Origin of the sequence: Amycolatopsis tucumanensis (assembly GCF_021654135.1) — a bacterium.
GTDB classification, from domain to species: Bacteria; Actinomycetota; Actinomycetes; order Mycobacteriales; family Pseudonocardiaceae; genus Amycolatopsis_E; species Amycolatopsis_E tucumanensis.
In genome coordinates, this window is the sequence record NZ_JAKGSD010000005.1 from 113737 (window position 1) to 223875 (window position 110139).

124 protein-coding genes, 1 tRNA gene, 2 pseudogenes and 1 riboswitch (2 of these 128 cut by a window edge) are annotated in these 110139 nt (G+C 71.9%); of the genes and pseudogenes, 83 read left to right on the forward strand and 44 right to left on the reverse strand.

The genetic code is table 11. The features are described 5' to 3' along the window. On the reverse strand, positions 1-511 hold the 5' end (the start) of the coding sequence (locus tag L2C96_RS08045) for an MFS transporter (protein WP_237335719.1). 680 nt of this gene lie to the left of the window's left edge; the window shows 511 of its 1191 coding nt (coding positions 1-511); the start codon lies at positions 509-511; the stop codon falls past the left edge of the window. 51 nt (positions 512-562) lie between these two features. Here L2C96_RS08045 and L2C96_RS08050 point away from each other — a divergent pair, with 51 nt between their 5' ends. Further along, positions 563-1015 carry a winged helix-turn-helix transcriptional regulator gene (locus tag L2C96_RS08050; protein ID WP_237335720.1) on the forward strand — a complete coding sequence of 151 codons (453 nt, stop codon included), beginning with the start codon at positions 563-565 and terminating at the stop codon, positions 1013-1015. A gap of 25 nt (positions 1016-1040) precedes the next feature. After that, on the forward strand, positions 1041-1271 hold the full coding sequence (locus L2C96_RS08055; RefSeq protein ID WP_027935951.1) for a hypothetical protein: 231 nt from the start codon (positions 1041-1043) through the stop codon (positions 1269-1271). Positions 1272-1311: 40 nt separating this feature from the next. Here L2C96_RS08055 and L2C96_RS08060 read toward each other — a convergent pair whose 3' ends face one another. Further along, complete coding sequence (locus L2C96_RS08060) at positions 1312-2361, reverse strand: NAD(P)-dependent alcohol dehydrogenase (protein WP_027935950.1); 1050 nt, start codon at positions 2359-2361, stop codon at positions 1312-1314. 105 nt (positions 2362-2466) lie between these two features. Here L2C96_RS08060 and L2C96_RS08065 point away from each other — a divergent pair, with 105 nt between their 5' ends. Next, a complete protein-coding gene (locus L2C96_RS08065; protein WP_237335721.1) occupies positions 2467-3069 on the forward strand; it encodes a TetR/AcrR family transcriptional regulator in 603 nt (200 codons plus the stop codon). A gap of 80 nt (positions 3070-3149) precedes the next feature. Beyond that, a complete protein-coding gene (locus tag L2C96_RS08070) occupies positions 3150-3716 on the forward strand; it encodes a TetR/AcrR family transcriptional regulator (protein WP_237335722.1) in 567 nt (188 codons plus the stop codon). Positions 3717-3754: 38 nt separating this feature from the next. On the opposite strand, the gene L2C96_RS08075 is transcribed toward L2C96_RS08070, so the two are convergent. Next, complete coding sequence (locus L2C96_RS08075) at positions 3755-4276, reverse strand: CGNR zinc finger domain-containing protein (protein ID WP_237335723.1); 522 nt, start codon at positions 4274-4276, stop codon at positions 3755-3757. Between the two features lie 89 nt (positions 4277-4365). Between L2C96_RS08075 and L2C96_RS08080 the strand changes: the two genes are divergently transcribed. After that, entirely contained in the window at positions 4366-5502 is a 1137-nt protein-coding gene (locus L2C96_RS08080; RefSeq protein WP_237335724.1) for an epoxide hydrolase family protein, read from the forward strand. 42 nt (positions 5503-5544) lie between these two features. After that, a complete protein-coding gene (locus L2C96_RS08085; protein ID WP_237335725.1) occupies positions 5545-6618 on the forward strand; it encodes an epoxide hydrolase family protein in 1074 nt (357 codons plus the stop codon). 6 nt (positions 6619-6624) lie between these two features. Here L2C96_RS08085 and L2C96_RS08090 read toward each other — a convergent pair whose 3' ends face one another. Then, complete coding sequence (locus tag L2C96_RS08090; protein ID WP_237335726.1) at positions 6625-7494, reverse strand: class I SAM-dependent methyltransferase; 870 nt, start codon at positions 7492-7494, stop codon at positions 6625-6627. 112 nt (positions 7495-7606) lie between these two features. Then, complete coding sequence (locus tag L2C96_RS08095) at positions 7607-8188, reverse strand: helix-turn-helix transcriptional regulator (protein WP_020418559.1); 582 nt, start codon at positions 8186-8188, stop codon at positions 7607-7609. A gap of 80 nt (positions 8189-8268) precedes the next feature. Here L2C96_RS08095 and L2C96_RS08100 point away from each other — a divergent pair, with 80 nt between their 5' ends. Both L2C96_RS08100 and L2C96_RS08105 read left to right on the forward strand, forming a co-directional pair. Then, the gene (locus tag L2C96_RS08100) at positions 8269-9846 is read left to right on the forward strand and encodes an MFS transporter (protein ID WP_237335727.1); all 1578 of its coding nucleotides are present in this window, start codon (positions 8269-8271) and stop codon (positions 9844-9846) included. A 123-nt stretch (positions 9847-9969) separates the two neighbouring features. Beyond that, a pseudogene (locus L2C96_RS08105) lies at positions 9970-10274 on the forward strand (fatty acid--CoA ligase); the annotation flags it as partial. 285 nt (positions 10275-10559) lie between these two features. Here the strand turns inward: L2C96_RS08105 and L2C96_RS45015 are convergent. Continuing rightward, a pseudogene (locus L2C96_RS45015) lies at positions 10560-12776 on the reverse strand (ABC transporter permease); the annotation flags it as partial. Then, on the reverse strand, positions 12776-13519 hold the full coding sequence (locus tag L2C96_RS08115; protein ID WP_237335728.1) for an ABC transporter ATP-binding protein: 744 nt from the start codon (positions 13517-13519) through the stop codon (positions 12776-12778). The pseudogene L2C96_RS45015 and the gene L2C96_RS08115, both read right to left, overlap by 1 nt. 150 nt (positions 13520-13669) lie before the next feature. On the opposite strand from L2C96_RS08115, the gene L2C96_RS08120 reads away from it, so the two are divergent. Further along, positions 13670-14875 (forward strand): sensor histidine kinase, encoded by a 1206-nt coding sequence (locus L2C96_RS08120; protein ID WP_237335729.1) that lies wholly within the window; start codon positions 13670-13672, stop codon positions 14873-14875. After that, entirely contained in the window at positions 14866-15501 is a 636-nt protein-coding gene (locus tag L2C96_RS08125; protein ID WP_237335730.1) for a response regulator transcription factor, read from the forward strand. The genes L2C96_RS08120 and L2C96_RS08125 overlap by 10 nt, the downstream gene beginning before the upstream one ends. A 21-nt stretch (positions 15502-15522) precedes the next feature. Here L2C96_RS08125 and L2C96_RS08130 read toward each other — a convergent pair whose 3' ends face one another. Further along, the gene (locus L2C96_RS08130; RefSeq protein ID WP_237335731.1) at positions 15523-15675 is read right to left on the reverse strand and encodes a hypothetical protein; all 153 of its coding nucleotides are present in this window, start codon (positions 15673-15675) and stop codon (positions 15523-15525) included. A gap of 82 nt (positions 15676-15757) precedes the next feature. On the opposite strand from L2C96_RS08130, the gene L2C96_RS08135 reads away from it, so the two are divergent. Beyond that, entirely contained in the window at positions 15758-16702 is a 945-nt protein-coding gene (locus L2C96_RS08135; RefSeq protein WP_237335732.1) for an NADP-dependent oxidoreductase, read from the forward strand. Between the two features lie 82 nt (positions 16703-16784). On the opposite strand, the gene L2C96_RS08140 is transcribed toward L2C96_RS08135, so the two are convergent. Further along, entirely contained in the window at positions 16785-16991 is a 207-nt protein-coding gene (locus L2C96_RS08140) for an RNA-binding S4 domain-containing protein (RefSeq protein WP_020418550.1), read from the reverse strand. A 210-nt stretch (positions 16992-17201) separates the two neighbouring features. Continuing rightward, positions 17202-18059, reverse strand: coding sequence for an NAD-dependent epimerase/dehydratase family protein (locus L2C96_RS08145; protein WP_237335733.1), 858 nt, complete (start codon positions 18057-18059; stop codon positions 17202-17204). A 142-nt stretch (positions 18060-18201) separates the two neighbouring features. On the opposite strand from L2C96_RS08145, the gene L2C96_RS08150 reads away from it, so the two are divergent. After that, the gene (locus L2C96_RS08150; protein WP_237335734.1) at positions 18202-19065 is read left to right on the forward strand and encodes a LysR family transcriptional regulator; all 864 of its coding nucleotides are present in this window, start codon (positions 18202-18204) and stop codon (positions 19063-19065) included. Positions 19066-19430: 365 nt separating this feature from the next. On the opposite strand, the gene L2C96_RS08155 is transcribed toward L2C96_RS08150, so the two are convergent. The 3 genes from L2C96_RS08155 to L2C96_RS08165 all read right to left on the reverse strand — a co-directional run bounded on the left by L2C96_RS08155 (position 19431) and on the right by L2C96_RS08165 (position 21653). After that, entirely contained in the window at positions 19431-19937 is a 507-nt protein-coding gene (locus L2C96_RS08155; protein WP_237335735.1) for an rRNA adenine N-6-methyltransferase family protein, read from the reverse strand. Positions 19938-19948: 11 nt separating this feature from the next. Next, on the reverse strand, positions 19949-21160 hold the full coding sequence (locus L2C96_RS08160; protein ID WP_237335736.1) for an NsdA family TPR-like regulatory protein: 1212 nt from the start codon (positions 21158-21160) through the stop codon (positions 19949-19951). A 136-nt stretch (positions 21161-21296) separates the two neighbouring features. Next, entirely contained in the window at positions 21297-21653 is a 357-nt protein-coding gene (locus L2C96_RS08165) for a winged helix-turn-helix domain-containing protein (RefSeq protein WP_237335737.1), read from the reverse strand. A 611-nt stretch (positions 21654-22264) separates the two neighbouring features. On the opposite strand from L2C96_RS08165, the gene L2C96_RS08170 reads away from it, so the two are divergent. The 26 genes from L2C96_RS08170 to L2C96_RS08295 all read left to right on the forward strand — a co-directional run bounded on the left by L2C96_RS08170 (position 22265) and on the right by L2C96_RS08295 (position 37755). Further along, positions 22265-22564, forward strand: coding sequence for a hypothetical protein (locus tag L2C96_RS08170; RefSeq protein WP_237335738.1), 300 nt, complete (start codon positions 22265-22267; stop codon positions 22562-22564). Between the two features lie 91 nt (positions 22565-22655). Further along, positions 22656-23039: a hypothetical protein gene (locus tag L2C96_RS08175; RefSeq protein ID WP_237335739.1), complete on the forward strand. Its 384-nt coding sequence runs from the start codon at positions 22656-22658 to the stop codon at positions 23037-23039. Beyond that, complete coding sequence (locus tag L2C96_RS08180) at positions 23036-23215, forward strand: hypothetical protein (protein WP_237335740.1); 180 nt, start codon at positions 23036-23038, stop codon at positions 23213-23215. Before L2C96_RS08175 ends, L2C96_RS08180 begins: the two co-directional genes overlap by 4 nt. A 23-nt stretch (positions 23216-23238) precedes the next feature. After that, a complete protein-coding gene (locus L2C96_RS08185; RefSeq protein WP_237335741.1) occupies positions 23239-23712 on the forward strand; it encodes a hypothetical protein in 474 nt (157 codons plus the stop codon). Positions 23713-23726: 14 nt separating this feature from the next. Beyond that, positions 23727-23885, forward strand: a complete 159-nt coding sequence (locus L2C96_RS08190; RefSeq protein WP_237335742.1) for a hypothetical protein — start codon at positions 23727-23729, stop codon at positions 23883-23885. Between the two features lie 33 nt (positions 23886-23918). Continuing rightward, positions 23919-24149, forward strand: a complete 231-nt coding sequence (locus tag L2C96_RS08195) for a hypothetical protein (RefSeq protein ID WP_237335743.1) — start codon at positions 23919-23921, stop codon at positions 24147-24149. Further along, positions 24149-24316 carry a hypothetical protein gene (locus L2C96_RS08200; protein ID WP_237335744.1) on the forward strand — a complete coding sequence of 56 codons (168 nt, stop codon included), beginning with the start codon at positions 24149-24151 and terminating at the stop codon, positions 24314-24316. Before L2C96_RS08195 ends, L2C96_RS08200 begins: the two co-directional genes overlap by 1 nt. Continuing rightward, the gene (locus L2C96_RS08205) at positions 24313-24642 is read left to right on the forward strand and encodes a hypothetical protein (protein ID WP_237335745.1); all 330 of its coding nucleotides are present in this window, start codon (positions 24313-24315) and stop codon (positions 24640-24642) included. The genes L2C96_RS08200 and L2C96_RS08205 overlap by 4 nt, the downstream gene beginning before the upstream one ends. Further along, positions 24639-24992 carry a hypothetical protein gene (locus tag L2C96_RS08210; RefSeq protein WP_237335746.1) on the forward strand — a complete coding sequence of 118 codons (354 nt, stop codon included), beginning with the start codon at positions 24639-24641 and terminating at the stop codon, positions 24990-24992. The genes L2C96_RS08205 and L2C96_RS08210 overlap by 4 nt, the downstream gene beginning before the upstream one ends. Further along, positions 24989-25249, forward strand: a complete 261-nt coding sequence (locus L2C96_RS08215; protein ID WP_237335747.1) for a hypothetical protein — start codon at positions 24989-24991, stop codon at positions 25247-25249. Before L2C96_RS08210 ends, L2C96_RS08215 begins: the two co-directional genes overlap by 4 nt. Then, positions 25246-25425, forward strand: a complete 180-nt coding sequence (locus L2C96_RS08220) for a hypothetical protein (protein ID WP_237335748.1) — start codon at positions 25246-25248, stop codon at positions 25423-25425. The genes L2C96_RS08215 and L2C96_RS08220 overlap by 4 nt, the downstream gene beginning before the upstream one ends. After that, on the forward strand, positions 25422-25640 hold the full coding sequence (locus L2C96_RS08225; RefSeq protein WP_237335749.1) for a hypothetical protein: 219 nt from the start codon (positions 25422-25424) through the stop codon (positions 25638-25640). The genes L2C96_RS08220 and L2C96_RS08225 overlap by 4 nt, the downstream gene beginning before the upstream one ends. Beyond that, positions 25640-25894, forward strand: a complete 255-nt coding sequence (locus L2C96_RS08230) for a hypothetical protein (protein ID WP_020418532.1) — start codon at positions 25640-25642, stop codon at positions 25892-25894. The genes L2C96_RS08225 and L2C96_RS08230 overlap by 1 nt, the downstream gene beginning before the upstream one ends. After that, positions 25881-26192: a hypothetical protein gene (locus L2C96_RS08235; RefSeq protein WP_237335750.1), complete on the forward strand. Its 312-nt coding sequence runs from the start codon at positions 25881-25883 to the stop codon at positions 26190-26192. The genes L2C96_RS08230 and L2C96_RS08235 overlap by 14 nt, the downstream gene beginning before the upstream one ends. Continuing rightward, on the forward strand, positions 26189-26407 hold the full coding sequence (locus tag L2C96_RS08240; protein ID WP_237335751.1) for a hypothetical protein: 219 nt from the start codon (positions 26189-26191) through the stop codon (positions 26405-26407). The genes L2C96_RS08235 and L2C96_RS08240 overlap by 4 nt, the downstream gene beginning before the upstream one ends. Next, positions 26404-27549, forward strand: a complete 1146-nt coding sequence (locus L2C96_RS08245; RefSeq protein ID WP_237335752.1) for a hypothetical protein — start codon at positions 26404-26406, stop codon at positions 27547-27549. Before L2C96_RS08240 ends, L2C96_RS08245 begins: the two co-directional genes overlap by 4 nt. After that, a complete protein-coding gene (locus L2C96_RS08250; protein ID WP_237335753.1) occupies positions 27546-29795 on the forward strand; it encodes a putative type IV secretion/conjugal transfer ATPase in 2250 nt (749 codons plus the stop codon). The genes L2C96_RS08245 and L2C96_RS08250 overlap by 4 nt, the downstream gene beginning before the upstream one ends. Positions 29796-30109: 314 nt before the next feature. Then, positions 30110-30556 (forward strand): hypothetical protein, encoded by a 447-nt coding sequence (locus L2C96_RS08255; RefSeq protein WP_237335754.1) that lies wholly within the window; start codon positions 30110-30112, stop codon positions 30554-30556. Between the two features lie 98 nt (positions 30557-30654). After that, positions 30655-31311, forward strand: a complete 657-nt coding sequence (locus L2C96_RS08260) for an HNH endonuclease family protein (protein WP_237335755.1) — start codon at positions 30655-30657, stop codon at positions 31309-31311. Continuing rightward, positions 31311-31487 (forward strand): hypothetical protein, encoded by a 177-nt coding sequence (locus L2C96_RS08265; RefSeq protein WP_237335756.1) that lies wholly within the window; start codon positions 31311-31313, stop codon positions 31485-31487. The genes L2C96_RS08260 and L2C96_RS08265 overlap by 1 nt, the downstream gene beginning before the upstream one ends. Before the next feature lie 79 nt (positions 31488-31566). After that, a complete protein-coding gene (locus L2C96_RS08270; RefSeq protein ID WP_237335757.1) occupies positions 31567-32082 on the forward strand; it encodes a hypothetical protein in 516 nt (171 codons plus the stop codon). After that, the gene (locus tag L2C96_RS08275) at positions 32082-33614 is read left to right on the forward strand and encodes a DNA cytosine methyltransferase (protein ID WP_237335758.1); all 1533 of its coding nucleotides are present in this window, start codon (positions 32082-32084) and stop codon (positions 33612-33614) included. The genes L2C96_RS08270 and L2C96_RS08275 overlap by 1 nt, the downstream gene beginning before the upstream one ends. Then, positions 33614-34132 carry a WhiB family transcriptional regulator gene (locus L2C96_RS45495; protein WP_272882180.1) on the forward strand — a complete coding sequence of 173 codons (519 nt, stop codon included), beginning with the start codon at positions 33614-33616 and terminating at the stop codon, positions 34130-34132. The genes L2C96_RS08275 and L2C96_RS45495 overlap by 1 nt, the downstream gene beginning before the upstream one ends. 2 nt (positions 34133-34134) lie before the next feature. Further along, the gene (locus L2C96_RS08285; protein WP_237335759.1) at positions 34135-35736 is read left to right on the forward strand and encodes a hypothetical protein; all 1602 of its coding nucleotides are present in this window, start codon (positions 34135-34137) and stop codon (positions 35734-35736) included. A 412-nt stretch (positions 35737-36148) separates the two neighbouring features. Beyond that, positions 36149-36346 carry a helix-turn-helix transcriptional regulator gene (locus L2C96_RS08290; protein ID WP_020418520.1) on the forward strand — a complete coding sequence of 66 codons (198 nt, stop codon included), beginning with the start codon at positions 36149-36151 and terminating at the stop codon, positions 36344-36346. After that, positions 36346-37755 (forward strand): tyrosine-type recombinase/integrase, encoded by a 1410-nt coding sequence (locus tag L2C96_RS08295; RefSeq protein WP_237335760.1) that lies wholly within the window; start codon positions 36346-36348, stop codon positions 37753-37755. The genes L2C96_RS08290 and L2C96_RS08295 overlap by 1 nt, the downstream gene beginning before the upstream one ends. 113 nt (positions 37756-37868) lie before the next feature. Here L2C96_RS08295 and L2C96_RS08300 read toward each other — a convergent pair. After that, positions 37869-37942, reverse strand: a tRNA-Leu gene (locus L2C96_RS08300). A gap of 226 nt (positions 37943-38168) precedes the next feature. Here L2C96_RS08300 and L2C96_RS08305 point away from each other — a divergent pair. From L2C96_RS08305 to L2C96_RS08330, 6 genes are all read left to right on the forward strand, one after another. Continuing rightward, on the forward strand, positions 38169-38786 hold the full coding sequence (locus L2C96_RS08305; protein ID WP_017988040.1) for an ANTAR domain-containing response regulator: 618 nt from the start codon (positions 38169-38171) through the stop codon (positions 38784-38786). A gap of 315 nt (positions 38787-39101) precedes the next feature. Beyond that, on the forward strand, positions 39102-40274 hold the full coding sequence (locus L2C96_RS08310; protein ID WP_020418518.1) for a branched-chain amino acid ABC transporter substrate-binding protein: 1173 nt from the start codon (positions 39102-39104) through the stop codon (positions 40272-40274). An 89-nt stretch (positions 40275-40363) separates the two neighbouring features. After that, on the forward strand, positions 40364-41359 hold the full coding sequence (locus L2C96_RS08315; RefSeq protein ID WP_020418517.1) for a branched-chain amino acid ABC transporter permease: 996 nt from the start codon (positions 40364-40366) through the stop codon (positions 41357-41359). After that, on the forward strand, positions 41356-42468 hold the full coding sequence (locus L2C96_RS08320) for a branched-chain amino acid ABC transporter permease (protein WP_020418516.1): 1113 nt from the start codon (positions 41356-41358) through the stop codon (positions 42466-42468). Before L2C96_RS08315 ends, L2C96_RS08320 begins: the two co-directional genes overlap by 4 nt. Continuing rightward, complete coding sequence (locus tag L2C96_RS08325) at positions 42465-43382, forward strand: ABC transporter ATP-binding protein (RefSeq protein ID WP_020418515.1); 918 nt, start codon at positions 42465-42467, stop codon at positions 43380-43382. Before L2C96_RS08320 ends, L2C96_RS08325 begins: the two co-directional genes overlap by 4 nt. After that, positions 43369-44082, forward strand: a complete 714-nt coding sequence (locus tag L2C96_RS08330) for an ABC transporter ATP-binding protein (RefSeq protein WP_017988045.1) — start codon at positions 43369-43371, stop codon at positions 44080-44082. Before L2C96_RS08325 ends, L2C96_RS08330 begins: the two co-directional genes overlap by 14 nt. Before the next feature lie 64 nt (positions 44083-44146). Here L2C96_RS08330 and L2C96_RS08335 read toward each other — a convergent pair whose 3' ends face one another. Continuing rightward, the gene (locus tag L2C96_RS08335) at positions 44147-44590 is read right to left on the reverse strand and encodes a hotdog fold thioesterase (protein ID WP_017988046.1); all 444 of its coding nucleotides are present in this window, start codon (positions 44588-44590) and stop codon (positions 44147-44149) included. Positions 44591-44675: 85 nt separating this feature from the next. Here L2C96_RS08335 and polA point away from each other — a divergent pair, with 85 nt between their 5' ends. The 4 genes from polA (at position 44676) to L2C96_RS08355 (ending at position 49058) form a co-directional block, all read left to right on the forward strand. Beyond that, complete coding sequence (gene polA, locus L2C96_RS08340; RefSeq protein WP_237335761.1) at positions 44676-47411, forward strand: DNA polymerase I; 2736 nt, start codon at positions 44676-44678, stop codon at positions 47409-47411. Between the two features lie 4 nt (positions 47412-47415). Further along, positions 47416-47856, forward strand: a complete 441-nt coding sequence (locus L2C96_RS08345) for a helix-turn-helix domain-containing protein (RefSeq protein ID WP_237335762.1) — start codon at positions 47416-47418, stop codon at positions 47854-47856. A 31-nt stretch (positions 47857-47887) separates the two neighbouring features. Beyond that, positions 47888-48319, forward strand: coding sequence for a VOC family protein (locus tag L2C96_RS08350; protein WP_237335763.1), 432 nt, complete (start codon positions 47888-47890; stop codon positions 48317-48319). A 121-nt stretch (positions 48320-48440) separates the two neighbouring features. Next, positions 48441-49058 (forward strand): Rossmann-fold NAD(P)-binding domain-containing protein, encoded by a 618-nt coding sequence (locus L2C96_RS08355; protein WP_237335764.1) that lies wholly within the window; start codon positions 48441-48443, stop codon positions 49056-49058. A 307-nt stretch (positions 49059-49365) separates the two neighbouring features. Here L2C96_RS08355 and L2C96_RS08360 read toward each other — a convergent pair whose 3' ends face one another. The 8 genes from L2C96_RS08360 to L2C96_RS08395 all read right to left on the reverse strand — a co-directional run bounded on the left by L2C96_RS08360 (position 49366) and on the right by L2C96_RS08395 (position 56613). Further along, positions 49366-50592: an RNA polymerase sigma factor gene (locus L2C96_RS08360; protein WP_237335765.1), complete on the reverse strand. Its 1227-nt coding sequence runs from the start codon at positions 50590-50592 to the stop codon at positions 49366-49368. Continuing rightward, positions 50589-50942: a YciI family protein gene (locus L2C96_RS08365; protein ID WP_020418509.1), complete on the reverse strand. Its 354-nt coding sequence runs from the start codon at positions 50940-50942 to the stop codon at positions 50589-50591. Before L2C96_RS08365 ends, L2C96_RS08360 begins: the two co-directional genes overlap by 4 nt. Next, the gene (locus L2C96_RS08370; RefSeq protein ID WP_237335766.1) at positions 50939-51559 is read right to left on the reverse strand and encodes a dihydrofolate reductase family protein; all 621 of its coding nucleotides are present in this window, start codon (positions 51557-51559) and stop codon (positions 50939-50941) included. The genes L2C96_RS08365 and L2C96_RS08370 overlap by 4 nt, the downstream gene beginning before the upstream one ends. 85 nt (positions 51560-51644) lie before the next feature. Then, complete coding sequence (locus L2C96_RS08375; RefSeq protein WP_020418507.1) at positions 51645-52229, reverse strand: TetR/AcrR family transcriptional regulator; 585 nt, start codon at positions 52227-52229, stop codon at positions 51645-51647. After that, a complete protein-coding gene (locus L2C96_RS08380) occupies positions 52226-54106 on the reverse strand; it encodes a YhgE/Pip family protein (RefSeq protein WP_237335767.1) in 1881 nt (626 codons plus the stop codon). Before L2C96_RS08380 ends, L2C96_RS08375 begins: the two co-directional genes overlap by 4 nt. Next, entirely contained in the window at positions 54103-54756 is a 654-nt protein-coding gene (locus L2C96_RS08385) for an ATP-binding cassette domain-containing protein (RefSeq protein WP_237335768.1), read from the reverse strand. The genes L2C96_RS08380 and L2C96_RS08385 overlap by 4 nt, the downstream gene beginning before the upstream one ends. 73 nt (positions 54757-54829) lie before the next feature. After that, the gene (locus tag L2C96_RS08390) at positions 54830-55753 is read right to left on the reverse strand and encodes a GNAT family N-acetyltransferase (protein WP_237335769.1); all 924 of its coding nucleotides are present in this window, start codon (positions 55751-55753) and stop codon (positions 54830-54832) included. Beyond that, complete coding sequence (locus L2C96_RS08395) at positions 55744-56613, reverse strand: class I SAM-dependent methyltransferase (protein WP_237335770.1); 870 nt, start codon at positions 56611-56613, stop codon at positions 55744-55746. Before L2C96_RS08395 ends, L2C96_RS08390 begins: the two co-directional genes overlap by 10 nt. A 273-nt stretch (positions 56614-56886) precedes the next feature. Between L2C96_RS08395 and rpsA the strand changes: the two genes are divergently transcribed. Continuing rightward, entirely contained in the window at positions 56887-58383 is a 1497-nt protein-coding gene (gene rpsA / locus L2C96_RS08400) for a 30S ribosomal protein S1 (RefSeq protein WP_017988058.1), read from the forward strand. A gap of 138 nt (positions 58384-58521) precedes the next feature. On the opposite strand, the gene L2C96_RS08405 is transcribed toward rpsA, so the two are convergent. Next, entirely contained in the window at positions 58522-59148 is a 627-nt protein-coding gene (locus tag L2C96_RS08405) for a TetR/AcrR family transcriptional regulator (protein ID WP_020418502.1), read from the reverse strand. Between the two features lie 145 nt (positions 59149-59293). Here L2C96_RS08405 and folP point away from each other — a divergent pair, with 145 nt between their 5' ends. Beyond that, a complete protein-coding gene (gene folP, locus L2C96_RS08410) occupies positions 59294-60106 on the forward strand; it encodes a dihydropteroate synthase (protein ID WP_237335800.1) in 813 nt (270 codons plus the stop codon). 25 nt (positions 60107-60131) lie between these two features. Here the strand turns inward: folP and L2C96_RS08415 are convergent, their stop codons facing one another. Next, the gene (locus L2C96_RS08415) at positions 60132-60596 is read right to left on the reverse strand and encodes a hypothetical protein (protein WP_235716133.1); all 465 of its coding nucleotides are present in this window, start codon (positions 60594-60596) and stop codon (positions 60132-60134) included. Positions 60597-60717: 121 nt separating this feature from the next. Then, positions 60718-61464: an IclR family transcriptional regulator gene (locus L2C96_RS08420; protein WP_027935942.1), complete on the reverse strand. Its 747-nt coding sequence runs from the start codon at positions 61462-61464 to the stop codon at positions 60718-60720. A 58-nt stretch (positions 61465-61522) separates the two neighbouring features. Between L2C96_RS08420 and L2C96_RS08425 the strand changes: the two genes are divergently transcribed. Together L2C96_RS08425 and dmpG are read left to right on the forward strand one after the other, a co-directional pair. Next, positions 61523-62434 (forward strand): acetaldehyde dehydrogenase (acetylating), encoded by a 912-nt coding sequence (locus tag L2C96_RS08425; protein ID WP_237335771.1) that lies wholly within the window; start codon positions 61523-61525, stop codon positions 62432-62434. Next, the gene (gene dmpG / locus L2C96_RS08430) at positions 62431-63453 is read left to right on the forward strand and encodes a 4-hydroxy-2-oxovalerate aldolase (protein ID WP_020418497.1); all 1023 of its coding nucleotides are present in this window, start codon (positions 62431-62433) and stop codon (positions 63451-63453) included. The genes L2C96_RS08425 and dmpG overlap by 4 nt, the downstream gene beginning before the upstream one ends. Here the strand turns inward: dmpG and L2C96_RS08435 are convergent. Beyond that, on the reverse strand, positions 63450-64040 hold the full coding sequence (locus tag L2C96_RS08435; RefSeq protein WP_020418496.1) for a TetR/AcrR family transcriptional regulator: 591 nt from the start codon (positions 64038-64040) through the stop codon (positions 63450-63452). The two genes, dmpG and L2C96_RS08435, sit on opposite strands and share 4 nt — an antisense overlap. A 48-nt stretch (positions 64041-64088) precedes the next feature. On the opposite strand from L2C96_RS08435, the gene L2C96_RS08440 reads away from it, so the two are divergent. The 5 genes from L2C96_RS08440 (at position 64089) to L2C96_RS08460 (ending at position 70977) form a co-directional block, all read left to right on the forward strand. Then, positions 64089-65012: an oxygenase MpaB family protein gene (locus L2C96_RS08440; RefSeq protein ID WP_237335772.1), complete on the forward strand. Its 924-nt coding sequence runs from the start codon at positions 64089-64091 to the stop codon at positions 65010-65012. Continuing rightward, a complete protein-coding gene (locus L2C96_RS08445) occupies positions 65009-66034 on the forward strand; it encodes an LLM class F420-dependent oxidoreductase (RefSeq protein WP_237335773.1) in 1026 nt (341 codons plus the stop codon). The genes L2C96_RS08440 and L2C96_RS08445 overlap by 4 nt, the downstream gene beginning before the upstream one ends. Positions 66035-66165: 131 nt before the next feature. Continuing rightward, complete coding sequence (locus tag L2C96_RS08450) at positions 66166-68178, forward strand: neutral/alkaline ceramidase (RefSeq protein WP_237335774.1); 2013 nt, start codon at positions 66166-66168, stop codon at positions 68176-68178. A 79-nt stretch (positions 68179-68257) separates the two neighbouring features. Next, on the forward strand, positions 68258-69559 hold the full coding sequence (locus tag L2C96_RS08455; RefSeq protein ID WP_020418492.1) for an MFS transporter: 1302 nt from the start codon (positions 68258-68260) through the stop codon (positions 69557-69559). Continuing rightward, a complete protein-coding gene (locus L2C96_RS08460) occupies positions 69556-70977 on the forward strand; it encodes a pyridoxal phosphate-dependent decarboxylase family protein (protein WP_027935941.1) in 1422 nt (473 codons plus the stop codon). The genes L2C96_RS08455 and L2C96_RS08460 overlap by 4 nt, the downstream gene beginning before the upstream one ends. On the opposite strand, the gene L2C96_RS08465 is transcribed toward L2C96_RS08460, so the two are convergent. The 4 genes from L2C96_RS08465 to mrf are packed head-to-tail and all read right to left on the reverse strand — an operon-like array spanning position 70974 to position 73655. Continuing rightward, entirely contained in the window at positions 70974-72029 is a 1056-nt protein-coding gene (locus tag L2C96_RS08465) for a GTP-binding protein (protein WP_237335775.1), read from the reverse strand. The two genes, L2C96_RS08460 and L2C96_RS08465, sit on opposite strands and share 4 nt — an antisense overlap. Beyond that, positions 72026-72184 (reverse strand): 50S ribosomal protein L32, encoded by a 159-nt coding sequence (gene rpmF / locus L2C96_RS08470; protein ID WP_020418489.1) that lies wholly within the window; start codon positions 72182-72184, stop codon positions 72026-72028. The genes L2C96_RS08465 and rpmF overlap by 4 nt, the downstream gene beginning before the upstream one ends. Continuing rightward, positions 72184-72432, reverse strand: a complete 249-nt coding sequence (locus L2C96_RS08475; protein WP_017988074.1) for a type B 50S ribosomal protein L31 — start codon at positions 72430-72432, stop codon at positions 72184-72186. Before L2C96_RS08475 ends, rpmF begins: the two co-directional genes overlap by 1 nt. Continuing rightward, positions 72429-73655, reverse strand: coding sequence for a ribosome hibernation factor-recruiting GTPase MRF (mrf, locus tag L2C96_RS08480; protein WP_237335776.1), 1227 nt, complete (start codon positions 73653-73655; stop codon positions 72429-72431). The genes L2C96_RS08475 and mrf overlap by 4 nt, the downstream gene beginning before the upstream one ends. Before the next feature lie 50 nt (positions 73656-73705). On the opposite strand from mrf, the gene rpmB reads away from it, so the two are divergent. Genes rpmB through cobA form a run of 6 tightly spaced genes read left to right on the forward strand, consistent with a single transcriptional unit; the run spans position 73706 to position 76357 of the window. Further along, complete coding sequence (rpmB, locus tag L2C96_RS08485) at positions 73706-73942, forward strand: 50S ribosomal protein L28 (RefSeq protein WP_020418487.1); 237 nt, start codon at positions 73706-73708, stop codon at positions 73940-73942. After that, positions 73942-74106: a 50S ribosomal protein L33 gene (rpmG, locus tag L2C96_RS08490; RefSeq protein ID WP_017988077.1), complete on the forward strand. Its 165-nt coding sequence runs from the start codon at positions 73942-73944 to the stop codon at positions 74104-74106. Before rpmB ends, rpmG begins: the two co-directional genes overlap by 1 nt. Next, the gene (gene rpsN, locus L2C96_RS08495) at positions 74106-74411 is read left to right on the forward strand and encodes a 30S ribosomal protein S14 (protein ID WP_237335777.1); all 306 of its coding nucleotides are present in this window, start codon (positions 74106-74108) and stop codon (positions 74409-74411) included. The genes rpmG and rpsN overlap by 1 nt, the downstream gene beginning before the upstream one ends. Then, a complete protein-coding gene (rpsR, locus tag L2C96_RS08500) occupies positions 74408-74656 on the forward strand; it encodes a 30S ribosomal protein S18 (protein ID WP_017988079.1) in 249 nt (82 codons plus the stop codon). The genes rpsN and rpsR overlap by 4 nt, the downstream gene beginning before the upstream one ends. A gap of 47 nt (positions 74657-74703) precedes the next feature. Continuing rightward, positions 74704-75090: an ankyrin repeat domain-containing protein gene (locus L2C96_RS08505; protein ID WP_020418485.1), complete on the forward strand. Its 387-nt coding sequence runs from the start codon at positions 74704-74706 to the stop codon at positions 75088-75090. A gap of 37 nt (positions 75091-75127) precedes the next feature. Further along, positions 75128-76357, forward strand: a complete 1230-nt coding sequence (gene cobA / locus L2C96_RS08510; protein WP_020418484.1) for a uroporphyrinogen-III C-methyltransferase — start codon at positions 75128-75130, stop codon at positions 76355-76357. Here the strand turns inward: cobA and L2C96_RS08515 are convergent. Then, positions 76345-77172 carry an alpha/beta fold hydrolase gene (locus L2C96_RS08515; protein WP_237335778.1) on the reverse strand — a complete coding sequence of 276 codons (828 nt, stop codon included), beginning with the start codon at positions 77170-77172 and terminating at the stop codon, positions 76345-76347. The two genes, cobA and L2C96_RS08515, sit on opposite strands and share 13 nt — an antisense overlap. A gap of 80 nt (positions 77173-77252) precedes the next feature. On the opposite strand from L2C96_RS08515, the gene L2C96_RS08520 reads away from it, so the two are divergent. Further along, on the forward strand, positions 77253-78095 hold the full coding sequence (locus tag L2C96_RS08520; protein WP_237335779.1) for a crotonase/enoyl-CoA hydratase family protein: 843 nt from the start codon (positions 77253-77255) through the stop codon (positions 78093-78095). Between the two features lie 11 nt (positions 78096-78106). Further along, complete coding sequence (locus L2C96_RS08525) at positions 78107-79810, forward strand: AMP-binding protein (protein ID WP_237335780.1); 1704 nt, start codon at positions 78107-78109, stop codon at positions 79808-79810. Between the two features lie 34 nt (positions 79811-79844). Here L2C96_RS08525 and L2C96_RS08530 read toward each other — a convergent pair whose 3' ends face one another. Continuing rightward, positions 79845-80297, reverse strand: a complete 453-nt coding sequence (locus L2C96_RS08530) for an RAD23 family protein (protein WP_237335781.1) — start codon at positions 80295-80297, stop codon at positions 79845-79847. Positions 80298-80452: 155 nt separating this feature from the next. On the opposite strand from L2C96_RS08530, the gene L2C96_RS08535 reads away from it, so the two are divergent. The 7 genes from L2C96_RS08535 to L2C96_RS08565 all read left to right on the forward strand — a co-directional run bounded on the left by L2C96_RS08535 (position 80453) and on the right by L2C96_RS08565 (position 85116). Then, a complete protein-coding gene (locus tag L2C96_RS08535; RefSeq protein WP_027935939.1) occupies positions 80453-80650 on the forward strand; it encodes a hypothetical protein in 198 nt (65 codons plus the stop codon). A 456-nt stretch (positions 80651-81106) separates the two neighbouring features. Then, complete coding sequence (gene clsA / locus L2C96_RS08540) at positions 81107-81718, forward strand: cardiolipin synthase ClsA (protein ID WP_020418478.1); 612 nt, start codon at positions 81107-81109, stop codon at positions 81716-81718. A 57-nt stretch (positions 81719-81775) separates the two neighbouring features. Next, the gene (gene gcvH / locus L2C96_RS08545; RefSeq protein ID WP_027935938.1) at positions 81776-82159 is read left to right on the forward strand and encodes a glycine cleavage system protein GcvH; all 384 of its coding nucleotides are present in this window, start codon (positions 81776-81778) and stop codon (positions 82157-82159) included. 104 nt (positions 82160-82263) lie between these two features. Then, positions 82264-82728 (forward strand): glycogen accumulation regulator GarA, encoded by a 465-nt coding sequence (gene garA, locus L2C96_RS08550; protein ID WP_017988089.1) that lies wholly within the window; start codon positions 82264-82266, stop codon positions 82726-82728. Beyond that, the gene (gene ftsR, locus L2C96_RS08555; RefSeq protein WP_039791535.1) at positions 82725-83477 is read left to right on the forward strand and encodes a transcriptional regulator FtsR; all 753 of its coding nucleotides are present in this window, start codon (positions 82725-82727) and stop codon (positions 83475-83477) included. The genes garA and ftsR overlap by 4 nt, the downstream gene beginning before the upstream one ends. A 248-nt stretch (positions 83478-83725) precedes the next feature. Further along, the gene (locus L2C96_RS08560; RefSeq protein ID WP_017988091.1) at positions 83726-84199 is read left to right on the forward strand and encodes a bifunctional nuclease family protein; all 474 of its coding nucleotides are present in this window, start codon (positions 83726-83728) and stop codon (positions 84197-84199) included. Between the two features lie 350 nt (positions 84200-84549). Further along, a complete protein-coding gene (locus tag L2C96_RS08565) occupies positions 84550-85116 on the forward strand; it encodes a MerR family transcriptional regulator (RefSeq protein WP_020418474.1) in 567 nt (188 codons plus the stop codon). 42 nt (positions 85117-85158) lie between these two features. Beyond that, positions 85159-85260: riboswitch (glycine riboswitch) on the forward strand. Between the two features lie 161 nt (positions 85261-85421). On the opposite strand, the gene L2C96_RS08570 is transcribed toward L2C96_RS08565, so the two are convergent. After that, a complete protein-coding gene (locus L2C96_RS08570; RefSeq protein WP_020418473.1) occupies positions 85422-85784 on the reverse strand; it encodes a nuclear transport factor 2 family protein in 363 nt (120 codons plus the stop codon). A 125-nt stretch (positions 85785-85909) separates the two neighbouring features. Here L2C96_RS08570 and L2C96_RS08575 point away from each other — a divergent pair, with 125 nt between their 5' ends. Further along, a complete protein-coding gene (locus L2C96_RS08575; protein WP_020418472.1) occupies positions 85910-86680 on the forward strand; it encodes a helix-turn-helix transcriptional regulator in 771 nt (256 codons plus the stop codon). A 15-nt stretch (positions 86681-86695) separates the two neighbouring features. Here the strand turns inward: L2C96_RS08575 and L2C96_RS45025 are convergent, their stop codons facing one another. From L2C96_RS45025 to L2C96_RS08600, 5 genes are all read right to left on the reverse strand, one after another. Then, positions 86696-87727, reverse strand: a complete 1032-nt coding sequence (locus tag L2C96_RS45025; protein ID WP_020418471.1) for a substrate-binding domain-containing protein — start codon at positions 87725-87727, stop codon at positions 86696-86698. A gap of 816 nt (positions 87728-88543) precedes the next feature. Next, positions 88544-89407: a 3-methyladenine DNA glycosylase gene (locus tag L2C96_RS08585; protein ID WP_237335801.1), complete on the reverse strand. Its 864-nt coding sequence runs from the start codon at positions 89405-89407 to the stop codon at positions 88544-88546. After that, positions 89407-90450, reverse strand: coding sequence for a hemolysin family protein (locus tag L2C96_RS08590; protein WP_020418469.1), 1044 nt, complete (start codon positions 90448-90450; stop codon positions 89407-89409). Before L2C96_RS08590 ends, L2C96_RS08585 begins: the two co-directional genes overlap by 1 nt. Next, complete coding sequence (locus L2C96_RS08595) at positions 90447-91778, reverse strand: hemolysin family protein (protein WP_237335782.1); 1332 nt, start codon at positions 91776-91778, stop codon at positions 90447-90449. Before L2C96_RS08595 ends, L2C96_RS08590 begins: the two co-directional genes overlap by 4 nt. Before the next feature lie 191 nt (positions 91779-91969). Beyond that, on the reverse strand, positions 91970-92563 hold the full coding sequence (locus tag L2C96_RS08600) for a TetR/AcrR family transcriptional regulator (protein WP_237335783.1): 594 nt from the start codon (positions 92561-92563) through the stop codon (positions 91970-91972). A gap of 167 nt (positions 92564-92730) precedes the next feature. On the opposite strand from L2C96_RS08600, the gene L2C96_RS08605 reads away from it, so the two are divergent. The 8 genes from L2C96_RS08605 (at position 92731) to L2C96_RS08640 (ending at position 100329) form a co-directional block, all read left to right on the forward strand. After that, on the forward strand, positions 92731-93984 hold the full coding sequence (locus L2C96_RS08605) for a glutamate-cysteine ligase family protein (protein WP_237335784.1): 1254 nt from the start codon (positions 92731-92733) through the stop codon (positions 93982-93984). Next, positions 93981-95342 (forward strand): ergothioneine biosynthesis protein EgtB, encoded by a 1362-nt coding sequence (gene egtB, locus L2C96_RS08610; RefSeq protein WP_237335785.1) that lies wholly within the window; start codon positions 93981-93983, stop codon positions 95340-95342. The genes L2C96_RS08605 and egtB overlap by 4 nt, the downstream gene beginning before the upstream one ends. Before the next feature lie 2 nt (positions 95343-95344). Beyond that, positions 95345-96103 (forward strand): ergothioneine biosynthesis protein EgtC, encoded by a 759-nt coding sequence (gene egtC, locus L2C96_RS08615; RefSeq protein ID WP_237335786.1) that lies wholly within the window; start codon positions 95345-95347, stop codon positions 96101-96103. After that, positions 96103-97077, forward strand: a complete 975-nt coding sequence (egtD, locus tag L2C96_RS08620; RefSeq protein ID WP_237335787.1) for an L-histidine N(alpha)-methyltransferase — start codon at positions 96103-96105, stop codon at positions 97075-97077. The genes egtC and egtD overlap by 1 nt, the downstream gene beginning before the upstream one ends. Positions 97078-97541: 464 nt before the next feature. Next, positions 97542-98012, forward strand: coding sequence for a nitroreductase family deazaflavin-dependent oxidoreductase (locus L2C96_RS08625; protein ID WP_237335788.1), 471 nt, complete (start codon positions 97542-97544; stop codon positions 98010-98012). 111 nt (positions 98013-98123) lie between these two features. Beyond that, positions 98124-98741 carry a dihydrofolate reductase family protein gene (locus tag L2C96_RS08630; protein ID WP_237335789.1) on the forward strand — a complete coding sequence of 206 codons (618 nt, stop codon included), beginning with the start codon at positions 98124-98126 and terminating at the stop codon, positions 98739-98741. Positions 98742-98773: 32 nt separating this feature from the next. After that, positions 98774-99097, forward strand: a complete 324-nt coding sequence (locus L2C96_RS08635; RefSeq protein WP_020418460.1) for a YciI family protein — start codon at positions 98774-98776, stop codon at positions 99095-99097. Continuing rightward, positions 99094-100329, forward strand: coding sequence for an RNA polymerase sigma factor (locus L2C96_RS08640; protein WP_237335790.1), 1236 nt, complete (start codon positions 99094-99096; stop codon positions 100327-100329). The genes L2C96_RS08635 and L2C96_RS08640 overlap by 4 nt, the downstream gene beginning before the upstream one ends. Here the strand turns inward: L2C96_RS08640 and L2C96_RS08645 are convergent. Continuing rightward, on the reverse strand, positions 100301-102484 hold the full coding sequence (locus L2C96_RS08645; RefSeq protein ID WP_237335791.1) for an MMPL family transporter: 2184 nt from the start codon (positions 102482-102484) through the stop codon (positions 100301-100303). The genes L2C96_RS08640 and L2C96_RS08645 overlap by 29 nt on opposite strands. Before the next feature lie 153 nt (positions 102485-102637). Between L2C96_RS08645 and L2C96_RS08650 the strand changes: the two genes are divergently transcribed. After that, positions 102638-103198 carry a TetR/AcrR family transcriptional regulator gene (locus L2C96_RS08650; RefSeq protein WP_051362637.1) on the forward strand — a complete coding sequence of 187 codons (561 nt, stop codon included), beginning with the start codon at positions 102638-102640 and terminating at the stop codon, positions 103196-103198. A gap of 51 nt (positions 103199-103249) precedes the next feature. Here the strand turns inward: L2C96_RS08650 and L2C96_RS08655 are convergent, their stop codons facing one another. The 4 genes from L2C96_RS08655 to L2C96_RS08670 form a co-directional block, all read right to left on the reverse strand. After that, positions 103250-103699, reverse strand: a complete 450-nt coding sequence (locus L2C96_RS08655) for a hypothetical protein (RefSeq protein ID WP_237335792.1) — start codon at positions 103697-103699, stop codon at positions 103250-103252. A gap of 660 nt (positions 103700-104359) precedes the next feature. Next, complete coding sequence (gene acnA / locus L2C96_RS08660) at positions 104360-107173, reverse strand: aconitate hydratase AcnA (protein ID WP_237335793.1); 2814 nt, start codon at positions 107171-107173, stop codon at positions 104360-104362. Between the two features lie 184 nt (positions 107174-107357). Next, positions 107358-108731 carry a flagellar basal body protein FliL gene (locus L2C96_RS08665; protein ID WP_237335794.1) on the reverse strand — a complete coding sequence of 458 codons (1374 nt, stop codon included), beginning with the start codon at positions 108729-108731 and terminating at the stop codon, positions 107358-107360. Beyond that, positions 108728-109168, reverse strand: coding sequence for a hypothetical protein (locus tag L2C96_RS08670; protein WP_237335795.1), 441 nt, complete (start codon positions 109166-109168; stop codon positions 108728-108730). The genes L2C96_RS08665 and L2C96_RS08670 overlap by 4 nt, the downstream gene beginning before the upstream one ends. Before the next feature lie 149 nt (positions 109169-109317). On the opposite strand from L2C96_RS08670, the gene L2C96_RS08675 reads away from it, so the two are divergent. After that, positions 109318-110139 carry the 5' portion of an NlpC/P60 family protein gene (locus L2C96_RS08675; protein WP_237335796.1) on the forward strand. 531 nt of this gene lie beyond the right edge of the window, so only the first 822 of its 1353 coding nucleotides appear in the window; its start codon is at positions 109318-109320; its stop codon lies off the right edge, out of view.

Genomic DNA, 110139 nt, shown 5'->3' on the forward strand with positions numbered 1-110139 from the left:
ACAGGGCCGCCGCGAGGACCGCGAGGGCGAGGTAGCTGCTCCGCCAGCCCCACAGCTCGGCCAGGCTCCCGGTGGCCACCCGCGCGCCGAGGATGCCGACCACCACCCCTGAGGTGACGACGCCGAGGTTCCGGCCGCGCTCGCCGGGCGGGGAGATCGACGCGGCGAACGCGACCACGGTCTGCACGACCACCGCGAACGCGCCGGCCAGCACGAGACCGGCGAACGCCAGCCACGCGGCGGGCGCGGTCGCGGTGACCGCCAGTCCGGCGGCCACCAGCCCCAGGTGCGTGGCGATCAGCCGCCTGCGGTCGAGCATGTCGCCCAGCGGCACCAGCAGCACCAGTCCGGTGAGGTACCCCAGCTGCGCGGCGGCCACGAGCCAGCCGACCGAATCGCGGGCGACGCCGAGGTCCTGCCCCATCGGCCCGAGCACCGGTTGCCCGGCGTACACCCCGGCGACCGCCACCCCGCACACCGCCGCCAGCAGCAGTCTCGTTCCGCGCCCCACCCGTGCCTCCAGTTTGGTTTCAAATTGCAACTCTTTGGAGAGTAGGGCAGAATGGTTTCAATACGCAACTCAGTGGAGGACGGCGTGTGGACGGACCCGGAGTGCCCGGTCGCGCGGGCGGCGGACGTGGTCGGGGACCGGTGGAGCCTGCTGATCATCCGGGACGCGATGGACGGCGCCCGCTCGTTCACCGATTTCCAGCAGCGCACCGGCATCGCGCGCAATATCCTCACCGACCGGCTCCGCAAGCTCACCGCGCACGGCCTGATCACCCAGGTGGAGGCGCCGTCCGGCAAGCGGAAGGTGTACGCGCTCACCCCGGCGGGCAAGGACCTGTTCCCGGTGATCGTGACGCTCCGGCAGTGGGGCGAGCGCCACGCCTACGAGACCGGCGAACGGCATTCGGTGCTGGTCGACGACCGCGGCGAGGTCGTGCCGCCACTCGTCCCCGCCGACGCGGGCGGGCGGCCGCTGACCAGTGACACCACGTCGGTGCGCAAGTAGTGTGCGAAGCGTGCGGCGGGTGGGCGTGACGGACGAGGAACTGCTGGTGGAGGTCGCCCTGACGCGGCTGGACCACCCGGACCTCGACCTGGAGGAGATCGCCGAGCTGGTGGTGCGCAAGGCGGGGCCGGACGCCGTGCTGGAGTTCGCGTCACGCAACCTGGCCGAACGGGGCGAACTGCGGGCCGCGATGTTCGCCGCGGCCGTCGAGCACGTGATCCGGGTGGTGCTGACGCTGCGCGGTCCTTCGGACTAGCCGGCGGGGCTGCCCGCGTCCACGGACAGCCCCACCGGAATCACGCGCCGATCGTGGCGGTGTCGATCACGAAGCGGTACCGCACGTCGCTGTTGTCGACGCGCTCGTAGGCTTCGTTGACCTGCTCGGCGGAGATTGTCTCGATCTCGGCGCCGATGCCGTGCTCGGCGCAGAACTCGAGCATCTCCTGGGTCTCGGCGATCCCGCCGATCATCGATCCGGCCAGCACCTTGTTGCCGCCGAGGAGGGAGAACGCGTTGTAGGACAGCGGCTCGCCGGGTGCGCCGACGTTGACCATCGCGCCGCCGACGCGCAGCAGGCCGAGGTAGGCGTCCACCGGCAGCTTGGCCGACACGGTGTTCAGGATCAGGTCGAACCGGCCGCGCAGCGCCTCGAACGTGCCCTCGTCGCTGGTCGCGTAGTAGTCCTTCGCGCCGAGCCGCAGGCCGTCCTCCTGCTTCTTGAGGCTCTGGCTGAGCACGGTGACCTCCGCGCCCATCGCGGCGGCCAGCTTGACCGCCATGTGGCCGAGCCCGCCGAGGCCGACCACGGCGACCTTCTTGCCCGGACCGGCGCCCCACCGCCGCAGCGGCGAGTAGGTCGTGATCCCGGCGCACAGCAGCGGCGCGGCGACGTCGAGGCCGATGCCGTCGGGGATGCGGCACACGAAGCCTTCCTTGACGACGATCTGCCTGCTGTAGCCGCCGTAGGTGTTCTCGCCGTCGAAGCCGACCCCGTTGTAGGTCTGGACGTTGCCCTTGACGCAGAACTGCTCGGTGCCGGCGCGGCAGTACTCGCACTCGCCGCACGAGTCGACCATGCAGCCGACGCCGACGCGGTCGCCGACCCGGTACTTGGTCACCTCGGGGCCGACGGCGGCGACGACACCGGCGATCTCGTGGCCGGGCACCATCGGGAAGATGGCCTGGCCCCAGTCCTCCCTCGCCTGGTGGATGTCGCTGTGGCAGATGCCGGCGAACTTGATGTCGATCAGCACGTCGTCCGGCCGCAGGTCCCGCCGCTGGATCGTGGTGGGCGCCAGGGGCGCGCCGGGCGACGGCACAGCGATAGCGTGCGTGGTCGTGGTCATGGATCCTCCCGGATACGACGTCGCGGGGCATACTGTAAGAGCCCTCATACATCACCTACGTAAGAGGGCTCTTACATATTTCGGCCGGGGGATGTGAGCTGGGTCATGGGCGGGAAGTACCACCACGGCAACCTGCGCGACGAGCTCGTCCGGGTGTCCCTCGACCTGATCGCCGAGCGCGGCGTGGCCGGGTTCTCCGTCGCCGAGGTCGCGCGGCGCGCCAAGGTCAGCCCCGGCGCGCCCTACCGGCACTTCCCCGAGCGGGAGAGCCTGCTCGCCGCCGTCGCCGCCACCGTGGCCTGCCAGCTGGCCGACGAGGTGCGGGCCGCGGTCGAAGGCGAGGACGACCCGGCCGCCGCGCTCGCCGCGGCGGCGGGCGCCTACACCGCGTATCTGATCCGGCGGCGGGCCGGCATGCACCTCATCTACGCCGAGGGGCTGCACGGCCCCGGCTACACCGAGCTGCACGAGAACACGCGCACCCTGACCGACCAGTTCCTCCTGCTGTGCCTGCGCCTGTGCGACAGCCCGCAGGAGGCGCTGGAGCTGATGGAGCAGCTGTTCACCCAGGCGCACGGCTACGGCATGTTCTGGCTCGACGGCGTCTTCGTCAAGCACGGCTACTCGCCCGAACTGGTGGTCGCGAAGTCGGTCGCCGCGGCGCGCGTCATGATCGAGGGCCACCGCGCGACGACCGGCTCCGGCTGATCAGTCCACAGTAGAGGCTGGAACGATCTCAGGCGTACCGTGGACGCCGAAGGGGAACAGCTGTTCCGGATCGTGCGGAGGTGCGGGCCGAGGTGAGCCGGAAGGCCAGGGCGGACAGCGAGCGCAACCGCAGGCGCATCGTGGAGGTCGCGCGCCGCGGGTTCGCCGTCGAGGGGATCGGGCTGCCGATGCGGGAGATCGCGCGCCGGGCCGGTGTCGGAGCCGCGACGCTGTACCGGCACTTCCCGGCGCGCCCCGATCTCCTCGACGCGGTGCTGGCCGAGCAGGTCGCCGCCTGTCGCGAGGACGTGCGCAACGCCCTCGCCGACCCCGACCCGTGGCGGGCGCTGAGCGCGATCATGCGCCAGTTCGGCGAGCGCCAGGTGCGGGACCGCGACCTCAACGACGTCCTGCTCGGCTCGCACCCGGACGCGGAGGCGTTCGCCGAGGAGCGGCGCGAGCACACCCGCTCGCTCGACGCGCTCGTGCGTCGCGCCAGGGCGGCCGGCGCCGTGCGACCGGACCTCGCCACCGAGGACGTGCGGGTCGGGTTGATGGCGATCGCGTCGCTGCGGGGCCTGCCGCCGGACCGGGCGCCGGTGGCCGTCCGCCGTCTGACGGAGCTGCTTCTCGCCGGGATGCGGTAGCAACGCCCGCATCGCGGCCACACCAGCACCGCTCGGCTTCACGCCTCGTGGCGCCGACGCTCCCGGTAGGTGCGGGTCTTGTGGCGGTTGCCGCAGATCTCCATGGTGCACCAGCGGCCACGGCCGTTGCGTGAGACGTCGTAGAACGCCCACCGGCAGTCCGGGGCGGCGCAGAGCTTGATCCGCGACCACTCGCCCCTGGCCACACTGCCCGCGACGGTCTCGACGATGGCGTTCAGCCATGCCGGGCCGGAGGTCGCGACGAGGCGCAATCCGCCGGACGCGTCCGGTTCGAGCCGCAACGGGTGTTCCGCGAGTCCCGCGGCCGCCCCGGTATCAGCGACGAGCGCCTGCCGGAGCGCCGTGCGCAGGGCGATGGCGGTCTCCAGATCCGCCGCCCGCGGCGGGCTGTTGCCGAAGTCCAGACCCCGGTCCGTCAGCCAGTCCGCGAGGGCCTGCGGCGAGGTCAGCCGCTCGCCGGGCACATGACTCTCCCCGTGCCGCTTGAACGTGCGCTCGTCCACGGTGTTGAGGAAGTCTTCGATCACCTGCAGCGACACCACGACACCATCATCTCACGACAGTGGTGTTGCTGATCTGCGACACCGCTGTTAGCTTTTACCGGTGTCGCAGACGAGAGGAGAGCGCGATGGCCGGCACGCACGCGGTGCTCGATGTTCCCGACGCCGACCTGGAGGACCTGCGAGAACGGCTGCGCCGCACCCGGTGGGCGCGACCGTGGCCGGCCGAACCCTGGGCGGCGGGCACGGACGGCGATGAGCTCCGCCGCCTGGCCGGCTACTGGGCCTCGGCCTACGACTGGCGCAAGCACGAAGCCGCGATCAACGACCTGCCGCACCGGTTCGCCGAGATCGGCGGCACGGTCGTGCACTACCTGTACTTCGGCGCCGAGAGCGGCGGAGCACGGGCGATCCTGCTGGCCAACGGCTGGCCCAGCTCGTTCCTCGAACTCGTCGGCCTGGCGGAGCGGCTGTCGGCCCCGTCGCGGTTCGGGCGCGACCCGCGGACCGCTTTCACCGTCGTCGTCCCGTCCCTGCCGGGGTTCGGGCTTGCTCCGCAACGCCCGACGCTCGAGTCGAGCACGCACACGCACGACCTATGGCATCGGCTGATGACCGAGGAGCTGGGCTTCGACCGCTACGGCGCGCACGGGTCCGACATCGGCGCCGGGGACGTGAGCCGGCTGGCGCAGGCGCATCCGGACGCGCTGTTCGGACTCCACCTGCAGGACGCCGCGAACCCCGCCGGCTACGACGCGACCGGGCTGAGCGAGGAGGAACGGGCCTACCTGGCGGCCGAGCACGCGTGGGAGGTCGCCGAGCGCGGGTACTCGCACCAGCAGCAGACCCGGCCGCTGACCCTCGCCCAGGGGCTGTCGGACTCCCCGTCCGGGCTGCTCGCCTGGATCCTGGAGAAGTACCGGGCCTGGAGCGACTGCGACGGCGTCGTGACCAACCGGTTCAGCGACGACTTCCTCCTCACACAGGCCTCGCTGTACTGGTTCACCAACACGATCTCGACCTCGTTCCGCCCCTACTACGAACGCCACCACCAGCTGGTCCCGCCCGTCGAACGGGTCGAGGTGCCGACCGCGCTGGCGTTGTTCCCCGCCGACATCGGCGGACGGCAGCCCCGCAGCTGGGTCGAACGCGCCTACCACGTCACCCGCTACACCGAGATGCCCCGCGGCGGTCACTTCGCCGCCTACGAGGAACCGGATCTGCTGGCCGACGACATCACGGCCTTCTTCGGCTCGCTGCGGTGAGCACCTCCGTCCACACGGGACCGTCGCAGAACGGAGAACTCCATGCCTGAGGTCATCCCGGAAGCCGTGCCGGGGCCGGTGCTGCAGGATCTGCGTGCCCGGCTGCGGGCCTACCGCCGGGTGCCGCTGCCCCCGGGATTCGGGTGGGAGCGTGGCGTCGACGGCGACTTCCTGGCCGAACTCGTCGCCCACTGGGCCGACCACTACGACTGGCGGGTGCACGAAGAACGGATCCGCGCACTGCCGTGGACACTGGCGGGCGGGCTCCGGCTGATCCACCAGCGCGCGGCGACTCGCGGCGTTCCGGTCGTCCTGCTGCACGGCTGGCCGGACTCGGTCCTGCGGTTCGAGAAGGTCCTGCCGCTCCTGGCGGATCTGAACGTGGTCGTCCCGGCGTTGCCGGGTTTCCCGTTCGCCGCCCCGGTGGCACGCGGGGGCATGTCGGCCGCGGCGATGGCCGAAACGGTGGCCGCCGCCCTCGCCGAGCTGGGCTACGACCGTTACGTCGTGTCCGCGGGCGACGTCGGTTGCGATGTCGCCGAGGTGCTCGCCGCGGCGTACCCCGACCGAGTCGCCGCGCTCCACCTGACCGATGTGTCGCAGTACCGGTTCCTGGTCGATCCGCCGGCGGACCTCTCGCCCGCCGAGCAGGCCTACGTGCGGTCCGGGCACCGCTGGCAACGCCAGGAGGGCGGCTACATGCGGGAGCAGGCGACCAAGCCGCACACCCTCGCGGTGGGGCTCGGCGACTCGCCGGCCGGGCTCGCCGCGTGGCTGCTGGAGAAACTGCGCACGTGGACCGACTGCGGGGGCGACGTCACCACGGTGTTCACCCGCGAGGAGCTGCTGACCTGGATCACGGCGTACTGGGTCACCGGCTCGATCGGCACCTCGTTCACCCCGTACGCGGAGGCCGGACCCAGGCCGGGACCGATCGTCGCGCCCACGGCGTTCACGATCTTCCCCAAGGACCTCGTCAACGCGCCACGGGAGTTCGCGGCCCGGTTCTTCGACGTCCGGTCGTGGGTCGAGGAACCCCGCGGCGGGCACTTCGGTGCATGGGAATGCCCGGAGCAGTACGTCGCGGGCGTCCGCGCCGCCGTGTCCCTCGCCTGAGCGTCCTCAGGCGCGGCGCGCGGCCCAGACGGAACGCTTGGTGCGGACCGCCAGGTCGTCGCGGCGCAGCAGGCTGTGCGGGCCGTCGACGTCGAGCAGCCGGTCGAGTGCGGCGAGGTCCTCGCGGTCGAGCTCGGCCGCGACCGCGCCCCGAACACGTTGCAGCGCATGGAGGGCGTACCGGCCGACCACCGGGTTGCCCGCGCCCTCGACGTTCACGTCGACGTGGAGCTCGCCCTCCACCACGAACCCGGCGGCGGCGAGCATCGGCCCCCAGTCCGCGCCGCGGTGGGGGAGGTGCCGGGCGTGGAGCCGGTCGCCCGCGGCGTGGACGCGGTCTTCCAGCCCGGGCCGGTCGGCGGGTGCGGTCGTGGGCAGGAAGCGGGGCAGGCCCGCCATTTCGACCACGACGAACAGGCCGCCGGGCGCGAGCAGGTCGTGGACGGCGCGCAGGGCGCGGCCGGGATCAGCCAGGTGGTGCACGGAGCCCGAGGCCCACACGAGGTCCGGGGTGCCGAGGTCGGGCCAGGTGGCCTCGTCGAGGTCGGCGAGCACCGTGCGCACGTGCCCGTCCACCCCGCGGGCGCACGCCTTTTCGCTGAGCCGCCGCAAGTGGCCGGGCGAGGTATCCACCGCCGTGACGTGGGCTTCGGGGAACTGGTCGAGAAGGGCGAACGTGCCCGCTCCGGTGCCCGCGGCGAGGTCGACGATCTGACGCGGGCTGCCGTGCAGGGGCAGCCACCTGATGATGCCGGTGGTGTGCTCGGCGAGGGCTTCGGCGTCCAGTTCGAGGATCTCCGCCTGCGCGCTGTCCGCGTCGTGGTGGTCGTGACCGTGGTGATCGTGGCTCTGGTGCTGGGCATGCGCGCGTGTCATGCTGCCACGATAAGAGCGTTTTGCTCTGCTGCTCGGTCCTTTGCCGATTGCGCAAGGAAGTGGGCTCCCGCGATGCCCCGGGCGCAAAATGCCGCGGATGCCGGTCGTGCCCTCATGAGCCGTTGTCGTCGGCCTCGTTTTCGCGATGCCCGCGGCGGGCGTCGCGGTCGTAGATGAACATGACCTCGCACGGGCGGCCGTGAGCGCCGATGGCGTGCGGTGTCATGGTCGGGAACTCGGCGGCGCGGTTGGTGTCGACGCGGAAGGTCCGGTCTCCCAGCAACAACGTGGCGGTGCCGGACAGCACGACGAACCATTCCCGGCCGGGGTGGGCGCGCATCTTGGCCGGGTTGTCCGGCGGCGGGTCGGTGAACCGCCTGCGCATCACGGTCATGCCGGGGTCGCCCTTCATCGGCCAGCTCAGCCCGTGCGCGCCGTGGTGGTTGACCGGGCTGATGACCACGTCGTCCACGGCGTTCTCGACCAGCTGGTCGAGGGTGGTGTCCAAGGCGCGGGCCAGTGCGACGAGCTGGTCCAGTGCCAGGCGGCGCTGGCCGTTCTCGATGCGGCTCAGCGAGGACTGTCCCAGGTGGACTCGCGCGGCCAGTTCCTCCAGCGACAGGCCTTGGGCGACCCGCAGTGCCCGGATCCGTTTGCGCACGAGGCTGTCCAGCGAATCTTCTTCTTGCTTCATAGGCAAGATGATATGCCAGTGCGGCAAATCGTGCTTACCCTCGCGGCGTCGTGCACTCCCATGCCTGCCGAGAGGAACCCATGAGCACCAACCAGCCCGCACCGGGGGCTGCCACACCGGACGCGCGCCGGCTGCGCACCATCCTCATCTCCGTGTCCACCTCGTTGATGGCGGTCGTCGCCTCGGTCTCGGGCCTCGGCGTCGCGCAGACCCACCTGGCCGTCGAGTTCGGAGCGTCGCTGGGCACGGTCCTGTGGATCATCAACATCTACACCCTGGCCCTGGCCGCGCTGCTGCTGCCGTTCGGCGCGATCGGCGACCGCGTGGGCCGCAAGCCCGTGCTGACCGCCGGGCTCTTGTTGTTCGGCGTCGCGAACGTGGTGGCGGCACTGGCTCCGACCGCGGAGGTAATGATCGCCGCCCGCGTGGTAAGCGGCGCCGGCGCCGCGATGATCATGCCGATCACGCTGGCCGTCATCACCTCCACCTTCCCCGAGGAACGCCGCGGCAAGGCCATCGGCGTGTGGACGGCCGTCGCGGGCGGCGGCGGCGTCCTCGGCATGTTCCTGTCCGCGCTGCTGGTCGACGTCGCCGACTGGCGCTGGCTGTTCGCGCTCCCGGTCGCGCTGATCGCCGTGGCGCTCGTGACGACCGTGAAGTCGGTGCCCAACTCGCGCGAGCGCTCGCCGCACCCCTTCGACACCGTCGGCGCGCTGCTGTCCGCCGTCGCCGTCGTCGGCTTCATCTTCGTGCTGCAAGAAGGACCCGTGCGCGGCTGGACCGCCCCCGAGACGGTGGTCGGCCTCGCGGCCGGCATCGTCGCCGGCATCGGCTTCGTGGCCTGGGAACTGCGCCGCCGCGACGCTTCGCTGCTGGACGTGCGGATGTTCGCCGAACGCGGCCTGATGGGCGGTTCGCTCACGTTGCTCGTGGTCTTCGGTGTCCAGGCGGGCATCGGCGTGGTGCTGTTCCCGTTCTTCCAGGCCGTGCTCGGGTGGTCCGGACTGGTGTCGACGGCGGCGCTGATGCCCATGGCGATGTCGATGATGCTGGCGTCCGGCCTCGCGGCCCGGCTGGCCGAGCGCGTCGGCTCCCGCGCGACGATGACCACCGGCGTCGCGCTGGCCGGCGTGGGACTGGTGTCCATGGGCCTGTTCGTCTCGGTGGCGGGCGGCTACCTGACGATCCTGCCGGGGCTGGTCGCCATGGGGATCGGCATGGGACTGGCGATGACGCCGTCCACCGAGGCCATCACCGGCTCGTTGCCGCGGGACAAGCAGGGTGTCGCCTCCGCCCTCAACGACATCACCCGCGAGTTCGGCACCGCGCTGGGGGTCGCGCTGCTGGGCGCGCTGCTGTCCGCCGGCTACCGTGGCTCGATCGACGGCATGCTGTCCGGGGTGCCCCGGGAGGCGGCGGACGTCGCCAGGGAGGGCGTCGCCAACGCGATCGAGGTCTCGCGCAGCGCCGGCTCGCACGCGGCGCAGATCGTCCACGCCGCCCGGGAGTCCTTTGTGGCCGGATGGCAGCACGCGATGTGGGCGGGCGCGGGCGTCATGGCGGTGCTGGCGGTCTATGTCGCCGTGCGGGGCCCGAAGAACCGGAGCCGCCCCGCGGCCGACACCACCGCGTCGAGCCGGGCTGGATCACCCCTGTGACAGCGGCTTCCGCCGTGGCCCGCTGCCTGCGGGTCGCGGTGGGGGCTCGGACCGCCGGTCGCTACCGGTCGGCGATCCGCCACTCGCCGCCGTCGTGTTCGAACCGGGCGGGCGAGCGTGCCCCGGTTCCACGACGGCTGGCTGCGCACCGGGGACATCGGCACGATCTCTCCCGACGGATTTCTCACGCTCGTGGGCCGGTCCAAGGACGTCATCAAGTCCGGTGGGGAATGGATCTCCTCGGTCGACCTGGAGAACGCCGTCATGGGCACCCGGCCGTCGGCGAGGTGACACCCGAAGAGCTGCGCGGTTTCCTGGCGGTCCGGTTCGCCAGGTGGCAGCTGCCCGAGCACTGGGTTTCCCTCGACGAGGTGCCGAAGACCGGTGTCGGCAAGTTCGACAAGAAGCGCCTGCGGGCCCTGCGCTGACCCGCGATCCAGCGTCGCCAAGACTGTCCTTTCCGGAGCGGGGATGGTCATTCGCCGACGCGCATTGCCGTGACGGCGGGCGGGCGGAGGGCGAACCGGGTCGGCACCGCGATGGCGCCCCACCCGACGACGGCAGCGGCGGCGATGATCCCGCCGTAGGCCAGCGGGGGGCACGGTGGGCAGCGCCGTCCCGGTCAGGCTCAGGCTGATGCCGACCAGCGGTGGCAGCGCGGCGAGCGACCCGAGCACGATCGCGGCCACGACGACGACGGCCGCCTCGCCCCGCGTCATCGCCCGGACCTCGCGGGGTTTCGCCCCGGCCAGCCGTAGCAACGCGAACTCGCGCACCCGGGCCGCGGTGGCCAGGACGAGGACGTTCACCACCGCGATCGCGATGAACGCGATCAGCACGAGGTTGAGCACGAGGTTCACCGTGGATTCCGCGCTCGCGGCGTCGTCCCGCGCCGCCAGGAACGCCTGCCGGTCGGCCACGCGCACCTCCGGGTACGCCGGGAGCGCCGCGGCCGCCGTCCCCGCGACCAGGATTTCGTCGTCCAGCCCGGTCGTGGTGTGCCCGGCAACGGCGGCGTGTGGCAGCGTCAGGTCGCCGAAGCCCAGGCCGTTGCCGTAGATCGCGACGACGCGGGCGCTGTGCGGGGTGCCGTCGCCGAGGCGCATGGTGACCGTCCCGCCCAGGTCCACCCCGAACGTGCCGGCCGCGTTCTCGCTGACCGCGACGGCGTCACCGGTGAGGCCGGCCAGGTCGCCCCGGCGGACGTCGAGGTCCAGTACCCGGTCGAGGCCATCCGGCGTGACGCCCTGTGCGGCGTAGGCCTCGGTCGTGGGCTCGCCGAACATCGTGGAGGTCACCAGGACCTGCGTCCGCACCACGGACACCGCCGCGGTCACGCCCGGCGCCCGCCGGACCGCGTCGGCCACGGCGGGGGAGATGCCGCCGTCGGCCACGAGCACCTGGTCGGCGAGCAGACCGGTCTCGGCCTGCCGCTGCGTCGCCGCGGCGGTCGTCGTCAGCGTGAAGATCTGGACCGCGGCCAGCGCCACCCCCATGATCAGCGGTGTGGTCGCCGCGCCGAACCGGCGGGCCCGGGCCCGGGTGCCGGCCTCGGCGAGGAACCCGGACGCCGTCCGGCTGAGCCCGAGCCTGCCCAGCACCGACGCGGTCGCGGCGAGCAGCCGCGGCCCGAGCAGCGCCACGGCGGTGACCAGCAACAGCGCCGATCCGGCCGCGCCCGCCGTGCCCGCGGCGCCGCCCATCGCCAGCGGGAACCCGATCCCGGCGACGGTCCCCGCGATCGCGAGCACCCAGCCCGTCAGCAGCCGGCCACGGCCGAGCCGCGGCGGTTCCAGGGCGGCCTCGCCGAGCGCGCCGACCGGGCTGATCCGCGCCGCGCGGCGGGCGGTGATCAGGCCGGCCGCGACCGCGGCCAGCACGGACCCCGCGACCGCGGCGAGCACGGGCAGCGGGCCGATCACGAACCCGAACCCCGCGGGGATCGAGCCGAGGCGGACGAACACCCCGTGCAGCAGCGGGCTCAGGCCGGCGCCGGGGAGCGCGCCGAGCACCGCCGCCACCGTCGCCACCAGCCCGGTCTCGATGCCGATCAGCCGGTAGATGTGCTTCGGCCCGGCCGCGACGGCCCGCAGGAGGGCGAACTCGCGACGGCGCTGCTGGTTGGCCAGGCCGACGGTGCTGGCCACGACCAGCAGGATGACCACCAGCATCGTGCCGCCGAACGAGCCCGCGACCAGCGTCAGGAACGACCGCGCGGCACCGTCGCCGGGGAACTCGGCGCCGGCCCGGTCGTCGCCGGTGGCCGTCGCGGCCCCGGGAACGGCCCGGCCGATCCGCTCGGCGAGACCGGCCGCGTCGACGCCGGGTCCCGCCAGGACGGCGACGGCGTCCACCGCGTCCGGGTGGCCGGCGACCTCGCGGGCGCGCTCGTCGGTGAGGTACGCCGACTGTTGCCCCGGGGCGACGGCGCCGACCACGCGGTAGGGGGAAGCGACCCCGCCCACCGCCAGGTCGACCACGTCCCCGGGATGCGCCCCGGCGAGCACCACTTCGTCGGCACGCCGCGGCTCCCGGCCTTCGATGAGCGCGACAGCGCCGAGCCTCGTCGAGGACCACCCGTGCACGACGACCGGGCCCGAACCGCGCACCACGGCCGTCGCGCTCACGTCGGGCACGACCGCGGCGACCCCGGGCACCCGGCTGATGTCGGCGGCCCGCGCGACGGGCAGCGGGGCGCGTTCGGGGAACCACTGGTCGACGTCGCCGGGCACGGACACCGACTGCGCCGCGGTGACGACCACCGCGGCGGCGGCGTAGCGCTGTGGCGGAAGCCCGCCCCGCAGCCCGGATTCGAGCAGGACACCGCTCGCGGTGATCAGGGCGGACCCGGCGAACACCGCGACGAATGCCGCGGCGAACGCCGATGTGCGGGCCCGGATCGTCCGCTGGGCCAGGAAGAACACGCTCATCACTCCCCGAAGTGGGTCATCCGGTCGGCGATGCGGTCCGGCGACGCGCCGGTCAGCTCGCCGGCGATCCGGCCGTCGGTCAGGAACACCACCGTGTCCGCGTAGGAGGCCGCGACCGGGTCGTGCGTCACCATCAGCGCCGTCTGGCCCCAGCGGTCCACCGCCTGCCGCAGCGTGCCGAGCACCTGTCGTGCGGTCCGGGTGTCCAGTGCGCCCGTCGGCTCGTCCAGCAGCACCACCTCGGGCCGGGTGACCAGCGCGCGGGCGATCGCGACGCGCTGCTGCTGCCCGCCGGACAGCTTGCTCGGGCGGCGGTCCAGCGGCACGTCGAGTTCGACCGACCGGACGACCTCGGCGAGGAACGCCGGGTCGAAGCGCTGGTTGCCCAGGCGCAGCGGGAGCACGATGTTCTGCTCGACCGTCAGCGTGTCCAGCAGGTTGTAGGACTGGAACACGAACCCGATCCGCTCGCGCCGCAACGCGGTCAGCTCGGACTCGCGGCGTCCGGTCAGCTCGACGTCGCCGAGCGTGATGCGGCCCGAGGTCGGCCGGTCGAGCCCGGCGGCGCAGTGCAGGAACGTGCTCTTGCCCGAGCCGGACGGGCCCATGATCGCGGTGAAGCTCCCGCGCCGCAGTCCGAGCGTGACGCCGTCGAGCGCGTGGACCGTGGCAGCCCCCTTGCCGTAGGTCTTGACCACCGATTCCATCCGCACCGCGTACTCCAGGCCGTTCGCGACTGTCATCGCTGTCGTCCTTCCCCTGTTGTCCGGTGCCTCCGACGCTAGGAGCGGGACGGGCGCGGCACACTGGCCTGAGCACCCGGACCGGGGGTGTAGCCAGGTACACCCCGCCGGGGGTTTCAGTAGAGTCGCGGCAGGACCGGGGGAGCGGCGATGAGGACAGCGATCAAGCGCAGCGCCGGCGCCACGGCGGTGCTCGCGTCCGGGCTGCAAACGGCGCTGCCCGCGCTGGCCGGCGTGCTCGTCCTGCCGGTGCTGGTGCTGCTGTTGCCGTTCGCGCCGGCCGTGCTGAAGCCGGTGCGCGTCCTGACCGGGCTGGAGCGCGAGCGCGCCGGGCGGCACCTCGGGTTCCCGCTGCCGGAGGAGGTCCATGCCGAGAGCGGCGGCCGGTTGCGCGCGGTGCGGGACCCGGCGACCTGGCGCGCTCTACTGTGGATGGTGGTGCACGGGTTCGCCGGCACGTTCCTCGGTCTGCTCGGCATCGCACTGTGGCCGGCGATCGTGACGAGCGCGACCATCCCGCTGTACTGGTGGCTGTTCCCGCCGGACACCTTCACCGGGCTGTTCGTCGACATCCGGACGTGGCCGGAGGCGCTCACCCTGCCGCTGCTGCAGGCCGCGCTCTACGCCGCCGCGGTGGTGTGGCTGGTGCCCCTGATCGCGCGCGGCCAGCTGCTGCTCGCGCGGTCGCTGCTCGGGCCGGACGAGGTGGAGCTGCTGGCACGGCAGGTCCAGCGGCTCACCGAGACGCGGGCCGAAGCGCTGGAATCGCACGGCGCCGAGCTCCGCCGCATCGAGCGCGACCTGCACGACGGGATCCAGGCGCAGCTGGTCGCGGTCTCGGTGCGGCTCGGGCTCGCCGCGCGCGCCCTCGCTGCCGAGCCGAACACCCCCGCGGCCGCGCTGGTGCGGGACGCCCAGCAGGGCATCGAGGAGTCACTGGGCAACCTGCGCAGCATCATCCGCGGCATCTACCCGCCGATCCTCGCCGACCGCGGCCTCGCCGGCGCCGTGCACGCGCTGGCGGGCAGCCAGCGCATCCCGGTGACCGTCCGCGTCCCCGGCGACCTGCCGCGGCCACCGGCGGCGGTCGAGGCGGCGGCGTACTTCGTCGTCGCCGAGTCGCTGACCAACGTCACCAAGCACAGCACGGCCCAGCACGCCGAGGTCGTCCTCGACGGCGACGGGCGGAGCCTGCGCGTGACGGTGCGCGACGACGGCCAGGGCGGCGCCGACGCCGGCGCCGGGAGCGGGCTGTCCGGCATCCGGCGCCGGGTCGCGGCGCTCGACGGAACCGCGCGGATCGACAGCCCGGTGAACGCGGGAACGACGATCGAGGTGCTGCTGCCATGCGGATAGTGCTCGCCGAGGACAACGCCCTCCTGCGCGAGGGGATCTCGCTGCTGGTCAAGAGCGCGGGCCACGAGATCGTCGGTGTCGCGGCCAGTGGTCCGGAGATCCTGCCGGTCCTGCTGGAACACCGCCCGGACATCGCGGTGCTCGACGTCCGGCTGCCGCCGGGTTTCCGCGACGAGGGGTTGCGCGCGGCGATCGAGGCTCGCGAGCACCTGCCCGGGCTGCCGGTGCTGGTGCTGTCCCAGTACGTCGAGCAGGCCTACGCGAAGGAGCTGCTGGAGACGGGCGCGGCCGGCACCGGCTACCTGCTGAAGGACCGGGTCGGGCGGGTCGAGGAGTTCCTGGACGCGCTCGAACGCGTCGCGGCCGGGGGCACCGCGCTGGACCCCGAGGTCGTGACGCAGCTGATGAACAAACGCGACCCGCTGCAGAGCCTCACCGCGCGGGAGCGGCAGGTGCTGCACCTCATGGCGCAAGGTCTGGACAACGGGACGATCGCCGGCGAGCTGGTGGTCACCGAGCGCGCGGTGACCAAGCACATCGGCAACATCTTCCGCAAGCTGGGCCTGCCGACGAGCGACAGCGGACACCGCCGGGTGCTGGCGGTGCTGGCGTACGTCAACGCCTGAGCGCACCAGCGGTCGTGCGGCTCACGACAGCAAGCGGTCGAGGCAGAAGTCCAGCCCGGCTTCGTCGCGGTACTGCTTGACGATGAGGTCGCGCCACGCCTCCCACGCCGCGCGCGACGACCGGGAAAACTGCTGCTGATCCCGTGACCGCCGGCTCCCGGTGAGCCACGTCACTTGCTTCGAATTCGAAGCGGGAGTACCGTCGCTTCCAGTTGCTTCGAAGTCGAAGCAAGACGATCGAAAGGGGAGAACCCCGATGAAGGCAGTGCGTTTCCACGAGTACGGCGACCCCGGCGTCCTGCGTTACGAGGACGTGGACCTGCCGGTTCCCGCGGCCGGGCAGGTCCGGGTCCGGGTGGCGGCGACGTCGTTCAACTCGGTCGACGGCAACATCCGCGGTGGCTTCATGCAGGGGCCCATCCCGGTGCGGCTGCCGCACACACCCGGCCTCGACGTCGCGGGCACGGTCGACGCGCTGGGCGAAGGCGTCGACGGCCTCGCAGTCGGCGATCAGGTGATCGGTTTCCTGCCGATGGACGAGCCGGGCGCGGCCGCGGAGTACGCGCTCGCCCCGGCCGGGGTCCTGACGCCGGCGCCGAAGAGCGTCCCGCTGGCTGACGCCGCGGCGCTGCCGGTGGTGGGGCTGACCGCCCGGCAGGCGCTGTTCGACCACGGCGAGCTGGTGGCCGGGCAGCGCGTGCTGATCAACGGCGCCGGGGGAGCGGTCGGCGGTTACGCCGTGCAGCTGGCCAAAGGCGCCGGGGCGCATGTCGTCGCGATCGCCGGCGGGCGCAGCAGCGCGGCGGCCAAGGCTGCCGGTGCGGACGAGGTCATCGACCACACCACCACGAGCGTGACCGACGCGGTGACCGAGCCGGTGGACGTCGTGCTGAACCTCGCCCCGGTCGACCCGGCCGCACTCGCCGCGCTGGTCACCCTGGTGCGGCCGGGAGGAGTCCTGGTCAACACGACCGTGTGGATGCCCGCGCCGGGCGACGAGGAACGCGGCGTGCGCGGCATCGACCTCTTCGTCCGCAGCGACGCGGAACAACTGGCGTCGCTGGTGACGCTGATCGACCGCGGCGACCTGCGCGTCGACGTCGCGGAGCGGGTGCCCCTGGCCGAGCTGCCTGCACTGCACGCGCGAGCCGCCGAGGGCGCGGTGCGCGGCAAGGTCGTCGTCCTACCTCCCGCCGCCTGACGCCCTCCCAGTCCCGATCACCACGCGAGCGGACGACGGCACTACGCCGCCTTGTCCGAGCCCGGATCCTTCCGGGGCTCGCCTATCCCACGCGCAGTTCGTCGCCGCCGACGGTCACGACGTCGCCACGCTGCAGCTGCCGTCCCCGGCGCTCCTCGACCTCGCCGTTGACCTGGACCTGCCCGTCCTCCAGGAGCGAACGGGCGTCGGACCCGGACTCGACCACGTTGGCGAGCTTGAGGAACTGACCGAGCCGGATGGACCCATCACTGGTGGCGATCTCGCGCATACCACCATTGTCCCGCACGCCCGCCGGCCCAGCTCGGTGCACCGTGCATCCTCACGCTCACAACGATGCTGTCGTGGCTGGAGACCATCGAGGCGCCGGTACAGGTGCGTCTCGTCGTAGCTCCAGCCGTGCAGCATCATCAGCAGCGGCCGTGACTCGCGTGCACGCTCCACTTCGGACCACAGCACCGCTTCGCGGTCCATTCCCGGCTCATTCCGCGGCGAACTCGGACAGCGGATCGGTGTGCGCGGGCGCCCAGCCCAGCTCACGCTGCGCCTTGGCCGAGGTGAGCTGCTGGTCGAGGGCGAACGCGTCGGCGATCGGGCCCATCCGCTCGCGGGCCTCGTCCAGGGACAGGGAGACGGTCTTCCCGTCGAGCCCGGCGCCGCGAGCGCAGGCCTCGGCGACCTCTTTGGCCGTCGGGTTGACGCCGCCCACGCCGAGGTACACCGAGCCCGCCGGAGCCGGCAACGCCGCCACGTACAGCCGGGCGAGGTCGTCGAGGTGGATCAGGGCCCAGTGGTTGCCGCCGTCGCCGATGTAGGGGATCGCGCCGCTTTCCTTCCCCGGCTGGACGAAGAAGATGTCGATCAGGCGGTTGTCGCCCCCGTAGAGCAGGCCGGGCTGGACGATGACCGGCCGTCCGCCGTCGGCGGCCCGGGCCAGCACCGCGTTCTCGACGGCCTGCCGCCAGGCCACGATGGCCGGTGGGTTCCACGGTGCGGTTTCGTCCTGGACCCCGTCGGTGTCGCCGTAGACCCAGCTGCCGCCGGTGTGCACGTAGGTGCCGCCCCCGACGCCGTCCTGCATCGCGGTGGCCGCCGCCAGGTCCTCCTCGCCGCTGGTGGCCTGAGCGAGGTGGATCACCGCTTCCGCCCGCGCCGCTGCCTGGTTGAGCACGTCGAGGTCGGTCAGGCCACCGCGGACCGCGCTCGCCCCGGCGGCGACCACGGCCGCCTCGGCACGCTCGCTGCGCGCGAGCGCCTCGACGGTGTGCCCTTGCCGAACCAGCTCGCCGATCGTCGCGCGGCCGATGTAGCCCGAGCCGCCCGTGAGGAAGATCTTCATCACTGTCCCATCACTCGTGTTCCGTTCCTCCTCCACGGTGACCCGGGCACCCGGGGTGCGTCCAAGACCCGTTCCGCGCGCTGTGATGCCGTGACGGCATCACAGACCTGCGATGATGGGCGGGAGCGGGAGGTGCCTCAGCGTGGACTTCGACTTGCGGAAGCTGCGATATTTCGTCGCGGTGGCCGAGGAGCTGCACTTCGGGCGGGCCGCCGCGCGGCTGCACATCGCCCAGCCGGCGTTGTCGCGCCAGATCCGCGCCCTCGAAGACGAGCTGAAGACGCCGCTGTTCGTCCGCGACCGCCGGAGCACGGTCCTCACCGCGGCGGGTGAACAGCTTCTGGCCGATGCCCGAGGCCTGCTGGCGACGGCCGAAGCCGTGCACCGCAGGGTCTCGGCCGCGGCCGAGGCGAAACCGGTGCTCACCGTCGGGTTCATGCCGGGCATCGTGGTCACCCCCGCGGTGCAGGTACTGGCCCGACGGCGGCCGGACGTCAGCGTCCGGCTGCTGCGCACCAGCTGGCACGATCAGGTGGAGGTCGTCCACAACGGCCGCGTGGACGTCAGCATCGTCAGACTGCCGATCGACCAGCGCGGGCTGACCGTGCGGCCGCTGTTCACCGAACCCCGCGTCGTGATGGTGCCCGCCGGGCACCGGCTGGCCGGCAAGGAGTCCGTGTCGGTCACCGAACTCGCCGACGAGCACCTGTTGCAGGACCCCGACGCCGTCCCGGAGTGGCGGGACATCGCCCTCGAACTGCGCAAGCCGGACCGCCCCGAAGTGCCCCGCATCAACAGTGTCGAAGAGAAACTGGAACTCGTCGCCGCCGGAGCGGGGATCAGCGTCATCCCGTTGTCGACGGCGACGTTCTACACCCGCCCGGACGTCATCGGCATCCCGGTCGAGGACATCGGGCCGAACCAGGTGTGCCTGGCTTGGCTCGCGACGCGCCGGTCGCCGCTGATCGACGCTTTCCTCGCCGCCGCGGCAAGCCTGGTGCCCTAGTCTCGGCAAGCACTCCGGTCGGCTTCCGGGGGCGAACAGGGGGCAGGGTCGGCCCGAAGTAAGCCGGAGAAGACGCGATCGGCCCAGCACGAGGTCTCCCAAGTGAGGGGCCATTCGTGTCACGTCAAGCGAAGTGCCCCCGGTGAGATTCGAACTCACACTGGACGGGTTTTGAAGGGAGACGGAGATGAGCTGTTGAGCTGCTTTAATGTGGTTGTCGCAGGGGATTCGGGGGTCCCGAGGGGGCGCTGCCCGGTCCACGCCGATCTCAACAGGTTGGAAGTACCTCCCCGCCACGCCAGCGAAAACGCCCCGGTGACCTGCCTCGCAGGTCACCGGGGCGTTTGTCATTTGTGCACCCTTCCCTACCTTGTGACCTTGACGATGCGTGAGACACTCGGCTGGGAGGGCCTGAAGTCGTCGCCACTGATCGTGGTCACTTCGGTGACCGTGTAAGAGCCGCGCAGGCGATCGAGGTTGGCGGACTGGCCGACCGCTAGAACCGCTGTCCTGAACGAGAGGCTGGGCAGGGTGTCGATCAGTGACTCCGTCACGATGTTGGGCAGGTTGCCGATCAGGACGTCGAACGGCAGCTCGTGGACAAGGCGCAAGGCGTCACCCTGGATCACCTGGGCATGCGGCACCGCTTCGCGCAGAATCTCGATCAGTCGATCGTCGAGTTCTACCAGCGTGAGGCTCTTGCACGACGGCAGATTTCTGGCGACGGTTCCCGCGCCCGCGCCGACCTCCACGACCCGGTCATCGGGCTGAATGTCTGCCGCACTCAAAAGCAGTGACAGCTTCTCGGGCGAGACCAGGAAATACTGCTCGAATTCAGGGTCGGCGAGCGATCTTAGCTTCTCGTCGTTCACCGGACCTCCCATCATATGTCAGTTGTTTCGAGCGCGATGCTTAACTGCGCAATGCTGGTCGCGATACTATCAGGAACTTTAGTACGAGTGGCAACCTTGGCAATCGTATTGCGCAGAATTACAGCGGTTCGAGTGGATGCCACCTGTTTGACCAGGGGGATAATCGACTTGATCGTCTGCTCAACGTCTACCCACGATCCCAATTCGACCTGCGCTTGGAGCAGGTAAGCCCGGTGCAAGTACTGACTTCGAGTTTCGCTCGGTGCGGTCGCTTCCACTGAGTGTTCAAACTCGGCGATGGCGAGACCCGACTGCTGGAGGTCGCGTTTGGCCATCGCCTCGTGCCAAGCGAGTTCGCGTTCATCAATCCACCAAGCCCACGGCGGGTCAGAATCAGCAACTCCGTCGAGATAGAGCGACTTGATCTCGCCGAAAAGCGATATCGCCGACTCGTCGCCCGCTTGAGCCAGCGCGCGAGCTTTTCGAGTCAAGAAGAGTGCGCGAAGTCGTGGTGTCAGCGCCTCTCGGCCTTCCAATACTGATCGCGCTAGCTGGAGAGCCTCGCCAGGTCTTCCCATTGCGCCCGCGTGCATGCTTGCGTTCTGAATGGTCAAAAGTTCGATGCTCCGGTCACCGGCGAGGCGCGTGTAGTACAGAGACTCATGGTTCATTTCGCGCACGCGCTGGTGCTTCTCAGCGTCATATGCGAGCCAACCGACTACCTCGGCGAGTTCACCTGCGGCGGCGTTGAAATCACGCTCAAGGCGCTGTTCGTACCGACCGCTCCCGATCAGCTCGTGTAGCGACTGGAAGAACCGGTAAGACATCCGTACTAGGTCATCACCGCCGAATCGGTTATCCAGGGAGACGAGGTTCTGAATGTAGCCGCGCACGGAGAGGAGGTATTCGTCATCCCCGAATTCCCGCTGTTCGGGAGGTACGCCCGAACCTGCCGGGGCCGCGGGAGGTTCCTTCATTGTGTCGGCGAGGCCCAGCGCGGCTGCTGGCAGGCCGAAGACCTCGCACAGCTCCTCACGCCAGTCGGTCGGCTGGACTCTGCCGGATTCCCAGGCCGTGTACTGCCGCTTCACGCTGGCCAGCTTTGGTGGCATCTTGTTCCGGCGCCGCCGCGCCTCGACGAGCTTCCTGTGAACCTCGCCCTGCGACATGCCGGCCGCGCGCCGCGCACGACGAAGCTTCGTCTCATCCCCCTGGTTTGCCACGAACCCTCCCGCTCGCGTTTGCCCAGGTTAATCGCTGGTGAGTCGATCGACCCACCAGCGACTCACCAGGGACTCATCTCCTCAAGACCGCCGATTCCGACGAATCTTGAGTCATGACCACGAACACAGGACCACCTCACCGAGGTAGCCGCTCCAACGCTTCCGCCACCCGGCGATCAAGGGCGTTGAGCCGGGATCGCACTTCCCGGATGCCGACTTGGAGCGCGCCGAGCGTTTCGCGAGCATCAGCGACCGGATCGCTCGATTCGTCGCCACTGATGGCGGGATCGAGGACCAAGGCGCCACTCTTCGGCCTGACGAGGAGCAGCCCCTCCGTGGCGAGGATCTTCAGCGCCTCGCCGACCGTGTTGGGTGCGGCGCCCAGGTCAGCCGCAAGGGCTCGTTGCGAGGGCAGTTTGTCGCCGGGCCTGTAACGGCCACGTGTGATCTCTCGGCGCAGCTGAGCTGCGATTTCGGTCCGATCAAGCGCCATGGGACCCCTTCCTCTGCTGTGTCGAGTCTAGCTCTGCCTCAAGGCAGGTGTTGACAAGTTCCACCAGGGATGCCTACTGTCTTGAGTCAGACGACTGCCGCAAGGCAGATGGCATCGAGAGAACGGCGCGGGACCTGGAGAAAGTTCCGTCAGCCGAGCGAGTCGAGTCCAGCAACACAGAACGGACTCTCGGCCCGTGGCGGTCCAATCCCGCCCGGCGCCAGCAGTGCACAGGGAACCTCACCTAAGTGGGCCACCAGCGAGAGCCAAGGGGCAGTGAGGGACCTACTAAATAGCCCGCGAACCAACGTCGTGAGACGTCGCGTGCGGGTAGCGCCGCTGCCTCGTGTGACAAGGCAGCAGGAGCCACCCGGCTAGGCAGCCGGAACCTGCGGCAGGCCGTTCGTGCCTGGAGACGGTTCCACCAGGGTTCGATTCCCTCGGGTGGCGCCCTTTGTGGTGTTTGCCAGTGACCCTCACTAACTCCCGGAAAGCGCGCACCTCCCGCGTCTGCCCGAATCAGGGCCGCCGCGTCGGTGCGCTTCGGGAGCGAGGGGGCGCCGGGGCGCCACAAATGACGGTCCCTCGTATTTCGGCGAAAGGAAGTTTCTATGAAGCAGAGCGTGATGGAAGGCCCGGCGCTGGTGGCTTTCCGGTTGTCCGAGGAACAGGCGGCCGGGCGGTATCTGGCCGCGCGGCGGGAGATGCTGCGGCTGCGGTCGCAGGTGACGGCCATTGGCCGGCTGGTGAGCCAGCACCCGCGACGGCTGGATTACCGAGCTTCCCTGAAGGCGGCCGCGACCGCTCACGGTGCCGCCGTCCAGCGTGCCGAGCTGGCCTACCAGCGCTGGCAGCAGGCGCAGCTGCGGTCGGACTCCTACTGGACCGACACCGCGGGCCGCGCCGCGTAACCCCGAACGGCCGCCAAGTGCGGCTACCACACACCGCCAGGCCGGGCGAGCAAGCCCGGTGTGCCTGGTCATCACGACAACGAGGAGAGCAATGGAGTTCGCACGGATCACCAGCGCCGCAGCCCGCGAGGCCCTGTTCCCGCTGGTGGACGACGACATCATGGCGACGACGGTCGCCGAGGACGCCGCAGCCGAGGCCGCCGAGATCGATGCCCTGATCGAACAGGCGCTCGGTCCGGACTTCGCGGAGATCGATGCCCTGATCGACGAGGCTGAGCGGGAGTTCGAGGCCGCCGAGCAGGTCGAGACATTCCGCGTCTCCCGGGAGCTGACGGACCAGGTGCGGGCGCGCCGCACCGCCCGCCGCGCCACGCGGGAGGCGCTGCGCTCGGCCCTGACGCTCGGCAGCCTGCAAAGCGCGGGCAAGACCGCCACGCTGCGCGCCCTGCTCAGCGCGGGCGAGGAGGCGGCGTGATGATCCGTTACAGCAGCATCGAGGAGTTCTACGAGCGGCTCGCCGAGGCGCACGACCAGCAGGTGCAGGACGGACCAGAGCACCCGGTGACGAGCCAGGGCGCGCAGGCGCGGGCGGACCACTTCCGTGAGATCGCCGCCCGTGCTCGTCGCTCGCGTGAGGGAGGCCGCCAGTGAACCGGCGCCGTTCGGTTCGCGAGTTGGCACTGTTCGGGGCGTTGCAGGCGGTGTTCTCCGATGTGCACCCCTACTGCGACCAGATCCTCCAGTCCAGCGAGGACGCCACCAAGAAGGGCCTGTCGGGGCGGGAGGGCGCGAAGCACTGCGCCCGCCACGTCGCCACCTACACCGCCGGTCAGACGGTCGCCTCGGTCGCGGTGACCTCCGTGCTGGGCTACCGGCTGCCGCTGCGCGCGCTGGCCGCGGGTACGGCGGTCAACGCGGTCACGCACTACGTGATCGACCGGCGCGAGCCGTTCAAGCGGTTCCTGCGCAGCAAGTTCGTGGGCAAGGGCGGCTACCTGGCTCACGCCACCGTCCAGCGCCGCGAGGGCGTGGTCGACGAGGGCGGCCCCGGCACGGCGCTGATGGAGATGGACCAGGCCGCCCACCGGCTCATCGGCGTGGCCGCCTCACTGCTGACCACCTACCTCGCCACCCGCAACCACCACTGACCAGGAGAAACCTCATGCGACTGAAGAAGAACCGCAAGGCCAGCGACGACGTCGTGCAGCTCACCGCGCTGAGCCGGACCGGCGTCTGCGCCGGGTGCGGCAAGCGAGTCGGGCCGCGCTCCAACTGCTGCGGTAAGCCCGCCTGCTCCCGCCGCATCGCTTCCCAGCTCTGACCCACCGTCGTCCCGAAAGGACATCTGATCGCGATGGAATTTCACTTGCAGGTCGGCCACATCAGCGGTCCGGTGGTCGTCAACGGCCGGGTCTACTACTCCCGCAACGGCGTTTCGGTCAACGGCAGGACCGTCAGCGACGCTGCCACCGGCCGCCGGTTGGCCGGCCGCCCGATCCCGCACCCCGAACGCGGCTCCAGCGTCACCTACCGCGGCAACGAGGTGTTCATCAACGGCGTCCGCATCGACCCCGAGGAGGGCTGATGCGCACCCGCACCGTCCGGACCGCGCGGCCGCCGCAGCCGATCACCGACGCGGAGTACCTGGAGCTGTGCGAGTGCCGCTGCCCGCGCCTGCCGGGGACGCACATCGCCGGTCACTGCGGCAGCGCCCAGACACCGCCGCCGACGTCCGGGGAGGCCGCTCGATGACCCGACTCCTGATCACCGACCCCGGCGCGGCGCATCCCGCCAAGAACGCCGCCGCGCCGGGTCTCCCCACCCAGCCACAACCTGGCCAGAACGGAGAGACACCCATGGTCGCACAGGCCATCTACCACCAGGCCGCACGACGGACCGGCTACCGCTACGAGCTGGTGATCGCGCCGGTCGAGATCATCGCCCGCCGCCACCACGAGGGCCAGTCGGTCACGCAGATCACCCGCTACATGCAGTCCCAGCTTGGCCCGGACCACCAGGCCGCGGCACGCAACTTCGTGGAGTGGGTCATCGCTGCCACCGGGGGTGAGCGCCGGTGAGCACCGAACTCGTGTTCCGCTGCCTGGCCTGCGAGCTGGCCCGCGACGTGCGGGACATGCCCTGCGAGCGGTGCGGCGCAGCCCCGGACCTGCACGTGGTCGAGGGTGATGAGCTGGACACCTACGACCCGTTCGCCCTCAACCGGCTGGTCTCGGCGGCTGCCGCCGCGCGGGTGGCGCATGCCCTGGAGGTGCTGGCCGAGAGCCACCGCCGCCGCGCGCGGCTGTGGGCGCGTCTGGAGCAGGACCACGACGCCCCGCGGGCGCGGTGGCACCGCGCGGAGGCCGCGTCGCTGGAGCGGCTGCGGGCCGTCGAGCTGGTCGGCGCCGAGCTGGAGGAGGTCGCGTGAGCGCCCGGATCGCGGTCGGCACCACCCCGGCCCAGCTCAAGACGCTGTGCATTCGCCGCTACGAGGCCACCACCGGCCAGCGGTGGCGGGAGGCCACCGACGCGGCCAAGCGGAAGTGGCTGGCCAAGACCGAGCCGGTGATCCGCGCCGAGGAAGGCATCGCCGCCGACGCGGTGTGGCGGGACGGGGCGTGGCAGCCCGCCGGCCAAACCGACCTGTTCTCCCTGACCAACACCGACACGGAGGTGTCGACATGAGCAAGACCAAGTTCGCGCTGCCCAAGTCCAGCAAGCTGCGCAAGGCGTTCTGGCTCGCCGTTGCCGCGGTCGCCGTGGTGTGGATGGTGCGCAACCCCTACCAGGTCCGCGACGGGCTCGACCAGCTCGTGCACGCGGTGTCCGTGGTGTTCTCCGGCTGGGGAGGCGGTCAGTGATGGCCTCCAACCGTCCTCGGTGGACCGTACGGCGCCGCTGGTATCTGCTCTGGTCGCTACTGTCGATCGCCGGTTTCGTCACCGCGTTCGTACTGATCTCGCTCGGCGCACCTGACCTCGTGATCGGCACGGTGGTGGCGGTGATGCTGGTGGCGGCCGAAGGCATCCGCCGCGCCGCTCCCGACGCTCCGGTGCGGAAGCGGGGTGGTCGGTGATGTCGATGTTCGAGGTGCTGCGCACCTTCGGCACGAAGGCGTTGTTGAAGTTCGCCGGGGCGGTGGGGTTGTTCCTGCTGCTGCACCTGATCCGGATCGTGCCGGTGCTGATCGCGAAGGTGATCGAGGTGTGCATGCGGCGGCTGGACGCCTTCATCGTCGCGCAGGCCAGCCGGGCGCCTACCGGGCCGGTCAACCAGTTCTTCCATCCCACCCACGTTCCTCGGGAGGAGGCCGTCAATGTCCACGCCTGAGCACACTTCGCGCATCGGCCACAGCGGACAGAGCACTGGGTCGCCCGTGCCGCGCCGCTCCGGGTCGGTGGTGGTGTCCAGCGCTACCGCGACCCGCACCACCCGCGCGGTGACGTGGGCGGGCTGGCATCTGGGCGAGCTGGCCGGTGTGTTCGTCCCGATCGGACTGGGCGCGGTGTGGTGGGAGGGCTTCTACGCCGTTTCGGTGCTGGCCGCGCTCGGCTGGGCCGTCCATGAGGTGCGTGCCCGTACCGGCCGCCGCAGTCCGTCCACGAAGGACAGGACTGGTTCGAAGTGAGCGCGCGCATCGCAGAGGTGGCCATGGCGTGGACGGTCGTGGTCACCATCCCGACCGGGGAGACGGTCGCGGCGGGGAACTGGCCGGACTTGATCGAGGCCCGCACCTGGGCACGCGACATGAACCGGTCGCGGCTGGTCCGGGTGCGGGCGGTGGTGCCGCTGGTGTCGGCCAGCGGCTTGACCGATGAGCTGGAGAGAGGTGTGTGGGGATGAGCTGGGCCGAGGAGCGGCGGGAGAACAAGCGCGCCGAGGCGCTGATCCGGCGTGAGGACGCCGCTGCGGCGGCGCAGGTGCGGATTGCGGAGCGGCAGGCGAGCGCGCGGATCAAGCGGGAGGATGAGCAGGCCCGGCAGGACGCCAAGCGGCAGGCCGCCGCGGCGCGGCGGGAGCGCCGCGCCGCGGCCTGGCGCGGTCTGCGGTCCTGGCTGGGCGAGCGGATCGTGGAGCTGCTGATTTACCCGATCGCGCTGCTGTCCTTCGCACTGGCGGCCCCGTCGATGGCCGCCTACGGCACCACCGTCTACGGCTCCGCCCTGGGGGCGCTGCTGCCCGGGATCACCGAGCTGGGGATGTGGGCGTTCGCGATCGCGGTGGTGATCGAGCGGCGGCGGCACCCGGCGAAGTCGGTGTGGGGGCTGGTGGCCGGGGTACTGGTGTTCGGCGCGGTCGCGTTCGGCATCAACTTCACTCACGGCCTGACCGTCGCCTGGGACCACGGCGTGGTCATGGGCACCGCCTCGATCGCCGGAGTGGTGGCCCACCAGCTCACGCTGGCCGCGCCGCCGCGATCCCGGCAGGAGCGGCGGGAGGCCCGGATCGAGCGCGCCGCCGCCCGCAAGATCGCCCGCATCCGCAAGGCCGCGGTCCGGCAGGCGGTCGCCGAGATCGACCAGACCGGCTCGGCACGCTTGATCTACGCGCCGGGGCGCTACGTGCTGGCGGGGCGGGCACGTCTGGAGTCGGCGATCGTGCCCGGCCTGCCCCCGGCGGAGTCGACCGACTGGGACCGCGAGCTGGCCGATCTGCTGGCCCAGCAGAACGCGGCCACCGCCACCGGCTCGGGTCGGGAGATCGAGCCGGACCGCACGGCGGGGGACTCGATCGAGGGCGGCTCGATCGCGACCCTCGACCGTCCCGGTGACCAGCAAAAATCGAGCAATCGTCGGCCGAAGATCGGGGGGCGTCCGGGGCGCTCGATCGAGCAGTTGCGCGCCGAGCTGGACCGGGTGCTCAAGGCCCGTCCGGGCTCGATCGACCCGACCAAGGCCGAGCAGATCCGCAAGGCGCTGCGCTGCTCGCCCAAGTCCGCGCGGGAGCTGCGGGATGACTACCTGAAGGGAGGCGAGAGCCGATGACCACCAACCAGGAGCCGGAGGCCGATCTGGCACGGGTGCACTACCTGCCCACCCGCCGCGCCGAGGGCAGCCCGGTCGAGGCGGATACGGAGGTGATCGAGGGCGAGATCGTGACCGACGCCGAGTACCGCGCCCGGCAGCGGCAGTTGGCGATCGAGCGTTACCGCGGCTACCGCAACGACATCGTCACCGTCGGCCGCGGCACCCGCACGATGGTGCGCTGGACGGTGCAGAAGGGCCGGGAGTGCGCGGACAGCCCGATCGGGAAGTTCGCGCGCCGGCACGTCACCTACTTCGCCAAGGGGGTGGAGGCCGAACGGCAGCGCAAGAAGGCCGAACACGGCCAGGCCGACGCCCGCGCAGCTCGCGCCCGCGCCCTGGACCAGGGCGATCTGGAGCTGGCGGCGCGGCTCAACGAGCAGATCCAGCAGGCCCGACACACCCGCGTCGACACCCTCACCAAGTGGGTCGAGCTGCACTGGTCGGCGGGCAAGAAGGCGGCATTGGCGCTGGTCATCGCCCTGGGCGTGGCGCTCGTGGCCGGGGTGATCAACGGGTTCGGCCACTGGCTGGGCCCGTGGAACGCCAGCGACGTCCTGCACACCCTCGGCGCGATCGTCACCACCACCGGCACCATCGTGGGCTGGAGCGTGGCGCACTGGTGGGCGTTCCTGCTGGCCGGGCTGGGCGTGTGGGGCAGCCGCCGCTGGAAGGACGGGCAGAAGCTCGGCGAGCAGGTGCTGCCCGCGCACCTGCGCCAGACGGGCAAGCGCGTGGCCTACGTCGAGCTGACGGAGAACGCGCTGGTCGCGGCGCTGGCGAACATCGGCGTCGCGCGCCTGTCGGCCGCGATCAAGGAGGGCTGGCCCAACCGGGACACCGATCACGCGTGGGTGCGCCCGCCGATGATGGCCGAGGGCGGCAAGGCCTACACCGCCAAGCTGCGCCTGCCGATGGGCGCCGGGGTCAAGGACGTGGCCAGGGCCAAGGATCTGCTGGCCCACAACCTGGGCTGCCGCCCGCAGGAGCTGTTCGTCGACCCGGACGAGGACGACCCGACCGTGATGGACCTCTACCGGCTGGAGCCGGGGGTGCTGCGCGAGCCGGTCGACCCGTATCCGCTGCTCACCGAGGGGACGACGGACTTCTTCTCCGGGTTCCCGGTCGGCATGAGCCCGCGCGGCACGGTCGTGGAGACCACCGTGTGGGAGCGCAACTTCGTGTTCGCCGGGCGCATGGGATCGGGCAAATCCACCATGATCAAGGCCCTGCTGGCCGGGGCCGCGCTGGACCCGCTGGTCGACATCGACGTGTTCGTCTTCGCCGACAACTTCGACTTCGACCCGCTGGCCCCGGTCCTGTCGACCTTCCTCAAGGGCGACAGCGAGGCCAACGTGCAGGCCTGCCTGGAGCACATCAAGGGCTTGCAGGCCGATCTCGCGGTGCGCGGGCAGCTGCTGGTCAAGCACGGCATCACCGAGGTCAACCGGGAGGTCGCGGCGAAGGAGCCCGGCCTGCGCCCCCGGATCGTGGTGATCGAGGAGTGCCAGGCGTTCTTCCGGCAGGACGACCCGCAGGAGCGCAAGCAACTGGTCAACCTGCTGGTGCGGTTTTACTCGGCGGCCCGCAAGTACGGGATCGTGCTGGTCTTCGCCACCCCGAACCCCTCGGACCAGTCGCTGCCCCGCGACCTGATGGCCGTGACCAGCAACAAGGCCTGCGGCGCCATCGACGACAAGGCCCGCAACAACATCGTGCTCGGCGAGAAGGCCCACGAAAACGGCATCTCCGCGCTCGGGTTGAAGGCCAAGACCAAGGACAAGCTCAACGACTGCGGGACCCTGATGACCAGCGGTTTCATGGACACCCCCGGGGTGGTGCGCTCGTTCTACCTCACCCCCGAGGATCTGGCCGGCATCGCCGCCCGCGGGGCGGAGCTGCGCGGCGGGGCCACCACCCCGGCGGCCCCCGCTCCCGAGGTCCGCGACCTGGTCGAGGACCTGACCACGGTCATGGTCGGCGACGACCCGGTCAACGCCGGGGACCTGGTCGGGGCCCTGCGCGGCCTGGCCCCCGGGTACAAGCCCTACCGGGAGCTGACCAAGCCCAAGCTGGTCGCCGCGCTGGCCGAACTGGGCATCAAGCCGCCCTCCACCGGCAACCTCTACCCGGTCGATCCGGTCACTGTCCGTCAACTTCACGCCGGGCGGGTCGCCCAGCTCGAACAGGGCGACCCGACCGCCTGAGTTACAGCCGCGGCAGGTCGCCGAGCCCCCGGTTTTCGGGGGCCCGGCGGCCGGATTCCCGGCCCCACCCAGGCCGTAACTTCGTAACTTTGCGCTGATCAAGCCGGGTTACGACCCCGATCCTCGGCCGAGTTACATCCGTAACTCCTGCGCCGGGTCGTAACTCGCTTCGTAACTCGCACCGCACCCCTGCGCGAAGCACTCGCCGCGCCCCCACGCGGCCCTCACGTGAACACGCACAGTCACATTCGACTGCGGCGTCGGGCTCGCGCTGGTGCACCACCTGCCTACCGGACTTCGGAAAGGACTCTCCGATGGGACGTCCCCGCTACGACACCGACGAGGCGCTCGCGCTGGGCGCACTGGCCGCCCACGAGGCCGGGCACGGCGTGATCGCCGTCGTGCAGGGCATCGAGGTCGCCCACTGCAAGATCAGCGCGACCCGCGGCTACACCCGCCACCGCGACGTCACCGCCAGCCACCCCGAGATCTCGCTGGCGATCCTGCTGGCCGGGCAGGAGGCCGAGGCGTACTGGCTGACCCGCTACGCCGGCTACTGGTTCGGCTCCGCCCTGCGCGCCGCCGCCGACGCCTCCGAACACGACCTGCGCGAGGTCCGCCGCCTCCGCAAACACACCGGCCTGTCCGAAGGCCGGATCCGCTCCCGCACCCGCTCGCTGGTGCGGCGGCACTGGGGCCGCATCGACCGCGCCGGGCACCGCCTCTACAGCCGCGGCCACCTCTCCGGCTCCGCGCTCTGACCCCGGCCCAGCATCCCTCGCGCTGCTGCCGGGCCGCGCGTGACGTGTCTCCGCGCGACCCGGCAGTCCCCAACATCACTCGCTCAGGAAGAGGTTCGATGCCCACCCGCACCTTGCCCGCAGCGCTGCTCGCCGTCGCGCTGCTCGCCACAACCGCCTGCGAGGTCCCCGGCAGCGACGCGACCGTCGCCGAGCCGCCCGCCGCGAGTGCCAGTCTGGCCGGGCTGCCGATCGCGCCAGAGGACACCGGCGCGCACTACGACCGTGACGACTGGCCGCACTGGTCCACCGTGCACGGCACCTGCAACGCCCGCGAACAGGCCCTGCTCGACCAAGGGCACGGCGTGCGCGCCGACGACGAGTGCCGCCCGATCGCCGGAACGTGGGTCAGCGCCTATGACGGCGTCACCGTCACCGACCCGGCGAAGCTGGACATCGACCACCTCGTGCCGCTCGCGGAGGTCGCCCGTTCCGGGCGCATCGAGAACGGTCGCCGCGTCGGCCCGCGGCAGTGGTCCCGCGCGGAGCGGGAGCGCTACGCCAACGACCCGGACGTCCTGGTCGTCGCGACCGCCCGCGCCAACCGGTCCAAAGGGGACTCCGACCCGGCGCACTGGCTCCCGGAGCGGGACCGGTGCAGCTACGCGCTCCGCTGGGTCGAGATCAAGACCCGCTACCGCCTCTCGATCGACCAAGCCGAACACGACGCTCTCGCCGCCGTCATGACCCACTGCCGGAACGGCGGTGACCGGTGATGGCCGGTCCGTACTGCCGCTACTGCGGCCACCGCTGCTTCGTCTACCGCGTCCTGCCGGACGGCTCCTGGGCCGGGCACATGGCCACCTGCCCGGAGGGTGCCGCCCACGACCGCGAAGTCACCGGCCACGACCACACCACCGCGACCAACCCCAACCGCACCAGTCGCTCCTGAGCGGCTGCCGGGCCGTCCGTACTCGTGTCCGGGCGGCCCGGCAGCCCCCAAGCCCGTCCGTACTCGCGAAAGGTTCGCCATGCCTACCGCCACCGCGACCGACGCCCTGACCGACCCGGAGCGCCAGTTCCTCGGCTGCCTCATGCAGATGCCCGCCCGCCCGGCGCGGCGGCTGCTGGCCGGGATGCGCGCCACCGACTTCACCGGCGGCATGGCCGCCCACGTCCTCCAACTCGCCATCGAGGTCGTGGCCGCCGAGCACACCCCGGCCCCGGTCACCCTCTACACCCACGCCCTCGCCACCGGGCAAGCACCGGGCGAGAAGCGCCGCGAATGGCTGTCCGGCTGGCTCATCGACACCTTCCGCGACGCCCCACCCGCCGAGCTGGCCCACCACCTCAAAGCCGTGCTGCTGGAGACCGCGTGGCGGCGCGCACTTCTCGCGCACGCCCGCCGGATCGAGCAGGCCGCGGCTGGCTCGCCCACCGCGGTGCTGCGCGAGCTGGCCGACGACACCGCCGCCATCGACGAACTGTGGACCCGCTACCAGGCCGCCACAACGGCCAACCCGACCCACCTGGAAGTGGCTGCCTGATGTTCACCGTGACCGACTTGTTCTGCGGCGCTGGGGGATCCGGGCTCGGCGCGACCGCCGTGCCGGGTGTGGAGCTGGTGATGGCCGCCAACCACAGCTCGCGGGCGATCGAGACCCACGCCGCGAACTTCCCCGGCTGCGAGCACGACTGCGCCGACATCTCCCAAGTGGAGCCGCGCCGCTACCGGCGCACCAACATCCTGTGGGCGAGCCCGGAGTGCACCAACCACTCCATCGCCAAGGGCCGCAAGCGCGTCAGCGTGCAGCCGAGCCTGTTCGACGAGCCCGTACCGGACCACGTGGCGGAGCGGTCCCGGGCAACGATGTGGGACGTGCCCCGCTTCGCCGAGGTGCACCGCTACGACGCCGTGATCGTGGAGAACGTGGTCGATGCGGCGAAGTGGGCACCGTTTCGGGCGTGGCTGCTGGCGATGGACTCCTACGGCTACGACCACAAGATCGTGTCGCTGAACTCCATGCACGCCCCCGCGATCGCCGCGCCGCGCGCACCGCAGTCGCGGGACCGGATGTACGTGGTGTTCTGGCGCAAGGGCAACCCCGCACCCCAGCTCGACATCCGCCCGAAGGCGTGGTGTCCCACCTGCGACCGGGAGGTGCGGGCGATCCAGGCGTGGAAGGGCGCCGCCCGCGTCGGCCGCTACCGACAGCAGTACCTCTACCGCTGCCCGTCGGCGACCTGCCGCCACCAGATCGTGGAGCCCTACGTGCTGCCTGCGGCGGCGGCGATCGACTGGAGCCTTCCCGGGCAGCGCATCGGCGACCGCGACAAGCCCCTGTCCGCCAAGACCCTCGCCCGCATCCGGGCCGGGATGCTGCGCTACGCCACCCCGCAACTGGTCACCGCGGGCGGCTCGTGGAACGACACCAGCTACCCGACCAGCCAGCCGTTCCGCACCCGCACCACGCGGGAGGCCGAAGGGCTGATCGTGCCGCTGGAAGGCCGCGACGGCAAAGAAGCCCGCCACACCGGCGAGCCGTTCCGGACCCAGACCACCCGGCACCAGGACGCCCTGGTGGTGCCCCACTACGGCACCGCCACCACCGCCGGGCCGGCCAGCGACCCCATCGGCACGCTCACCACCCGCGACCGCTACGGGCTGGCGTTCATCGCCGAGCTGCGCGGGGGCGGCTCCACCGCCCGCGACGTCCGCGAACCCCTGGCCACCGTCTGCGCCAGCGGCAACCACCACATGCTCGTCCACCAGCGCCCCGACCCCCGGCACCACCGGGCGGGGCTGGACCTCGCGCGGTTCGCGGTCGGCACCGACGGCACCACCCACGACCGCGGCGACCTGCCACCGGCTGTCGAGAACGCCTCGTTCCGGATGCTCACCGTCGCCGAGATCCAGGCCGCCATGGCCTTCACCCCGGACTACGTGATCACCGGCAACAAGCGCGAGCAGGTCCGCCAGCTCGGCAACGGCGTCACCCCACCCGCCGCCGAATGGCTCGTCCGCTCCGTCGTCGCCTCCCTCGACACCACCGTCCACGACACCCTGGAGGCCGCCTGATGCCCACACCCCGCACGCTCGACCCTGACCGCCCGTTCCGGACGCTCACCGCCACCGCCGTCCCGCGGCGGCCCCGGACCCCGGTGGTGTCCTGGGCCGACCTGGACGTCGACCGGGACGAGCTGGCCTGGCGCGACCGGGCCGCCTGCCGCGACGACGCGGAGCCGGAGGTGTTCTTTCCCGACCCGGGCGGGCAGGCCGCCGAGACGGTGGCCGCGGCCAAGCAACGCTGCGCCCTCTGCCCGGTGCGGGCCGCGTGCCTGGCCTACGCCCTGGCCCGCAAGGAGCGGTTCGGGGTATGGGGCGGGCTCACCGAACGCGAACGCCGCGCCCTGCTCCGCGGCCGGCGGCCGCGCAGCAAGTCCGGCCACCGCGACCGCGAGATCGCCCGGCTGACCCGCCTCGGCCTGACCGCGGCCGAGATCGCCGAACGGCTGGGCATCACCCCGCGCACCGTCGTCCGCAGCCGCGCCCGCGGGCGCCTGGACCACCAACCCGGAGACGTCAAGGAGTCCTGATCATGAGCAGCACCCCGGACAACGCCCCCGACACCGGCCAGCGGCGGCGGTTGTGGACGGTCGGTGCGGGCGGTCGGCCCCGGGTGCGGGTGGGGGCCGCACCCGAGACCATCCGCGTGCTCACCGAAGCCCTCGACTCCCGCCTCATCCCCGACACCTACGTCAGCGACGGCAACCCGGTCGCCCTGGAGTCGGTCTCCGGGGCGGCCGACCCCACCGCCGGGGACGAGGACGTGGCCCTGCCCCTGTCGGCCACCCCGCTCAAACCGCCACTGCTCGCGTCGCTGCTCGCCCAGCACGCCGACGTCGTGCGCCCCCGGGTGGATGAGAAGGGCAACACCACCGATGTCGAGGTGTCCCCGCCCGGGCCGGTGCTGGCCGCGGTACTCGCCCGGCGGTCGTGGCCCGGGCTGCCGGTGCTGCGCCGGATCATCTCCACACCAGTGCTGCGCCCGGACGGAACCCTGCTGCAAGCCCCGGGCTACGACCCGGCCACCGGGTTCTACCTCGCCGCCAACACCCACCTGCCCCCGGTGCCCGACCAGCCCACCGGCGAGCAGGTCGCCGCGGCGCGGGAGTTCCTGCTGGAGCGGTTCCTGCGCGACTTCCCCTGGCGGGAACCGGCCGACCGGGCGAACTACCTCGCGCTGCTCGTGACACCGATCATCCGGCCGTTCACCCGCACCCTCTCCCCATTCGGCGTCATCGACGCGTCCATGCCCGGCTCGGGCAAGACCATCCTCGCCGGGTGCGTCGGGCTGCTGGTCGGGCAGCGGGTGCTGACCTGGACCGACTCCGAAGACGAACTCCGCAAAGCCATCACCACCGTGCTCGCCGACCAGTGCGGCGCGGTGGTGTTCGACAACCTCGTGGAGGGACACGTGATCGACTCCGCCGTGCTCGCACGGCTGGTCACCGAACGCACCTGGACCGACCGGCGGCTGGGCACCAACGCCGCCGCCACCTACCCCAACGACCGGCTCTGGCTGGCCACCGGCAACAACCTGCGCACCGGCGGCGACATGGCCTCCCGCACCGTGTGGGTCCGCCTCGACCCCAACTGCCCGCGCCCCGAGGCGCGCACCGGGTTCACCATCCCCAACCTCGACTCCTGGATTCTCGACCCCGCCAACCAGGCCACCGTGCTGTGGCACCTGCTCGTGCTCATCCTCGACTGGACCGCCGCCGGTGCCCCCACCGCCGCCGGGGTGCCGCAGATGCGGCAGTTCACCCGCTGGGCCCAGCACCTCGGCGGGTTCCTCGCCCACCACGGCATCGAGAACTTCCTGGGCAACGCCGAGCACGCCCGCGAACTCGACGACGACGCCGCCGAATGGCGAGCGTTCCTGCTGGCCTGGCACGACCTGCACGGTGAGCAGCCCCTCACCGCCCAGCAGGTACGGGGGAGCGCCGAGACCGTCGTCGGCCCCGACCCGTGGGCCGGCACCTTCCCCACCACTGCCGCCGGGAAGCCCCTGTCCACCAAAGCCCTCGGCAGGCGTCTCACCGGACAGCTCGACCGCTGGCGCGGCGACGTCGTGCTACGCAGCGTGCCCGACCCGCACACCAAGATGCGCCTCTACTGGGTCGAACGCACCGGCTGAAAGCTCAACCCCGGGAAACAAACCCGGAAACCCCGCAAACCCCGCAGCCGACCCCAACAACCCTCCATGAACAGGAAAAACGTCGGCTACAAGTTGCGGGGTTTCACTCCCGGCGGCTCACGTCCAAACCCCGCAAACCCCGCAACTCTGCGGGGTTTGCGGGGTTCGCCAAACCCGCCGATCCCGTCAAACCCCGCGAACAAATCCCCAGCTCCAGGGCCACTTTGCGGGGTTTGCGGGGTTTGAAACGCACTTCCGGCACTCCGCCCAGATATTCCGCCGACCACCCCCGTATCCGCCTTCCAAGCCTCGCGCTTGGGTTCACCGTCCGTAGTCGGCCCGGACAGAAGGAATGCCTATGCCGCGAACGCCTGCCCACGCCGGAGACAGCCGCAAGGAGCGCCGAACCACGATGGCTACCGCAACCCGCTACCTCACGATCAAGCAGTTCTGCGAGGAGCTGGACGTCGCGCAGTCCACGTTCCACGACTGGCGCGCCAAAGGGCTCGCGCCGCGCTGCATCAAGCTGCCGAACGGGCAGATCCGGATTCGTCGCACCGATCTGGATGCCTGGCTGGAGGCCCGAGAGCTCGCCGGGGTCGCCGCTTGATGGACACCACGTACGACGTCACGATCTGGAAGATCGAGACCCGCCAGGGGCGACGGAAGACCACGTACCGAGTGGTGTGGGTCGTGGCGGAGGAGCGGTTCCGCCGCACCTTCGACACCTGGGCGCTCGCCGACAGCTTCCGCTCGGACCTGGTTCAAGCGTCGCGCCGCGGTGAAGCGTTCGACCGGGTCCAGGGCTTGCCGATTTCGATGCTCCGCGCGGAAGTCGAGATGTCCTGGTTCGACTTCGCCTGCAAGTACATCGACGCGAAATGGCCCCGCGCGGCGGGGAAATCCCGGGCCGGCAACGCTGACGCGTTGGCTTCCGCTACCCCCGCCCTCTTGCGCACAGAACGCGGCGCCCCGGACCCGAAGGTTCTGCGCCGCGCCCTCACGGGGTGGGCATTCAACACCAAGCGTCGTGATACGCCGAAACCGGCGGAGATCGAGCGGGCGTTGAAGTGGGTCAAGGCCAACACGGTGCCTGTTTCGCGGCTCAATGACGAGGCCGTTCTGCGGGAGGTGCTGGAGCAGATCTCCCTGAAGCTGGACGGAAAGCAGGCGGCCGCCAAGACCGTGAATCGAAAGCGCGCCGTTCTCTACAACGCGCTCGACTACGCCGTCGAACTGAAGGCGCTCACCGCGAACCGTCTCTCGAAGGTGAAGTGGACCATGCCGAAAACTGCCCGGGCGATCGACAAGCGAGTGGTCATCAACCATGACCAGGCGAAGAAGCTGTTCGCGGCGGTCGCCGCACAGAAGGTTGACGGCCAGCCGCGCCGATCCGCCGGGCCGGCACTCGTCGCGTACTTCGCCTGCATGTATTACTCCGCGCTGAGGCCCGAGGAAGTCGCGATGCTGCGGAAGCAGGACCTGCAATTGCCCGAAAAGGGGTGGGGCGAGTTGCTGCTGTCGGAGACGGCGCCGGTCACCGGTGCAGCCTGGACCGACAGCGGAGAACGGCGCGACAGGAGGCAGCTCAAGCAGCGAGGAGAGGGGGAGATCCGGCCAGTTCCATGTCCACCGCCGCTCACGGCGCTTCTGCACGACCACCTGGCGAGGTTCGGGACCGCGGGCGATGGCCGGCTGTTCCGGAATCTCACCGGGGGAGCCCTCGCTGAATCCACGATTGGCCGGGTGTGGGACAAGGCCCGCAAGGCTGCTTTCAGCGAGGCGGAGTACGCCTCACCCCTCGGCAAGCGGCCCTATGACCTGAGGCACGCGTGTGTGTCCACCTGGCTCGCCGCTGGCGTCCCGTCGACCCAGTGCGCGGAGTGGGCCGGCCACTCGGTCGCGGTGCTGCACCAGATCTACGCGAAGGTCATCGCCGGGCTGGAGTCGGCGGCGCACGCGCGGATCGAGCAGGCGCTCGGTGTCGAGTCGGACCCGCCGGAACGTGGGGGCGAATAGGGGGGAAGGGGCCGGGTTCGGCCGGGTCGACCCGGAGTCAGCCGGAGAAGACGAGATCGGCCCCTCACCTGGTTTCCGCAGGTGAGGGGCCGATTCGAGCAGGTCTGGGGGAGTGCCCCCGGTGAGATTCGAACTCACACTGGACGGGTTTTGAATCCGTTGCCTCTGCCAGTTGGGCTACGGGGGCGGCGCAGCCAGACTTTACGCGCCCCACCTGGCGCCCCGGCAGTGGGGGTAGCCCTGCGTGACGACCGGTCACAGGGGAGTCGATCAACGCGACACGCCGTGCCACGACGTGGTGAACACCATGCCCACCACGTGGTCCGCGTCATCCACCAACTGGATCGTTCCGGGTAGGCTCGTCCTGCGGTTAGCCGCATTCCACATTCCGTCGAGCACGCAGGAGGACCCCGGTGACCGAAGAGGCTACCGAGGCCAGCGGTGTGGCCACCGCTCCGCAGCGTCGGGTGCTCGTCGCCGAAGACGAAGCACTGATCCGGCTTGACCTCGTCGAGATGTTGCGCGAAGAGGGATACCAGGTGGTCGGCGAGGCGGGCGACGGCGAAGAGGCCATCAAGCTGGCAGCCGAGCTCAAGCCCGACCTGGTGATCCTGGACGTCAAGATGCCCAAGCTGGACGGCATCGAGGCGGCGTCCCAGATCACCACCGACCGCATCGCCCCCGTGGTCATCCTGACCGCGTTCAGCCAGCGCGAGCTGGTCGAGCGCGCCCGCGACGCGGGCACGATGGCGTACCTGGTCAAGCCGTTCAACAAGCGGGACCTCGTTCCCGCGATCGAGCTGGCCGTCAGCCGGTTCTCGGAGATGCAGGCGCTGGAGGCCGAGGTCGCCAGCCTGTCCGACCGGCTGGAGACCCGCAAGGTCATCGACAGGGCCAAGGGCCTGCTGATGACCCACCAGGGGCTGACCGAGCCGGACGCGTTCCGGTGGATCCAGCGCACCGCCATGGACCGGCGCACGACCATGAAGGCCGTCGCCCAGGCGGTCGTCGAGAGCATCGGTCAGAAGTAACCCCGCGCGATCGCGTGGGAGGTCAAACGCTCCGACATCACTCCAACGAGGGCGTGACGGCGCTGCTCATTTGAGCAAAAGGTCACTGGTTGTTATCACCCGGTTGTTGCAATGCGGCAACCGGGTGTAAATCATGCATGAACTATAGTGACCCCCGTCACGATGTGGAAACAAGACAGCGCGTACCGCTGTGCTTGACCTCACCGGGCGGCTACGTTCAGCGCCCGATAGGTCCCATCCCGGGACGGCCGCAGTCCGCGGCCGGCTGGATAGTTGGAGGAACGAGTGTCAGGAGCACGACTCACGCGAGTTCTCGTGCTGGCGGCGGCAGCAACGCTGGCGCTGGGTGCGTGCGCGGCGCGTGATGAGGGGAGCACGTCGGGCGACACCACCGGCTCGGCGGCGGCGCCTTCGCAGGCGGCCGACGCGGCCAACCCGCGCGGCGACGGCAAGGCGGTGTGCTCGGGAGTCTCGATCGCGTACGCGGGCACCATCAACGGCAACAGCGCGGCGCTGGGCCAGAACATCCTGCGCGGCGCCGACCTCGCGGTGAAGCAGCACAACGAGGCCAACCCGAACTGCCAGGTCACCCTGAAGCAGTTCGACACCGAAGGCAAGCCGGACAAGGCCCCGGGCATCGTCACGCAGGTCATCAACGAGTCCGACATCCTCGGCGTCGTCGGCCTGCCGTTCTCGGGTGAGTCGAAGGCCGCGGGCAACCTGTTCAACCAGGCCGGCCTGGTCACGATCAGCCCGTCGGCGACCAACCCGGCGCTGGCCGACAACGGCTGGAAGACCTTCTTCCGCGGCATGGGCAACGACTCCGTGCAGGGCCCGGCCGCGGCCAAGTTCCTCACCGAGACGCTCAAGGCCAACAAGGTCTGCGTCGTGGAGGACGACTCCGAGTACGGCATCGGCCTGGCCAACGCCGTCAAGCAGGCGCTCGGCTCGAAGGCCTCCTGCACCGACAAGGTGAAGACCGGTCAGACCGACTTCTCCGCGGTGGTCAACAAGATCGCCACCGAGAACCCGGACGCCGTCTTCTACGCGGGTTACTACCCCGAGGCCGGCCCGTTCGCGCAGCAGCTGAACGACAAGGCCGTCACCGCCAAGTTCGTCGGCCCGGACGGTGTGAAGGACAACGAGTTCCTCAAGGGTGCCGGCGGCGGCGCGACCAACGCCTACTTCACCTGCCCGTGCGTCCCGGAGGACAACTTCCGCGACTTCACCGCCGCGTTCAAGGCGGTCGAAGGCGCCGACCCGGGCACCTACTCGCCCGAGGGTTACGACGTCACGACCATCCTGCTCAAGGGCATCGACAGCGGCATCAAGGACCGCGCCGCGATGCTGAACTTCGTCAAGAACTACGACGGTCAGGGCCTGACGAAGAAGTTCAAGTGGAACGACAAGGGCGAGCTCTCGGACACCCCGGTGTGGAGCTACCGCGTCGAGAACGGAAAGATCGTCAACAACGGCCAGATCAGCTAACGACCTGACCTATCGGGCATGCACGCGGCCGACCGTCGCGTGCATGCCCGATCCATACCCGGGAATAGAGTGAACCCTTGTACCCCGCGATGACCCCATTCCTCGCGCAGTCCGAGCCGTGGATCTCCTTCGACGTGGCCGGCCTCGCGGAGCAGTTCTGGAACAACACCGTGGACGGCCTGGCGCAGGGCGGCATCTACGCCCTGGTGGCGCTGGGCTACACCCTCGTCTACGGCGTTCTCAAGCTCATCAACTTCGCGCACTCCGAGGTCTTCGTCGTCGGCGCGTTCGCGACCTGGCTGACGTTCTACGGCCTCGGTTTCCGCTCCGGCGCCACGCCCGACCTGTCGATCGTCGAGCTGATCCTCTTCCTCGGCCTCGCCTGCCTGGCCGCGATGGCCGTCTCCGGCGGCACCGCGGTGCTGCTGGAACGGGTGGCCTACCGGCCGCTGAGAAAGCGCAACGCGCCGCGCCTGGTCTTCCTGATCACCGCGATCGGCGCCTCGTTCGCCATCCAGCAGACCCTGCGCCTGATCTTCGGCCTCAACCAGCAGCCCCAGATCCGGCTGCTGCAGCCGGAACCGCTGTTCCGGATCTTCGGCGCCACGGTCACCAACATCCACGTCATCCTCGTGGTGGCGGCGGTCGTGCTGTGGTTCGTGGCCGACTACTTCGTCAACCGGACCCGCCTGGGCCGCGGCATCCGCGCGGTCGCCCAGGACCCGGACACCGCCACGCTGATGGGCGTCAACAAGGAACGGGTCATCGTCATCACGTTCCTCGTCGGCGGGCTGCTCGCCGGCGCCGCCGCGCTGTTCTACATGATGCGGATCCCGCAGGGCGCCATCTACAACGGCGGCTTCCTGCTCGGCATCAAGGCGTTCACCGCCGCGGTGCTCGGCGGCATCGGCAACCTGCGGGGCGCGCTGCTCGGCGGGCTCCTGCTCGGCCTCGTGGAGAACTACGGCCAGTCGCTGTTCGGCGGCGAGTGGAAGGACATCGTGGCGTTCGTCGTGCTGATCGTCGTCCTGATGTTCCGTCCGACCGGCATCCTCGGCGAGTCCCTCGGGAAGGCACGCGTATGACGACCCAGACCGTGAGCGCGCCGCCGAAGCGCCGCTCCATCCGCGAGCAGTGGAACAACCTGTCCCGGCCGGCCCAGTGGGCGATCCTCATCCCGGTCGTGGTGCTGATCTACTTCCTGCCGGTGCTCAACCCGCCGCTGATCGCGACGACCGGCACCGACTTCCCGACCGCGATGTTCGACGTGGCCCGCTACGCGCTGGTCGCGATCGGGCTCAACGTGGTGGTCGGCCAGGCCGGCCTGCTGGACCTGGGCTACGTCGGCTTCTTCGCCGTCGGCGCCTACGTCGCGGCGCTGTTCACCAGCCCGAACTCCAGCCTGGCGAAGCTGCCCTACCTGTGGACGCTGCCGCTGGCGATGGCCGTCACGATGATCTTCGGCATCATCCTCGGCGCGCCGACCCTGCGGTTGCGCGGTGACTACCTGGCGATCGTCACGCTCGGGTTCGGCGAGATCATCCGCCTGGTGGCGGACAACGTCGACCCGCTGCGCGGCCAGTCCGGCTTCGAGCGGGTCGGCACCGACGCGAACGGCACGCCGTTCTTCGCCAACGCCACCGCCTGGTACTGGCTGACGATCACGATCATCATCGCGATCCTGCTGCTGGTCGGGAACCTGGAACGCAGCCGGGTCGGCCGCGCCTGGGTGTCGATCCGCGAGGACGAAGACGTCGCCGAGATCATGGGCGTCCCGGTGTTCAAGTTCAAGATCTGGGCGTTCGTCATCGGCGCCGCGATCGGCGGCCTGTCCGGCGCGCTCTACGCGGGCAAGCTCGGGTTCGTGAACAACCAGTCGTTCGACGTCATCACCTCGATGCTGTTCCTGGCCGCGGTGGTGCTCGGCGGCGCGGGCAACAAGGTGGGCGTGCTGCTGGGCGCGGCCGTGGTGGCGTACCTGCCGCTGCGGTTCGTGCAGCTGGCCGAGTACAACTACCTCATCTTCGGCATCGCGCTGATCATCCTGATGATCTTCCGCCCGCAGGGCCTGCTCGGCGCCCGCCAGCGCCTGCTGGCCCGGGGACGGCAGGCCTACCAGCGGCTGCTCGGCCGCGGTGAGCAGATCAGCGGGGAGAGCGCGCTGGCCGCCGACACGACGGGAGGTCCCCGATGAGCCACCCCAGCGAGGAGACCCCGGTCGAGGGCGGCCTGGTCGCCGAGGTCGCCCGGATGACCCCGGAGGAGCTCGCCGAGCACGAGGCCGAGGTCGCCGAAGCGGTCGCCGTCGACCGCGACATCAAGGTCGAGGTCGGCGAGACCCTGCTGGAGATGCGGGACGTGACGCTGAAGTTCGGCGGCCTGACAGCGCTGGACTCGGTGTCGTTCGGCATCCGCCGCGGCGAGATCCTGGGCCTGATCGGGCCCAACGGCGCCGGCAAGACCACCTGCTTCAACGCGATGACCGGGGTCTACCGGCCCACGTCGGGGCAGGTGCTGCTGGAGGACAAGCCGCTGGGCAAGGCCACCCGCCACCAGATCACGCAGCGCGGCATCGCCCGCACCTTCCAGAACATCCGGCTCTTCGGCGAGATGACCGCGCTGGAGAACGTGGTGGTCGGCACCGACGCCCGCCACAAGACCAGCGTCCTCGGCGCGTTGCTGCGGCTCCCGCGGCACCACCAGGAGGAGAAGACCGCGGTGGAGCGGGCCATGGCGCTGCTGGAGTTCGTCGGCATCGCCGACCGGGCCGCGGACAAGGCCAAGAACCTCCCGTACGGCTACCAGCGCCGCCTGGAGATCGCGCGGGCGATGGCCACCGAGCCGAAGCTGCTGTGCCTCGACGAGCCGGCCGCCGGGTTCAACCCGGCGGAGAAGGAAGAGCTCATGGGGCTGATCCGGAAGATCCGCGACGACGGCTACACCGTCCTGCTCATCGAGCACGACATGAAGCTCGTCATGGGCGTGACCGACCGGATCGTCGTTCTGGAGTTCGGCAAGAAGATCGCCGAAGGACTGCCGGCCGAGATCAGGGAGAACCCCGCTGTGATCGCCGCCTACCTGGGAGTGCCTGACGATGACGCTGCTTGAGCTTGACGGGGTCTCCGTCCACTACGGACGGATCCAGGCGGTCTCGGAGCTGACGCTGCGGGTCGACGAGGGCGAGGTCGTCGCCCTCATCGGCGCGAACGGCGCGGGCAAGAGCACCACGATGCGCGCCATCTCCGGCATCCGCCCGCTGTCGGCGGGCCGGATCACCTTCGCCGGCGAGGACATCACGAAGCTGCGCGCCGACCTGCGGGTCGTCCGGGGCATCTCGCAGGTGCCCGAAGGGCGCGGGGTGTTCCCGGGGATGACGGTCGCGGAGAACCTGGACATGGGCGCCTACGCGCGCAAGGACCGGAAGAACCTGCAGCCCGACCTGGACCGCGTGTTCGACCTGTTCCCGCGCCTTGCGGAGCGGCGCAACCAGGCCGGCGGCACGCTGTCCGGCGGTGAGCAGCAGATGCTGGCCATGGGCCGGGCGCTGATGGCCAAGCCGCGTCTGCTGCTGCTCGACGAGCCCTCGATGGGGCTCGCGCCGCAGTTCATCCAGCAGATCTTCCGGATCGTCACGGAGATCAACAAGCAGGGCACCACGGTGCTGCTGGTGGAGCAGAACGCGCAGCAGGCGCTGTCCCGCGCCCACCGCGCGTACGTGCTGGAGACCGGCCGGATCACCAAGACCGGCACCGGCACCGAGCTGCTGGCGGACTCCGCGATCAAGGAGGCCTACCTGGGCGTCGCCTGATCGGGTGGACCTGGAACGAGAAGGGCCCCGGCGCTCGTGCGCCGGGGCTCTTCTTCGTGGTGGATCAGCGGCTGCCGGGGGCGGCGTCGCGCACCAGGCAGGACAAGCGCGCGGTGCAGGTGCGGCGGCCCTGGTCGTCGGTCAGCACGATCTCGGCGGTGATGGTGCCGCGGCCGACGTGCAGCGGCGTCGCCACGCCGGTGACCAGGCCTTCCCGCGCGGCGCGGTGGTGGGTGCAGGACAGCTCGAACCCGAGCGTGGCCTTGTCCGCGCCCGCGTTGAGCGCCGCCACGGTCGAGCCCAGCGCCTCCGCGAGCACGGCGTTCGCGCCGCCGTGCAGCAGGCCGTAGGGCTGCAGGTTGCCCTCGACCGGCATCGTGCCGACCACCCGCTCCGCCGTGAGCTCGACGAACTCGATGCCGAGCTTGTCGTTGAGCTGCTGCTCCGCGACGCGCGGATCGATGCCCGCGAGCTGCTCGCGGATGGCTTCGGAGAGGTTCTCGGACAACGCGGGTGACTCCTCGGTGAGACGACGGCAAGGCAGGACGACCGCTCGCGCGGTTCTGTCGGTGCCCCACCCTAGACTCGCACCCGTGAGCCCCAGCCAGAACCAGCCAGTAGCCAACACCACAGCGACGGCGCCCGCGGAAGGACGGCCGCGGCTGTTGCTGATCGACGGCCACTCGATGGCCTACCGCGCCTTCTTCGCCGTGCCTGCCGACCGGTTCAAGACCTCCACCGGCCAGGTCACCAACGCGGTGTTCGGGTTCACCTCGATGCTCATCAACCTGCTGCGCGACGAGCAGCCGACGCACCTCGCGGTGGCGTTCGACGTGTCGCGGCAGACGTTCCGCTCGGCGACCTTCGCCGACTACAAGGCCACCCGGACGTCGACGCCGGACGAGTTCAAGGGGCAGGTCGACCTGGTCAAGGACGTGCTCGGGGTGCTCGGCATCCCGGTGCTGACCAAGGACAACTACGAGGCCGACGACATCATCGCCACGCTGACCACGCAGGCGACGGCCGAGGGCTACCAGGTGCTGATCTGCACCGGCGACCGCGACGCGCTGCAGCTGGTGGACGACTCGACGACGGTCCTGTACCCGCGCAAGGGCGTGTCCGACCTGGTCCGCTACGACCCGGCCGGGGTGGCGGAGAAGTACGGGCTCACGCCGTCGCAGTACCCGGACTTCGCGGCGCTGCGCGGCGACCCGTCGGACAACCTGCCGGGCATCCCGGGCGTCGGGGAGAAGACCGCCACCAAGTGGATCCAGCAGTTCGGGTCGCTGGACGCGCTGATCGACCGGGTCGACGAGGTCAAGGGCAAGGTCGGCGACGCGCTGCGCGCCCACCTGAGCTCGGTGACGCTCAACCGCCAGCTCACCGAGCTGGTGCGGGACGTGCCGCTGGACGCCACGCCCGGCGACCTCGCGCTCAAGCCGTGGGACCGGGACGCGGTCCACCGGCTGTTCGACGAGCTCGAGTTCCGGGTGCTGCGCGACCGGCTGTTCCAGACGCTGTCCAGCGCGGAGCCGGAGGCCGAGTCCGGGTTCGAGGTGGAGGGCGCCGCGGTGCCCGCGGGCGGTCTCGCGGCGTGGCTGTCGAAGCACACCAAGGCCGGCCAGACCGTGGGCCTGTCCTTCCGCACCACCGGTTCGTCGGTGCGGTCGGACATCCAGTCGATCAGCCTGGCCGCGCCGGGCGGCGAGGCCGGGTACGTCGACGTCACCGCCCTGGACGAGGCCGACGAGCAGGCGCTGGCCGCGTGGCTGGCCGACCCGGCGATCGCCAAGGCCGGGCACGCGCTGAAGGTGCCGCTGCACGCGCTGCGGGCGCGCGGCTGGAAGCTCGCGGGCCTGGCGATGGACACCGAGCTGGCCGCGTACCTGGTCCGGCCGGGGCAGCGGTCGTTCGAGCTGGACGACCTGGTGCTGCGGTACCTGCAGCGCGAGCTGCGCAACGACAGCGACTCCGGCGACGGCCAGCTGTCCCTGCTCGACGGCGACGACGGCGACCAGAAGCTGGTGCAGGGCGAGCTGGTCCGCGCCAGCGCGGTCGCCGAGCTGGCCGGCGCCCTCTCCGCCGAGCTGGACAAGATCAGCGGCACCAGGCTGCTCGGCGACATCGAGCTGCCGTTGCTGCAGGTCATCGCCGAGGTCGAGGCCGCGGGCGTGGCCGTCGACATCGAGCAGCTGACCGCGCTGGAGGCGCACTACGGCGCCCGCGTGAAGCAGGCCGCCGAGGCCGCGTACGGCGTGATCGGCAAGCAGGTCAACCTGGGCTCGCCCAAGCAGCTGCAGGTCGTGCTGTTCGACGAGCTGGGCATGCCGAAGACCAAGCGCACCAAGACCGGCTACACCACCGACGCCGAGGCGCTGCAGACGCTGTACGAGAAGACCGAGCACCCGTTCCTGCAGCACTTGCTGGAGCACCGGGACGCCACCCGGCTCAAGAGCACGGTCGAGGGCCTGCTCAAGTCGGTCGCCGACGACGGCCGGATCCACACCACGCTGCACCAGACGATCGCGGCCACCGGTCGTCTGTCCTCTGTGGACCCGAACCTGCAGAACATCCCGATCCGCACCGAGGAGGGCCGCCGCATCCGCGACGCGTTCGTCGTCGGCGACGGGTACGCGGAGCTGCTCACCGCGGACTACAGCCAGATCGAGATGCGGATCATGGCGCACCTGTCCGAGGACGCGGCGCTGATCGAGGCGTTCCAGTCCGGGTTCGACTTCCACGCGGCCACCGCGGCGCGCGTGTTCGGCGTCGACCCGGCCGAGGTCACCGGGCCGCAGCGGGCGAAGATCAAGGCGATGAACTACGGCCTGGCCTACGGGCTGTCGGCCTACGGCCTGTCGCAGCAGCTGCGGATCTCCACCGAAGAGGCCCGCGGGCTGATGGACGAGTACTTCGCCCGGTTCGGCGGGGTGCGCGACTACCTGCACAGCGTCGTGGTCGAGGCGGGCAAGGTCGGCTACACCGAGACGATCTTCGGCCGTCGCCGCTACCTGCCCGACCTCAACAGCGACAACCGGCAGCGGCGCGAGATGGCCGAGCGGATGGCGCTCAACGCGCCGATCCAGGGCAGCGCGGCCGACATCATCAAGGTCGCGATGATCGGCGTGCACCGCGCGATCGCCGAGGCCGGCCTGCGGTCGCGGGTGCTGCTGCAGGTGCACGACGAACTGATCGTCGAGGTCAGCGAGGGCGAGCGCGACCGGGTCGAGGAGCTGGTGCGCCGCGAGATGGGCGCGGCGTACGAGCTGGCCGTGCCGCTGGAGGTGTCGGTCGGGTTCGGCCGGTCCTGGAACGAGGCGGCGCACTGACGGCATGACGGACCGGGCGGCGGTGGTGGCGCAGGTGCGCCGCGCCAAGGACTGGATGGACGCGCACTACGCCGAGCCCCTCGACGTGGACGCGCTCGCCGCCGTCGCCTGCTGTTCGCGCTACCACTTCATGCGCTCGTTCGCCGCCGCGTACGGGGAGAGCCCGAAGGCCTACCTGACGCGGCGGCGCATCGAGCGGGCGCAGGACCTGCTGCGGTCGGTGAACCTGACGGTCACCGAGGTGTGCCTGGCCGTCGGGTTCACCAGCCTCGGCACGTTCAGCCGCCGGTTCGCCGAGATCACCGGTTCCTCGCCGAGCGAGTACCGGGCGCGGGTGCGCGCGGACGGGCCGCCGCCGGTGCCCGGGTGCTACCTGATGATGTGGACCCGGCCCGCGGCGGGAACAGCACATTCGGAGAAGCCGGGGGACGTCCCAGGTCAGTAGCGTTCTTCCCATCGACCACAGGAGGTTCGCGATGATCAAGGGGCTGTCCCACTCCAGCGTGTACGTGCTGGACCAGGATTCGGCAAAGGCGTTCTACACCGAGAAGCTCGGCTTCGAGGTGCGGCGGGACCTGCAGATCGGCGACTTCCGCTGGCTCACGGTCGGGCCGCCCGACCAGCCGGACCTCGACTTCATCCTGATGAAGCCGGGGCCGCCGCAGCACGACGCGGAGACCGAGAAGCAGATCCGGGAACTGGTGGCCAAGGGCGCGTTCGGCGGGGGCGTGTGGAAGACCGCCGACTGCCGCGGGACGCACGCCGAGCTGGCCGCGCGCGGGGTGACGTTCCTGCAGGAGCCGGCCGAGCGGCCGTACGGGATCGAGGCCGTGTTCCGCGACGACTCGGGCAACTGGTTCAGCCTCACCCAGCCGCACGCGTTCGACCCCGGCAAGGACTGGGGCTGATCTTCGCCGGTTCCCGGCCGGATCGGGCGCTGGGACGTGGAAAGGTTTCCGGCGCATTGCGGCGGGGAGAAGGCCACGTCGAGAGGCTGCCCGTGCCGCGAGCAGCAGGTAGCGTGGGGTCATGGCTGGCCGGAAAGCGCTGATCCTGGCGGGTACGGGGATGCTGGCCGGGCTCGCCGAAGTCCTGACCAGGGAGGGCTGGCACGTGGTGCTGCCGTCCCGGCGGTACCACCCGCTCGACTGCGAGGTGCGGCCGGGGGAGGCGGCGCGGCGGTCGATGCGGCCGCCGGGGCACCGGCCCTTCCGCGACGGCACGATCCGCCCGTGGGGCGGCGGGAAGGCGATCTGGGTCGAGGCGCACTGGGACCGGCCGCGGGAGCTCGCCGCGAAGGCGGAGCTGGCGCTGCGCGGGCAGGCGGACCTGCTGGTGGCGTGGATCCACGAGCAGTACCGGCGGTCGGTGATGGGCGCGGTGGAGTCCCTGCTCGCCGACGGCGCGCCGGTGGTGGAGGTGCGGGGCGGCCTCAGCGGCACCGGGGCGGTCGAACCGCCCGACCCGCTGCTGCCCCTGCACCCGACCCAGGTGGTGCAGCTGGGCACGGTCTCCGCCTACGACGCCCACCGTTCCTTGGCCCAGGCCGAGATCGCCGAGGGAGTGCTCGAAGCGGTGCGCCGGGCCCTGGCCGGCCACGCGACGTCGACGCACCAGATCGGCCAGCTGCGGCCGATGGTGCGCTGAGCCTGCACGCCGCCGCTTGCGGCGGCGGACGGGGACCTGACGTTGGTGGCCACGTGCGGCTCGGACTGGGAGCGTGTGCTGCCGGAATTCGCGGATGGTGCCGGGCGGGGGAACCGCCTCGATGGCGAGCAGGTGCGGCCGCCGGTGCCCTGGGTGGCGCGCTCGGCCCCCGCTTGGCAGCCGGGATCGCGTGCCGCTGGAATTGGCGGAGGCTCGCCCCGATGTCGGGTGGGGGATGCGCCTCGTTGGTGGGCGGGCGCGGCCCCAGGGAAGCGGCCCAGGCGGGCGGCCGGGCGAGGCCAGCCCATCAGCCCGGAGCGCCGATTTCCCGCATCTCGGCGAGGCGGTCCGCCAGGAACGCACGCTCGGTCTCGTTGTCCGTCAGGCGCAGAGCGTGCTCGTAGGCGGCGGCCGCCTCGACCGGCCGGCCGAGGCGGCGCAGCAGGTCTGCCTTGATCGCGGGCAGGTAGTGGTACCCGGACAACCGGCGGTCGTCTTCCAGCTCCGTCACCTCGGCCAGCGCCTGCGCCGGGCCGTCGACCATCGCCACCGCCACCGCCCGGTTCAGCGCCACCACCGGCGACGGCCACACCTTCGCCAGTTCGTCGTACAGCACCAGGATCTGCGGCCAGTCCGTCGCCTCGTACGACGGTGCGCTCGCGTGCAGCACCGCGATCGCCGCCTGCAGGGCGAAACGGCCTGGCGGGCCGCCGCGCAGGGACGTCACCACCAGCTCGTCCGCCTCCGCGAGCGCGGCGCGATCCCAGCGGGAACGGTCCTGTTCGGACAGCAGCAGGAGCCGCCCCGTCCCGTCCGTGCGCGTCGCCCGGCGCGCGTGCCCCGCCAGCAGCAACGCCAGCAACCCCCGCACCTCCCGCGAGTCCGGCACCAGCTCTCGCAGCAGCCGCGCCAGTTCCAGCGCCCGCTCGGCGCACGCCACCCGCATCAGCGACTCGCCCGACGGCGCCGTGTGCCCGGTCGTGAACAGCAGGTGGATCGTCGTCAGCACCGCGTCCAGCCGCTCCGGCAGCTCGGCCGGTGCGGGCATCCGGAACGGGATCCGTGCCGCCGCGATCTTCTTCTTCGCCCGCGTGATCCGGGCCGCCATCGTCGCCGGCGGCACCAGGAACGCCGCCGCGACGTCCGGCGTCGGCACGCCGCACACCAGCCGCAAGGTCAGGGCCACCTGCGCCTCGGCCGACAACGCGGGGTGGCAGCACAGGAACACCAGCCGCAGCGGGTCGTCGGCCACCGGGCCGTCCGGCGCGGGCTCGACCAGCAACGGCAGCTTCGCGCGCAGCGTCGCCGCGCGCCGCAGGGCGTCCAGCGCGTTGTGCCGCGCCGCGGTCGTCAGCCACGCGGCCGGGCGGTCCGGCACGCCGTCGCGGGCCCACGAGTCGAGCGCGGCGGCGTAGGCGTCCTGGACGCACTCCTCCGCCAGGTCGAGATCACGCGTGACGCGCACCGTCGCGGCGAGCACCCTGGCCCACTCGCGGCGGTGCGCGTCGGCGACGGCGTCCCGGACCCCGGTCACACCTCCATCAACGGCCGCACCTCGACCGCCCCGTCCATGATCGGCAGCAGCTTCCCGATGGCCACCGCCTGATCGAGGTCGGCCGCCTCGACCACGAAGAACCCGGCGATGACCTCCTTGCTCTCCAGGAACGGGCCGTCGGTCACCGCGCCGCCCTTGTGGATCGTGCGGGCCTGCGCCACCGGCTGCAGCCCCTGCTCGTGCACCACCCGGGCGCCCATGGCCTCGATCTTCGGCCCGACGGCCAGGTTGGCCTCCATGACCTCCGGCGGGATGTCGGCCACGCCGCCGGGGAGTTCCTTTTCGTAGATCAGGATCGCGTACTGCGGCATCGTCACGTCCCCGCTCACCAGTTGCCCGTTTCCGGCCCCATCGCACCACATTCGAGCCCGCCCGCGCGCCGGTAGCGCTGCAGCAGCCCGCCGCGCGGCAACCGCTCGGTGTGGGTCAGCTCCAGCGCGCCCGGCCCGGCGCCGGAGCCGAACAGCCGCTTGCCCGACCCGATCACCACCGGGAACACCAGCAGCTGGAACTCGTCGACCAGGTCGTGCGCGAGCAGTGTCTGCACCAGGTCGCTGCTGCCGTGGACCTGGATGTCCCCGCCGTCGCCGCGCTTGAGCTCGGCCACCGCCCCGGCGGCGTCCCCGCGCAGCAGCGTGCAGTTGCGCCAGCCCACCTCGGTCAGCGTCCGCGAGGCGACGAACTTCGGCAGCCCGTTCATCAGGTTGCCGAACGGGTCGTCGGCCAGCGGCCAGGTCGCGGCGAACTCCTCGTAGGTCTTCCGGCCGAGCAGGAGCGCGCCGGCTCCGCGGGTGAATTCGAGCATCAGCTCCAGCACCCGCTCGCCGATGAACGGCACCGCCCAGCCGCCGTGGGCGAAGCCGCCGTCGCGGTCCTCGTCCGGGCCGCCCGGCGCCTGCATCACGCCGTCGGCCGTCACGAACGCCGTGACCACAAGTTTCCGCATGCCGATCCCTTCCTCACCGGGCGTCCCGGTGACGCCCGCGCCCCTACGGCGAACGAGCGGCCCCGGAATCGACAACCGGCGGGAACTAATCCTGGCGGGCCACGCCCCGGACGAGGAGCATGATGCCCTCGCGCACCTCGGCTCGGGAGCGCTGCGGCTGGAACACCTGCCAGTCCAGGGCGACGACCAGCAGCGTGCCGAACAGCCCGGCCGCCGCGGTCGGCACCTCGATCCCCGGCGGCAGGCGCCCGGCGTCGGCGACCCGCTGCAGCTGCTCCTTCACGATCGAGACGATGTCCTCGCGCAGCAGAGACAGCGTCTCCTGCCACTGGCCCGGCGTCCGCCACAGCTCGCTGACCAGGATCTGCGAGAACCCGCGGTGCCCCGCGATGAACTCCAGCCCGGTGTCCACCAGGGACTCCAGCGCGGCCACCGGGTCCGGCTCGGCCGCGTGCGCCCGCAGCCGCTCGGCGAGCTGCCCGACGCCGTAGCGCAGCAGCGCGTCGATCAGCCCGTCCTTGCTGCCGAAGTTGTAGTACACGGTGCCCTTCGCGACGCCGGCCGCCGCCGCGATCTCGTCCACCGTGAGCCCGGCCAGCCCCTTCTCGGTGGCCAGCCGCAGCGTCGCCTCGAACAGCTTCTGCTTGGTGCTTTCGCCGCGGGGGCTCACAGCGACAGCTCCGGCTGCAGCTTCGACACCGTCCACACCCGTTGCCTGCGCGCGGCCAGCGCCGACACCGCGAGCGCGCCCACCAGGTAGGCGACCAGCACCCCGATGTCCAGCAGGTTCCGCAGCGACGCGCCGGTGTAGAGCAGGTGCCGCAGCCCGTCGACCACGTACCCCATCGGCAGCACGACGTGCAGCGGGTACAGCGCGTCCGGCAGGGTCTGCCACGGGAACGTGCCGCCCGCGCTGACCAGCTGCAACACCAGCAGCACCAGCCCGAGGAACTTGCCGACGGCGCCGAAGAACGCGTTGAGCGCGTGCACGATCGCGGTGAACGTCAGCGACGCCAGGATCGCGAACGCCAGCGCGCCCACCGGGTGCGCGATGTGGATGCCGACGAACCAGGTCACGGCGGCGAACAACACGACGACCTGCGCGATGCCCAGCAGCGCCGAAGGCAGCCACCCGCCGAGCGCGACCCGCAGCGGCGCGGTGCCCGCCGCGATCGCCCGCGACGACAGCGGCCGGATCAGCAGGAACAACACGAATGCGCCGATCCAGGTGGCCAGGGCGAGGAAGAACGGGGCCAGCCCGGCGCCGTAGGTGCCCGCGGAGGCGACGCCGACGGAGTTGACCGCGACCGGGTCGGCGATCGTGTCCGCGGTCGCGGTCCGCGTCGGGTCGCTGGGGTTGGGGATCTGCTGGAGCCCGTTGTTCAGGCCGTCCCGCAGCTGGCCGGCGCCGGTCGCCAGCTCCCGCGTGCCGGACAACGCGGTCTTCTCGCCGTCGTTGAGCTGGTTCGCGCCGGCCGAGAGCGTGTTCGCGCCGTCGGCGGCCTGCGCGATGCCGCCGGACAGCGCGGGCGCCGAGTTCGCCAGCGTGGCGGCCCCGGCCGCGACCTGCCGCGCCCCGTCGGCGAGCTGGTTCAGCTGGGCCGACGTCTGCTGGATCCTCGAGTTGGCCTGGTCGACCGGGGCCCGCAGGTCGCCCAGCACGCCCTGCACCCGCTCGATGTCGGTCTCGGACAACCCGGCCGCGCGCAGCCGGTCGGTGAGCTGGTTGTTCACGTCGTCGAGGTTGCGCACCAGCTGGGCGGATCCGCTCGCCACGGTGGACCCGGCCGCGGCGACCTGGCTGTTGCCGTCGGCGACCTGCTGGGCGCCGTCGGCCAGCTGCCGGGTGCTCTGCGGCAGGGTCGCGGTGCTCGACCGGAGCGTGGACAGCCCGGACGACAGCTGGGCGCTGCCGGTGGCCAGCTGCTGCGCCCCGTCGGCGAGCTGCTGCTGGCCGGTGAGCAGCCGGTTCGCGCCGTCGGCGAGCTGGGTGGCGCCGGTCGCGGCCTGCTGGGTCTGCTGGTAGATGGTCGAAAAGCCCATCAGGAACCGGTTCGCGGCCTCGCTGCCCACCTTCTCCGCGATCGTGTCGCGGATCTGCTCGGCGACCTGGTTGGCGATGGTGTGCGAGAGGTAGTTGTTCGCGTCGTTCGTGGTCAGCTGGATCGTGGCGCGCTGCGGGGTGAAGTTGCCGCTGGAGAGCAGCGCGGCGGAGAAGTCGCGCGGGATCGTGATCGTGAACGCGTAGCGGTCGTCGCGCACCCCGGCGTCGGCCTCGGCCGCGGAGACCTCGTGCCACTGGAACGTGCCCGAGCCGACCACCGAGGACGTTACTTCGTCGCCGACGTTGCGGTCGGCGGAGCCCGCGTCCTCGTTGACGATCGCCGCGGGCAGCTTGCCGAGGCGGCCGTAGGGGTCGAAGTTGGCGTAGAGGTAGAACGACGCGTACAGCAGGGGGACGAGCACCAGCGCGGCCACGGCGAGCTTGGGCAGCTTGCCGGAGGTCAGGCGGCGCAGTTCCCCGGCGGCGAGCCGGAGGCCGGTCACTGCGGATCTCCTTGCACGAGTTCGGGTTCGGGCTGCTCGGTGCGGCCGAGCAGCGCCGGGGGAGCGGGCAGTGCCCCGGTCGGGGCGGTGGCGGTCAGCACGACGACGGCGAAGCCGCGCTCGGCGTGTTCGCGGGCGAGGCCGGCCCAGCTGGAGACGTCGCTGCTGTGCCGGTCGGGGGTGTCGAGCACGAGCAGCCGCACCCCGGGCCGCGCCGCGGCCAGCGCGGTGAGCAGCCGGGTGCGCTCGGCGGGGGACAGGTGCTCGAACCGGACGTCCGCGCGCCCGGCGAGGTCGTGCTCGGACAGCCACCGCGCGACGGCGTCCTTGCCCGCGGGCAGCTTCCCGATCGACAGCTCCTCGGCGACGACCATCCGCACCGGCAGCGAGTCCTCCGGCGCGGTGATCTCGGGCGCGTCCACCACGGCGCTGACGCGGCGCAGCTTCGCGGCGTCCGCCTTGCCGTCGAGCGTCACGAGCCCGGTCGTCGGCCGCATCCGCCCGGTCAGGGCGAGACCGAACGCGGTCACCCCGGCGCCCGGCTCGCCGTGCGCGAAGACGAGTTCGCCCTCGCCGACGGCGAGCGAGGTCGGCGGCAGCACCGTGCCGTGCGGACCTTCGACGGTGACCCGGTCGGCGTGCACCCGCACAGGATCCCCCTCTTTTGAACTGACTGGTCAGTTCAAAAGTTACGCCCGTCCTCCGGAGCCCGCAACTCGGGGGTCAGCGCAGCGCGGACGCGGGCCGGACCTCCCAGTACGACCACAACGGCCGGTACCCCTGACGCGGCCAGAACACCGAGGACAGCGGGTTGGCCGGGTTGTAGTAGAGGTAGGTCGCGCGGGCGCCGAGGTCGGCGAACTCGCGGTGCACCCGGCTCAGCAGCGCCCGGCCGATGCCTTCGCCGCGCGCGTGCTCGCTGGTCGCCACGTTGTTGACGTAACCCCACTGCCCGGCGGGCAGCAACTCGGCGGCCCACGACCCGGGCGCCGACTCGACCCACCCGCAGTCGGCCAGTGCGACGGCGACGCCGTCCCGTTCGGCGAGCCAGACCGGCGCGTCCGCGGCGAGGTTGCGCTCCAGCCGCGGCGTGATCAGCTGCGCAGTGCCCGGCCGCCACGGCCCGGCGACCAGGCTGGAGTAGCGGAACGTGGCCATCGACAGCGCCACGACCTCCTCAAGGTCCTCCGGCCGCGCGCGGCGGATCGTCACGCCCGGCGGGGGTGGGTGGTCCTCCGGCGGGCCGGTGCGGACGGCGAGCACGGACAGCGGCACCAGGCCGTGGTCGAGGAACGCGCGCACCGCCTCGGCGTCCCGGCTCGGCCAGGTCACCGTGCACGACGAGTCCGCGCCGGGCGACTCCCGGTCCATCCGGCGCCGCCAGGCGCGCAGCAGCGCGTCCATGCCCGCGGTCCCGGTGTCCCCGACGCACGGGAACAGCTGCCACACCTGCGCGGCCGACCACAGCAGGTCGAACGCGCCCGGCTGGTGCCGCTGGACCTGGACCACCCCGGTGACGCGGGTGCCGTCCGCGGTGGCCGCGGTCAGCACCTCGCCCTCCGGCGGTGGCGCGGCGGGCGGCAGCAGCGGGTCCAGCGCGCTGAACCGGGCCCGCTGCGCGGACAGCAGCGCCGCGCTCACGGGCACGCGCGCGCCCGGAAGATCGCCGTGCCCGGGAAGAGCTTGCCCCGCAGCGGGCTCCACTGGCCCCACACCCGGGTGTGCCCGGCCGGCCACTCCGGCTCGATCAGGTCCTCCAGCGCGAACCCGGTGGCCGCCAGCGCCCGCACGTAGTCGCCCACCGTGCGGTGGTACTCCACGTAGGTCGCCTTCCCGTCCCCGTCGACCTCCACGTAGGGGGTGCGGTCGAAGTACGGCTGGCTCGCGGTCAGCCCGGCCGGCCCCGGGTCGTCCGGGAAGATCCAGCGGATCGGGTGGGTCACCGCGAACACCCACGGCCCGCCCGGCCGCAGCACCCGGCGCACCTCGGCGAACACGGTCTCGATCGAGGCCACGAACGGCAGCGCGCCGAACGCCGAGCAGGCCACGTCGACGCTGCCGTCCGCCAGCGGCAGCCGCTCGGCCGTCGCCTGGACCAGCGGGACCTCGATCCCGGTGCGCGCCGCGCCCGCGCGGGCGTGCCGGAGCATCCCGGCCGACAGGTCGAGCCCGACCGGGTGCGCGCCCGCCGTGGCCAGCCAGCGCGAGCACGCCGCCTGGCCGCACCCGATCTCGGCCACGCGGCGGCCGCGCACGTCGCCGAGCAGCCGGGCGTCGGCCTCGCGCACGCCCTCCGGGCACCACACGAAGTCCGCGTCGCCGAGGAAGCCGCCGTGGGTGGCCTGGTAGTCGTCGGCGTCGGCGTCCCACCAGGCCAGGTTGGCCGCCGTCGCCTCGTCCGCGGTCACCTCCCGGTGCGCCACGCCGATCGTGCCGAGCCGGTGTTCGGCGCGGGCGTGCCGGTCCGGGTCGAGGTCGCCGCCGTTGTCGTCTGCCGCCGTCGTCACACCGGTATTCTCACCGGTCAGCCCCGCCGCGTCCGTGCGGGCGACCCTGTTTGTGCCGCGCGTGGGCGGCCGCGTACGATATCTCTAGCGCAGTGGGTTCGCGCTACCTTCCACTCGGCAGAGCTGAGCCGGGTTCCGGGTCGCGCACCGTCGGCGGTGATGCTCCGCGGCCGTTCCGTTGTGAACGTTTGCTCATGGTTGCCGTCGCACGCTCACCGCGCGCGCAAACTGCAAACCTACTCGAGCCGTAAACCAACCGGAGCAACCCACCTAATGACCACCGACACCACCACCGCCCCGACGTCCGGCGCCGCCCAGGTCGCCGTCAACGACATCGGGTCGGAGGAAGACTTCCTCGCCGCGATCGACAAGACGATCAAGTACTTCAACGACGGCGATATCGTTGAGGGCACCATCGTCAAGGTCGACCGCGACGAGGTGCTGCTCGACATCGGTTACAAGACCGAGGGCGTCATCCCCTCGCGTGAGCTGTCCATCAAGCACGATGTCGATCCCGGCGAGGTCGTCAGCGTCGGTGACGAGGTCGAGGCCCTCGTTCTCCAGAAGGAGGACAAGGAAGGCCGGCTGATCCTGTCCAAGAAGCGCGCCCAGTACGAGCGCGCCTGGGGCACGATCGAGGAGCTCAAGGAGAAGGACGAGCCCGTCAAGGGCACCGTCATCGAGGTCGTCAAGGGCGGCCTGATCCTCGACATCGGCCTGCGGGGCTTCCTGCCCGCCTCCCTGGTGGAGATGCGCCGCGTGCGCGACCTGCAGCCCTACGTCGGCCGCGAGCTCGAGGCGAAGATCATCGAGCTGGACAAGAACCGCAACAACGTGGTCCTGTCCCGCCGGGCCTACCTCGAGCAGACCCAGTCCGAGGTCCGCAGCGAGTTCCTCAACGCGCTCGCCAAGGGCCAGGTCCGCAAGGGCGTCGTGTCCTCGATCGTCAACTTCGGCGCGTTCGTCGACCTCGGCGGCGTCGACGGTCTGGTGCACGTCTCGGAGCTGTCCTGGAAGCACATCGACCACCCGTCCGAGGTCGTCGAGGTCGGCCAGGAGGTCACCGTCGAGGTGCTGGACGTCGACATGGACCGCGAGCGCGTGTCCCTGTCGCTGAAGGCGACCCAGGAAGACCCGTGGCGCCAGTTCGCCCGCACCCACGCGATCGGCCAGATCGTGCCGGGCAAGGTCACCAAGCTCGTCCCGTTCGGCGCGTTCGTCCGCGTCGAGGAGGGCATCGAGGGCCTGGTGCACATCTCCGAGCTGGCCGAGCGCCACGTGGAGATCCCGGAGCAGGTCGTGCAGGTCGGCACCGAGGTCATGGTCAAGGTCATCGACATCGACCTGGAGCGCCGCCGGATCTCGCTGTCGCTGAAGCAGGCGAACGAGGGCTTCACCACCGACACCGAGTTCGACCCGACGCAGTACGGCATGGCCGCCGAGTACGACGACCAGGGCAACTACATCTACCCCGAGGGCTTCGACCCCGACACGCAGGAGTGGCAGGAAGGCTACGACAAGCAGCGTGAGGAGTGGGAGCGCCAGTACGCCGAGGCGCACGCCCGCTACGAGGCCCACATGCGGCAGATCGCCAAGGCGGCCGAGGCCAGCGCCCAGGCGGCGGCCGAGGAGGCCACCGGTGGTCCGGTCGGCGGCGGCGAGCAGAACTACAGCTCGACCGGCGGCGGCTCGGAGCAGCGCAGCGGCGGCACCCTCGCCAGCGACGAGCAGCTCGCGGCTCTGCGCGAGAAGCTCTCCGGCGGTGCGTGAGCCCTCGCGGCTGAGTGACTGATCCGTGGCCCCCGGTCCTGCTTGGACCGGGGGCCACGGTCGTTCCCGGGGCCGACCCGGCGCTCGTTGCCGGTGTGGCGCTGGACAACGGGTTCCGTCGGCGGCTCGGCTGCCGCCTCAGGCGAGTTCGAGGTCCAGCCCGTTGATCATCGCGCGGATGCCGGATCCGAACACCTCGTCGTAGGCGTCGTCGGTGGTCTCGATGAACCACTTCGGCGGCGGGTTGCGCGCGCGGTGCGTCAGCTCGACGCTCACCAGCCCGTGCATCGTGGTCCAGATCAGGTATCCGGTGACGTTCGGGTCGCGGCCCGGCGGCGTCACCGGCGCCACGCGGTCCACCAGCAGGTCGAAGCTGCTCCGCTGCGCGAACGCCCGCAGGTCCGGGTCCGGGTCGAACCCGGGCACCGACTGCTCGAACATGAACGCGTACCGCGCCGGGCTGTCCAGCGCGAACCGGCGGTAGGCGCGGGCCAGCGCGAGGATCCCCGCTGCCGGATCGCCGGAAACCGGCGGCACCGCCCGGAACTCCTCGTGCAGCATCTCGAAAGTGCGCTCGTACAAGGCGTCCAGAACCCCGTTGCGGCCGCCGAAGCGCGTGTAGACCCCGATCGTCGACGTGCCGGCCGCCTCGGCGACGCTGCGCACCGTCAGCCCTGCCACGCCCTGCTTGAGGAGAACCGTCAGCGCGGCCTGCAGGAAGCGTTCCCTGCTGTGGCTGTCGCCGTGGCCGTGTCGGGTGGCCATCCGCCGCGCACCCCCTTCGCTCTCCTGGAAGCAACTTAGGGCATAACGCGCGTTATCGCGCCCCCGCCACGGCAGGCATGATGAAGTCGTGGCAGTCGACTTGGTCTTCCGCGGGCGGCGCGTCGTCGCCGACCGCGCGCTCGTGATGGCGATCGTGAACCGCACGCCCGACTCGTTCTACGACCGGGGCGCGTCCTTCGCGGACCCGGACGCGCTGGCGGCCGTCGACCGGGCCGTCGCGGAGGGCGCGGACATCGTGGACATCGGCGGGGTCAAGGCGGGCCCCGGCAGCGACGTCGGGGTCGACGAGGAGACCCGCCGGGTGGTGCCGTTCGTCGCGGAGATCCGGCGGCGGCACCCGGACCTGGTGATCAGCGTGGACACCTGGCGGCACGAGGTCGGACGCCTGGCCTGCGAGGCCGGAGCGGACCTGCTCAACGACACCTGGGCGGGCGCCGACCCGCGGCTGGCGGAGGTCGCGGCCGAGTTCGGCGCCGGGTACGTGTGCTCGCACACCGGGGGAGCGGTGCCGCGCACGCGCCCGTTCCGCGTCCGCTACGAGGACGTCGTCGGCCAGGTGATCGAGGAGATCACCCGCCGGGCCGAGGAGGTCGTCGCGCTCGGCGTGCCCCGCGGCGGCGTCCTGATCGACCCGACGCACGACTTCGGCAAGAACACCTGGCACAGCCTCGCCCTGCTGCGGCACGCGAGCGAGCTGACCGCGACCGGCTGGCCCGTCCTCATGGCACTGTCCAACAAGGACTTCGTGGGGGAGACCCTCGGCGCCGGCGTCACCGAACGGCTGGACGGCACCCTGGCCGCCACCGCGCTCGCGGCCAGGGACGGCGCACAGGTGTTCCGGGTGCACGAGGTCCAGCAGACGCGCCGCGTGCTGGAGATGGTGGCGACGATCGCGGGGGAGCGCCCACCGGCTCAGGCGGTGCGCGGCCTGGCCTGAGCCGGGCGCCGGACGGCGGAAAGCGCTATCGCGCGGAGCCGTTGAGCCCGTGCAGCACGCGCTGCAGGATCTGCGAGTCCAGGAACTCCGGCTCCGGCAACGGCTCCTCGGCCGGGTACTCGGTCGCCGGGCTGGGCATGCGGTGCGGGGAGCGCGTCGGGAGGGCCCCGGTCAGGCCGGCCGGCAACGGCAGCTCGCACCAGGCCGTGCGGTGCCCGCCGGGCAGGGCGACGGTGTTGATGGTCCAGCCGGGCAGCTCGGGGGGTTCGCCGGGGCGGTCGTCGTCGAGTTCGACGACCACGACGTCGCGGTGCAGGCGCAACCGGACGGTCAGGAAGCGGGGCGATCGCCGGTCCGCCCCTTCCACCGAGGACCGCACCAGGTGCCGGATGACGGTCGCCGCGTCGTCGGCCAGTGGCCGCAGTTTCCACTCCAGGAGGGCGAAACGGACGAACATCTCGGCGCAGCTGACGGCGGTCGGTGCAGCCACGAGCCGAAGGTCGTCTACCTGGGTGGTCGCGGTGGTCACGCCAATCCTCCCTAACATCCCCGTGGCCCGGCGAGCGCCACGAGACCGTACGTGTCGATCATCCCCGCTGGTGCGCGAGACCCTACGGCAAGGCTCGCGACAAAGCGAGAGCCGCCGTGCGCACCGCTGGAGAGACGCGCTCGACCCGGACCCGGTTGCTCCAGCCCGAGATCGAAATCGCGGCCCGTGCCCGGCCGGTCGCGCCGAGCACTGGACTGGCTGCACAGGTTACGCCCACCCCGGATTCCTCCCGCTCGTAGGCGACCCCCTCGTCGCGGATCCGGGTCAGCTGCCGCCGCAGCAGCCCGGGCGCGGTGATCGTGCGCGGGCCGACCCTGGTCAGGCCGGCCGCCAGCACGGTGTCCAGCACGGACGCGGGGGAGTGCGCCAGGATCGCCTTGCCCACCGCGGTGGCGTGCGCGGGAAACCGGCCGCCGATGCGCGAGGGCAGGGCGGGCGCGTCCGGGCCGCGCACGATGTCGAGGTACACCACCTCGGTGCCTTCCAGTACCGCGAGGTGCACCGTGTTGCGGGTGGCTTCGCGCAGATCGGCCAGGTAGGGGCGGGCGGCGTCGACGAGCCCGCGTTCGCGGCCGGCGAGCTGCCCGATCTCGAACAGCCGCAGCCCGAGCCGCACCGCGGTGCCGTCCCGTTCCAGCAGTCCGTGCGTGACCAGGTGCCCGGTCAGCCGGTGCACCGACGACTTCGGCAGGCCGGTGCGGCGCGCGAGTTCGGACGCGCCCAGCGCCTGATCGCCCGGCCGGAACGCGCCGAGCAGCGCGGCGATCCGGGCGGCGGTCATCCCGTCGTCCCGCTCAGCGGCACACATGCGTTGAGTGTGCCGCACTCCGGGGCGCACCGTGGAGCCGACCCCGGAAGGAGGGCGCATGAGCACCCGGAAGGCACGGGCCGCGATCGTCGGACCCGGCAACATCGGCACCGATCTGCTCGTCAAGCTGCGGCGCAGCGAGCACATCGAGGTCGCGTACATGGTCGGGGTGGACCCGGCTTCGGACGGCCTCAAGCGCGCGGCCGCGCTGGGCGTGGAGACTTCGGCCGAAGGAGTGGACTGGCTGCTGTCCCGCGACGAGCTGCCGGACATCGTCTTCGAGGCCACCTCCGCCAAGGCCCACCTGGCCAACGCGCCGCGCTACGCCGAGGCCGGCATCCAGGCCGTCGACCTGACCCCGGCCGCCGTCGGGCCGTTCACCTGCCCCGCGGTGGACCTGCCGGACCAGCTGGGCGCCGCGAACTTCAACATGATCACCTGCGGCGGCCAGGCCACGATCCCGATCGTGCACGCCGTCGCCCGCGTGACCGAGGTGCCCTACGCCGAGATCGTCGCGTCGGTGTCGTCGCGGTCGGCGGGTCCGGGCACGCGCGCCAACATCGACGAGTTCACCCAGACCACCGCGCGCGGCCTGGAGATCGTCGGCGGCGCCGCGCAGGGCAAGGCGATCATCATCATCAACCCGGTCGAACCGCCGCTCATCATGCGCGACACGGTGTTCTGCGCGATCTCGCCGGACGCCGACCGCGACGCGATCACCGCCTCCATCGAGCGGATGGTCGCCGACGTGCAGGAGTACGTGCCCGGCTACACGCTCAAGGCGGCGCCGCAGTTCGACGACCCGCGCCCGGGCTGGCAGGGCCGCGCCAGGGTGGCGGTGTTCCTGGAGGTCGCCGGCAACGGCGACTACCTGCCGCCCTACGCCGGGAACCTGGACATCATGACCGCCGCGGCCGCCCGTGTCGGCGAGCTGCTGGCCGCGAACCGGACTCAGGAGGTGCCGGCATGACCGAGCGGGAGGTGCGGCTCGTCGACACGAGCCTGCGCGACGGCAGCCACGCCATGGCCCACCAGTTCACCGAGGAGAACGTGCGGGACACCGTGCGGGCGCTCGACGCGGCGGGGATCTCGCTGATCGAGGTGACCCACGGCGACGGGCTCGGCGGGTCGACCTTCAACTACGGCTTCTCGCTGGTGGACGAGCGGAAGCTGATCGCCGCGGCCGTCGAGGAGGCCAAGCAGGCCAAGATCGCGGTGCTGCTGCTGCCCGGCCTCGGCACGGTCGCCGACCTGGAGGCCGCCGCCGACCTCGGCGCGGGCGCGGTGCGGATCGCCACGCACTGCACCGAAGCGGACGTCTCCATCCAGCACTTCACCGAGGCGCGCAGGCTCGGGCTGGAGACCGTCGGGTTCCTGATGCTGTCGCACATGGCCACGCCGGAAGCGCTGGCGAAGCAGGGCCGCATCATGGTCGACGCCGGCTGCCAGTGCGTGTACGTCGTGGACTCCGCCGGGGCGCTGATCCTGGAGGAGGCCGCCGACCGGGTGGCCGCGCTGGTCGCGGAGTTCGGCGACGCGGCGCAGGTGGGCTACCACGGCCACCAGAACCTCAGCTTCGGCGTCGCGAACTCGGTGCTCGCCCACCGGGCCGGCGCGAAGCAGATCGACGGTTCGCTCGTGGCGCTCGGCGCGGGCGCGGGCAACTCGCCGACCGAGGTGCTGGCCGCGGTGTTCGAGCGGCTCGGCGTCGAGACCGGTGTGGACAAGGACGTGCTGATGGACGCCGCGGAGAACGTGGTGAAGCCGTTCATCACGCGGCTGCCGGTGATGGACCGGTCGTCGATCGTGCAGGGCTTCGCCGGGGTGTACTCCAGCTTCCTGCTGCACGCCGAGCGCGCCGCGGAGCGCTACCAGGTGCCCGCGCACGAAATCCTCTACCGCGTGGGGGAGAAGCGCTACGTCGGCGGTCAGGAGGACATGATCATCGACATCGCGTTGCAACTGGTGGCGGAGCGCGAGTCCGCTTAGGACGACCGCACGAGCAGGCGCACGCAGTGCTCGACCAGGCGTTCCCGGGGCATCTCGGGGGTGCCGGACAGGTAGGCGGTGAACAGGTGGGTCAGCGCGCCGACGAGGCCGATCGCGGTCAGCTGCTTCTCCAGCGCGTCCATGCGCGCGGGCAGCTGCTCGCGGATCAGCCCGGCGAAGGCCGGCAGCAGCGCCATTCCGCGTGCGGACAGGGCCGGGTCGGTGATCGGCGCCAGCAGCAGGACCCGGCCCTTGCGTGGATCGTCCAGCATCAGCTCGACGAACGCGGTGACCGCGGCCTCGGCCCGCTGGGCCGGGGCGCGGCGGCTGTCCGGCACCGCGCCGGCGATGGCGCGGTGGGCCTCGGCGGCGACCTGCTCGTAGACCGCGACCACCAGTTCCTCGCGGTCGGTGAAGCTCTCGTAGAAGTACCGCTCGGTGAGCTTCGCGTGCCGGCACACCGCCCGCACCGTCACCGCCGCGCTGCCCTCGGTGCCGAGCAGGTCGAGCCCGGCGTCGAGCAGCTGGGCGCGCCGGGCCGCCCGGCGGTCGCTCAGGGTGGTGCCCGCCCAGGTCTTCTCCGCCATCCGCCCTCACAATTGACTACGGGTGTTGTCAATTGTAGCGTTCGGATCATGGCACCGCAGCCCCTGGGCCCCGATTCCCTGACGTGGAAGTACTTCGGCGACTGGCGGACCCTGCTCATGGCACTGTGGGCAGGATCCATGCAGAACATGCACCCGGAACTCGGCGCGGGGGTGGAGGAGCACTCGCGGTTCTTCGCCGAGCGGTGGGAGCGGTTGTTCCGCTCGCTCTACCCGATCGGCGGCGTGGTCTACGACGGCCCGCGCGCGGCCGAGACCGCTCGCGCGGTGCGTGGGTACCACGAGACGATCCACGGCGTGGACTCCCGCGGCCGCCGCTACCACGCGCTGAACCCGGGCACGTTCTACTGGGCGCACTCGACGTTCTTCATGCTCACCGTCGTCGCCGCGGAGCGGATGATGGGCGGGCTGAGCGAGGCGGACAAGCGGCGGCTGTTCGACGAGCACGTCCAGTGGTACCGGCTCTACGGGCTGAGCATGCGGCCGGTGCCGGGCTCGTGGGAGGAGTTCCAGGCCTACTGGGACCACATGTGCACCGAGGTCCTGGAGGACAACAAGGCCACCAGGGACGTGCTGGACATCGCCGGCATCGCGAAGCCGCCGTTCGTGTCGTGGATGCCGGACCCGGTCTGGCGGTTGTTGCGCGTGGTGATCGCGAAGTCGTTCGTGTGGTGGACCGTCGGTTTGTACCACCCGGCGGTGCGCGAGCGGCTGGGTTACTCCTGGTCGCGCCGGAACGAGGTGCTGCACCGGCTGGCCGGCCGCGCGATCGGGCTCGCGTTCCGGTTCGTGCCGCACGACCGCCGCTACCACCCGCGCGCCAGGGCGGCGTGGCGGCGGGTGCGCGGCGAGGTCCCGGCGGACGCGCCGCTGGTGGAGACGCCGGCCCGCAACCTGCCGCCGCTGTCCGAACGGGACAGTCCCACCCATTACGTTCCCCGGGAGGTGTCGTGAAGCTCGGCTATCACATCGGTTACTGGTCCTCCGGTCCGCCGGAGGGCGCGCTCGACGCGATCCGCGCCGCGGAGGAGCTGGGCTTCGATTCGGTGTGGACGGCCGAGGGGTACGGCTCGGACGCGCTGACCCCGCTGGCCTGGTGGGGCGCGGCGACCTCGCGGGTCAAGCTCGGCACCAACATCGTCCAGATGTCGGCCCGCACCCCGACCGCCACCGCCATGGCCGCGATGACCCTGGACCACCTCTCCGGCGGCCGGTTCATCCTCGGCCTCGGCGCGTCCGGGCCGCAGGTGGTGGAGGGCTGGTACGGGCAGCCCTACCCGCGGCCGCTGGCCCGGACGCGGGAGTACGTGGAGATCGTGCGGCGGGTGGTGGCCCGGCGGGAACCGGTGACCTTCGACGGCGAGCAGTACCAGCTGCCGCTGAAGGACGGGACGGGGCTGGGCAAGCCGCTGAAGTCCACAGTGCACCCGCTGCGCCCGGAAATCCCCATCTACCTGGCGGCGGAGGGGCCGAAGAACGTCGCGCTGGCGGCCGAGATCTGCGACGGCTGGCTGCCGCTGTTCTTCTCCCCGAAGAGTGACGCGTTCTACCGGGAGGCGCTCGCGGAGGGTTTCGCGCGCCCGGGGGCCCGGCACACGCAGGCCGACTTCGAGGTGGCCGCCTCGGTACCGGTCATCGTGCACGACGACGTGGAGACCGCGGCCGGGTTCATCAAGCCGTCGCTGGCCCTCTACATCGGCGGCATGGGGGCCAAGCAGGTCAACTTCCACAAGGACGTGTTCGCCCGGCTCGGCTACGCCGACGTCGCGGAGAAGGTGCAGGAGCTCTACCTCGCAGGGCGCAAGGCCGAAGCCACCGCGGCGATCCCCACGTCGCTGGTCGAGGACACCTCGCTGATCGGGCCGCCGGAGAAGATCCGGGCGGAGCTGGCCGCCTGGGAGGAGACCGTGGTGACGACGTTGCTGCTGCGGGGCGACGCGGGGACCCTGCGGCGGATCGCTGAAGTGATCGGCTGAGCCCCCGCGATCGCACGATGTCGAAGATGTGCGACGGCTGAACCGCCCGATCGAAGGGTTGGCAGCGCTGGGCGGACTCCTCTAGGCTCCGTCAAACCTGAAAGGGCTTCACGTCTGGAGGGAGGCCGCCGATGCCGGTGAGCCGCAGGACCGTCCTGGCCGGAGCGGCCGCGGCGCCGCTGGCCGCGGGAGTGCTCGCCACCCCGCAGGCGGCCGCGCAGCGGGGCTATCTCGTGGGCGTCGGCATCTCCGACGTCACCGGGCCCGCGGCCGAGTGCGGCATGATGGGCTACTCCATGCCGCAGCAGCAGACCGCCGGCATCCACCAGCGCACCCGCGCCCGCGCCTACATCGTCGCCGAACCCGGTGGCCGCCGGATCGTGTTCGTCAACGCCGACGTCGGCGCGTTGTTCCAGTCCGTGCACCAAGGGGTGCTGGCCCGCCTCGCCGAGCGGTACGGCGACCTCTACACCGAGCAGAACGTGCTGCTCAACGCCACCCACACGCACGCGGGCTGCGGCGGGTCGTCCTGGTACGCCGCCTACAACCTGTCCATCCTGGGCTTCCAGCGGCAGACCTACGACGCCCAGGTCGACGGCATCACCGAGGCCATCCAGCAGGCGCACGGCAACCTCGCGCCGGGCACGATCAGCCTCGGCCGGACCGAGCTCACCGACGCCAGCGTCAACCGCTCCCGCACCGCCTTCGAGCTCAACCCGCGGGCCGACAAGGACCACTTCCCGCTCGCCATCGACCCGGCCGTCACCGTGCTGCGGTTCCGCCAGGGCGGCCGCGACGTCGGCGCCATCGCCTGGTTCGCCACGCACGGCACCTCGATGACCAACGCGAACAAGCTGATCAGCGGCGACAACAAGGGCTACGCCGCCTACGCCTGGGAACACGGTCGCGGCACCCGCTACCTCGACGGCGCACCGGAGTTCGTCGCCTGCTTCCCGCAGACCAACTCCGGCGACATGTCCCCGAACCTCAACCTCAAGCCCGGCTCCGGCCCGACCGAGGACGAGTTCGAGAACACCCGCATCATCGGCGAACGCCAGTTCACCGCCGCGAAAGCCGCCTTCGACAACGCCACTACAGCCGTCACCGGGCCGCTCGACTTCCGCTTCTGCTACGTGGACATGTCCCGCGTGACCGTGGACGGCCGCTACACGCCGGACGGGCGGCAGCGCACCACGGCCACCGCGGCGATCGGCGTGTCGATGCTCGCCGGCAGCACCGAGGACGGCCCCGGGCTCCCGCTGCCCGAGGGTGTCCGCAACCCCTTCATCGACGCGCTCGGCGGCATGGACGCGCCGATCCCGCAGGCACTGGCCGACGCACACGCGCCGAAGGTGATCGCGGTGCCGTTCGGCGCGATGAAGCCCCACCCGTGGGCCCCGGAGGTGCTGCCGCTGCAGATCCTGCGGCTCGGGCAGCTCCACCTCGTCGCCGGGCCGGCCGAGTACACGATCGTCGCCGGGCTGCGCATCCGCCGCACCGTCGCCACCGAGCTGGGCGTGCCGCTGGAGAACGTGATCATGCAGGGCTACGCCAACGCCTACAGTCAGTACGTCACGACCCCCGAGGAGTACGACTCGCAGCAGTACGAGGGCGCGTCCACGCTCTTCGGCCGCTACACGCTGCCCGCATACCAGCAGGAGTTCGCCCGGCTCGCGGCCGCGATGCGGGACGGGGCGAGCGTCCCGCCCGGGCCGCAGCCTCGCGACCTGTCCGGTGACCAGCTCAACTTCCAGCCCGGCGTGGTGGTGGACTCGCCGCCGCTGCTGAAGCGGTTCGGCGACGTGCTCACTGAGGCGCGCGGCAGCTACCGGCGCGGCGAGCAGGTGCTGGTCGAGTTCGTCACCGGCCACCCGAAGAACGACCTGCACCGGAACGGGACGTTCCTGGAGGTCCAGCGCCTGGACGGGGGCACCTGGGTCCGCCACGCCGACGACGGCGACTGGGCCACCAAGTACCGGTGGCGGCGCACCTTCCTGGCCGAGTCCACGGCGACGATCACCTGGGACATCCCGCCGGACACCCCGGTCGGCAAGTACCGGGTGGTCCACTCCGGCGACGCGAAATCCCTGGACGGCACGATCACGCCCTTCACCGGCGCCTCCCGCGCGTTCGTCGTCTCATGACGAATTCGCGCCCCGGGCGCTCCCCGGGCCGTGATCGATGACACGATGCGGGCGATCACCGGGTGCAGATCGGAGGACCATGGTCGCCCTACCGGCCAAGACCAGGCTCGGCTACTCCGCCGGGTCGTTCGTCACCGGCGCGTTCGGCACGGTGCCCGGCCTGCTGCTGTTGCCCTACCTCACCGACACGATGGCGGTGCCGGGCGCGGTCGCCGGGGCCATCGTGCTCGTGCCCAAGGCGTGGGACGTGCTGTTCAACCCGGTCGCCGGGCGGCTGTCCGACGCGAGCCTGAACCGCCGGGGGAGCAGGCGCCCGTTCCTGCTGTTCGGCGGGCTCGGCGTCGCGGTGCTGTTCGCCGCGATCTTCGCCCACCCCGGGTTCGGCAGCACCCCGCTGGACGCCGGGTACGTGGTGCTCGCGTTCTTCCTCTGCGCCACCGCGTTCGCCTTCTTCCAGGTGCCCTACAACGCGCTGCCCGCCGAGTTGACGGACAACTACCACGAGCGCACCCGCCTGACCAGCTGGCGCATCGGCCTGCTCGCGATCGCGATCCTGGTCTCCGGCGGCGGCGCCCCCGAGATCACCAACCAGGTCGGCGGCGTCAGCGGCTACCGCGTCATGGGGATCGTGATGGGCGCGATCATGGTGCTCGGCACCATCGCGGTGTTCCTCGGCACCCGGGGCGCGCCGGTGGGCAACCTGCGCCCGCCGACGCCCGGCTGGCGCGAGCTGCTCGCCACGATGCGCCAGTGGCGCGCCTTCCGGTGGCTGCTGGGCGTCTACTTCGTCCAGTCGCTCGGCCTGGCCACGCTGCTGGCCGGGGTCAACTACGCGTCCCGGTACGTGTTCGGCGACGCGGACCTGCAGACGTACCTGTTCGTCGGGTTCGTGCTGCCCGCGCTGGTCACCATGCCGCTGTGGCCGCGCATCGGCGCGCGCTGGGGCAAGCTGACGGGCTTCCGGTTCGCGTGCATCGCCTTCGGCGTCGCGTGCGCGGGCCTGTGCGCGGCGCTGGTGCTGCCGGTCGGCGTGTCGTTCGTGTTCGTCGCGCTCGCCGGGGTCGGCTACGCCGGGATCCAGGTGTTCCCGCTGGCGATCCTGCCCGACTTGATCAGCGCCGAGGAGGAGCGCACCGGCGCCACCAGGGCCGGCATCACCGCCGGGGTGTGGACCGCGTCGGAGACGCTCGGCCTGGCGCTGGGTCCGGGCCTGTTCGGGCTGGTGCTGACCGCGGGCGGGTACGTGTCCAGTGTGGACGCCTCCGCGGCGCAGCCGGGCAGCGCGGTCACCGCGATCCTGCTCGGGTTCGCGTTGCTGCCCGGGATCCTCGTGCTGGCGGGCCTGCCGCTGCTGCGCCGCTCGATCCTGGAGCCGCGATGAGGCCCGCCCGTGAGGTGCTCGCCCAGCTGCGGGAGCTGCGGGACGGCGACCTGCCCACCCACGGCGGCCGCACCCTGGCCTACGTCTACGACAGCGGACTGACCGGTGTGGACGAACTGGCCGCGCAGGCGCACGCACTCGCCTCCTCCGCCAACGGCCTCGACCCGACCGCGTTCCCGAGCCTGCGCCGCCTGGAGAACGACCTCGTCGCCGCCACCGCACGCCTGGTGGGCGGCACGCCGTCCACGGTCGGGGCGGTGACCTCCGGCGGCACCGAGTCGTGCCTGCTCGCGGTGCTCGCCGCGCGCGAGGGCCGCCCCGGCGTCGCCGAGCCGAGCGTGGTGCTGCCCTCGACCGCGCACGCCGCCTTCCACAAGGCCGCCCACCTGTTCCGGGTGCGGCCGGTCGTCGTGCCGGTCGACCCGGTCACCTTCCGCGCCGATCCGGACGCCATGGCCGCGGCGATCGACGACACGACGGTGCTCGTGGTCGCCAGCGCCCCGTCCTACGCGCACGGCGTGATCGACCCGGTCGCGCCGATCGCCGCCGCGGCCGCCGCGCGCGGGGTGCGGATGCACGTGGACGCCTGCATCGGCGGCTGGGTCCTGCCGTACTTCCGCCGTCTCGGCAGGCCGGTGCCCGAGTTCGGGTTCGGCGTCGAGGGCGTGACCAGCGTCTCGGTCGACCTGCACAAATACGCGTACTGCCCCAAGGGCGTGTCGGTGCTGCTGCACGCCGACGCTGAGCTGCGGCGCGGGCACTACTTCGCCAGCGCCGACTGGCCCGGATACACGATGCTCAACAGCACCATCCAGTCCACCCGCTCCGGTGGCCCGCTCGCCGCCGCGTGGGCCGTGGTGCAGCACCTCGGCGACGACGGCTACTCCGAACTCGCCCGGCAGACCCTGGCCGCGGTGACGGCCATCGCCGAGGGCATCCGGAGCATCGACGGGCTGCGGCTGCTCGCCGAACCGGACTCGACCCTGATCGCGCTCACCGCCGACGACGACGGCTTCGACCTGTTCACGGTCGCCGACGAGATGCGGGTCCGCGGCTGGTACGTGCAGCCGCAGTTCGCGCACGGGTCCTCGCCGGTGAACCTGCACCTCACGGTCACGGCCGCGAACCGGGGCGGCGAGGCCGGATTCCTCGCCGACCTCGCCGCCTCGGTCGCCGCCGCCCGGGAGGCCGGGCCGGTGACGGTGGACGAGAACGTGGCCGCGTTCGTCGCCGCGCTGGACCCGGACACGCTGACCGGCGAGCAGTTCGAGGGCCTGCTCACCGCCGCGGGCATGGGCGGCGGCGCGGGGTTGCCGGACCGGATGGCCGGGATCAACGCCCTGCTCGGCGCCGCTGCCCCGGCCCTGCGGGAACGGCTGCTGCGCGAGTTCCTCGGGATGCTGTACCGGCCGGGCTAGTGCGCCGCGTGGTCGTGCAGCTCCCACGCGGGGAACGGGTCCGGGCCGGCCTCCTCGCCGAGGCAGCTCTCCAGCGCGGCCGTCAGCGCCGCGTGGTCCAGGCCCGTCCCGATGAACACCAGCTCCTGCCGCGCCGGCCCGCTGCCCTGCGGTTCGAACCGCGCCACCGACCCGGCCTGCGACCACAGACCCACCACCCCGGGACGGGACGCGAGCGCGAAGAACCCCTTGGAGCGCAGCACCTTCCCGAACCGGCCGGAGTCCAGGTCCCGCGTCACGAACGACCACAGCCGCTCCGGCGCGAACGGCCGCGCGGCCCGGAACACGACGCTGGAGATGCCGTACTCCTCGGTCTCCGGCACGTGGTCGCCGTTCAGCTCCGCCACCCAGCCGGGCGCCTGCTGAGCCCGCTCCAGGTCGTAGCGGCCGGTCCCGAGCACCTCCCGCACCGGCACCTTCCCGAAGCCGGCGCGGATCACCTCCGCCGCCGGGTTGAGCCGCCGCAGCAGCGCCTCCAGCCGGACCAGGTCGTCCTCGCCGACGAGGTCGGTCTTGTTCAGCAGCAGCACGTCGGCGAACTCGACCTGGTCGATCAGCAGGTCGCTGACGGTCCGCTCGTCGCCCTCGTACTGGTCCAGCGACCGCTCGGCCAGGCCGTCCCCGGTGTCCAGCTCGCGGGCGAAGTTCACCGCGTCCACCACCGTCACCATGGTGTCCAGCCGCGCCCGCGGCAGGAACGTGAACGTCGCCGCGACCGGCATCGGCTCGGAGATCCCGCTCGACTCGATCAGCACGTGGTCGAACCGGCCCTCGTCGCAGAGCCGGCCCACCTCCTCCAGCAGGTCGTCCCGCAGGGTGCAGCAGATGCACCCGTTGGTCATCTCGACCAGGCGCTCTCGCGTGCGGACGAGCGCGGCGTCGATGTTGACCTCGCTCATGTCGTTGACGATCACCGCCACCCGCGTGCCTTCGGTGTTGCCCAGCACGTGGTTGAGCAGCGTCGTCTTGCCCGCGCCGAGGAACCCGGACAGGACGGTGACCGGGAGCGTCACCGCGCCAGCCGGTGGAAGTGCCCGAGCAGCTTGCGCGGCACGAGCTGCTCCTTGCCGTCGATCACCACCGGCACCAGGTCCGGCTTCACGGCCTTCCACTGGGCGCGGCGGTGGCGGGTGTTGCTGCGGGACATCTTGCGCTTGGGAACGGCCATCACTTCCGCCTTCCGTAACGGCGGTGGAACTTCTCCACCTGGCCCGCGGTGTCCATGATCCGGCGCGCGCCCGTCCAGAACGGATGCGACCACGCGCTGACGTCGACGAGCACGAGCGGGTAGGTGTTGCCGTCGCTCCACTCGATCGTCTTGTCCGAGGTGATCGTCGAGCGCGTCAGGAACGCGTCCCCGGTCGCGGTGTCCTGGAACACCACCGGGTGGTAGTCGGGGTGGATGCCGGGTTTCACTGCTTCTCCGTTCCGGACGTGACGTTCACGTCCTGCGTCTCGTCGGTTTCTTCGCACGGCTCCTCGTGCCAGGCGCCGAACGGGTCGTCGTAGGTCAGCCACTCCCGCTGCCCGGCCGCGAGCTCGGCGTCGGTGAGCAGCGCGCCGGACAGGGCTTCCTCGATCTCGGCCGGCGTGGCCTGATCGGTGACGACGAAGATCTCCGAGGCCCGGTCGCCGAACACCGGGTGCCAGCGCAGGGACGCCAGCGTCCGCCGCTCCGGCGACACGTCCGTCCACGCCGGGCCGTCCGGCGCGTCCAGCCACGGCCCGGCGTGCCCGACGCCGAGGCCGCCGCCCGCGGACTCCAGCCACAGCGCCATGTCCGGCTGGCTGGCCACCCACACCCGGCCCCGGGTCCGCACCACCCCGTCGAGCAGCACGTCCAGCGCGTCGTGGAGGCGTTCCGGGTGGAACGGGCGCTGCGCGGTGAACAGCAGCGTCGCCACGCCGCAGTCCGCGCCAAGCGGCGGCTCGCCGTGCAGCAGCGGGCCGTGCATGTCGGTCACCTCGCCGCGCCGCGCGTCCGGGGGCACGTCGGCCAGGCGCGAGGTGCGCAGGGCCGCCGGGGCGACCCGGTCGAGGACGGCCGCGGTCTTCGCGTCGGTCCAGGCGTCGGCCGTGCCGGTCAGCACGAGCACGTCGGCGAACTCGGCCTGGGACAACGCGACCTGCGCGACCGTGCGCTCGTCGTCCTGACTGGCCTGCAGCCCGCGCTCCTCCAGGGTGTCGTCGCCGGTCGCGTCGGCCAGCCAGGAGCCGCGGTCCAGCACCGTGTGCACGCCGTCGATCGCCACGAAGTCGCTCACCGGCCGGTCGCCGACGAGGACGTGCCGGATCGCCCAGCAGACCGGTTCCGGCTCCATCGCCTCGTCCAGCCGCACCACGATGTGCCGCACGCCGGGCGTGCCGGCGAGGCGGCGCAGCAGCGGGAGCAGGTCCTCCCGCAGGGTGCAGGACACGCAGCCGTGCGCGAGTTCCAGGACGGTCGTCTCGTCGCGGTCGCCCAGCCGCAGCCGCCGCCGCACGACGCCGCCGCGGATCTCGCGCAGGTCGTGGTGCACGACCGCGGTGCCGGGCCGGGCCGCGCGGGCCTGTTCGGCCAGGTCCGCGGTGGCGGCCGGGACGAGGCCGCTGATCAGGGTGAGGGGCACCCGGGTGGTGCCGGTCGTTTCGGGATCCACGCGTTGTAGAGTAGGTGATAATGAAAATCGGTACCAACTAGGGAGGGTGGATGTCGGCGGTCTGCCAGGTCACCGGCCGCAAGCCGGGCTTCGGCAAGCAGGTGTCCCATTCGCACCGGCGGACCTCGCGGCGGTGGGACCCGAACGTCCAGCGGCGGCGCTACTGGGTGCCGTCCGAGGGCCGCTGGGTCACGCTGCGGGTCTCGGCGAAGGGCATCAAGACGATCGACAAGCGCGGGATCGACGCCGTGGTGGCCGAACTGCGCGCGAAGGGGGTGAAGCTGTAGTGGCCCGCAACGACGTCCGGCCGATCATCAAGCTCCGCTCGACCGCGGGGACCGGCTACACGTACGTGACGAGGAAGAACCGGCGCAACGACCCGGACCGGATGGTGCTGCGCAAGTTCGACCCGGTGGTGCGCCGCCACGTCGAGTTCCGGGAGGAGCGCTGATGGCGAAGAAGTCGAAGATCGCCCGCAACGAGCAGCGGCGCGCCGTCGTGGCCCGCTACGCCGGGCGCCGGGCCGAGCTGAAGGCGGTGGTGTCCTCGCCGAAGTCCACACCGGACGAGCGGGCGGCCGCGGTGGTGGCGTTGCAGAAGCTGCCCCGTGACTCCAGCCCCACGCGGCTGCGCAACCGCGACACCGCGGACGGCCGGCCGCGTGGCTACTTCCGCAAGTTCGGGCTGTCCCGGGTGCGGCTGCGCGAGATGGCCCACCGCGGCGAGCTGCCCGGCGTGTCGAAGTCGAGCTGGTGAGCGCCGTGCCCAAGTACGTCAAGGACCGGCCCGGCCGCCGTCGCCGCAACCTGCTCGCCGAGGCGGACGTGTCCGTTGTGGACTGGAAGGACGTGGACCTGCTGCGCAAGTTCATCTCCGACCGCGGCAAGATCCGCGCCCGCCGGGTGACGGGCCTGTCGCCCACGCAGCAGAAGCAGGTGGCCCAGGCCATCAAGAACGCGCGCGAGATGGCCCTGCTGCCGTACCCCTCGTCGGCGCGCTGACCCGGTGCGGGCCGTCCGGCCGGACGGCCCGCACTAGGCTCGATGTCATGAGCGAGCCGTCCGACGAGATGATCGAGCTGTGGAGCCGGGTGTTCCAGATGGCCCGGGAGGGGCAGACGGAGACGCTGGCGGCCTACGTCGACGCCGGCATCGCGGTCAACCTGACCAACGACCGCGGCGACACGCTCGTGATGCTGGCCGCCTACCACGGCCACGCCGGGACGGTCAAGGCGCTGCTCGACCGGGGCGCCGACCCGAACCGGCTCAACGACCGGGGCCAGAGCCCGCTGGCGGGCGCGGTGTTCAAGAACGACCCGGACGTGGTCAAGGCGCTGCTGGCGGGAGGCGCCGACCCGGCGGCGGGCACCCCGTCAGCCGTGGACACCGCGCGCATGTTCGGCAATACGGAGTTGCTCACACTCCTGCAACCCTGAGGTGTTTTCGCGGCACCCAGCAGGCATGCTTGTCCGCATGCCTGAAGACCAGCACTACCTCGTCGGCCTCGACCTCGCCGGGCGGCGCGTGGTGCTCGTCGGCGGCGGCACCGTCGCCCAGCGCAGACTGCCCCGCCTGATCAGCGCCGGCGCCGCGGTCGAGCTGATCTCGCCGTCTACCACCCCGGCCGTCGGCGGCATGATCGACGCCGGCGAGGTGGTCTGGCACCAGCGCCGCTACGCCGACGGCGACCTCGACGGCGCGTGGTACGCCCTCGCCTGCACGGACGACCCCGAGGTGAACGCCGCGGTCTGCGCGGAGGCCGAGCGGCGCCGCATCTTCTGCGTGCGCGCCGACGCCGGCATCGAGGGCACCGCCGTGACCGCCGCGGTCGGCCGCCACGAGGGGCTGGTCGTGGGCGTCCTCTCCGGCGGCCAGCCGCTGCGCTCGGCTGCGGTGCGCGACAACATCGTCGAGGCCCTGCACACCGGCGCGATCGCCGACGACATCACCCCGCCCGACGCCGCCGAGCTGCCCGGTGTCGCGCTCGTCGGCGGCGGCCCCGGCGACCCGGAGCTGATCACCGTCAAGGGCCGCAGGCTGCTGGCCCGCGCCGACGTCGTGGTCGCCGATCGGCTGGCCCCGCGCGAGCTGCTCGACGAGCTGCACCCGGACGTCGAGGTCGTGGACGCCGCCAAGATCCCCTACGGCCGCGCCGCCAGCCAGGACTTCATCAACGCCACCCTGATCGAGCACGCCAAGGCGGGCAAGTTCGTGGTCCGCCTCAAGGGCGGTGACCCGTACGTGTTCGGCCGCGGCTTCGAGGAGCTGCTCGCGTGCGCCGAGGCGGGCGTGCCGGTGACGGTGGTGCCGGGCATCACCAGCTCGATCGCCGGTCCCGCGGCGGCCGGGGTGCCGGTCACCCACCGCGGGGTCGCCCACGAGGTCGTCGTGGTGTCCGGGCACGTCGCGCCGGACCACGAGAGCTCCCTGACCGACTGGTCGGCCCTGGCGAAGCTGCGCGGCACGATCGTGCTGATGATGGGTGTGGAACGGCTCGGCCAGTTCGCCGCCGCGCTGCTCGACGGCGGCCGCCCCGGCGACACGCCGGTCGCGGTCGTGGAGAACGGCACCATGCCGACCCAGCGGGTGCACCGCTTCACCCTGGCCACCGCGGCCGAGGACGCCAAGGCCGCCGGGGTGCGCCCGCCCGCGGTGATCGTGATCGGCCCGGTCGCCGGCCTGCTGCCGGATCAGCTCCGGTAGCAGCGCCGCACGAAGTCGAGGATCGCCGCGGTCAGCCGCTGCGGGTCGAACCGCAGCTCGACCGGGCTGCGCGCCTGCACGAACTCCGCCGCGGGCAGGTCGGCGGCCAGCGTGTCGGCATCGCCGAACGGGTGAACCGGGTCGCGCTGGTGCCCGATCACCAGCGCGGGCACCTGGATCCGCTTGCGCACCGACCGCGGCGGCGCGATCCGGCCGAAGAACACGCCGTGCAGCAGCGCCGCCATCGACGCCGGGCGCTGGTCGAGCGTGTCGGTGACGACGTCCACCCACTGGCTGCCCTGCGGCACCAGGCCGGCCACCTTCGCCACCGCCTGCACCCCGAACGGCACGAACCGCGCCGCGAACAGCAGCGGCGTGAACGCCAGCAGCCCGGCGACGATCGCGTTGTCCAGCACCGGCATCTCCACCACGACCCCGCGCAGCCGCTCCGGCGCCTTGACCGCCGCCTCGAGCGCCACGTTCGCGCCGAGCGACGTCCCGCCGACCACGGCCCGGTCCACGTCCAGGTGGTCCAGCAGCGCCAGCACCTGGTCGCCGAACGCCGGGATCGAGTAGTGCCACGACTCGCGCGGCCGGTCGGAGTCGCCGTGCCCGAGCAGGTCCAGCGTGACGACCCGGAACCCCTCGGCGGCCAGCCCGCGCGCCAGCGGCGCGTGCATCCGCCGGGTGAACATCAGGCCGTGGGCCAGCACGACCACGCGGTCGCCGGTGCCGAACTCGGTGTAGCAGAGGCGGTGGCCCTCGAAGGTGAACGCGGCGGCCAGTCCGGTGGTCTCCAGGGGACGGGTCAGCATGACGATCAGGAAACCACCCGCCGGGCGTCCCCGCACAGGCTTGTGCGCGGGATCGTGTCCGGATGCGTCAAGATGGCCGCATGACTGACACCGCCGACAAGCTCCCGGACCTGGTCTCGCTCGCCGTCGAGCGAACCGGGCCGGTCGCCCGCGTGACCCTGCTCGGGCCGGGCAAGGGCAACGCGATGGGCCCGGACTTCTGGCGCGAGCTGCCGATCGTGTTCCGCACCCTGGACGGCGATCCCGCGGTACGGGCGATCGTGCTGACCGGCAGCGGGAAGAACTTCTCCTACGGCCTCGACCTGCCCGCGATGATGGGCGGCTGGGCGCCGCTGCTCGCCGGCGACGCCCTGGCCGGGCCGCGCACCGAGTTCCTCCGCGAGATCCGGGTCCTGCAGGACAGCGTCACCGCCGTGGCGGAGTGCCGCACCCCGGTGATCGCCGCCGTGTCCGGCTGGTGCATCGGCGGCGGCGTCGACGTGATCGCGGCCGCGGACGTGCGGCTGGCCAGCGCGGACGCGAAGTTCAGCGTGCGCGAGGCGAAGGTCGCGATCGTGGCGGACCTGGGCAGCCTGCAGCGGCTGGCCGGGATCATCGGCGAGGGCCACCTGCGTGAGCTCGCCCTGACCGGCAAGGACATCGACGCCGCGCGCGCGGAGCGGATCGGGCTGGTCAACGACGTGTACGCCGACCAGGACGCGGTCCTGGCCGCGGCCGACGAGCTGGCTCGCGAGATCGCCGCCAACCCGCCGCTGGTCGTGCAGGGCGTCAAGGAGGTGCTCTCGCTCAACACCGAGCGGCAGGTCAGCGACGGGCTGCGCTACGTCTCCACCTGGAACGCGGCCTTCCTGCCCAGCAAGGACATCCAGGAAGCGGTGCGGGCGTTCATGGAGCGCCGGGCGCCCGAGTTCACCGGCGAGTGAGGAGCAAGGCCATGAGCAACGCCGCTCACCAGCAGTTCCGCGAGGCGCGCGACTTCCTGCTCGCGCACCGCGAGGACTACGACACCGCCTACCGCGAGTTCGCCTGGCCGGAACTGGACGAGTTCAACTGGGCGCTGGACTGGTTCGACGTGGTCGCCGCCGATCCGGCCAACGCGGAGAAGTACGCGCTGTGGATCGTCGAGGAGGACGGCGGTGAGGGCCGCTGGACCTACCCGGAGATGTCCCGCCGCTCCAGCCAGGTCGCGAACTGGCTGCGCGGCCTCGGCGTCCGCCGCGGCGACCGCCTGATCCTCATGCTCGGCAACCAGGTCGAGCTGTGGGAGACGATCCTCGCCGCGATCAAGCTCGGCGCGGTGATCATCCCGGCGTCCACGCTGCTCGGCGCGGCCGACCTGCGCGACCGCGTGGACCGCGGCAACGCGCGGCACGTCGTGGTCCGGTCGGCGGACGTCGAGAAGTTCGCCGACGTCGCCGGCGACTACACCCGCATCGCGGTGGGGGAGCGGGCCGAGGGCTGGCACTCCTTCGCCGACGCCTATTCCGCGGAGGAATCGTTCACGTCGGACGCCCCGACCGCCGCGAGCGACCCGCTGCTGCTGTACTTCACCTCCGGCACCACCGCCAAGCCGAAGCTGGTGCAGCACACGCACGTGTCGTACCCGGTCGGGCACCTGTCCACGATGTACTGGATCGGGCTCGAACCCGGCGACGTGCACCTGAACATCTCCTCGCCCGGCTGGGCGAAGCACGCGTGGAGCAACGTGTTCGCGCCGTGGAACGCCGAGGCGACGGTGTTCCTGTTCAACTACACGCGCTTCGACGCCGGCGCGCTGATGGCGCAGATGCAGCGGTGCGGGATCACCAGCTTCTGCGCGCCGCCGACGGTGTGGCGGATGCTGATCCAGGCCGACCTCGGCGCGCTGGAGACGCCGCCGGTCAAGGTGGTCGGCGCGGGCGAGCCGCTCAACCCGGAGGTGATCGACCAGGTCCGGAAGGCGTGGGGCGTCACGATCCGGGACGGGTTCGGGCAGACCGAGACCAGCGTGCAGATCGCCAACACGCCCGGCCAGGAGGTCAAGTCCGGGTCGATGGGCCGCCCGGTGCCCGGGTTCAAGGTCGTGCTGGTCGACCCGGTGAGCGGGCAGCCAGCCGAGGAGGGCGAGATCTGCCTCGACCTGACCGAGCGGCCGGTGGGGCTGATGGTCGGTTACGCCGACGACGAGGAGCGGACCGCGGAGGCGTTCCGCGGCGGCTACTACCACACCGGCGACGTCGGCTCGGTCGACGCGCGCGGCTACATCACCTACGTCGGCCGCACCGACGACGTGTTCAAGGCGTCGGACTACCGCATCTCGCCGTTCGAGCTGGAAAGCGTGCTGCTCGAACACGAGGCGGTCGCCGAGGCCGCGGTGGTGCCCGCGCCGGACCCGATCCGGCTCGCGGTGCCCAAGGCCTACGTGGTGCTCGCGGCCGGGCACGAGCCGGACGCGGCCACGGCGGAGAGCATCCTGGCGTTCTGCCGGGAGCACCTGGCGCCGTACAAGCGGATCCGGCGGCTGGAGTTCGCCGAGCTGCCGAAGACGATCTCGGGCAAGATCCGCCGCGTCGAGCTGCGCGGCAAGGAACAGGCCGCGCCGGACTCCCGTCCGGCCGGCGAGTTCCGCGAGGACGACTTCCCGGGGTTGAAGGGCTGAGCGCGGGCCGCCCCCGGTTCGCGGCCGGGGGCGGCTACTCCGCTTCGGTGACGCGGGCGAAGACGGTGTCCTCGCCGCGGCTGCACGTGGTGCCGCCCTGGGACGCGGGCGGGCCGGAGACGCACAGCCAGCCGTCGACGGTCTCGCTCACCGGACGGCCCGACCCGGCGGGCTGCCGCCCGGCGATCGCCCGCTGGAACCGGGTCACCAGGTCGGTGGCCTGACCGCAGCTCAGGCTGCTCGTCGTGGTCTCCATGACCTGCAGGGTCAGGCCGCTCGCGGCCGGCACGGTGCCGCAGCCGTCCGCGCGTGCCCCGGTCGTGGTGGGCGACGTGCTCGGCGCGGGGGTGGCCGTGCTCGCCTCGGTGCTCACGGGAGCGCTCGCGGGGACGCTGGTCTGGGGTGCGACGCCGGGAGTGGCGGAGCAGCCGGCCAGGACGCCGGCGGACAGGAGCAGCAGCGGCAGGACGCGGCGGGGTGCGGTCATCAGTGGTTGCCTCCTCGGCGGGAAAGTACCGTGGCTTCGGCGAAATCGCAGGCAGGACGCGCCCGGCGAGGCTCCACTGTGGACGATGATCCACCGGCCGGGTGAATAGTTGGCAGGCGGCTAACACTTCGCCCGCCTCGCGCGACACCACAGTCGTGTTGAGCACCGAGACCGAGACGGATCCGCTTCCGACCGCCCCCTGCTCCGTCGTGTGGAGCCAGGGCCGCCCGTACGTCCTCGAGGCGGGGGCCGGGACCCTGCGCTGGGTGGGCACCGACCACCTGGGCCGCCCACTCACCCTCACCGGCGACGAACTCCGCCGCCGCGGCTGGACGCACCGCCGCGCGGGCTGACACCCCGCGCGCGAGGTCCGGCGGAGCCGGGCTCCGAGAGCGGCCGCGGGCCGAGGGTCTCGCCCGGCTGCCCGGCCTACCGCCGAGGTGCGAGGCCGGGTATGCGCGGTTGCCGAGGTTGCTCGCCGTTGGCGGCCCGCGGGCAGCGACCCCGAGCCCGGGTCGGACTGCGGGAACAGGCCGCGAGCCCGGTCGGGTTCCACGAGCGGTCGCGGGCCGAGCGCCTCGCCCGTCTGCTGCGGGCACGGGCCGCAAGCCCCGATTGGTTCCACGGCCGCCGTCGGCCCGGCGGGGCCGAGCCCGCTTCCCGAACCGGCCAGCCCCAAGCCGCCGGGCCCAAGCCGCCGGGCCCGAGCCGCCGGGCCCGAACCGCCGGGCCCCGGTCGTCGCCACAACCACCGGGCACCGCCACTCCGAGGGTGAACCCGCCCCAGCCCCACCGATTAGGGTTACCTCGTGATCGAACCCCGCGCCGAGACGGCCGAGCCCAGCCTGCTGCGCCAGGCGTGGACGGTGCCGAACCTGCTGTCCCTGCTGCGGCTCGCGGGCGTCCCGGTGTTCCTGTGGCTCCTGCTGGGCCCGCGGGCCGACGGCTGGGCCCTGGCGCTGCTGGTGTTCAGCGGCCTGTCCGACTGGCTGGACGGCAAGCTCGCGCGCTGGCTGGACCAGACGAGCCGCCTCGGGCAGCTGCTCGACCCGGCCGCCGACCGGCTCTACATCGTCGCCACGCTGATCGCCTTCCTGGTCCGCGGCATCGTGCCCTGGTGGCTCGTCGCGGTGCTCGTCGGGCGTGAGCTGCTGGTCGGGGTGGCCCTGCTGGTGCTGCGCCGCAACGACTACGCGCCCCCCGAGGTCACCTACATCGGCAAGGCCGCGACCTTCGTGCTGATGTACGCCTTCCCGTTCCTGCTGCTCACGCAGGGCGGCTCGACCGCGGCCGCGATCGCCCGGCCCATCGCCTATTCCTTCACCGCGTGGGGCACCGTGCTGTACGTGTGGTCCGGCGCGTTGTACCTGCTGCAGACCTTCTGGGCGGTCCGGCGTGCCAGAGCGGGCGCGCGGATGTAAGACTTCGCGCGAGCATCGCGAAAGACCCGCGAGCCGGGGCAGGAAAGGGGACGTGGAGTGTCCGCGCCAGAAGAGTTGCGCTACACCGAGGAGCACGAGTGGGTGGCCACCCGTGACGGGGACGTGGTCCGGGTCGGGATCACCGAGTACGCGCAGGACCAGCTGGGTGACGTGGTGTTCGTCGACCTGCCCGAGGCCGGCAAGGCGGTGACCGCGGGGGAGCCGTTCGGCGAGGTCGAGTCGACCAAGAGCGTGTCCGAGCTGTTCGCCCCGGTCGACGGCGAGGTCGTCGCCGTCAACGACGCGGTGAGCGACTCGCCGGAGCTGATCAACAGCGACCCCTACGGCGAGGGGTGGCTCGTCGAGATCCGGGTGAGCGACGCCGACGCCGTGGCGGGGCTGCTCGACGCCGACGCCTACAACCGGCTGACCGCAGGCTAGGACCGCGTTTTGGGGGGAGCCGCGGGGGCCGAATCGATCAGGCACGGTACGTTGGCAGCCACAGGTTTTCAGCCAGCGACACATCAGTGGTGAGGAGAGCTCAGGTGAGCACCAACGACGGGCCCGGCGTTCCCCCGGAGCAGTCTCCGGAGCGGACCTCGGTCTTCCGGGCCGACTTCCTGGCGGACGTGGAGGGTCAGGAGGCGCCGACGCCGGAGCCTTCGGTCGCCGGTGTCGACGCGCTGCCGGCAGGCACGGCGTTGCTGGTGGTCAAGCGGGGCCCGAACGCCGGTTCGCGCTTCCTGCTCGACCGGGACACCACGAGCGCCGGGCGCCACCCGGACAGCGACATCTTCCTCGACGACGTCACGGTGTCCCGCCGCCACGCGGAGTTCCGTCGCGAGGGCGGGGAGTTCGTCGTCATCGACGTGGGCAGCCTGAACGGCACCTACGTGAACCGCGAGCCGGTCGACCAGGCGGTGCTCGCGGGCGGTGACGAGGTGCAGATCGGCAAGTTCCGCCTGGTCTTCCTGACCGGCCCGGGGCACGGGGGCCAGGGGGCGCGGTGACGGCTGCCGGGCGGCCACAGCGTGATGGACTGAGCATCGGGGCGGTGCTGGCGCAGCTGCGCCCGGACTTTCCCGATGTCACCATCTCCAAGATCCGGTTCCTCGAGTCCGAGGGGCTGGTCCGCCCGGGCCGGACCGCGTCCGGATACCGGCAGTTCTCCGCGGCGGACGTCGAGCGGCTGCGGTTCGTGCTGGCCGCGCAGCGGGACCACTACCTCCCGCTCAAGGTCATCAAGGAGCAGCTCGACGCCGCCGACCGCGGTCTGTCCGACGGCCAGGGCCTCGGCGGCAGGCTGCCGCGCAAGCTGGTCCCCATCCCGGCGGCGCCGGGTCCGGGGGACGGGCTGCCCCGGCCCGACGACTTCGCGCCGGGCCGCGACGTCCGGCTCACCAGGGAGGACCTGCTCGCCGAGGCGGGCGTGGACAGCTCCCTGCTCGCCGAGCTGGAGCAGTACGGCCTGATCCGCCCCGGCGCGGCCGGGTTCTACGACCCGGACGCGGTGCTGGTGGCCCGCACGGTCCGCGCCATGACGGAGTTCGGCATCGAGCCGCGGCACCTGCGTGCCTTCCGCGCGTCGGCGGACCGCGAGGTCGGCTTGCTCGAGCAGATCGTCGCGCCCGTGTCGCGGCAGCGTGACCCGGACGCCAAGGCGCGGGCGGACGAGCTGGCGCGGCAGCTGGCGGCACTGTCCGTGACGTTGCACACGCTGCTGGTCAAAGCGGGCATCCGGGACGTGACGGGCGGGTGAGCCCGGCGGTGCGGTTCTGGATCTCCGCTGGTCGTGGGTCGCGACGGTAATGACATGGTTTCGGGACTCCGCAGCGAGCCGCCGATGCCGTACCGTTGGTGATGGATTTGCCGGAACGGTCCACGCGACTGCCACCCAGTCCCCGCGAACGAGCACGGCGCCGGGATGGCGGGTAGCGTCGGAGATGTCGATGCGGGGTCCCCGGACCAGCGCCGCGGCCCGCGCACACGAGAGGGAGGCGAAGCCCGATGAGCGAAATGCGCGTCGTCGGCGTGCGGGTCGAGTTGCCCGCGAACCAGCCGATCTTGTTGCTCCGGGAGGCGCAGGGTGAGCGGTACCTCCCCATCTGGATCGGGTCCGTGGAAGCCACCGCGATCGCACTCGAGCAGCAGGGCGTGCGCCCCGCGCGCCCGCTGACCCACGACCTCCTCAAGGAGGTCATCGGCGCGCTGGGCCGCGAGCTCGAACAGGTCGTGATCACCGACCTGCGCGAAGGCACGTTCTTCGCCGAACTGGTCTTCGACGGCAACGTGCGGGTCTCCGCGCGGCCGAGCGACTCGGTGGCGCTGGCCCTGCGCGTCGGGGTGCCGATCCACGCGGTGGACGCGGTGCTCGACGAGGCCGGGCTGATCATCCCGGACGAGCAGGAGGACGAGGTCGAGAAGTTCCGCGAATTTCTCGAATCCGTCTCGCCGGAGGACTTCCGCGGCGCGGACACCTGACCGCCCCGCCTCCGGCGGCGCCGAAGGGGTCTTCCCGGCTCGAGCACCGGCCGGGAGGGCCCCTTCGGCGCGTTCCGGGGCCCTCCGCGGCGAAAATTACCCGGCCGGGTAACCGTGGTCGGGGCGTCTTCACCGATCAACTCTCCATACTGCGTCGAGGCGTGGCCGCGCGTCGCGTTGACCGGGCGCGCGCCCGCGCATACCGTCGATGGCGGTAAATCGCTTCGGTGTGATTCGGCCGCGGCGCGGTCACTGGGGCACCAGAGCGGTTTGCCACTGCCGCGGGTCCTACTCCAGGGCCCCGGGTGCTTGTTTCGACCGGCCGCACGGCCGGGCGAGGGGAGGCATGCGTGGTCGACGAAAGGCCGGTTCAGGTCGTGCCCGGGGAGCAGGGTGAGCTCTTCCCGGACTCGTCCCTGCCTGACGAGCTGGTCGGATACCGGGGTCCCGCGGCCTGTCAGATCGCCGGCATCACCTACCGGCAGCTGGACTACTGGGCGCGCACCGGGCTGGTCGCGCCGAGCATCCGCACGGCGCACGGTTCGGGTTCGCAACGGCTGTACTCGTTCAAGGACATCCTCGCCCTCAAGATCGTCAAGCGTTTACTCGACACGGGCGTCTCGCTGCAGAACATCCGTGTCGCCGTCGAGCACCTGCGCAAGCGCGGGGCGCGCGACCTGGCGAAAGTCACCCTGGTCTCGGACGGCACCACCGTCTACGAGTGCACCTCGCCGGAGGAGATCGTGGATCTGCTCCAGGGCGGCCAGGGCGTGTTCGGCATCGCGGTGAAGGTCCCGATGCAGGAGATCAGCGGCACGATCCACGAGTTCCCGGCCGAGCGCGCCGACGGCGGCGAGGTCGAACCGGTCGTTCCGGACGAACTCACGCAGCGCCGCAACGCACGCCGGACCGGGTGATCGTCTCCCCGAACCGGGGAGTAGGGTACTGAGCGCGGTCGCCGAAGCCGCGCGGGAGAGACCGGGCCACCACCAGCGCGCCCGGCGCCGAAGGAGCAAAGCCTCCCCGGGAACCTCTCAGGCACCCTGGACCGCGCGGACGAGACGCCTCTGGAAAGCGGGCCGACGGGCACAACTTCGTCCGGCCCCGCCGAAGGTGCAAACCCGGCTCAACACTCGGGTGAACCTCTCAGGCGCCCTCACGGGGCACGACAGAGTGGGGAGGGCCCGGAACTGGGGGTTCCGGGCCGGTCGGCGGATCCGCGTCAGCTGGGCACCTTGTCCAGGAAGCCCAGCACCTGGCCGATCCGGCCGTCCTCGACCACCACGACGTCGAAGCCGATCACGAGCGGCTCCGCGGCGCCCGGCGCGCCCAGGTGCCAGGTGAACCGGGCCTGGTCGTGGTGGCCGTCCACGGTGCCGCCGAGGCTGAACTCCAGTCCCGCGAACTGCGCCTGGGCCGCGCCGACGAAGTCGCCGATCGCGGCCGTGCCGCGCACCGCGCCGATCGGGTCGGTGTAGGTGGCGTCCGGGGTGAACAGCTCCTCCACCAGCGCCCGGCGCTTGTCCCCGTCCGTCTCATTCCAGACGTCGATGTAGGCCTGGGCGAGAGCGGTGTAGTCGGTCATCGGATTCCTCCTGATCGAGTCGGTGTGACCTGATCACCATCGCCCGGATCGCGCGGCCCGTCGATTACGCGGGAGGTAATGGCGGCGCCGTGCGCGCGCCCCGTAACTTCGCACGGGTGACGACCATGCAGCGCCCCGTTGGCGAGCAGTTGCGGCAGTGGCGGGAACGCCGCCGGCTCAGCCAGCTCGACCTCGCCCTGTCCGCCGAGATCTCCACGCGCCACCTCAGCTTCCTGGAGAACGGCCGGTCCCGGCCGAGCCGGGAGATGGTGCTGCGCCTGGGGGAGCGGCTGGAGGTGCCGCTGCGGGACCGCAACCGGCTGCTGCTGGCCGCCGGCTACGCGCCGGTCTTCCCCGAGACCCCGCTGCCCGACCTGGGCGCCGCGCTCGACGCCGTCCGGCACCTGCTCGCCGGGCACGAGCCGTACCCGGCCGTCGTCGTGGACCGCAACTGGGACCTGGTGGAGAGCAACAGCGGCATCACGCTGCTGACCGACCTCGTCGACCCCGCGCTGCTGGAACCGCCCGCGAACGTGCTGCGGATCGCACTGCACCCCCGCGGCCTCGCCCCGCACGTGATCAATCTGGGGCAGTGGCGGGCCGAGCTGCTCGGCAGGCTGCGGCGGCAGGTGGAGATCACCGGCGACGCCGACCTGGCCGGCCTGCTGGCCGAGGTGAGAGGGTACCCGTGCGACGACCCGGTGGACGAGGCGCCGGCCGGCTCGGTGTTCGTGCCGGTGCGGCTGCGCCGCGGCGACGCCGAGCTGACCCTGCTGTCCGTGGTGGCCACCTTCGGCACCGCACTGGACGTGACGCTGGCCGAGCTGGTGATCGAGTCGTTCTACCCGGCCGACGCGGCCACGCGCGAGGCGCTCACCGGCGGACGGCCGGCGTGACCGCGGTGTCCTGCACTAGGCGCCGGGGTGGAGGAGGCGGGTGAAGTCGGCCTGCTGGGCCGGTTCCTGGAGGTAGTTGCGGAACCGCTGGGAGGCGCGCTGCTGGACCTCGTCGACGTCCTCGGCGGTGAGCACCGCGCAGGGGTAGTCCGCGGGGGCATTGGCGGCGAGCGGCTCGGCCGGGGAGGTCAGCAGGGTGGGCCGCGCGGTGGTCAGCTCGGTGATCGTCGCCGAGGTCTCCGGGATCCAGACGGCGGGCTGGCCGCCGATGGAGTCGAGGTTGCCGCGGCCGGTGAGGGCCAGCAGGACGCGCTGGTCGTCGATGGCCTGGACCTGGACGTGGACGCAGTGCGCGTGCACGACGGTCTTCGCCTGGTTCCACCGCTCGGCGGCGGCGGTCACCGCGGGGGCCACCGACGGGGCGGCGACGACGCTGAGGTTGGAGTCGCCCTCGGCGCACGCGCTGGCCTGGGCCTCGGCCCGGTTGGCGACGATGCTGTCCGCCCAGCCCCAGCCGAGGATCCCGAGCACGAGGAGCACGACGAACACCCCGGCGACGATCGGCCACTTCGCGATGCCGCGCTTGGCCTCGCCGAGCACGCGGTGCGAGCCGGTGGCCTCGCCGGGCGCGACCCGGTGGGAGCCGGTGGATTCGCCGGCCCCGGCCCGGCGGCGGCCCAGCTGGGGGCGGCCGTCCACGGCCAGGATGCGGGTGCTGGTGCCCTCGCCCGCGCGCCGGTAGCCACTGGACTCACCCACCACCCGGCGGCTGCCGGTGGTTTCGGAGGCGCTGATGGCGCGGCGGCTGCCGGTGGTCTCGGTGGCGCTGATGGCGCGGCGGCTGCCGGTGGTTTCGGAGGCGCTGATGGCGCGGCGGCTGCCGGTGGTTTCGGAGGCGCTGATGGCGCGGCGGCTGCCGGTGGTTTCGGAGGTGCCGACCGCGCGGCGGCTGCCGGTGGACTCGGAGGCACGGACCGCCCGGCGGCTGCCGGTGGTTTCAGAGGCGCCGACCGCGCGGCGGCTGCCGGTGGACTCAGCGGCCCCCACGGCCCGGCGGCTACCTGTGGACTCGGAGGCACCCACGGCGCGGCGGCTGCCGGTGGTTTCGGAGGCGCCGACGGCGCGGCGGCTGCCGGTGGACTCAGCGGCCCCCTCGGCCCGGCGGCTACCTGTGGACTCGGAGGCACCCAGGGAGCGGCGGCTGCCGGTGGATTCGGCGGCGCCGACTGCCCGGCGGCTGCCGGTGGTTTCAGCGGCCCCCGCAGCGCGGCGGCTGCCAGTCGACTCGGAGGCGCCGACCGTCCGGCGACTACCGGTCGCCTCGCCCGGGGCCGCCACCGAGCGGGACCCGCCGAAGCCGGAGTTCACAGCGCGGCGGCTGCCGGTCGTCTCACCGGGCGCGGCGAAACCGCCTGCGCGGCGACTGCCCGCCTCAACGGGGCGAGTCCGGCCACCCGCGGGAACACCGGCGGCCACGCCGCGGGAACCACCAGGGGTCGCGTCGTGGGAAACACCGGGGGCCACACCGTGGGGAGCACCAGAGGCCACACCGTGGGGAGCACCAGGGACCACGCCGCCGGGACCATCGCCAGGGGCACCGCCGGGCACGTGCTGGTACCCGCTCGCCGAGCGGGGATCCACCGGGAACGCGCCCACGGCCTCGCCCGGTCGCGGCGCCGCCTGCCGGTACCCCGTCGGCTCCCCAGCCTCAGGACGGCCGTGAGCGGGGTCGTCGCCCCTGCTGTGTCGCCCCATGCGTGCTCTTCCTCAACTCTCCGTGCGCTCCGACAAACGACGTTCACCCTAACAGGGGTCCGTCGTTAGCGAAACGTGATGAACCCAAGAAAATCGCAGGACTGAGCGTTACTGCCCTTGTGCGAGGAGCGTCCGGCAGTGCTCGATCAGCCGAGCGCGCAGCGGTTCCGCCCTGGCGGCGAACGCCGCCTGGGCACGCGCGTACTCCGCCCGCCCCCGCGCGGTCTCGATCCGCACGGGGGAGTAGCCCAGTCCCGACAAATCGTACGGGCTCGCCCGCATGTCCAGTTCGCGGATCTCCACCGCCAGCTCGAAGCAGTCCGCGACCAGCTCGGACGGCACGAACGGGTCGAGCTTGAACGCCGCCCGGTACAGGTCCATGTTCGCGTGCAGGCACCCCGGCTGCTCCAGCTCCACCTGCCGCTCCCGCGACGGCTCCAGCGCGTTGCGCGGCCGTGCGGGCGGGGTGAAGAACCGGAACGCGTCGTAGTGCCCGCAGCGCAGCTCCAGCGACTCGACGACAGTGTCGGTGCCGGCCGTGCCCAGCCGCAGCGGCAGCTGGTTGTGCCGCACCTGCCCCGGCGCCTGGCGGTACACCATCGCCCACTCGTGCAGCCCGAAACAGTTCAGCCGCGGCGGCCGGGACGCGGTGGCCTCCAGCAGCACCAGCAACGCCCGCACCGTCGGCACTCGCTTGGCGGGGAGCTCACCGAGCACCACGCCGTCCGCCGTCTCCCGGAACTCCGGCCGCGCCAGGAACTCCGATGCAGTCCCCGCCAGCACCACACCCGGCCCCGGGCTCCACCGTTCCAGGTGCGCGGGGCGGTGCGGGTAGTACTGGAACAGGAAGTCGTGCACCGGGTGCTTCTCGCCCCGCGACCGGCGCTCCTGGTAGGGCCCGGTCCAGCGGCGGACCCGCGCGGCGTGCTCGCGTTGCCGGGCCCGCCACTCGTCCTCGGCCAGAACCCGCATCACGCCGTCACGTGCGTCCCGTCGCGCACCGTGCCCACGTACTCCTCGACCAGGTCCTCCAGGGCGACCACGCCGATGATCGTGCCGTCCGCGCCGCGCGCGCGGGCCAGGTGGCTGCCCTCGCGGCGCATCGCGGACAGGGCCTCGTCGAGGCGGGCGTGCGCGGGCAGGTCGGTCAGCGGCCGCGTCTTGTCCGCGGGCACCCGGCTCCCCGGGGCCTCGCCGATCTGGTCGAGCACGTCCTTGACGTGCAGGTACCCGATCAGCTCGCCGCCCGCCGACCGCAGCGGGTACCGCGAGAAGCCGGTCGACGAGACCGCTTCCTCGACGTCGCCCACCGTCGGCGTGCTCGGCAGCGTCGTCAGCTCGGCGGTGGGCACGAGGACGTCGGCGACGGTCTTCTCGACCGACGACAGCGTCTGGCTCAGCCGCTCGTGTTCGGACTGCTCCAGCAGGCCCTCGCGGCGGGATTCGGAGAGCAGCTCGGCCAGCTCGTCGGAGGTGTAGGCGGTCTCCAGCTCGTCCTTGGGCTCGACCCGGACCAGCCGCAGCAGCGCGTTGGCCATGGCGTTGAGCAGCCAGATGAAGGGGTTGGCGAGCTTGACCCACGCGACGTGGATCGGCACCAGCCACAGCGCCAGCCGCTCCGGCTCGGCGATGGCGAGGTTCTTCGGCACCATCTCGCCGATCAGCACGTGCAGGATCGTGATGAACGCCAGCGCGATCGCGAAGGACACCGTGTGCAGCACGACGTCCGGCAGGCCGAGCAGCCCGAACAACCCTTCGAGCTGGTGCGCCACCGCGGGTTCGCCGAGGCGGCCGAGGATCAGCGAGCAGATCGTGATGCCCAGCTGGGCGCCGGCGAGCATCTGCGACACGTGCCTGCTCGCGTTGATGACGATCCGCGCCCGGGTCTTGCCCTGCTCCAGCAGGGCCTCCAGCCGGTCGCGGCGCGAGGAGATCAGGGTGAACTCCGCGCCCACGAAGAACGCGTTCAGCAGCAGCAGGACGACGATCAGGAAGATCGCGAGCCAGTCGTTCACCGCGCCACCTCCGTCCGCCCGGCCAGCGGCCGCAGGCTCACCTCGGCGATGCGCAGCCGGTCCATTTCGGACACCGTCAGGCACCAGCCGTCGACCTCGGCGGAGTCACCGGGGTCGGGGATGCGGCCGAGCCGCTCCAGCATCAGGCCGGCGATGGTTTCGTAGTCGCCGTCGGGCATCCGGAACCCGGTGACCTCGGTGACCTCGTCGGCGCGCAGCTGGCCGGACACGAGCCAGGTGTCGGAGCCGACCTGCTGCGAGGACGGCGCCTCGCCGGTGTCGTGCTCGTCGCGGACGTCGCCGATGATCTCCTCGACCACGTCCTCCAGCGTCACCAGGCCGGCCGTGCCGCCGTACTCGTCGACGACCATCGCCACCTGGAAGCGCGAGTCGCGCAGCCGGGACAGCAGCGCGTCACCGGGCAGCGACTCCGGCACGGTGGGCACCGGGCGCATGATCGAGGCGATCCGGGTGGTGGCCCGCTCGGCGGCGGGCACGGTGAAGGCCTGCTTCACGTGCACCGCGCCCTGCACGTCGTCCAGGTCCTCGGTGTAGACCGGGAAACGGGAGTGTCCGGTGCGCCGGGACAGCTCCACGAGGTCGTTGATCGTGTCGCCGACCGTGAGCGACTCGACCTGCACGCGCGGGGTCATCAGCTCCTCCGCGGTGCGGTCGCCGAAGCGCAGCGACTTGTCCAGCAGCCGCGCGGTCGAGGTGTCGAGGGTGCCGCTTTCCGCGCTGGTGCGCACGATCGAGCCGAGCTCCTGCGGGGAGCGCGCCGAGCGCAGCTCCTCCTGCGGCTCGATGCCGAACTTGCGGACCAGCCAGTTCGCGCTGTTGTTCATCAGCGTGATCAGCCAGCGGAACAGCGCCGAGAACCGCGAGTGGTAGCCCATCACGGCCCGCGCGGTCTCCAGCGGCTTGGCCACGGCCAGGTTCTTGGGCGCCATCTCGCCCAGCACCATCGACAGGATCGTGGCCAGCAGCAGCGCGATGACGAGCGAGGCGCCGCCCGCGAAGCCTTCGGACAGTCCGGCGGCGGTGAGCAGCGGGCGGACCAGGTTGCCGATCAGCGGCTCCGCGACGTACCCGGTGACCAGGGTGGTCAGCGTGATCGCGACCTGCGCGCCGGAGAGCTGGAACGACAGCGTCGAATGCGCCTTGCGGACGGTGCGGGCCCGCTTGTCACCGACCTGGCGGACGTGCGCCTCGACGGTGCTGCGCTCGAGCGCGGTGAGGGAGAACTCGGCGGCCACCGCGAGACCGGTGCCGACCGTCAGCAACACGAAGAAAACGACTCCGAGAACGGAGAGGAGCACTTCCATCATCGGCCGTCACGGTCCTGAACCGGGCCGGGGAGGTGCTCGGGAACGCCGGGTTCGCCACCCGGCTTCGTACTGTCACCAGGTGACTGCGCGTCGCGCACGAAAGAAGTCACTCCTTGGGAATGGCTGGAAACGTGTGCGCCATGATACCCGAACCGGGCGGCCGGACGAGGGCGTCGGCGCTGGTGAGCGTGTCAGGAGTCGGCCGAGGCGCGCACCCGGTGCCGCCGCACGCTCTCCTCCACGAGGTCGAGCACGGGGCCGAGGTCGTCGGCGGGCAGGCCCATCGCCAGGTGCGACACCAGGCCCTCCAGGACCAGCTCCAGGTAGGCGGTGAGCACGTCCACGTCGACGTCGTCGCGGAGGTTGCCGGCCTGGCGCTGCCACAGCAGGCGCTGCCGCGTGGCGGCGGTCAGCTGCTGTGAGCGCTCGGCCCAGCGGCCGCGGAACTCCGGGTCGGTGCGCAGCCGCCGGGAGACCTCCAGCCGCGTGCCCAGCCAGTCCGCGGGGTGGTCGCTGCCCTCGGCGAGCAGTTCGCGCATCACCTGCACCAGGCCCTGCTGCGCGACCACGTCGGCCATCCGGGCCGCGTCCTCCTCCGCGAGGGCGAGGAAGAGCGACTCCTTGTCGCGGAAGTGGTGGAAGATCGCGCCGCGGGACAGCCCGGTCGCTTCCTCCAGCCTGCGCACCGTGGCACCCTCGTACCCGTACCGGGCGAAGCAGACACGGGATCCGTCGAGGATCTGGCGCCTGCGCGCTTCGAGGTGGTCCTGGCTGACCCGGGGCATGGCTAGATCCTGACACCGCGAGCCCGGCTTTCGCAAACCGTACGTACTTACTGCAATCCTTACGGATGTCTTGCCGGTAGCCGGGAACGGCCCCGGTCAACCCTGAAAATTGTCGGTGCCCGCGTGTAGCGTCCGAAAGCGAGTGATCCCCGGCGATTGGACACGACATGACAGCGGTCCGGCCCACGTCACCCGCCCCCGGCGGGGCGGTGGCGGCGAAGGTGGTCTCCGACCGCGCCGAGGGCGAGGCGTACGTGGCGTCCGTGTGCTTCAAGCACGGGCCACCGCGCCTGCTCGGCGTGGAGCTCGAGTACACCGTGCACTACGCGCAAGACCCGCGAAGACCACTCGACCGTGCAGATCTCGCCCGTGCGCTCGGCCCGCACGCCCCGCGCACCCTCAGTCCCGAGAGCCCGGCCAGGCCATTGCCCGCCGGCTCGCCCCTGACTCTCGAACCCGGCGGCCAGGTGGAGATCTCCGCCCTGCCCCAGGCCTCGCTCCGCGAGCTCGCCGACGCGGTGGCCGCCGATCTGGCTCACCTCACCGAACTGCTCGCCCGCCACGGGTTCGTCCTGCGCGACGACGGCATCGACGCCCACCGCGCCCCGGCCCGGCTGCTGGACACCCCCCGCTACGCCGCGATGGAACGCCGGTTCGCCCCGATGGGCGACGGCGGCGTCACGATGATGTGCAGCACCGCCGGCCTGCAGGTCTGCGTCGACGCCGGGGAGGCCGATTCGTTCGCCGCCAGGTGGGCCGCCGTCCACGCCCTCGGCCCGCCGCTGCTCGCGTTGTTCGCCAACTCCCGGCGGCACGCGGGGCGGGACACCGGCGCGGCGTCGGCCCGCTGGCTCGCGGTGATGGCCACCGAAGCGTGCCGGACCGCGGCCGCCGCGTGCGGCCCGGACCCGGCGGCGAGCTGGTCGCGCCGCATCATGGACACCCCGCTGCTGGTGGTGCGGCGGGGCGAGGGGCCGTGGGACGCGCCGGACGGCCTCACCTTCGCCGACTGGGCCGCCGGCCGCGGCGCGGGGCGGGTCCTGCGGCGGCCGACCGTGGCCGATCTGGACTACCACCTGACCACGATGTTCACCCCGGTGCGGCCGCACGGCTACCTGGAGGTCCGCTACCTCGACGCCCAGCCACGGGACCGTTGGCTGCACCCGGTCGCGTTGCTGACCGCCCTGCTCGACCGTCCCTCCACAGTGGACCGGGTGCGCGAGGTGTGCGCGCCCGTCGACGGTGAGTGGGAGCGCGCCGCGCGCGCCGGGATGGCCGACCCGCGGATAGCGGCGGTGGCGCGCGAGGTCGCCGACCTCGGGTGCGCCGAGCTGGCCCGCACCGACCTGACCGAGGAGACCGTCAACCGGATCAGCGAAGGCGTGCAGCGGCTCGCGCACGCCGGGGAGGGGACGAAATGACCGGCGTGCCGCCGTTGACCGAGGCGCCGAACCCGGTGCGTGAACTGTCCGAAGAGGCCCTGCGTTCCCGCGCGGCCGCCGCGCTGGAGCGGGCGCGGGCCCGCAGCACGGCGCTGACCGCCGCGGTGGACGACGACGACCTCGTCCGCCAGCACTCGAAGCTGATGTCGCCGCTGGTGTGGGACCTCGCGCACATCGGCAGCCAGGAAGAGCTGTGGCTGGTGCGGGACGTGGGCGGCCGGGAGCCGCTGCGGCCCGACATCGACGACCTCTACGACGCGTTCCAGCACCCGCGCGCCACCCGGCCGTCGCTGCCGCTGCTGGGGCCGGCCGAGGCGCGCGCCTACGTCGCCGAGGTGCGGGCCAAGGCGTTCGACGTGCTGGAGCGCGCGCCGATGACCGGCCGCCCGCTCACCGAGGCCGGGTTCGCCTTCGGCATGATCACCCAGCACGAGCAGCAGCACGACGAGACCATGCTGGCCACCCACCAGCTGCGCAAGGGCGATCCGGTGCTGCACGCGCCCGCGCCGCCGCCCGCCCGGTCGGGGCCACTGCCGGGCGAGGTCCTCGTCCCGGCCGGCCCGTTCGTCATGGGCACGTCGCTGGAGCCGTGGGCGCTGGACAACGAGCGCCCGGCCCATGAGGTCGACGTGGCCGCGTTCTACCTGGACACCGTGCCGGTGACCAACGGCGCGTACGTGGAGTTCCTCGAAGACGGCGGCTACGACCGGCGTGAGCTGTGGAGCGCGGCGGGCTGGGATTACCGCACCGAGCACGACATCACCGCGCCGCGGTTCTGGCGCCGCGAGCCGGACGGCTGGTGGCGGGTCCGCTTCGGCGTGCACGAGCCGGTGCCCGCCGACCAGCCGGTGGTGCACGTGTCCTACTACGAGGCCGAGGCGTACGCCAGGTGGGCGGGCAAGCGGCTGCCCACCGAGGCGGAGTGGGAGAAGGCCGCCCGGTTCGACCCGGCGACGGGGGAGTCCCGGCGGTACCCGTGGGGCAACGACGATCCCACGCCGGAGCACGCGAACCTGGGCCAGCGGCACCTCTCGCCCGCCCCTGCCGGCGCGTACCCGAAGGGCGCCTCGGCGCTCGGCGTGCACCAGCTGATCGGCGACGTGTGGGAGTGGACGAGCACCGACTTCGCCGGCTACCCGGGCTTCCGCGCGTTCCCGTACCGGGAGTACTCGGAGGTGTTCTTCGGGCCCGAGTACAAGGTGCTGCGCGGCGGTTCGTTCGGCACCGACGCGGCGGCCGTGCGCGGCACGTTCCGCAACTGGGACTACCCGATCCGGCGGCAGATCTTCGCCGGGTTCCGCTGCGCGCGGGACGCCGCGCCGGGCGAGCGGGCCTGACGGTGTGCCGCCACCTGGGTTACCTCGGCCCGCCGCGCTCGCCGGCGGAGCCGGTGTTCGACGCGCCGCACTCGCTGCTGCGGCAGACCTACGCGCCGCGGGACATGCGCGGCGGCGGCGTGGTCAACGCCGACGGGTTCGGGCTGGGCTGGTTCGGCGACGGCCCGGAGCCGGTGCGGTACCGGCGCCCGGTTCCACTGTGGAGCGATCAGGACCTGCCGCGGCTGGCGCGGTCGGTCCACAGTGGAGCGTTCGTCGCCGCGGTGCGCAACGGCACCACCGGGATGCCGTCCGGGGAGGGCGCGTGCGCGCCCTTCACCGGCGGCCGGTGGTTGTTCAGCCACAACGGGATGGTGCGCGGCTGGCCGGACAGCCTCGCCGCGCTGGCCGGGAAGCTGCCGGTCACCGACCTGATGACCCTGGAGGCGCCCACCGACTCGGCGGTGCTGTGGGCGCTGCTGCGGGAGCGGCTGGAAGCGGGGGAGGACCCCGTGGGCGCGGTCGCCGACCTGATCGCCCAGGTCGAGCGCGCCGCGCCGGGGTCGCGGCTGAACTTCCTGCTCACCGACGGCGCCGTCCTCGTCGGCACCGCCTGGACCCACGCCCTGTCGGTGCGGGTCGAGGGCGAGGCCGTCCTCTTCGCGTCCGAACCGCTCGACGACGCGCCCGGCTGGTCGGAGGTGCCCGACCGGCACCTCGTCGCGGCCCGGCACGGCGCCGTCGAAGTCATTCCCCTCAACGCCGATCGGAGTGTTCCCTGATGACCGAGTCCGAACTGGACATCCACCGCAGCGCCACCGAGATCGCCGAGGCGCTGCGCGCGGACGTGCGGGAGGGGCTGTCGGCCGAGCAGAAGTGGCTGCCGTCCAAGTGGTTCTACGACGCGGCGGGCAGCCGGTTGTTCGAGGACATCACCGCGCTGCCCGAGTACTACCCGACGCGGGCCGAACGCGAGGTGCTGGCGCGGGAGGCCGCCGGCATCGCGAAGATCACCGGCGCGCACACGCTGGTCGAACTCGGTTCGGGGTCGAGCGAGAAGACCCGGCTGCTGCTCGACGGGCTGCGCGACCACGGCAGTCTCCGGACGTTCGTGCCGCTGGACGTGTCGGAGGCCGCGCTGGCCGAGGCGGTGGAGGCGATCCAGGCCGGCTACCCGGGGCTCGACGTGCGTGGCGTGGTCGGCGACTTCACCGAGCACCTCGGCCTGCTGCCCGGCGAACCGCCCCGGCTGGTCGCGTTCCTGGGCGGGACGATCGGCAACTTCCTGCCTGCCGACCGCGGCAAGTTCCTGCGCTCGGTGCGGGACGTGCTGGCCGCGGGCGAGTGGTTCCTGCTGGGCACCGACCTGGTCAAAGACCCGGAGACGCTGGTCCGCGCCTACGACGACGCGGCCGGCGTGACGGCGGAGTTCAACCGCAACGTGCTGCGCGTGGTCAACGAGGTGCTGGGCGCGAACTTCGACCCGGACTCCTTCGAGCACGTCGCCCACTGGGACGCTCGGAACGAGTGGATCGAGATGCGGCTGCGCGCCCCGGAGCCGGTGCGGGTGTCGATCCCGGGCGCGGGCATGGAGGTCTCGTTCGAGGCGGGCGAGCACATCCGGACGGAGATCTCGGCGAAGTTCCGCCGCGACGGCGTGACCGCGGAACTGGACGACGCCGGTTTCGAGGTCGAGCACTGGTGGACCGACGCCGCTGGACGGTTCGGGGTGTCCCTGGCCCGCGCGATGAGCTAGCCGGCCGCGGGGGGATCCTGACCGGCGGCGCGGCGTGGGCTGCTCCGCCGCGCCGGAGGCCGGGTCCGGCACGATCGCGGCAACGGATGGCCGCTCGTGGTACCGGTCGGTCCCGGCCTGGCCGCGGATGCGCCGATGCTTCCGCATCTGGTGCGATGCCTGCCCGTCACGCGGACAAGGGCTCGCGGTGCCGCTGAGGGGGCGGTGGCCGGCGCCGCGGCGCAGGCTGCTCAGCCGTGCCGAAGGCCGGGCCGACCAGGTCCGCACTCTCGGCGGCAACGGACCGCCGCTCGTGGCTCGGGCTTGTCCCTGCCGCGGGTGCGCCGATGACTCCGCAACTGGATGCGACACCTGCCCGTCACCCGCCCCGGAAACCGACCAGGCCTCGCCGCTGCGGGATCGTGACCGGCGCCGCAGCGTGGGGTGCCCGGTGGCGGGGGCGGGCGGGTGGTCCAATAGGGGTCGTGAAGAATCCGCTCCCGCTCCTGGCCCGCAGGCTGGGCACCCGCCCGTGGCTGATGCGGCTCGCGAAGGTCATCATCTGGGCGGACAAGCGGCTGCACCGCTGGTTCGGCGGCCGGGTGACCCTGGTCGGCATCGCGGGCCTGCCGTCGCTGCGGCTGACCACCCTGGGGCGCAAGAGCGGCCTGCCACGCAGCACGAACCTGCTGTACTTCCCGCACGAGGACGGCTTCGTGCTCGTCGGCTCCAACTGGGGCCGCCCCCGCGACCCCGGCTGGACCTTCAACCTGCGCGAGCACGCCGAGGCGACGGTGGCCATCCGCGGGAAGGAAATCCCGGTCACCGCGCAGCCGGTCAAGGGCGAGGACTACGACCGGATGTGGCAGCGCCTGCTCGACTTCTGGCCGGGCTACGAGATGGAACGCCTCGCCGCCGGCCGCGAGCTGCCGATCTTCCTGCTCACCCCCCGGTAGGCGCGCGAACAAAAAAGTTCCGGGGGCGGTGTCGGATCCGGGTGGTCGCGTTCGTGGTCAGGGTGAGGCCGCCCGCGGATGGGGCGGCGCCGAGGTGGAGGAACCGCGACCATGAAGCTGACGACCATGACCCAGATCAGCGTCGACGGCGTGATGCAGGGCAACGGCGGCGCGTCGGAGGAGGACCGCCGCAGCGGGTTCGACCGCGGCGGCTGGGCGGCGATGGGCAAGGGCGACGACGGCACCCACGCGCTGATCAAGCAGACCTACCAGCGCGCCGACGCGTTCCTGTTCGGCAGGCGGACCTACGAGTTGTTCGCCAGCGCGTGGGGGACCGACGCGGATGTCCCCGGCTGGGAGCCCGTCCGGCGGGCGCTGCACGACCGGCCCAAGTACGTCGCCTCGACGACCCTGACCGACCCGGCGTGGGCGGGCACCACCGTCCTGCGCGGCGACCTGGCCGCCGCCGTCGCCGACCTGAAAGCCAAGCCCGGCGGCGAACTGCAGGTGCACGGCAGCGGCGCCCTGATCCGGTGGCTGCTGGCCAACGACCTGGTCGACGAGCTGACCCTGATCGTGATCCCGGTGGTCGTCGGGCAGGGCGCGCGGCTGTTCCCGGACGCGGGCCCCGATCTCGCGCTCGACCTCGTCGACTCGCGGACCGACTCGAAGGGCGTGACCATCCAGGTCTACCGGCCCGCCGGGCGCCCGCAGTACGCCACCGCCTGAAAACCCCGCCCACCCGAGGAGCTGATCTTCAGATGCAGTACCTGGTTTCCGTCATCGACGACAAGGACAACCCCGGCCGGACTGACCGGCAGCCGGCCATCAGCGCGTTCAACGAACGCCTGATCGCCGAGGGCTACTGGGTCTTCGCGGGCGGGCTCGCGGACACCGAGTCGGCCACGGTCGTCGACAACCGGGGCGAGCAGGCGGTGTTCAGCGACGGGCCCTTCGTCGAGTCGAAGGAGTACCTCGCCGGCGTCTGGATCTGGGAGGCCCCCGATCTGGACGTGGCGCTCAAGCTCGCCACCGAGGCCTCCAAGATCTGCGACCGCAAGATCGAGGTGCGGCCGTTCCGGTGACGGACGCGCGCGAGGCGGTCACCCGGGCCCACCGCGAGGAGTGGGCCCGGGTGGTGGCCGCCCTGACCCGGCGTTTCGGCGACCTCGACATCGCCGAGGAGGCCGCCGCCGAGGCGTTCGCGACCGCGGTCGAGCGGTGGCCCGCCGACGGGGTGCCGCCCAACCCCGGCGCCTGGCTGACCACCACCGCCACCCGCAAGGCCATCGACCGCATCCGGCGCGAGAACAAACGCGACGACAAGCAGAAGGAGGCCCGGATGGTGCACGACGACGAACCACCCGGGCCCCTCGGCGTCATCGACGACGACCGGCTGCGGCTGATCTTCACCTGCTGCCACCCCGCGCTGGCGGTGGAGGCTCGCGTGGCGCTGACGCTGCGCATGGTCGGCGGCCTGACCGTGCGCGAGATCGCCCGCGCGTTCCTGGTGGCCGAGACCGCGATGGAGCGTCGGATCACCCGCGCGAAAGCCAAGATCAAGGCCGCCCGCATCCCGTACCGGGTGCCGTCGGCGGAGGACCTCCCGGCACGCGTGTCCGGTGTGCTCGCGGTGCTGTTCCTGGTGTTCAACGAGGGCTACCTGGCCACCGGGTCCGGCGCCGCCCCGGTCCGGGACGACCTGACCGCCGAGGCGATCCGGCTCACCCGCCTGATCCGCGCCCTCCTGCCGGACGACGGCGAGGTGGCCGGGCTGCTGGCGCTGATGCTGCTCATCGAGGCGCGCCGCCCGGCGCGGGTGTCGGCGAGCGGCGAGCTGGTTCCCCTGCACGAGCAGGACCGCGGCGCCTGGGATGCCGCGCTCATCGCCGAGGGCCACCGGCTGGTGCGCGAGCGCCTCGCGGCCGCCGCGGCCGGGGTGGCACCGGGCCGCTACCAGATCCTGGCCGCGATCAACGCCGTGCACACCTCCGCCCGCGACAGCCGCGACACCGACAGGTCGCAGATCCTGGCCCTCTACGACCAGCTCGTCCGCCTCGACCCGTCGCCGATCGTCGCGCTCAACCGGGCCGTCGCGGTCGCCGAACTCGACGGCCCCGAGGTGGCGCTCGCCGCGGTCGACAGCCTGGAGCCTCGGCTGGCCGGCTACCACGCGTTCCACGCCACCCGCGCCGACCTGCTGCGCAGGCTCGGCCGCGGCCCGGAGTCCCGCGCGGCCTACGACAAGGCCATCGAGCTGGCGGGCAACACCGCGGAGACCGCCTACCTCACGCGCCGCCGCGACCAGCTGCGGTAGCGCCCGCCGCGGGCTGGGGCTCGGCGCGGGCCAGGCGCCGCCGGTAGAACGCCGGGGCCCACCAGTTCGCCCGGCCCGCCAGGCGCATGAACGCCGGGAGCAGCACGCCGCGCAGGAGCGTGGCGTCGACCAGGACCGTGACGAACATGCCCAGCCCGAGCATTTTCAGGTAGACCACGCCGCCGGTCGTGTAGGTCGCGAACGACAGCGCGAGGATCGCGGCGGCGGTGGTGACCAGCGGAGCGCTGCGCTGCACCCCGGTGGCGACGGAGCCGTTGGTGTCGCCGGTGCGCAGGTACTCCTCCCGGATGCGCGAGGTCACGAACACCTCGTAGTCCATGGACAGGCCGTAGGCGACGCAGAACATCAGGATCGGGATGCTCGTCTCCAGCGTGCCGGTGGGGGTGAACGCGAGCAGCCCGGCGAGGTTGCCGTCCTGGAACACCCACACCAGCGCGCCGAACATGACACCGAGGCTGAGCAGGTTGAGCACCGTGGCCTTCAGCGGCAGCAGCACGCTGCCGGTCATCAGGAACAGGATCAGCAGCGTCAGCAGCACGATCACGGCGAGCACCAGCGGCACCCGGCTGGTGGCCCGGTCCCTCCAGTCGGTCATCTCGGCCGGGCTCCCGCCGACGAGTTTCGCGGCGGGCCCTGGCAGGTCGCGGACGCGCTGCACGAGATCGCCGATGTCGCCGGACAGCGCCTGCGCGCTGGGGATGACGGTGAGGAACGTGCCGCCGTCCGCGGTGAACCGGGCGGCGTCCGGACCGGGGGTGCGGGCCAGTGCGCCGGAGGCGAACGTGCCCGCCGCGGAATCGACCTGGGCGACACCGTCCAGTTCGGACAGAGCCTCGGCGTAGCCGGTGATCTCGCCCGCCCGCGGCAGGACCACATACAGCGCGTCGGTCTCCTCCTGGTCGAACCCGGCGCGCACGGAGTCGCTGGTGACCCGGCTCGGCGAATCCGCGGGCAGCACCCGGTCGTCCGGCACGCCGAACCGCGCGCCGAGCAGCGGCGCGGCCAGTGCGAGCACAACCAGGAGCGCGAGCCCGCCGGTCAGCACCGGGCGGCGGAGCACCTGGCTGGTGATCCGGTACCACCCGGCCGACCGGCGGGCGCGTGGTACCGGATCCGCGGCGCGGTGCCCGAGCGCGGCCAGTGCGGCGGGGAGGACGACCAGCGCGCCGAGCATCGCGGTGAGCACGACGAGCACCCCGGCGTAGGCGAAGGCGCGCAGGAACGCCAGCGGGAACAGCAGCAGAGCGCACATCGAGACGGCGACGGTGAGACCGCTGAACAACACGGTCCGCCCGGCGGTCGCGACTGCAGTGGTGACCGCGTCACCGACCTCCCGGCCCACGGCGAGTTCCTCGCGGTAGCGGGCGACGACGAACAGGCAGTAGTCCACGCCCAGCGCGAGTCCCATGACCAGGGTCAGGTTGGCGGCGAACGTGGACACCTCGGTGACCGCGGTCAGCACGCGCAACCCGGCGAGGGTGGTGACGATGGCGAACAGGCCGACGCCGAGCGTCACCAGCGCGACCGCGACCCGCCGGTACACCAGCATGAGGAGCAGCAGCACCAGCGGGATCGCGATCGCCTCGGCGCGCAGGAAGTCGGTGCGGGCCTGCGCGCCGACCTCGCGGAACACCTCGTCCTGGCCGCCGGCCTCCAGGGTCACCGGTCCGCGCGGGCCGGTGAAGGCCGCGGCGAGTTCGCCGACGCGTTCGCGGCTCTCGTTCACCCCGCCCGGGACCAGGGCGAGGATGATCGCCTGGCGCCCGTCCTCGCTGCGCAGCGCGGGACTCCCGCCGCGCGACCAGTACGAGGCGACTTCCGCGACGCCGGGCTGTGCGGCCAGGTCCGCGGCGACGGCCTCGCCCGCGGCGCGGACCGCGGCGTCGTCGACAGTGCCCTCGGCGGCGGTGACCAGGAACAGCAGGTTGGGCGGGCCCGTGTCGAACTGCGCACGCAGGATCTCCTTGGCCTGGTCGGACTCCGAGCCGGGCGCGTCGATGCGGGACAGGGTGAGCGCGTTCATGGCGCCGGCGGCGAGTGCGCCCGCGAGCAGCGTGAGCAGGACGGCGGCGGCGAGGACCCAGCGTCTGCGGCGCACGGTGAACCGGCCGAGACGGGACAGCGGTGAGGGCATGGCGGAACTCCGGGAGGGCGGTAGTCTGACAGGAACACGAGTGATCGCTCGCGTTCGAAATTACGAGCGATCGCTCGCATTTGTCAACTCCGGAGGAGGACTGTGTCCGAAGAGGCCCCGGCCCGCCGCCGACAGGCACGCGGGCAGCGCCGCATGGAACAGCTGACCGACGCGGCGGCCGAGGTGTTCGCCGAAGCCGGGTACGCCCGCGCGACGACGAACGCGATCGCCGCACGGGCCGGGGTGTCGCCCGGCACGCTGTACCAGTTCTTCAAGAACAAGGAGGCCCTGGCCGAGGCGCTGGCCACCCGGTACCGCGAGCAGTTGCGGGCCGCGCACGAGAAGGCGTTCGACGTCGGGTACGCGCAACTGCCGCTGCCGGAACTGATCGACCGCATGGCCGCGCCGATGATCCAGGTGAACCTGGACAACCCCGGGTTCAAGGCGCTGTTCGCCGACGCCGGCATGCCCGAACGCCTCGCCGCGCCGACCCGCGCGCTGCACCAGGCGGTCGTCGGCAAGATCGAGGAGGTGCTCGCGGCGCGGGCGCCGTCGCTGCCGGCGGCGGAGCGCCGGACGACCGCGGTGGTGGCGACGCAGATCTTCGGCGCCCTGCTGGGCACGGTGGTGAGCGCCGCCGAGGAGGAGCGGGAAATCTGGATTCGCGAGCTGAAGCGCGCTCTGCAGCGGTACCTGGAGCCGGTCATCGCCTGAGTGGCGTATAACGACCTATACGGCGCGGCTCTGGGCGATTCGCTCGCCGAGTCAGTCGAACACCTGCTGCTCGACCAGCAGCCGCGCCATCGGCTCACAGTGCCCGGACGCGCCCTCCGCCGCGGTGAACCGCACGACCTCGGCCCCGGGCAGCATCCCGGCCAGCCGGGCGGACTGGCTGGGCCAGAACTGCTCGCCCTCGGGATCGGTCAGCAGCAGGGGAGTGCGGATGGCCGCCGCCTGCGCCTGGTCCAGCCGGTACTCGCGCACGGCGCGGTAGAGGTCGAATCGGTCCCGGATGCCGGAGGGGCGGGCGCGGAACTCCAGCGTCCGGCGGATGTCAGGCAGTCGTTCGGCTGTCCGCATGCCCTTGGTGAACCCGTCGCGGTCGCCCGCGTCGAGTTGCCGGACCAAGCTCCCCGGCAGGGGCGCGGTCCACGAGGCCGACACGTCCACCACCCCCGGGGCGGCCACCGCGGCGACGAGGCGGTGCTCGAACACCAACGCGCTGGGCAGCCAGAAACCGGCCTGACTCAGGCCGTCCTCGCGCGACCCGGCCGGTGTCGACCTCGGGCCGCGCGAGGACGGTGTCCAGCACCGCCGTCAGCACGGCCTCCCAGTCCGGGCGGAACGGGACACCCCGCTCGAACAGCAGGGACTGCTGGCCGGGTCCGTCGTAGACGAACGCGTTCCAGCTCCGCTCCAGCGCGGCCGCCACGCACGCCCGCTCCGCAGATCGCCCACCGCGCCGTCGCTGCCGTTGGTCACGACGAGCGTCGGCGTGCCGCGGCCCGAGGCGTCGGGTCGCAACGGGTGGCCGGACGGGACACTGTCCTCACGGCACGGGCGGCCCTCCGACGAGCCGATGAACCCGTCCCAGCGCCGCCGCGGCGTCCCGCCGAGGACCCCGCTGGTGGCGAAGTCCAGGGTCAAGGCCGTGTGCGGCGCGAGCGACGTCGGCGACGTGGAGGCGGCTGTCGTGCGGGTGCGAGGTCACCACGACTGGTGCCGCGCGTGGGCGGTCACCGCCGAACGAGCCGAAGCGATCGCGATTCCGGGCGGCACGGCACGGGAACCCGCTCAGCGCGCGCGGCGCTTCCCGCACGAACGAAAGAAGCGCCCGCGAGCGGGGCTCGCGGGCGCTTCTCGGAAGAGAAACCGTCAGGCGCGGGTCATCTTGCGCAGCACGTACTGCAGGATGCCGCCGTTGCGGTAGTAGTCCGCCTCACCCGGGGTGTCGATCCGCACCACGGCGTCGAACTCCACCTTGGTGCCGTCCTCCTTCGTGGCGGTCACCTTGATCGTCCGCGGCGTCTCGCCCTCGTTGAGCTTCGTGATGCCCTCGAAGTCGAACGTCTCGGTGCCGTCCAGGCCCAGCGACGAGGCCGACTCGCCCTCCGGGAACTGCAGCGGGATGACACCCATGCCGATCAGGTTGGACCGGTGGATCCGCTCGAACGACTCGGCGATCACGGCGCGCACGCCGAGCAGCCGGGTGCCCTTGGCGGCCCAGTCACGCGACGAACCCGAGCCGTACTCCTTGCCGCCCAGCACGACCAGCGGGATGCCGGCCTTGGCGTAGTTCTGCGCGGCGTCGTAGATGAACGCCTGCGGCGCGCCCTCCTGCGTGAAGTCGCGGGTGTAGCCGCCCTGCACGTCGTCCAGCAGCTGGTTGCGCAGCCGGATGTTGGCGAAGGTGCCGCGGATCATCACCTCGTGGTTCCCGCGCCGGGAGCCGTAGGAGTTGAAGTCCTTGCGGTCCACGCCGTGCTCGGCCAGGTACCGGCCGGCGGGCGAGTCCGCCTTGATGGCGCCGGCGGGGGAGATGTGGTCGGTGGTCACCGAGTCGCCCAGCTTCGCCAGCACGCGAGCGCCCTTGATGTCCGTGACCGGCTCCGGGTCGGCCTGCATGCCCTCGAAGTACGGGGGCTTGCGCACGTAGGTCGACTCCGGGTCCCACTGGAAGGTCTTGCCCTCCGGGGTGGGCAGCGACTTCCAGCGCTCACCGCCGTCGAACACGTCGGCGTAGTCCTTGGAGAACATCTCCTGCGTGATCGCCGAGTCGATGGTCTCCTGGATCTCCTGCGGCGACGGCCAGATGTCGCGCAGGAACACGTCGTTGCCGTCCGAGTCCTGCCCGAGCGGCTGCTCCTCGAAGTCGAAGTCCATCGTGCCGGCCAGCGCGTAGGCGATGACCAGCGGCGGGGACGCCAGGTAGTTCATCTTGACGTCCGGGTTGATCCGGCCCTCGAAGTTCCGGTTGCCGGACAGCACCGACACCACGGTCAGGTCGTTCTCCTGCACCGCGGCCGAGATCTCCTCGGGCAGCGGGCCGGAGTTGCCGATGCACGTGGTGCAGCCGTAGCCGACCAGGTGGTAGCCCAGCTTCTCCAGGTACGGCCACAGGCCGGCCTTCTCGTAGTAGTCGGTGACGACCTGCGAACCCGGCGCCATCGACGTCTTGACCCACGGCTTGACCGACAGGCCCTTCTCCACCGCGTTGCGGGCCAGCAGGGCGGCGCCCAGCATGACCGACGGGTTGGAGGTGTTGGTGCAGGAGGTGATCGAGGCGATCACCACGGCGCCGTGGTCGAGCACGAACTCGCCCCGCTCCTCGGAGCGCACCGTGACCGGCTTCGACGGGCGGCCCGACGCGCCGTTCGCGGCCGACTGCAGCGCGGGCTCCGCGTCCTCGTCCGCGAAGGACAGGCTCGGCGCGTCACTGGCCGGGAAGGACTCCTCGACCTTCTCGTCGACCTTGGTGTGCGGCGTCGGGTGCTGCTCCTCGACGTAGTCGTGCACCGACTTGCGGAACGCGGACTTCGCGTCGGTCAGCTCGATGCGGTCCTGCGGGCGCTTCGGGCCCGCGATCGACGGCACCACCGTCGACAGGTCCAGCTCCAGGTACTCGGAGTAGGACGCCTCGCGGCTCGGGTCGTGCCACAGGCCCTGCTCCTTGGCGTAGGCCTCGACCAGCGCGACCTGCTCGGCCGAGCGGCCGGTCAGCTTGAGGTAGCGGATCGTCTCGTCGTCGATCGGGAAGATCGCCGCGGTCGAGCCGAACTCCGGGCTCATGTTGCCGATGGTGGCGCGGTTGGCCAGCGGCACCTGGGCGACGGACTCGCCGTAGAACTCGACGAACTTGCCGACCACGCCGTGGCGGCGCAGCATCTCGGTGATCGTCAGCACCACGTCGGTCGCGGTCACGCCGGCCGGGATCTCGCCGGTCAGCTTGAAGCCGACGACGCGCGGGATCAGCATCGACACCGGCTGGCCGAGCATCGCGGCCTCGGCCTCGATGCCGCCGACGCCCCAGCCCAGCACGCCGAGGCCGTTGACCATCGTGGTGTGCGAGTCGGTGCCCACGCACGAGTCGGGGTAGGCCTGGCCGTTGCGCGCCATGACCGTGCGGGCCAGGTGCTCGATGTTGACCTGGTGCACGATGCCGGTGCCCGGCGGGACGACCTTGAACTCGTCGAACGCGCCCTGGCCCCAGCGCAGGAACTGGTACCGCTCGCGGTTGCGCTCGTACTCGATCTCGACGTTGCGCTCGAAGGCGTCGGCGCGGCCGAACACGTCGATGATCACCGAGTGGTCGATGACCAGCTCGGCCGGGGCGAGCGGGTTCACCTTGTCCGGGTCGCCGCCGAGGTCGGTGACGGCCTCGCGCATGGTGGCCAGGTCGACCACGCAGGGGACACCGGTGAAGTCCTGCATGATCACGCGGGCCGGGGTGAACTGGATCTCGATCGACGGATCGGCGGTCGGGTCCCAGTTGCCCAGCGCGCGGATGTGGTCGGCGGTGATGTTCGCGCCGTCCTCGGTGCGCAGGAGGTTTTCGAGCAGGATCTTCAGGCTGTAGGGCAGCTTCTCGGACCCGGACACCTTGTCCAGGCGGAACACCTCGTACGAGGCGTCACCCACCTTCAAGGTGTCGCGGGCGCCGAAGCTGTCCTTGCTGGCTGGTGCGGTCACGTCTAACTCCCTGGGCAGGGTCGTCGCCGTCAGTTCGGTTCGGGTCTGTCTGTCGCGAGTCTGGCGCACGCGGCTCGCGTCCGCAGACGCGGGGACGGCGCAGGCTCCCACACGGCAAACAGTACGCTTGTCCTTTTTTGACTTCAACGCGACCCGCCCAGGCAGCGGTGTGATCTGCTTCGCGCTACTCCGCCAGGCGCAGCAGCGCGGTGATGTCCTCCGGCTGCAGGCTGCGCAGCACCGTCAGGCCCAGCTCGTTGAACGTGCGCAGCGGGCTGACGTAGTGCTGCCCGGCCACCTCGGTGGTGATCACGCCGAGGCCCTGGCCGAGGATGCCGCTCGACAGGTGCTGCAGGACCTGGGTGACCTCCTCGGGCACCGACGAGCCGACCTCGTCCTCGAGGGTGTCCGCCAGGTAGTCGGCGCACAGCTCCTCGGTGCGGCCCTCACCGGTCGCCTCGTAGCAGTCGCCCTTCTTCGTCACGGTGTAGGTCTCGCCGTCCGGGCCCTGGATCTGCACGTGGGTGACGGTGGCGCGGGTGCCGCCGGGCACCTCGGAGGTCTCGGTCCGCAGGTCGAGCAGCTTCGCGCCACTGGGCTCGGCGTCCTCGGCCGCGGCGGCGACGAGCGCGGGGCCGGCGTCGTGCAGCACTGCCATCTCGTCCGGCGGCAGCAGCTCGATGACGCGCGTGACGTCGGCGTCGAGCGCGGCCTGCACGAGCTGCTTGATCGCCTCGTTCGGGCTGGTCGCGCCGCGCGCCGGGATCGAGGTGGACGGCCACTGCTCGTTCGCGTCCCGCAGCGCGTAGTCGGCCATCGTGTAGAGCAGGCTCGGGTACCACTCGCCGTCGACCTTGACCGTGGCGATGCGGATCGGCTCGCCGGAGTCGGCGACCTCGTCGGCGATGTCGATCGTCTCGGTCTGCGGGCCCTCACCCGCCGGCATCTGTTCCATCAGCTTGTCCGACAGCGGCAGCTTGGACGGGTCGGCGGTGACGGTGATCGTGCCGCCGGTGAGCTTGGTGATCGTCAGGTGGTCGTTGACCTGCTCCGCGCCCGCCTCGTCGAACGTCAGGTTCTCGGCCTTGACCTGCATCCCGGTCAGCGCCTCGGGGTTGGCGTCCGGCTTGAGGATGCCCAGGCGCTTGAGCTCGTCGGTGGTCTGCCCGATCGGTTCGGTGAGCAGCTTCGCCTCGGCGGGCGCGAGCGCGCCGACCATGCCGACCACGTCGCTGCCGCTCAGCGCGGTCGCCAGGTTCCGCGCCGCCTCGGTCGGGGTGGCCGCGCCGGAGGCGATCGAATTCCGCTGCGAAAGTGCGAACCACGTGCCGCCACCGCCGAGCAGCACGACGAGCGCGACGACGAGCCCGATGATCAGGCCGCGGCGGCCCCGCTTCGGCGGCTGCTGGGGCGGCAGCTGCTGGAAGGGCTGCGTGTACGGCTGCTGCGGATACTGCTGCTGCGGGTACCCCTGGCCGTACGGCTGCTGCGGGTACTGCTGCCCGGGGTACTGGTTCTGCTGGTACGGCCACTGACCGTCCTGGGGAGGCGTGCTCACCGTGTTCTACCTGCTCTCGCCGTGATGAAGGTGCCGACCGCGCCGGCCAGCGCGAGGGCGGAACCGCAGAGCGTGGTCACCGGCCCGGCCAGGGCGACGGAGACCACCCCCGTGGTTCCGCCCGCTTGGACGGTGGCGATCAGCGCGACGGTTCCCCCGGTAATCGCCAGCAGGGCCGTCAACGTTGCGCCCGTGCGCGCCAGACCGCAGACCAGCAGCACCAGGCACGCCGCCGCCAGCGCCGGGACCGCCACCCACGCCCGCAGCGCCGTGCCGGCGAGCGGGTCGTCGAGCAGCGCCAGCCGGTCGGCCAGCCCGGCCGCCGCGTAGCTGCTCCGGTTGACCGACCCCGACCGGAACCAGGGCAGGAAGGTGCCCGCCACCACCAGGGCCAGGCCCAGCGTGGCGACGGCGGGGCCGGCTCGCGATCTCTGCACGCTCCTCCGACGCGCCGGAACGCCCGGAGGATCCCCGGTTGGGGTGAAAGTTGCAGCTGTGCCGCGTGTGACACCTGGTCTGCGAGTGACTCGGGTGGCACAGTTCGCGATGCAGTGGGGAAGTCTGTCCGCGGGAGGGAGTCGAGGGCGTGGGTGACCAGGGCCGGAGAGCGCGCCGCTGGCTGGGGGCCGGGGCGCTGGCGCTCGTGGTGGTGTCCATCGCGACCGGGCCGGCCGCCGCGGTGCCGCCACCGCCGCCGAACCCGAGCGACTCCGAGATCAGCGCGAGCCGGCGCGACGCCGACGCCAAGGCAGGCGAGGTCGGGCAGCTGACCAACCAGCTCGCCGAGGCCGAGTCGCGGCTCGACGAGCTGCAGAGCACGGTCGAGCTGCGCATGGAAGAGGCCAACAAGGCGCTGGTCGACCTGCAGGCCGCGCAGGACGCGGCCGACCAGGCGCAACGCGACGCGGACGCGGCCAAGCGCGAGGCCGACGCCGCGCAGGCCCAGATCGACGCGGCCCGGGCGAACCTCGACGCGTTCATCTCCAGCAGCTACCAGCAGGGCAGCACCATGGGGTCGATCTCGGCCTACCTGGGCGCGAGCAGCCCGAAGGACCTGCTGGCCCGCGCCCAGCTGCTGGAAGCCGTCAGCGGCAGCCAGCTCAACGCGCTGGAGATGATGCAGCAGGCGCAGACGGACAAGTCCAACAAGGACGCCGCCGCGCGTCAGGCGCTGCAGCTCGCCCAGCAGGCGCAGGACCAGGCCGCGCGGGCGAAGATCACCGCCGATTCCGCGCAGGCCGTGGCCGTGCAGGCCCAGCAGAACCAGGCGGCGCAGAACGCGCAGCTGGTGGCGCAGAAGACCACGGTCGAGCAGCAGCTGTTCGAGGCGCAGCAGCGGGTCAGCGGGCTGCAGGGGCAGCGGCAGCGCTACGAGGACTGGCTCGCGCAGAAGCAGCGCGAGGACGAG

Coding starts and splice junctions, on each gene's coding strand:
- L2C96_RS08050 (WP_237335720.1), top strand. CDS start 563: ATGGTTTCAATACGCAACTCAGTGGAGGACGGCGTGTGGACGGACCCG.
- L2C96_RS08060 (WP_027935950.1), bottom strand. CDS start 2,361: ATGACCACGACCACGCACGCTATCGCTGTGCCGTCGCCCGGCGCGCCC.
- L2C96_RS08065 (WP_237335721.1), top strand. CDS start 2,467: ATGGGCGGGAAGTACCACCACGGCAACCTGCGCGACGAGCTCGTCCGG.
- L2C96_RS08080 (WP_237335724.1), top strand. CDS start 4,366: ATGGCCGGCACGCACGCGGTGCTCGATGTTCCCGACGCCGACCTGGAG.
- L2C96_RS08085 (WP_237335725.1), top strand. CDS start 5,545: ATGCCTGAGGTCATCCCGGAAGCCGTGCCGGGGCCGGTGCTGCAGGAT.
- L2C96_RS08090 (WP_237335726.1), bottom strand. CDS start 7,494: ATGACACGCGCGCATGCCCAGCACCAGAGCCACGATCACCACGGTCAC.
- L2C96_RS08095 (WP_020418559.1), bottom strand. CDS start 8,188: ATGAAGCAAGAAGAAGATTCGCTGGACAGCCTCGTGCGCAAACGGATC.
- L2C96_RS08100 (WP_237335727.1), top strand. CDS start 8,269: ATGAGCACCAACCAGCCCGCACCGGGGGCTGCCACACCGGACGCGCGC.
- L2C96_RS08115 (WP_237335728.1), bottom strand. CDS start 13,519: ATGACAGTCGCGAACGGCCTGGAGTACGCGGTGCGGATGGAATCGGTG.
- L2C96_RS08120 (WP_237335729.1), top strand. CDS start 13,670: ATGAGGACAGCGATCAAGCGCAGCGCCGGCGCCACGGCGGTGCTCGCG.
- L2C96_RS08125 (WP_237335730.1), top strand. CDS start 14,866: ATGCGGATAGTGCTCGCCGAGGACAACGCCCTCCTGCGCGAGGGGATC.
- L2C96_RS08135 (WP_237335732.1), top strand. CDS start 15,758: ATGAAGGCAGTGCGTTTCCACGAGTACGGCGACCCCGGCGTCCTGCGT.
- L2C96_RS08140 (WP_020418550.1), bottom strand. CDS start 16,991: ATGCGCGAGATCGCCACCAGTGATGGGTCCATCCGGCTCGGTCAGTTC.
- L2C96_RS08145 (WP_237335733.1), bottom strand. CDS start 18,059: ATGAAGATCTTCCTCACGGGCGGCTCGGGCTACATCGGCCGCGCGACG.
- L2C96_RS08165 (WP_237335737.1), bottom strand. CDS start 21,653: ATGGCGCTTGATCGGACCGAAATCGCAGCTCAGCTGCGCCGAGAGATC.
- L2C96_RS08170 (WP_237335738.1), top strand. CDS start 22,265: ATGAAGCAGAGCGTGATGGAAGGCCCGGCGCTGGTGGCTTTCCGGTTG.
- L2C96_RS08175 (WP_237335739.1), top strand. CDS start 22,656: ATGGAGTTCGCACGGATCACCAGCGCCGCAGCCCGCGAGGCCCTGTTC.
- L2C96_RS08190 (WP_237335742.1), top strand. CDS start 23,727: ATGCGACTGAAGAAGAACCGCAAGGCCAGCGACGACGTCGTGCAGCTC.
- L2C96_RS08195 (WP_237335743.1), top strand. CDS start 23,919: ATGGAATTTCACTTGCAGGTCGGCCACATCAGCGGTCCGGTGGTCGTC.
- L2C96_RS08200 (WP_237335744.1), top strand. CDS start 24,149: ATGCGCACCCGCACCGTCCGGACCGCGCGGCCGCCGCAGCCGATCACC.
- L2C96_RS08205 (WP_237335745.1), top strand. CDS start 24,313: ATGACCCGACTCCTGATCACCGACCCCGGCGCGGCGCATCCCGCCAAG.
- L2C96_RS08220 (WP_237335748.1), top strand. CDS start 25,246: ATGAGCAAGACCAAGTTCGCGCTGCCCAAGTCCAGCAAGCTGCGCAAG.
- L2C96_RS08230 (WP_020418532.1), top strand. CDS start 25,640: ATGTCGATGTTCGAGGTGCTGCGCACCTTCGGCACGAAGGCGTTGTTG.
- L2C96_RS08235 (WP_237335750.1), top strand. CDS start 25,881: ATGTCCACGCCTGAGCACACTTCGCGCATCGGCCACAGCGGACAGAGC.
- L2C96_RS08245 (WP_237335752.1), top strand. CDS start 26,404: ATGAGCTGGGCCGAGGAGCGGCGGGAGAACAAGCGCGCCGAGGCGCTG.
- L2C96_RS08250 (WP_237335753.1), top strand. CDS start 27,546: ATGACCACCAACCAGGAGCCGGAGGCCGATCTGGCACGGGTGCACTAC.
- L2C96_RS08255 (WP_237335754.1), top strand. CDS start 30,110: ATGGGACGTCCCCGCTACGACACCGACGAGGCGCTCGCGCTGGGCGCA.
- L2C96_RS08260 (WP_237335755.1), top strand. CDS start 30,655: ATGCCCACCCGCACCTTGCCCGCAGCGCTGCTCGCCGTCGCGCTGCTC.
- L2C96_RS08265 (WP_237335756.1), top strand. CDS start 31,311: ATGGCCGGTCCGTACTGCCGCTACTGCGGCCACCGCTGCTTCGTCTAC.
- L2C96_RS08270 (WP_237335757.1), top strand. CDS start 31,567: ATGCCTACCGCCACCGCGACCGACGCCCTGACCGACCCGGAGCGCCAG.
- L2C96_RS08275 (WP_237335758.1), top strand. CDS start 32,082: ATGTTCACCGTGACCGACTTGTTCTGCGGCGCTGGGGGATCCGGGCTC.
- L2C96_RS45495 (WP_272882180.1), top strand. CDS start 33,614: ATGCCCACACCCCGCACGCTCGACCCTGACCGCCCGTTCCGGACGCTC.
- L2C96_RS08285 (WP_237335759.1), top strand. CDS start 34,135: ATGAGCAGCACCCCGGACAACGCCCCCGACACCGGCCAGCGGCGGCGG.
- L2C96_RS08290 (WP_020418520.1), top strand. CDS start 36,149: ATGGCTACCGCAACCCGCTACCTCACGATCAAGCAGTTCTGCGAGGAG.
- L2C96_RS08295 (WP_237335760.1), top strand. CDS start 36,346: ATGGACACCACGTACGACGTCACGATCTGGAAGATCGAGACCCGCCAG.
- L2C96_RS08315 (WP_020418517.1), top strand. CDS start 40,364: ATGACCCCATTCCTCGCGCAGTCCGAGCCGTGGATCTCCTTCGACGTG.
- L2C96_RS08320 (WP_020418516.1), top strand. CDS start 41,356: ATGACGACCCAGACCGTGAGCGCGCCGCCGAAGCGCCGCTCCATCCGC.
- L2C96_RS08325 (WP_020418515.1), top strand. CDS start 42,465: ATGAGCCACCCCAGCGAGGAGACCCCGGTCGAGGGCGGCCTGGTCGCC.
- L2C96_RS08330 (WP_017988045.1), top strand. CDS start 43,369: ATGACGCTGCTTGAGCTTGACGGGGTCTCCGTCCACTACGGACGGATC.
- L2C96_RS08345 (WP_237335762.1), top strand. CDS start 47,416: ATGACGGACCGGGCGGCGGTGGTGGCGCAGGTGCGCCGCGCCAAGGAC.
- L2C96_RS08350 (WP_237335763.1), top strand. CDS start 47,888: ATGATCAAGGGGCTGTCCCACTCCAGCGTGTACGTGCTGGACCAGGAT.
- L2C96_RS08355 (WP_237335764.1), top strand. CDS start 48,441: ATGGCTGGCCGGAAAGCGCTGATCCTGGCGGGTACGGGGATGCTGGCC.
- L2C96_RS08370 (WP_237335766.1), bottom strand. CDS start 51,559: ATGCGGAAACTTGTGGTCACGGCGTTCGTGACGGCCGACGGCGTGATG.
- rpsA (WP_017988058.1), top strand. CDS start 56,887: ATGACCACCGACACCACCACCGCCCCGACGTCCGGCGCCGCCCAGGTC.
- L2C96_RS08405 (WP_020418502.1), bottom strand. CDS start 59,148: ATGGCCACCCGACACGGCCACGGCGACAGCCACAGCAGGGAACGCTTC.
- folP (WP_237335800.1), top strand. CDS start 59,294: ATGGCGATCGTGAACCGCACGCCCGACTCGTTCTACGACCGGGGCGCG.
- L2C96_RS08420 (WP_027935942.1), bottom strand. CDS start 61,464: ATGTGTGCCGCTGAGCGGGACGACGGGATGACCGCCGCCCGGATCGCC.
- L2C96_RS08425 (WP_237335771.1), top strand. CDS start 61,523: ATGAGCACCCGGAAGGCACGGGCCGCGATCGTCGGACCCGGCAACATC.
- dmpG (WP_020418497.1), top strand. CDS start 62,431: ATGACCGAGCGGGAGGTGCGGCTCGTCGACACGAGCCTGCGCGACGGC.
- L2C96_RS08435 (WP_020418496.1), bottom strand. CDS start 64,040: ATGGCGGAGAAGACCTGGGCGGGCACCACCCTGAGCGACCGCCGGGCG.
- L2C96_RS08440 (WP_237335772.1), top strand. CDS start 64,089: ATGGCACCGCAGCCCCTGGGCCCCGATTCCCTGACGTGGAAGTACTTC.
- L2C96_RS08450 (WP_237335774.1), top strand. CDS start 66,166: ATGCCGGTGAGCCGCAGGACCGTCCTGGCCGGAGCGGCCGCGGCGCCG.
- L2C96_RS08455 (WP_020418492.1), top strand. CDS start 68,258: ATGGTCGCCCTACCGGCCAAGACCAGGCTCGGCTACTCCGCCGGGTCG.
- L2C96_RS08460 (WP_027935941.1), top strand. CDS start 69,556: ATGAGGCCCGCCCGTGAGGTGCTCGCCCAGCTGCGGGAGCTGCGGGAC.
- rpmF (WP_020418489.1), bottom strand. CDS start 72,184: ATGGCCGTTCCCAAGCGCAAGATGTCCCGCAGCAACACCCGCCACCGC.
- rpmB (WP_020418487.1), top strand. CDS start 73,706: ATGTCGGCGGTCTGCCAGGTCACCGGCCGCAAGCCGGGCTTCGGCAAG.
- rpsN (WP_237335777.1), top strand. CDS start 74,106: ATGGCGAAGAAGTCGAAGATCGCCCGCAACGAGCAGCGGCGCGCCGTC.
- L2C96_RS08505 (WP_020418485.1), top strand. CDS start 74,704: ATGAGCGAGCCGTCCGACGAGATGATCGAGCTGTGGAGCCGGGTGTTC.
- cobA (WP_020418484.1), top strand. CDS start 75,128: ATGCCTGAAGACCAGCACTACCTCGTCGGCCTCGACCTCGCCGGGCGG.
- L2C96_RS08515 (WP_237335778.1), bottom strand. CDS start 77,172: ATGCTGACCCGTCCCCTGGAGACCACCGGACTGGCCGCCGCGTTCACC.
- L2C96_RS08520 (WP_237335779.1), top strand. CDS start 77,253: ATGACTGACACCGCCGACAAGCTCCCGGACCTGGTCTCGCTCGCCGTC.
- L2C96_RS08525 (WP_237335780.1), top strand. CDS start 78,107: ATGAGCAACGCCGCTCACCAGCAGTTCCGCGAGGCGCGCGACTTCCTG.
- L2C96_RS08530 (WP_237335781.1), bottom strand. CDS start 80,297: ATGACCGCACCCCGCCGCGTCCTGCCGCTGCTGCTCCTGTCCGCCGGC.
- L2C96_RS08560 (WP_017988091.1), top strand. CDS start 83,726: ATGAGCGAAATGCGCGTCGTCGGCGTGCGGGTCGAGTTGCCCGCGAAC.
- L2C96_RS08570 (WP_020418473.1), bottom strand. CDS start 85,784: ATGACCGACTACACCGCTCTCGCCCAGGCCTACATCGACGTCTGGAAT.
- L2C96_RS08575 (WP_020418472.1), top strand. CDS start 85,910: ATGCAGCGCCCCGTTGGCGAGCAGTTGCGGCAGTGGCGGGAACGCCGC.
- L2C96_RS08585 (WP_237335801.1), bottom strand. CDS start 89,407: ATGCGGGTTCTGGCCGAGGACGAGTGGCGGGCCCGGCAACGCGAGCAC.
- L2C96_RS08595 (WP_237335782.1), bottom strand. CDS start 91,778: ATGATGGAAGTGCTCCTCTCCGTTCTCGGAGTCGTTTTCTTCGTGTTG.
- L2C96_RS08600 (WP_237335783.1), bottom strand. CDS start 92,563: ATGCCCCGGGTCAGCCAGGACCACCTCGAAGCGCGCAGGCGCCAGATC.
- L2C96_RS08605 (WP_237335784.1), top strand. CDS start 92,731: ATGACAGCGGTCCGGCCCACGTCACCCGCCCCCGGCGGGGCGGTGGCG.
- egtB (WP_237335785.1), top strand. CDS start 93,981: ATGACCGGCGTGCCGCCGTTGACCGAGGCGCCGAACCCGGTGCGTGAA.
- egtD (WP_237335787.1), top strand. CDS start 96,103: ATGACCGAGTCCGAACTGGACATCCACCGCAGCGCCACCGAGATCGCC.
- L2C96_RS08630 (WP_237335789.1), top strand. CDS start 98,124: ATGAAGCTGACGACCATGACCCAGATCAGCGTCGACGGCGTGATGCAG.
- L2C96_RS08635 (WP_020418460.1), top strand. CDS start 98,774: ATGCAGTACCTGGTTTCCGTCATCGACGACAAGGACAACCCCGGCCGG.
- L2C96_RS08645 (WP_237335791.1), bottom strand. CDS start 102,484: ATGCCCTCACCGCTGTCCCGTCTCGGCCGGTTCACCGTGCGCCGCAGA.
- L2C96_RS08650 (WP_051362637.1), top strand. CDS start 102,638: ATGGAACAGCTGACCGACGCGGCGGCCGAGGTGTTCGCCGAAGCCGGG.